General features: G+C 62.6%; 115 protein-coding genes, 4 tRNA genes and 2 pseudogenes (2 of these 121 running past the window's edge). 64 read left to right on the top strand and 57 right to left on the bottom strand.

What is annotated here, in order from left to right; genetic code table 11:
• A protein-coding gene (locus tag NKJ73_RS20985) for a YidB family protein (protein ID WP_023680430.1) crosses the window boundary here: on the top strand, positions 1–425 show its 3' portion. It extends 43 nt beyond the left edge of the window; only the last 425 of its 468 coding nucleotides appear in the window; the start codon falls outside the window, past its left edge; it ends in the stop codon at positions 423–425.
• A gap of 166 nt (positions 426–591) precedes the next feature.
• On the opposite strand, the gene NKJ73_RS20980 is transcribed toward NKJ73_RS20985, so the two are convergent.
• Positions 592–665: transfer RNA gene (locus NKJ73_RS20980), tRNA-Gly, on the bottom strand.
• Between the two features lie 67 nt (positions 666–732).
• Positions 733–817, bottom strand: a tRNA-Tyr gene (locus tag NKJ73_RS20975).
• A gap of 202 nt (positions 818–1,019) precedes the next feature.
• Here NKJ73_RS20975 and NKJ73_RS20970 point away from each other — a divergent pair.
• A complete protein-coding gene (locus tag NKJ73_RS20970) occupies positions 1,020–1,877 on the top strand; it encodes a TrmH family RNA methyltransferase (protein ID WP_352570931.1) in 858 nt (285 codons plus the stop codon).
• Positions 1,878–1,887: 10 nt separating this feature from the next.
• Positions 1,888–2,199: a hypothetical protein gene (locus NKJ73_RS20965; RefSeq protein WP_352570930.1), complete on the top strand. Its 312-nt coding sequence runs from the start codon at positions 1,888–1,890 to the stop codon at positions 2,197–2,199.
• A 12-nt stretch (positions 2,200–2,211) separates the two neighbouring features.
• Here NKJ73_RS20965 and NKJ73_RS20960 read toward each other — a convergent pair whose 3' ends face one another.
• From NKJ73_RS20960 to gcl, 3 genes are all read right to left on the bottom strand, one after another.
• Entirely contained in the window at positions 2,212–3,096 is an 885-nt protein-coding gene (locus tag NKJ73_RS20960) for a 2-hydroxy-3-oxopropionate reductase (protein WP_352570929.1), read from the bottom strand.
• A 243-nt stretch (positions 3,097–3,339) separates the two neighbouring features.
• A complete protein-coding gene (gene hyi / locus NKJ73_RS20955) occupies positions 3,340–4,137 on the bottom strand; it encodes a hydroxypyruvate isomerase (RefSeq protein WP_352570928.1) in 798 nt (265 codons plus the stop codon).
• Positions 4,138–4,160: 23 nt separating this feature from the next.
• Complete coding sequence (gcl, locus tag NKJ73_RS20950) at positions 4,161–5,942, bottom strand: glyoxylate carboligase (RefSeq protein WP_352570927.1); 1,782 nt, start codon at positions 5,940–5,942, stop codon at positions 4,161–4,163.
• 202 nt (positions 5,943–6,144) lie between these two features.
• Between gcl and bhcR the strand changes: the two genes are divergently transcribed.
• The gene (bhcR, locus tag NKJ73_RS20945) at positions 6,145–7,002 is read left to right on the top strand and encodes an HTH-type transcriptional regulator BhcR (protein ID WP_023680425.1); all 858 of its coding nucleotides are present in this window, start codon (positions 6,145–6,147) and stop codon (positions 7,000–7,002) included.
• Between the two features lie 40 nt (positions 7,003–7,042).
• Here bhcR and NKJ73_RS20940 read toward each other — a convergent pair whose 3' ends face one another.
• From NKJ73_RS20940 to NKJ73_RS20930, 3 genes are all read right to left on the bottom strand, one after another.
• Positions 7,043–7,399 carry a hypothetical protein gene (locus tag NKJ73_RS20940; RefSeq protein ID WP_023680424.1) on the bottom strand — a complete coding sequence of 119 codons (357 nt, stop codon included), beginning with the start codon at positions 7,397–7,399 and terminating at the stop codon, positions 7,043–7,045.
• Between the two features lie 464 nt (positions 7,400–7,863).
• Positions 7,864–8,163 carry a BA14K family protein gene (locus NKJ73_RS20935; RefSeq protein ID WP_023680423.1) on the bottom strand — a complete coding sequence of 100 codons (300 nt, stop codon included), beginning with the start codon at positions 8,161–8,163 and terminating at the stop codon, positions 7,864–7,866.
• Positions 8,164–8,338: 175 nt separating this feature from the next.
• Positions 8,339–8,506, bottom strand: coding sequence for a hypothetical protein (locus NKJ73_RS20930; RefSeq protein ID WP_023680422.1), 168 nt, complete (start codon positions 8,504–8,506; stop codon positions 8,339–8,341).
• Positions 8,507–8,662: 156 nt separating this feature from the next.
• Here NKJ73_RS20930 and NKJ73_RS20925 point away from each other — a divergent pair.
• From NKJ73_RS20925 to NKJ73_RS20910, 4 genes are all read left to right on the top strand, one after another.
• Positions 8,663–8,738, top strand: a tRNA-Thr gene (locus NKJ73_RS20925).
• Between the two features lie 153 nt (positions 8,739–8,891).
• Positions 8,892–9,131, top strand: coding sequence for a hypothetical protein (locus NKJ73_RS20920; protein ID WP_156937488.1), 240 nt, complete (start codon positions 8,892–8,894; stop codon positions 9,129–9,131).
• A gap of 275 nt (positions 9,132–9,406) precedes the next feature.
• Positions 9,407–9,604: a hypothetical protein gene (locus NKJ73_RS20915; protein ID WP_084641813.1), complete on the top strand. Its 198-nt coding sequence runs from the start codon at positions 9,407–9,409 to the stop codon at positions 9,602–9,604.
• A gap of 135 nt (positions 9,605–9,739) precedes the next feature.
• Positions 9,740–10,378, top strand: a complete 639-nt coding sequence (locus NKJ73_RS20910; protein ID WP_352570926.1) for a cupin domain-containing protein — start codon at positions 9,740–9,742, stop codon at positions 10,376–10,378.
• Positions 10,379–10,442: 64 nt separating this feature from the next.
• On the opposite strand, the gene NKJ73_RS20905 is transcribed toward NKJ73_RS20910, so the two are convergent.
• On the bottom strand, positions 10,443–11,009 hold the full coding sequence (locus NKJ73_RS20905) for a DUF2569 family protein (RefSeq protein WP_352570925.1): 567 nt from the start codon (positions 11,007–11,009) through the stop codon (positions 10,443–10,445).
• A 140-nt stretch (positions 11,010–11,149) separates the two neighbouring features.
• Here NKJ73_RS20905 and NKJ73_RS20900 point away from each other — a divergent pair, with 140 nt between their 5' ends.
• Positions 11,150–11,350: a DUF2905 domain-containing protein gene (locus NKJ73_RS20900; protein ID WP_023679908.1), complete on the top strand. Its 201-nt coding sequence runs from the start codon at positions 11,150–11,152 to the stop codon at positions 11,348–11,350.
• Positions 11,351–11,405: 55 nt separating this feature from the next.
• Here the strand turns inward: NKJ73_RS20900 and NKJ73_RS20895 are convergent, their stop codons facing one another.
• Positions 11,406–12,020: a TetR/AcrR family transcriptional regulator gene (locus tag NKJ73_RS20895; RefSeq protein ID WP_352570924.1), complete on the bottom strand. Its 615-nt coding sequence runs from the start codon at positions 12,018–12,020 to the stop codon at positions 11,406–11,408.
• 91 nt (positions 12,021–12,111) lie between these two features.
• Here NKJ73_RS20895 and NKJ73_RS20890 point away from each other — a divergent pair, with 91 nt between their 5' ends.
• The 7 genes from NKJ73_RS20890 (at position 12,112) to NKJ73_RS20860 (ending at position 19,710) form a co-directional block, all read left to right on the top strand.
• Positions 12,112–13,218, top strand: coding sequence for a polyamine ABC transporter substrate-binding protein (locus tag NKJ73_RS20890; RefSeq protein WP_352570922.1), 1,107 nt, complete (start codon positions 12,112–12,114; stop codon positions 13,216–13,218).
• Between the two features lie 13 nt (positions 13,219–13,231).
• Positions 13,232–14,074, top strand: coding sequence for an ABC transporter permease (locus tag NKJ73_RS20885; protein ID WP_352570921.1), 843 nt, complete (start codon positions 13,232–13,234; stop codon positions 14,072–14,074).
• Positions 14,075–14,076: 2 nt separating this feature from the next.
• Positions 14,077–14,859, top strand: a complete 783-nt coding sequence (locus tag NKJ73_RS20880) for an ABC transporter permease (RefSeq protein ID WP_352570920.1) — start codon at positions 14,077–14,079, stop codon at positions 14,857–14,859.
• Positions 14,856–15,926 carry an ABC transporter ATP-binding protein gene (locus NKJ73_RS20875; protein WP_352570919.1) on the top strand — a complete coding sequence of 357 codons (1,071 nt, stop codon included), beginning with the start codon at positions 14,856–14,858 and terminating at the stop codon, positions 15,924–15,926. The genes NKJ73_RS20880 and NKJ73_RS20875 overlap by 4 nt, the downstream gene beginning before the upstream one ends.
• A complete protein-coding gene (locus tag NKJ73_RS20870; RefSeq protein WP_023679914.1) occupies positions 15,923–16,684 on the top strand; it encodes an MBL fold metallo-hydrolase in 762 nt (253 codons plus the stop codon). Before NKJ73_RS20875 ends, NKJ73_RS20870 begins: the two co-directional genes overlap by 4 nt.
• Positions 16,685–17,144: 460 nt before the next feature.
• A complete protein-coding gene (locus tag NKJ73_RS20865) occupies positions 17,145–17,918 on the top strand; it encodes an NAD kinase (protein ID WP_023679915.1) in 774 nt (257 codons plus the stop codon).
• A gap of 190 nt (positions 17,919–18,108) precedes the next feature.
• Positions 18,109–19,710 (top strand): DEAD/DEAH box helicase, encoded by a 1,602-nt coding sequence (locus NKJ73_RS20860; RefSeq protein ID WP_352570918.1) that lies wholly within the window; start codon positions 18,109–18,111, stop codon positions 19,708–19,710.
• 81 nt (positions 19,711–19,791) lie between these two features.
• Here NKJ73_RS20860 and NKJ73_RS20855 read toward each other — a convergent pair whose 3' ends face one another.
• Both NKJ73_RS20855 and NKJ73_RS20850 read right to left on the bottom strand, forming a co-directional pair.
• Entirely contained in the window at positions 19,792–21,804 is a 2,013-nt protein-coding gene (locus NKJ73_RS20855) for a BTAD domain-containing putative transcriptional regulator (RefSeq protein WP_352570917.1), read from the bottom strand.
• A 447-nt stretch (positions 21,805–22,251) separates the two neighbouring features.
• Entirely contained in the window at positions 22,252–23,193 is a 942-nt protein-coding gene (locus NKJ73_RS20850; RefSeq protein WP_352570916.1) for a LysR family transcriptional regulator, read from the bottom strand.
• Between the two features lie 72 nt (positions 23,194–23,265).
• Here NKJ73_RS20850 and NKJ73_RS20845 point away from each other — a divergent pair, with 72 nt between their 5' ends.
• Both NKJ73_RS20845 and NKJ73_RS20840 read left to right on the top strand, forming a co-directional pair.
• Positions 23,266–24,150 carry an NmrA/HSCARG family protein gene (locus NKJ73_RS20845; protein ID WP_352570915.1) on the top strand — a complete coding sequence of 295 codons (885 nt, stop codon included), beginning with the start codon at positions 23,266–23,268 and terminating at the stop codon, positions 24,148–24,150.
• A 48-nt stretch (positions 24,151–24,198) separates the two neighbouring features.
• Complete coding sequence (locus NKJ73_RS20840) at positions 24,199–24,471, top strand: DUF2798 domain-containing protein (protein WP_023679921.1); 273 nt, start codon at positions 24,199–24,201, stop codon at positions 24,469–24,471.
• 90 nt (positions 24,472–24,561) lie between these two features.
• On the opposite strand, the gene NKJ73_RS20835 is transcribed toward NKJ73_RS20840, so the two are convergent.
• The 6 genes from NKJ73_RS20835 to NKJ73_RS20810 form a co-directional block, all read right to left on the bottom strand.
• Entirely contained in the window at positions 24,562–25,209 is a 648-nt protein-coding gene (locus NKJ73_RS20835; protein ID WP_023679922.1) for a YiaD family glycine zipper/OmpA-like lipoprotein, read from the bottom strand.
• A 174-nt stretch (positions 25,210–25,383) separates the two neighbouring features.
• Positions 25,384–25,752, bottom strand: a complete 369-nt coding sequence (locus NKJ73_RS20830) for a GFA family protein (RefSeq protein WP_023679923.1) — start codon at positions 25,750–25,752, stop codon at positions 25,384–25,386.
• A 177-nt stretch (positions 25,753–25,929) separates the two neighbouring features.
• On the bottom strand, positions 25,930–26,316 hold the full coding sequence (locus NKJ73_RS20825) for a hypothetical protein (protein ID WP_031212810.1): 387 nt from the start codon (positions 26,314–26,316) through the stop codon (positions 25,930–25,932).
• Positions 26,317–26,789: 473 nt separating this feature from the next.
• A protein-coding gene (gene prfB, locus NKJ73_RS20820; protein WP_156948021.1) for a peptide chain release factor 2 occupies positions 26,790–27,921 on the bottom strand; the annotation gives its coding sequence in 2 pieces (ribosomal slippage) (positions 26,790–27,854 and positions 27,856–27,921; 1,131 coding nt in all).
• A 167-nt stretch (positions 27,922–28,088) separates the two neighbouring features.
• Positions 28,089–30,545, bottom strand: coding sequence for a penicillin-binding protein 1A (locus NKJ73_RS20815; RefSeq protein WP_352570914.1), 2,457 nt, complete (start codon positions 30,543–30,545; stop codon positions 28,089–28,091).
• Positions 30,546–30,759: 214 nt separating this feature from the next.
• The gene (locus NKJ73_RS20810; protein WP_352570913.1) at positions 30,760–32,022 is read right to left on the bottom strand and encodes an N-acetylmuramoyl-L-alanine amidase; all 1,263 of its coding nucleotides are present in this window, start codon (positions 32,020–32,022) and stop codon (positions 30,760–30,762) included.
• Positions 32,023–32,688: 666 nt separating this feature from the next.
• Here NKJ73_RS20810 and NKJ73_RS20805 point away from each other — a divergent pair.
• A complete protein-coding gene (locus NKJ73_RS20805; RefSeq protein WP_352570912.1) occupies positions 32,689–35,658 on the top strand; it encodes an Rne/Rng family ribonuclease in 2,970 nt (989 codons plus the stop codon).
• 198 nt (positions 35,659–35,856) lie between these two features.
• Here the strand turns inward: NKJ73_RS20805 and NKJ73_RS20800 are convergent, their stop codons facing one another.
• Together NKJ73_RS20800 and NKJ73_RS20795 are read right to left on the bottom strand one after the other, a co-directional pair.
• Positions 35,857–36,804, bottom strand: a complete 948-nt coding sequence (locus tag NKJ73_RS20800; RefSeq protein ID WP_352570911.1) for a glutaminase — start codon at positions 36,802–36,804, stop codon at positions 35,857–35,859.
• 11 nt (positions 36,805–36,815) lie between these two features.
• Positions 36,816–37,964: a pyridoxal phosphate-dependent aminotransferase gene (locus NKJ73_RS20795; RefSeq protein ID WP_352570910.1), complete on the bottom strand. Its 1,149-nt coding sequence runs from the start codon at positions 37,962–37,964 to the stop codon at positions 36,816–36,818.
• 145 nt (positions 37,965–38,109) lie between these two features.
• Here NKJ73_RS20795 and NKJ73_RS20790 point away from each other — a divergent pair, with 145 nt between their 5' ends.
• The 6 genes from NKJ73_RS20790 (at position 38,110) to aat (ending at position 43,457) form a co-directional block, all read left to right on the top strand.
• A complete protein-coding gene (locus tag NKJ73_RS20790) occupies positions 38,110–39,504 on the top strand; it encodes a M48 family metalloprotease (protein ID WP_352570909.1) in 1,395 nt (464 codons plus the stop codon).
• 70 nt (positions 39,505–39,574) lie between these two features.
• Entirely contained in the window at positions 39,575–40,378 is an 804-nt protein-coding gene (locus NKJ73_RS20785; RefSeq protein ID WP_352451092.1) for a DsbA family protein, read from the top strand.
• A 163-nt stretch (positions 40,379–40,541) separates the two neighbouring features.
• Positions 40,542–40,976 carry a type II 3-dehydroquinate dehydratase gene (gene aroQ, locus NKJ73_RS20780; RefSeq protein WP_031211260.1) on the top strand — a complete coding sequence of 145 codons (435 nt, stop codon included), beginning with the start codon at positions 40,542–40,544 and terminating at the stop codon, positions 40,974–40,976.
• Between the two features lie 26 nt (positions 40,977–41,002).
• Entirely contained in the window at positions 41,003–41,461 is a 459-nt protein-coding gene (accB, locus tag NKJ73_RS20775; protein WP_352570908.1) for an acetyl-CoA carboxylase biotin carboxyl carrier protein, read from the top strand.
• 19 nt (positions 41,462–41,480) lie between these two features.
• Positions 41,481–42,824, top strand: coding sequence for an acetyl-CoA carboxylase biotin carboxylase subunit (accC, locus tag NKJ73_RS20770; RefSeq protein ID WP_023674822.1), 1,344 nt, complete (start codon positions 41,481–41,483; stop codon positions 42,822–42,824).
• Between the two features lie 15 nt (positions 42,825–42,839).
• Entirely contained in the window at positions 42,840–43,457 is a 618-nt protein-coding gene (gene aat / locus NKJ73_RS20765) for a leucyl/phenylalanyl-tRNA--protein transferase (protein ID WP_352570907.1), read from the top strand.
• An 83-nt stretch (positions 43,458–43,540) separates the two neighbouring features.
• On the opposite strand, the gene NKJ73_RS20760 is transcribed toward aat, so the two are convergent.
• The 3 genes from NKJ73_RS20760 to NKJ73_RS20750 form a co-directional block, all read right to left on the bottom strand.
• Complete coding sequence (locus tag NKJ73_RS20760; RefSeq protein ID WP_352458853.1) at positions 43,541–43,909, bottom strand: hypothetical protein; 369 nt, start codon at positions 43,907–43,909, stop codon at positions 43,541–43,543.
• Positions 43,910–43,997: 88 nt separating this feature from the next.
• Positions 43,998–44,480: a DUF2155 domain-containing protein gene (locus NKJ73_RS20755; protein ID WP_023674819.1), complete on the bottom strand. Its 483-nt coding sequence runs from the start codon at positions 44,478–44,480 to the stop codon at positions 43,998–44,000.
• A gap of 156 nt (positions 44,481–44,636) precedes the next feature.
• Positions 44,637–45,035, bottom strand: coding sequence for an NADH:ubiquinone oxidoreductase subunit NDUFA12 (locus NKJ73_RS20750; RefSeq protein ID WP_023674818.1), 399 nt, complete (start codon positions 45,033–45,035; stop codon positions 44,637–44,639).
• A gap of 258 nt (positions 45,036–45,293) precedes the next feature.
• On the opposite strand from NKJ73_RS20750, the gene NKJ73_RS20745 reads away from it, so the two are divergent.
• The 5 genes from NKJ73_RS20745 (at position 45,294) to NKJ73_RS20725 (ending at position 50,309) form a co-directional block, all read left to right on the top strand.
• Positions 45,294–46,454 carry a helix-turn-helix transcriptional regulator gene (locus tag NKJ73_RS20745; protein ID WP_352570906.1) on the top strand — a complete coding sequence of 387 codons (1,161 nt, stop codon included), beginning with the start codon at positions 45,294–45,296 and terminating at the stop codon, positions 46,452–46,454.
• 209 nt (positions 46,455–46,663) lie between these two features.
• The gene (locus tag NKJ73_RS20740) at positions 46,664–48,064 is read left to right on the top strand and encodes an ArnT family glycosyltransferase (protein WP_352570905.1); all 1,401 of its coding nucleotides are present in this window, start codon (positions 46,664–46,666) and stop codon (positions 48,062–48,064) included.
• Between the two features lie 94 nt (positions 48,065–48,158).
• Positions 48,159–48,458: a hypothetical protein gene (locus tag NKJ73_RS20735; protein ID WP_352570904.1), complete on the top strand. Its 300-nt coding sequence runs from the start codon at positions 48,159–48,161 to the stop codon at positions 48,456–48,458.
• 149 nt (positions 48,459–48,607) lie between these two features.
• The gene (locus tag NKJ73_RS20730; protein ID WP_352570903.1) at positions 48,608–49,816 is read left to right on the top strand and encodes a hypothetical protein; all 1,209 of its coding nucleotides are present in this window, start codon (positions 48,608–48,610) and stop codon (positions 49,814–49,816) included.
• A gap of 151 nt (positions 49,817–49,967) precedes the next feature.
• On the top strand, positions 49,968–50,309 hold the full coding sequence (locus NKJ73_RS20725; protein WP_352570902.1) for a hypothetical protein: 342 nt from the start codon (positions 49,968–49,970) through the stop codon (positions 50,307–50,309).
• Between the two features lie 16 nt (positions 50,310–50,325).
• Here NKJ73_RS20725 and NKJ73_RS20720 read toward each other — a convergent pair whose 3' ends face one another.
• From NKJ73_RS20720 to NKJ73_RS20705, 4 genes are all read right to left on the bottom strand, one after another.
• Positions 50,326–50,814 carry a GNAT family N-acetyltransferase gene (locus NKJ73_RS20720; protein WP_023674812.1) on the bottom strand — a complete coding sequence of 163 codons (489 nt, stop codon included), beginning with the start codon at positions 50,812–50,814 and terminating at the stop codon, positions 50,326–50,328.
• A gap of 1 nt (position 50,815) precedes the next feature.
• A complete protein-coding gene (gatB, locus tag NKJ73_RS20715) occupies positions 50,816–52,315 on the bottom strand; it encodes an Asp-tRNA(Asn)/Glu-tRNA(Gln) amidotransferase subunit GatB (protein WP_352570901.1) in 1,500 nt (499 codons plus the stop codon).
• 189 nt (positions 52,316–52,504) lie between these two features.
• Positions 52,505–52,936: a CBS domain-containing protein gene (locus NKJ73_RS20710; protein ID WP_023674810.1), complete on the bottom strand. Its 432-nt coding sequence runs from the start codon at positions 52,934–52,936 to the stop codon at positions 52,505–52,507.
• 100 nt (positions 52,937–53,036) lie between these two features.
• Entirely contained in the window at positions 53,037–53,804 is a 768-nt protein-coding gene (locus NKJ73_RS20705; RefSeq protein WP_352570900.1) for a rhomboid family intramembrane serine protease, read from the bottom strand.
• A gap of 393 nt (positions 53,805–54,197) precedes the next feature.
• On the opposite strand from NKJ73_RS20705, the gene NKJ73_RS20700 reads away from it, so the two are divergent.
• From NKJ73_RS20700 to NKJ73_RS20690, 3 genes are all read left to right on the top strand, one after another.
• Positions 54,198–54,836, top strand: a complete 639-nt coding sequence (locus tag NKJ73_RS20700) for a PAS domain-containing protein (RefSeq protein WP_352492545.1) — start codon at positions 54,198–54,200, stop codon at positions 54,834–54,836.
• Between the two features lie 117 nt (positions 54,837–54,953).
• Positions 54,954–55,571 (top strand): PilZ domain-containing protein, encoded by a 618-nt coding sequence (locus tag NKJ73_RS20695; protein WP_352570899.1) that lies wholly within the window; start codon positions 54,954–54,956, stop codon positions 55,569–55,571.
• A 262-nt stretch (positions 55,572–55,833) separates the two neighbouring features.
• Positions 55,834–56,433, top strand: coding sequence for a transglutaminase-like cysteine peptidase (locus NKJ73_RS20690; protein WP_198023528.1), 600 nt, complete (start codon positions 55,834–55,836; stop codon positions 56,431–56,433).
• A gap of 219 nt (positions 56,434–56,652) precedes the next feature.
• On the opposite strand, the gene NKJ73_RS20685 is transcribed toward NKJ73_RS20690, so the two are convergent.
• Both NKJ73_RS20685 and NKJ73_RS20680 read right to left on the bottom strand, forming a co-directional pair.
• Positions 56,653–57,180: a gamma carbonic anhydrase family protein gene (locus NKJ73_RS20685; protein ID WP_352570898.1), complete on the bottom strand. Its 528-nt coding sequence runs from the start codon at positions 57,178–57,180 to the stop codon at positions 56,653–56,655.
• An 18-nt stretch (positions 57,181–57,198) separates the two neighbouring features.
• On the bottom strand, positions 57,199–57,543 hold the full coding sequence (locus NKJ73_RS20680) for a DUF6949 family protein (RefSeq protein WP_352570897.1): 345 nt from the start codon (positions 57,541–57,543) through the stop codon (positions 57,199–57,201).
• Positions 57,544–57,661: 118 nt separating this feature from the next.
• Here NKJ73_RS20680 and NKJ73_RS20675 point away from each other — a divergent pair, with 118 nt between their 5' ends.
• A complete protein-coding gene (locus tag NKJ73_RS20675; RefSeq protein WP_352570896.1) occupies positions 57,662–58,393 on the top strand; it encodes a hypothetical protein in 732 nt (243 codons plus the stop codon).
• Between the two features lie 265 nt (positions 58,394–58,658).
• Here NKJ73_RS20675 and NKJ73_RS20670 read toward each other — a convergent pair whose 3' ends face one another.
• Both NKJ73_RS20670 and cysE read right to left on the bottom strand, forming a co-directional pair.
• On the bottom strand, positions 58,659–58,862 hold the full coding sequence (locus NKJ73_RS20670; RefSeq protein WP_023674799.1) for a DUF3126 family protein: 204 nt from the start codon (positions 58,860–58,862) through the stop codon (positions 58,659–58,661).
• Positions 58,863–59,195: 333 nt separating this feature from the next.
• Positions 59,196–60,044: a serine O-acetyltransferase gene (gene cysE, locus NKJ73_RS20665; RefSeq protein WP_023717455.1), complete on the bottom strand. Its 849-nt coding sequence runs from the start codon at positions 60,042–60,044 to the stop codon at positions 59,196–59,198.
• Between the two features lie 159 nt (positions 60,045–60,203).
• Here cysE and NKJ73_RS20660 point away from each other — a divergent pair, with 159 nt between their 5' ends.
• Positions 60,204–60,818, top strand: coding sequence for an HD domain-containing protein (locus tag NKJ73_RS20660; protein ID WP_352570894.1), 615 nt, complete (start codon positions 60,204–60,206; stop codon positions 60,816–60,818).
• 42 nt (positions 60,819–60,860) lie between these two features.
• On the opposite strand, the gene NKJ73_RS20655 is transcribed toward NKJ73_RS20660, so the two are convergent.
• From NKJ73_RS20655 to NKJ73_RS20640, 4 genes are all read right to left on the bottom strand, one after another.
• Positions 60,861–61,202: a hypothetical protein gene (locus NKJ73_RS20655; RefSeq protein ID WP_352501630.1), complete on the bottom strand. Its 342-nt coding sequence runs from the start codon at positions 61,200–61,202 to the stop codon at positions 60,861–60,863.
• Between the two features lie 166 nt (positions 61,203–61,368).
• The gene (locus tag NKJ73_RS20650) at positions 61,369–62,136 is read right to left on the bottom strand and encodes an alpha/beta fold hydrolase (protein WP_352570892.1); all 768 of its coding nucleotides are present in this window, start codon (positions 62,134–62,136) and stop codon (positions 61,369–61,371) included.
• 20 nt (positions 62,137–62,156) lie between these two features.
• Positions 62,157–62,720 (bottom strand): DUF192 domain-containing protein, encoded by a 564-nt coding sequence (locus NKJ73_RS20645; protein WP_352570891.1) that lies wholly within the window; start codon positions 62,718–62,720, stop codon positions 62,157–62,159.
• Between the two features lie 19 nt (positions 62,721–62,739).
• On the bottom strand, positions 62,740–63,336 hold the full coding sequence (locus NKJ73_RS20640; RefSeq protein ID WP_036238076.1) for a cold-shock protein: 597 nt from the start codon (positions 63,334–63,336) through the stop codon (positions 62,740–62,742).
• Between the two features lie 215 nt (positions 63,337–63,551).
• Between NKJ73_RS20640 and gloA the strand changes: the two genes are divergently transcribed.
• On the top strand, positions 63,552–63,992 hold the full coding sequence (gloA, locus tag NKJ73_RS20635) for a lactoylglutathione lyase (protein WP_023674793.1): 441 nt from the start codon (positions 63,552–63,554) through the stop codon (positions 63,990–63,992).
• A gap of 105 nt (positions 63,993–64,097) precedes the next feature.
• Here the strand turns inward: gloA and NKJ73_RS20630 are convergent, their stop codons facing one another.
• From NKJ73_RS20630 to NKJ73_RS20605, 6 genes and pseudogenes are all read right to left on the bottom strand, one after another.
• Positions 64,098–64,478, bottom strand: coding sequence for a DUF2255 family protein (locus NKJ73_RS20630; protein WP_023674792.1), 381 nt, complete (start codon positions 64,476–64,478; stop codon positions 64,098–64,100).
• 13 nt (positions 64,479–64,491) lie between these two features.
• Positions 64,492–64,692, bottom strand: a pseudogene (locus tag NKJ73_RS20625) (alcohol dehydrogenase catalytic domain-containing protein); the annotation flags it as partial.
• A 17-nt stretch (positions 64,693–64,709) separates the two neighbouring features.
• On the bottom strand, positions 64,710–65,474 hold the full coding sequence (locus NKJ73_RS20620; RefSeq protein ID WP_352570890.1) for an SDR family NAD(P)-dependent oxidoreductase: 765 nt from the start codon (positions 65,472–65,474) through the stop codon (positions 64,710–64,712).
• Between the two features lie 42 nt (positions 65,475–65,516).
• Entirely contained in the window at positions 65,517–66,503 is a 987-nt protein-coding gene (locus NKJ73_RS20615; RefSeq protein ID WP_352570889.1) for an aldo/keto reductase, read from the bottom strand.
• Positions 66,504–66,505: 2 nt separating this feature from the next.
• Positions 66,506–66,838, bottom strand: a complete 333-nt coding sequence (locus tag NKJ73_RS20610; RefSeq protein ID WP_023674789.1) for a carboxymuconolactone decarboxylase family protein — start codon at positions 66,836–66,838, stop codon at positions 66,506–66,508.
• A gap of 28 nt (positions 66,839–66,866) precedes the next feature.
• A pseudogene (locus NKJ73_RS20605) lies at positions 66,867–66,974 on the bottom strand ((R)-mandelonitrile lyase); the annotation flags it as partial.
• Between the two features lie 96 nt (positions 66,975–67,070).
• On the opposite strand from NKJ73_RS20605, the gene NKJ73_RS20600 reads away from it, so the two are divergent.
• Both NKJ73_RS20600 and NKJ73_RS20595 read left to right on the top strand, forming a co-directional pair.
• The gene (locus NKJ73_RS20600; protein WP_352570888.1) at positions 67,071–67,964 is read left to right on the top strand and encodes a LysR family transcriptional regulator; all 894 of its coding nucleotides are present in this window, start codon (positions 67,071–67,073) and stop codon (positions 67,962–67,964) included.
• A gap of 233 nt (positions 67,965–68,197) precedes the next feature.
• Positions 68,198–68,491, top strand: coding sequence for a DUF2218 domain-containing protein (locus tag NKJ73_RS20595; protein WP_023674787.1), 294 nt, complete (start codon positions 68,198–68,200; stop codon positions 68,489–68,491).
• Between the two features lie 8 nt (positions 68,492–68,499).
• Here NKJ73_RS20595 and NKJ73_RS20590 read toward each other — a convergent pair whose 3' ends face one another.
• A complete protein-coding gene (locus NKJ73_RS20590) occupies positions 68,500–69,072 on the bottom strand; it encodes a DUF1697 domain-containing protein (RefSeq protein ID WP_031211246.1) in 573 nt (190 codons plus the stop codon).
• Positions 69,069–70,325: a threonine ammonia-lyase IlvA gene (gene ilvA / locus NKJ73_RS20585; protein ID WP_023674785.1), complete on the bottom strand. Its 1,257-nt coding sequence runs from the start codon at positions 70,323–70,325 to the stop codon at positions 69,069–69,071. Before ilvA ends, NKJ73_RS20590 begins: the two co-directional genes overlap by 4 nt.
• Positions 70,326–70,453: 128 nt before the next feature.
• Between ilvA and NKJ73_RS20580 the strand changes: the two genes are divergently transcribed.
• The 3 genes from NKJ73_RS20580 to NKJ73_RS20570 all read left to right on the top strand — a co-directional run bounded on the left by NKJ73_RS20580 (position 70,454) and on the right by NKJ73_RS20570 (position 74,321).
• A complete protein-coding gene (locus tag NKJ73_RS20580; RefSeq protein ID WP_352570886.1) occupies positions 70,454–71,848 on the top strand; it encodes a hypothetical protein in 1,395 nt (464 codons plus the stop codon).
• A 103-nt stretch (positions 71,849–71,951) separates the two neighbouring features.
• A complete protein-coding gene (locus NKJ73_RS20575) occupies positions 71,952–73,025 on the top strand; it encodes an alpha/beta hydrolase (RefSeq protein WP_352458455.1) in 1,074 nt (357 codons plus the stop codon).
• A 132-nt stretch (positions 73,026–73,157) separates the two neighbouring features.
• On the top strand, positions 73,158–74,321 hold the full coding sequence (locus tag NKJ73_RS20570) for an alpha/beta hydrolase (protein ID WP_352570885.1): 1,164 nt from the start codon (positions 73,158–73,160) through the stop codon (positions 74,319–74,321).
• A 256-nt stretch (positions 74,322–74,577) separates the two neighbouring features.
• On the opposite strand, the gene ade is transcribed toward NKJ73_RS20570, so the two are convergent.
• Both ade and NKJ73_RS20560 read right to left on the bottom strand, forming a co-directional pair.
• Entirely contained in the window at positions 74,578–76,389 is a 1,812-nt protein-coding gene (ade, locus tag NKJ73_RS20565) for an adenine deaminase (RefSeq protein WP_023674781.1), read from the bottom strand.
• Positions 76,390–76,935: 546 nt separating this feature from the next.
• On the bottom strand, positions 76,936–77,388 hold the full coding sequence (locus NKJ73_RS20560) for a cupin domain-containing protein (protein ID WP_352570883.1): 453 nt from the start codon (positions 77,386–77,388) through the stop codon (positions 76,936–76,938).
• Between the two features lie 278 nt (positions 77,389–77,666).
• Here NKJ73_RS20560 and NKJ73_RS20555 point away from each other — a divergent pair.
• Positions 77,667–77,752 (top strand) — tRNA-Leu (locus NKJ73_RS20555).
• 55 nt (positions 77,753–77,807) lie between these two features.
• A complete protein-coding gene (locus NKJ73_RS20550) occupies positions 77,808–79,139 on the top strand; it encodes a hypothetical protein (protein ID WP_352570882.1) in 1,332 nt (443 codons plus the stop codon).
• 127 nt (positions 79,140–79,266) lie between these two features.
• On the opposite strand, the gene NKJ73_RS20545 is transcribed toward NKJ73_RS20550, so the two are convergent.
• Positions 79,267–79,845 carry an NUDIX domain-containing protein gene (locus tag NKJ73_RS20545; protein ID WP_352570881.1) on the bottom strand — a complete coding sequence of 193 codons (579 nt, stop codon included), beginning with the start codon at positions 79,843–79,845 and terminating at the stop codon, positions 79,267–79,269.
• A 152-nt stretch (positions 79,846–79,997) separates the two neighbouring features.
• Between NKJ73_RS20545 and NKJ73_RS20540 the strand changes: the two genes are divergently transcribed.
• From NKJ73_RS20540 to NKJ73_RS20505, 8 genes are all read left to right on the top strand, one after another.
• The gene (locus NKJ73_RS20540; RefSeq protein WP_352570880.1) at positions 79,998–81,101 is read left to right on the top strand and encodes an NADH:flavin oxidoreductase/NADH oxidase; all 1,104 of its coding nucleotides are present in this window, start codon (positions 79,998–80,000) and stop codon (positions 81,099–81,101) included.
• A gap of 606 nt (positions 81,102–81,707) precedes the next feature.
• Positions 81,708–82,025, top strand: a complete 318-nt coding sequence (locus tag NKJ73_RS20535; RefSeq protein ID WP_352570878.1) for an SH3 domain-containing protein — start codon at positions 81,708–81,710, stop codon at positions 82,023–82,025.
• A gap of 62 nt (positions 82,026–82,087) precedes the next feature.
• Positions 82,088–82,381 carry a DUF982 domain-containing protein gene (locus tag NKJ73_RS20530; protein WP_031211240.1) on the top strand — a complete coding sequence of 98 codons (294 nt, stop codon included), beginning with the start codon at positions 82,088–82,090 and terminating at the stop codon, positions 82,379–82,381.
• Between the two features lie 28 nt (positions 82,382–82,409).
• Positions 82,410–82,649 (top strand): DUF2188 domain-containing protein, encoded by a 240-nt coding sequence (locus NKJ73_RS20525; RefSeq protein WP_023674770.1) that lies wholly within the window; start codon positions 82,410–82,412, stop codon positions 82,647–82,649.
• A gap of 164 nt (positions 82,650–82,813) precedes the next feature.
• The gene (locus NKJ73_RS20520) at positions 82,814–83,899 is read left to right on the top strand and encodes an ABC transporter ATP-binding protein (protein ID WP_023674769.1); all 1,086 of its coding nucleotides are present in this window, start codon (positions 82,814–82,816) and stop codon (positions 83,897–83,899) included.
• 33 nt (positions 83,900–83,932) lie between these two features.
• Positions 83,933–85,258 carry an ABC transporter substrate-binding protein gene (locus NKJ73_RS20515; protein WP_352570877.1) on the top strand — a complete coding sequence of 442 codons (1,326 nt, stop codon included), beginning with the start codon at positions 83,933–83,935 and terminating at the stop codon, positions 85,256–85,258.
• Positions 85,259–85,449: 191 nt separating this feature from the next.
• Positions 85,450–86,301, top strand: a complete 852-nt coding sequence (locus NKJ73_RS20510) for a carbohydrate ABC transporter permease (RefSeq protein WP_376705884.1) — start codon at positions 85,450–85,452, stop codon at positions 86,299–86,301.
• A gap of 1 nt (position 86,302) precedes the next feature.
• On the top strand, positions 86,303–87,196 hold the full coding sequence (locus tag NKJ73_RS20505; RefSeq protein WP_023674766.1) for a carbohydrate ABC transporter permease: 894 nt from the start codon (positions 86,303–86,305) through the stop codon (positions 87,194–87,196).
• A gap of 186 nt (positions 87,197–87,382) precedes the next feature.
• On the opposite strand, the gene NKJ73_RS20500 is transcribed toward NKJ73_RS20505, so the two are convergent.
• Positions 87,383–88,369 carry an alpha/beta fold hydrolase gene (locus tag NKJ73_RS20500; protein ID WP_352570875.1) on the bottom strand — a complete coding sequence of 329 codons (987 nt, stop codon included), beginning with the start codon at positions 88,367–88,369 and terminating at the stop codon, positions 87,383–87,385.
• A gap of 149 nt (positions 88,370–88,518) precedes the next feature.
• Here NKJ73_RS20500 and NKJ73_RS20495 point away from each other — a divergent pair, with 149 nt between their 5' ends.
• The 5 genes from NKJ73_RS20495 (at position 88,519) to NKJ73_RS20475 (ending at position 95,922) form a co-directional block, all read left to right on the top strand.
• The gene (locus NKJ73_RS20495; RefSeq protein WP_352570874.1) at positions 88,519–89,268 is read left to right on the top strand and encodes a competence/damage-inducible protein A; all 750 of its coding nucleotides are present in this window, start codon (positions 88,519–88,521) and stop codon (positions 89,266–89,268) included.
• Positions 89,269–89,346: 78 nt separating this feature from the next.
• Entirely contained in the window at positions 89,347–90,180 is an 834-nt protein-coding gene (locus tag NKJ73_RS20490) for a universal stress protein (RefSeq protein WP_352570873.1), read from the top strand.
• Positions 90,181–90,307: 127 nt separating this feature from the next.
• Entirely contained in the window at positions 90,308–90,808 is a 501-nt protein-coding gene (gene gpt, locus NKJ73_RS20485) for a xanthine phosphoribosyltransferase (protein ID WP_023674762.1), read from the top strand.
• Positions 90,809–91,030: 222 nt separating this feature from the next.
• Positions 91,031–91,519 carry an NUDIX hydrolase gene (locus tag NKJ73_RS20480; protein ID WP_352570872.1) on the top strand — a complete coding sequence of 163 codons (489 nt, stop codon included), beginning with the start codon at positions 91,031–91,033 and terminating at the stop codon, positions 91,517–91,519.
• Positions 91,520–92,163: 644 nt separating this feature from the next.
• Positions 92,164–95,922, top strand: a complete 3,759-nt coding sequence (locus tag NKJ73_RS20475) for a vitamin B12-dependent ribonucleotide reductase (RefSeq protein WP_352570871.1) — start codon at positions 92,164–92,166, stop codon at positions 95,920–95,922.
• Between the two features lie 56 nt (positions 95,923–95,978).
• Here NKJ73_RS20475 and NKJ73_RS20470 read toward each other — a convergent pair whose 3' ends face one another.
• On the bottom strand, positions 95,979–96,350 hold the full coding sequence (locus NKJ73_RS20470) for an endonuclease domain-containing protein (RefSeq protein ID WP_023674758.1): 372 nt from the start codon (positions 96,348–96,350) through the stop codon (positions 95,979–95,981).
• 245 nt (positions 96,351–96,595) lie between these two features.
• The gene (locus tag NKJ73_RS20465; RefSeq protein ID WP_352570870.1) at positions 96,596–97,615 is read right to left on the bottom strand and encodes a GH25 family lysozyme; all 1,020 of its coding nucleotides are present in this window, start codon (positions 97,613–97,615) and stop codon (positions 96,596–96,598) included.
• A gap of 251 nt (positions 97,616–97,866) precedes the next feature.
• Here NKJ73_RS20465 and NKJ73_RS20460 point away from each other — a divergent pair, with 251 nt between their 5' ends.
• On the top strand, positions 97,867–98,781 hold the full coding sequence (locus tag NKJ73_RS20460; protein WP_352570869.1) for a hypothetical protein: 915 nt from the start codon (positions 97,867–97,869) through the stop codon (positions 98,779–98,781).
• A 13-nt stretch (positions 98,782–98,794) separates the two neighbouring features.
• Here NKJ73_RS20460 and NKJ73_RS20455 read toward each other — a convergent pair whose 3' ends face one another.
• The 5 genes from NKJ73_RS20455 to NKJ73_RS20435 all read right to left on the bottom strand — a co-directional run bounded on the left by NKJ73_RS20455 (position 98,795) and on the right by NKJ73_RS20435 (position 101,556).
• Entirely contained in the window at positions 98,795–99,007 is a 213-nt protein-coding gene (locus NKJ73_RS20455) for a hypothetical protein (protein ID WP_023674755.1), read from the bottom strand.
• Between the two features lie 119 nt (positions 99,008–99,126).
• Complete coding sequence (locus NKJ73_RS20450) at positions 99,127–99,525, bottom strand: GFA family protein (protein ID WP_352570868.1); 399 nt, start codon at positions 99,523–99,525, stop codon at positions 99,127–99,129.
• A 196-nt stretch (positions 99,526–99,721) separates the two neighbouring features.
• A complete protein-coding gene (locus NKJ73_RS20445; protein WP_352570867.1) occupies positions 99,722–100,678 on the bottom strand; it encodes an alpha/beta fold hydrolase in 957 nt (318 codons plus the stop codon).
• A 22-nt stretch (positions 100,679–100,700) separates the two neighbouring features.
• The gene (locus tag NKJ73_RS20440) at positions 100,701–101,186 is read right to left on the bottom strand and encodes an SRPBCC family protein (RefSeq protein ID WP_352570866.1); all 486 of its coding nucleotides are present in this window, start codon (positions 101,184–101,186) and stop codon (positions 100,701–100,703) included.
• A 121-nt stretch (positions 101,187–101,307) separates the two neighbouring features.
• A complete protein-coding gene (locus tag NKJ73_RS20435) occupies positions 101,308–101,556 on the bottom strand; it encodes a ParB N-terminal domain-containing protein (RefSeq protein WP_352570865.1) in 249 nt (82 codons plus the stop codon).
• 156 nt (positions 101,557–101,712) lie between these two features.
• Between NKJ73_RS20435 and NKJ73_RS20430 the strand changes: the two genes are divergently transcribed.
• From NKJ73_RS20430 to NKJ73_RS20410, 5 genes are read left to right on the top strand one after another with little or no spacing between them, the layout of a single operon-like run.
• Entirely contained in the window at positions 101,713–103,353 is a 1,641-nt protein-coding gene (locus NKJ73_RS20430) for a N,N-dimethylformamidase beta subunit family domain-containing protein (RefSeq protein ID WP_352570864.1), read from the top strand.
• A gap of 1 nt (position 103,354) precedes the next feature.
• A complete protein-coding gene (locus tag NKJ73_RS20425; RefSeq protein ID WP_352570863.1) occupies positions 103,355–104,722 on the top strand; it encodes an aminotransferase family protein in 1,368 nt (455 codons plus the stop codon).
• A 7-nt stretch (positions 104,723–104,729) separates the two neighbouring features.
• Positions 104,730–105,659, top strand: coding sequence for a 3,5-dioxohexanoate:acetyl-CoA acetone transferase (gene kce / locus NKJ73_RS20420; protein WP_023674748.1), 930 nt, complete (start codon positions 104,730–104,732; stop codon positions 105,657–105,659).
• 9 nt (positions 105,660–105,668) lie between these two features.
• Entirely contained in the window at positions 105,669–106,181 is a 513-nt protein-coding gene (locus tag NKJ73_RS20415; protein ID WP_023674747.1) for a GNAT family N-acetyltransferase, read from the top strand.
• The gene (locus tag NKJ73_RS20410; RefSeq protein ID WP_023674746.1) at positions 106,178–107,209 is read left to right on the top strand and encodes a histone deacetylase family protein; all 1,032 of its coding nucleotides are present in this window, start codon (positions 106,178–106,180) and stop codon (positions 107,207–107,209) included. Before NKJ73_RS20415 ends, NKJ73_RS20410 begins: the two co-directional genes overlap by 4 nt.
• A 24-nt stretch (positions 107,210–107,233) precedes the next feature.
• Here NKJ73_RS20410 and NKJ73_RS20405 read toward each other — a convergent pair whose 3' ends face one another.
• Together NKJ73_RS20405 and NKJ73_RS20400 are read right to left on the bottom strand one after the other, a co-directional pair.
• Entirely contained in the window at positions 107,234–108,493 is a 1,260-nt protein-coding gene (locus NKJ73_RS20405) for a cysteine desulfurase-like protein (protein ID WP_352570862.1), read from the bottom strand.
• Positions 108,494–108,541: 48 nt separating this feature from the next.
• Positions 108,542–109,609 carry an aldo/keto reductase gene (locus NKJ73_RS20400; RefSeq protein ID WP_352570861.1) on the bottom strand — a complete coding sequence of 356 codons (1,068 nt, stop codon included), beginning with the start codon at positions 109,607–109,609 and terminating at the stop codon, positions 108,542–108,544.
• On the opposite strand from NKJ73_RS20400, the gene NKJ73_RS20395 reads away from it, so the two are divergent.
• Together NKJ73_RS20395 and NKJ73_RS20390 are read left to right on the top strand one after the other, a co-directional pair.
• Positions 109,608–109,961: a hypothetical protein gene (locus tag NKJ73_RS20395; protein ID WP_352570860.1), complete on the top strand. Its 354-nt coding sequence runs from the start codon at positions 109,608–109,610 to the stop codon at positions 109,959–109,961. The two genes, NKJ73_RS20400 and NKJ73_RS20395, sit on opposite strands and share 2 nt — an antisense overlap.
• Before the next feature lie 32 nt (positions 109,962–109,993).
• Positions 109,994–110,158, top strand: a complete 165-nt coding sequence (locus NKJ73_RS20390) for a hypothetical protein (RefSeq protein WP_023674744.1) — start codon at positions 109,994–109,996, stop codon at positions 110,156–110,158.
• A gap of 52 nt (positions 110,159–110,210) precedes the next feature.
• Here NKJ73_RS20390 and NKJ73_RS20385 read toward each other — a convergent pair whose 3' ends face one another.
• Positions 110,211–110,526: the 3' portion of a DUF1993 domain-containing protein gene (locus NKJ73_RS20385; protein ID WP_023674743.1), read on the bottom strand. 191 nt of this gene lie beyond the right edge of the window; the window shows 316 of its 507 coding nt (coding positions 192–507); the start codon falls outside the window, past its right edge; it ends in the stop codon at positions 110,211–110,213.

Here is a 110,526-nt window from a genome sequence, read left to right as displayed (position 1 = left end):
AGCCGCTGATGATCGCGCTCGGCGCACTTTTGGTGGGAAAAATGCTGAGCGGTGGAAGTTCCGCCCAGCCGGAGGCGGCGCAGAGCCCTGCCCCCGTCCCGCCTGATACAACCGCATCCGCCGATGGCGGACTGCTCGGCGGTCTGGGCGGCCTGCTCGACAAACTGAAGGACGCCGGCCACGGCAACGTTGCCAATTCGTGGGTCGGTACCGGTCAGAACCAGCCGATCAACCCCAGCGATCTGGGCAGTGCTCTCGGGCCACAAATCATTCAGGAGATCGCGCAAAGGACGGGCCTGAACCAGCAGGATCTGCTCAAGCAATTGTCCGCGGCCTTGCCAGGGCTTGTCGACCAGTTGACGCCGAACGGGCAGGTGCCGCAGCAGAACCAGCTCGCGTCCATATTCAGCAAATTCGCGAGCTGACGCCTGTCGCCCAACGCCGCCTGCGGTTCGGGACAACGATAACACAGATTAAGATGCGCGTCCGTCTGGACGCGCAACGAATACTTTGAATTATCGGCAAAGCGCTTCGCTTGGCGGTGCCTGCTTCGGCATCGTGCGCGAGGTGCGCCGCGGCTTGGGGGAAATCTGGAGCGGGTAGCGGGAATCGAACCCGCATATTCAGCTTGGAAGGCTGCTGCTCTACCACTGAGCTATACCCGCGCCTTTCAGTCAAGCATCGGATCCGCTCCGACGCTCGCTCTGCGTTTCAGGGCTTCCGGGCCGGCAGTGGTGGAGAGGGTTGGATTTGAACCAACGTAGGCATAGCCAACGGATTTACAGTCCGTCCCCTTTAACCACTCGGGCACCTCTCCAGTCTGCCGCCGGAGCCATGCAACGAGGCATCGACGCGTCGCGGCCGCCAAAGCAGCCCTTCCGCGAAGCGCCTTATGGCGGCAGCGCCCAAAACTGTCAACCGCAACAGCCCGGCAAAAAGCGCTGAATCGCACGCCTCGCCCGACAAGCAGCTTCTGCAGCTGTATCCATGACCGGACGACACGGCTATAGAAGCCGGCCATGAGCAACGATAACAAATCCAAGACCCCTAAAGACACCCACTACGCCAAGCTGCGCCGCGCGCATCGCGACGAGAAGAGCGGCGGCGCGCCGGCGTTCAGGCCACGCCAGCCGGTGCCGCCCGGCGAGAACCCGGCGGATGGGCTGGTGCGGCTCTACGGGCTGCACACGGTGCGGGCCGCACTCGACAATCCGCGCCGCAAAATCAAAAAGATGCTGGTGACGCGCAACGCTGCCGAGCGACTGGCAATCGCCGATCTCGGCGCTTTGCCCTTCAAGGCGGAACTGGTCGAACCAAGGGACATCGACAAGGTCACCGGCTCGGATGCCGTGCACCAGGGCGTGGTGATCGAGGCCGAGCCGCTGAAACCGAAACGCCTCGATGCGCTCGGCGACACCAGGCTGGTGCTGGTGCTCGACCAGATCACCGATCCGCACAATGTCGGTGCGATCCTGCGCTCGGCCGTGGCTTTCGGCGCCGGTGCACTAATCACCACGGCGCGCCACAGCCCGCAGGAATCCGGCGTGCTGGCGAAGTCGGCCTCCGGCGCGCTTGAGCATATCGACCAGATCGAGGTGAAGAACCTCGCCGATGCGCTGGGGCAGCTGCACGAGGCCGGCTTCCAGACGATAGGGCTGGATTCGGACGGGCCGGCGGAACTTGAAACCAGCTTTGCCGGTGACAAGATCGCTCTGGTGCTCGGCGCCGAGGGCAAAGGCCTGCGCCAGAAAACGCGCGAAACGGTGACGACGCTCGCCCGGCTCGACATGCCCGGCGCCATTCGTTCGCTCAACGTCTCGAATGCCGCGGCGGTGAGCCTTTATGCGGCGAGGCGGTGGTTCGCGCGCGGCAAATAGGGCGCAATGCATGTCATTGGATTTTGCCGTTCTCAATCCAGATGGACATATCGATCGATGCGTATCGGTAGGTCCCTCTGCGCATCATGAAATCGTGTCAATCGCAAACCAAAACGCGTTTGAACTCATACTGAAATTCGAAGATTTCTATGAGGACGTCACTCTTCCGATCGAATCCCTACCTTCCTTGACCAAGCAAGTTGAGGCACTTGTGCGAACTGAAGGAATGTCGGAGGAATCCAAAGATTTTCTGAAACGTTTTGCCGATCTCATACGCTATGCGGTCGAACGAAGTCGGCCCATCGAAGGTATTGCAGACTAATTCACTTCACTCTCACCCAACCTCGTGACCAGCCATCCGCTCCAGTGCCCTGACCAGTGCCGAATGATCTTCCTTTGCTCCACCGTTCGCCGCGCAAGAGTTGAACAATTGCTGCGTCATCGAGGTGTTGGGTAGTGCTACCCCAAGCGCCTTCGCGCCTTCCAGCGCCAGATTGAGATCCTTCTGGTGGAGTTCGACGCGAAAGCCCGGCGCGAAGCTGCGCTTGATCATGCGCTCGCCATGCACTTCCAGGATACGCGAGTTTGCGAGCCCGCCCATCAGCGCCTGCCTGACCTTGGCCGGGTCTGCGCCGGCTTTCGATGCAAAAACCAGCGCTTCGGCGACGGCCTCGATGGTCAGCGCGACGACGATCTGGTTGGCGACCTTGGTGGTCTGGCCGACGCCGTTCGGCCCGACCAGAGTGATGTTCTTGCCAAGCTTCTCGAAGATGGGCCTGGCGCGTTCGAAGGCTTTTTCCTCACCGCCGACCATGATGGTCAGCGAAGCCGCCTTGGCGCCGACCTCGCCGCCCGACACCGGCGCGTCGAGATAGTCGCAGCCGAGATCGTTTATCTTTTTAGCGAATTCCTTGGTCGCGATCGGCGAGATCGAGCTCATGTCGATGATCAGCCTGCCTTTAGTAAGGCCTGACGCGACGCCGTTTTGGCCGAACAGCACATCGGCCACCTGCGGCGTATCCGGAACCATGGTGATGACGATGTCGGCCGCGCGGGCAACGGCATCATGGCCGGTGACGGTCTTTAATCCCCTGGCGACGAGATCGGCCGGCGGCTTCGAGCGGTGGTCGCTGGCGACGACCTGATAACCCGCGTCTAGCAGATGCCCCGCCATCGGCGCGCCCATGATGCCGAGACCGATGAAGCCGATGGTGTCCATGTCTTTCTCCGTTTCTTGTTAAGGGGGCGTTCCTGCGCGCCCCCCTCTGGCCTGCCGGCCATCTCCCCCACGAGTGGGGAGATCGGCAGTTCCCGCGCCGGCCCTTAAACGTTCCCGACCTCGAAAATTGGCGAAAGCGGCGGTGACATCCAATCTCCCTCCTTGTGGGGGAGATGCCAAGTTTTGGCAAAGAGGGCAGGCCAGAGGGGGGCGCGCAGGAACGCGACGTGCGATACGTAGCGTCTACGCCGCCGCACTCCCCTGCCCGGCCGCGTCCCGAAACCAGCCAAGCCCGGCTTCCGTCCCCGCCTTCGGCTTATACTCCGCGCCGACCCAGCCGGAATAGCCGATGCGGTCGATGTGGTTGTACAGGAAGGGAAAATTGATCTCGCCCGTCCCCGGCTCATGACGGCCGGGATTATCCGCAAGCTGGATATGCGCGATGCGGTCGAGGTTTGCCTCGATGGTACGGGCGAGATCCCCCTCCATGATCTGCATGTGATAGATGTCGTATTGCAGGAACAGGTTCTTCGATCCGACGCGGTCGATCAGGGCCAGAGCCTGGTCCGAGTAATTCAGGAAGAAGCCCGGAATGTCGCGGGTGTTGATCGGCTCGATCAGCAGCCTGATGCCGGCCTGCTCCAGCTTTTCGGCCGCGAAAGCCAGATTTTCGGCGAAGACGTCTTCCAGCACGGAGCGATCGACGCCTTGCGGCGCGATGCCGGCGAGGCAGTTGACCTGCTCGCAGCCGAGCGCATGGGCATAGGTGACGACCTTGGCAATGCCCTGCCGGAACTCCGGGATGCGGTCGGGCAGGATCGCGATGCCGCGCTCGCCCTTGGCCCAGTCGCCGGCAGGCAGGTTGAACAGGACCTGCGTCAGCCCGTTCTTCTTCAACCTGGCCGCGACGACATCCGGCGCATGGTCATAGGGGCCGATATACTCGACGCCCTTGAAGCCGGCGCGGGCGGCGGCATCGAAGCGGTCGAGGAAGTCATGCTCGCCAAAGAGCATCGAAAGATTGGCTGAAAACCGTGGCATGGCAGTAGTTCCTCATATGCGGCTTAATCGAGCATGACGATCGCCGTGGGGGCATCTTCGTGATGTTCGGCTAGCTCCTCGAATTCGGTGATCTTGTCGATTTCGGTACCCATCGAAACGTTGGTGACGCGCTCGAGGATGAATTCGAGCACCACCGGAACCTGGTGCTCGTTCATCAGGCGCTTTGCCTCTTCGAAGGCACCGGCGAATTCCCCCGGCCGGCGCACCCGGACCGCCTTGCAGCCCATCGCCTCGGCAACGGCGACGTGGTCGACGCCGTAGCCCGCCTCAGGCTCGTCTTTCCGGTTGACGTTCTCGAAGGCCAGGCTGACTTCGAAGTCCATCGAAAAGCCGCGCTGCGCCTGGCGGATCAGGCCGAGATAGGCATTGTTCACGACGACATGGATGTAGGGCAATCTGTGCTGTGCGCCGGCCGCCAGTTCCTCGATCATGAACTGGAAATCATAGTCGCCGGACAGCGCCACGATGGTGCGGTCCGGATCGGCGGCGCGAACACCGAGCGCTGCCGGCAGCGTCCAGCCGAGCGGGCCGGCCTGGCCGCAATTGATCCAGTTGCGTGGCTTGTAGACGTGCAGGAACTGCGCCCCGGCGATCTGCGACAGGCCGATCGTGGTGACATAGGTGATGTCGCGGCCGAACGCCTTGTTCATCTCCTCGTAGACGCGCTGCGGCTTCAGCGGGACCTGGTCGAAATGGGTCTTGCGCTTCATTGTCTTCTTGCGCTGCCGGCATTCGCCGGCCCAGCCCGACCAGTCGCGCAATTTTCCGGCCGTCCTCCACTCGGTGGCGACGTCGAGCAGCATTTTCAGCGCCGCACCGGCGTCCGAGACGACGCCGAGGTCCGGCGCGAAGACGCGGCCGATCTGCGTCGGCTCGATATCGACGTGGATGAATTTCTTACCCTTGGTGTAGACGTCGATCGAACCGGTGTGGCGGTTGGCCCAGCGGTTGCCGATGCCGAAAACGAAATCGGCTTCGAGCATCGTGGCATTGCCATAGCGGTGCGAGGTCTGCAGCCCGCACATGCCGGCCATCAGGCGGTGGTCGTCGGGGATCGCACCCCAGCCCATCAGCGTCGGAATGACAGGCACGCCGGTGACCTCGGCGAACTCGATCAGCAGATCGGACGCATCGGCGTTGATGATGCCGCCGCCGGCGACGATGACAGGCTTTTCCGCCGCGTTCAGCATCGTCAACGCCTTCTCGGCCTGAGCGCGCGACATTGCCGGCTTGAACGGCACCAGCGGCTCATAGGCATCTATATCGAACTCGATCTCGGCCAGTTGCACATCGACAGGCAAATCGATCAGCACCGGCCCCGGCCGCGACGAGCGCATCAGATGGAACGCTTTCTGCAGCGCCATCGGCACCAGATAGGGTTCCATGACGGTAACAGCCCATTTGGCGACGGGTGCGGCGATCGCCGCAATGTCGACGGCCTGAAAATCCTCCTTGTTGAGACGCGCGCGCGGCGCCTGCCCGGTGATGCAGAGGATGGGAATTGAATCGGCAGCGGCCGAATAGAGGCCGGTGATCATGTCGGTGCCGGCGGGACCCGAAGTGCCGATGCACAGACCGATATTGCCCGATCTGGCGCGGGTAAACCCTTCGGCCATATGCGAGGCCGCCTCGACGTGACGCGCAAGGATGTGGCGGATACTGCCCCTCGCCTTCAGTGCCGAATAGAGCGGGTTGATCGCAGCACCCGGCACGCCGAAGGCACAGGAGATGCCTTCCTTTTCGAGAACGAGAACCGCTGCGTCGACTGCGCGCATCCTGGCCATGTCAGCCTCCACGGAATTGTTGATAGCCTATGATGCCAGCGCACCAATGATTTTTCAATTTTTTCAGAATATTTTTTCATTTCTAGAAAACGGCTCTTGTGAGTTGAATTGATTTGACTTTCTGTTTTCCACGAATTCGCTTGGCAAATCGGTGAAAAACTTTTTCATTGCTTGTTGGGCGAACAGAGCGAAGAATGGCCCGATGGAGACCACCGAAAAACGCCAGCGCGGCCGGCCGCGCGCCTTCAACGGGCCGGCCGAGGCCGCCTCGGTGCAGTCGCTGGACCGGGCGCTGCGCATCCTGGCAATCGTCGCCGATGGCAGTGGCCTGTCGCTGAGCGAGATCGCCGCCAGTTCCGGTCTGCCGGCATCCACCGCCTACCGCATGCTGACGACGCTGGAAAACCACGGCATGGTCGAGTTCGACGGCCCTGACCAGCTGTGGTCGATCGGCGTCGAGACCTATCGCATGGGCGCGGCGTTCCTGCGCCGCCGCAAGCTGGTCGACCGCGCCCGTATCGTCATGCAGGAACTGATGGAGAAGACCGGCGAGACCGCCAATCTCGGCGTCGCCGAGGACGATTGCGTCGTCTTCGTCAGTCAGGTCGAGACGCACCAGGCGATCCGCGCCTTTTTCCGGCCGGGCACGCGCAGCCCCTTCCATGCCTCGGGCATCGGCAAGGCGGTGCTGGCGCATCTCGAGCCGGAGCGCGTCGCCACCATCCTGCGCCGGGCCGGGTTGGAGCGCTTCACCGAAAATACGCTGTCCGACATCTCGGCGCTCGCCCGCGACCTGGTGACGATCAAGCTGCGCGGCTGGTCGGTTGACGACGAGGAGCGGCATCCGGGCATGCGCTGCGTTGCCGCCGCCATCTTCAATGAATTCGGCGAGCCGATCGGCGGCGTTTCGGTCTCCGGGCCGACAGTACGGGTCACGCCGGAACGGCTGGCCGAGATCGGCCCGCTGGTGCACGATGCGGCGGCGGAGGTGACGAGGATGATCGGCGGCCTGCCGACCCCTCCCGGCCTTGGCAGCGAGCCGAGCGCATGGCAGCGCTGACCAGCGCCGAATGGTGCGACATCTGCCAGGATGGCCAGAGCTAGCCCCCGGGCACCGCGCTCTTGGTCGATAGGTCGTAGAAATCAAGCAGCATCGCCAGCCCAACTCCGCAGGCGGTGAAGATGAGGCCGGCAATGAAGATACGATTGGCGCGTTCATAAACGCGCCGTTGTAGAGACGTTATGTCGAGCAGCAACCGCAGCGCTCGTATCTGCAGGGCAATGCCGATCAAAATCGGCACGACGGCGGCCAGGTGATAGATTTCCCACGGTATCGGGTTGGCGGCCCAATGCGTGATGAAGCCCAGCGAGAACGCCAGCAGGATGCCGACGGTGGTGATTGTGCCGTTGCGGAAAATTGTCTCGATCGGCTCTTCGTTCGGATCTTGCTCGCCCAAGCGCCCTCTCCCCTGTTTCGGCTCGGTGCAGATTAGGCTGTTGGGAAATCGCTGTACATCGGCAAGAGTGTTGGCGAATGCTGAAGCGGCATCCGATCTCGCCTTAAGTGGACGATGTTCGACAGGACAGAGAGGCTGACGGAGCGCGGCTTTATTCCAGCTTGGGTTCCTCGCCCCACGGAAGTGGGGAGAGGTGGCGCGGCGAAGCCGCGACGGAGAGGGGACCGCGCCCTACGAAGGCCCCCTCTCCGGCCGCGGAGCCTGTCCTCGGGCTTGCCGAAGGCAAGACCCGTAGGCGGCCACCTCTCCCCCGCTTCGCGGCGGGCGAGGAACCCAGGTCCTAAGAGGTCGGAGGAACAACCCCTCTGCCCTGCCACTCAGACACACAGAAAAAGGGGCAGTGGGGTGCCCCTTCTTCCGGTTGCCTGAAACGGTCACCTCCTCCCAAGCTGGCATAGTGGCCCTCAAAGCCAGCAGCGATGGCGATAGCCGTCGTAGCCGACATAGGTGTCCGAGTACGGGTCGTAGCTCTGGTAGCGATTGAGGCAGCGCCGGACGTGCCACGAGCCGCCGCCTTCCTCGATATAGACGGTGCGCGGCTGGGCCAGCGCGCTGCCGAGCAGGAAGCCGCCGACACCTGCGGCAATGCCGATGCCGAGGTGCTTGTGCTTGTGATGGGCGGCCGACGGCTGAACGGTGCCGACCAGCATGGCGGCGGCGACAGTGGTGGCGACGAGGCCGGAAACGATGGTGCGCTTGAACATGACGATCTCCTTGTTGTGGGAGGCGATCCAACCGCCTCTTGACCATCAGTCGTCGCAACAAGGAAAAAGGTTCGAAGGTCCTTTTGGATTTTTTTCGAAGGGAGAAATCGCGCGGTCTGATGCGCGACCACGAACGGTCGCGCCGTCGACAGTTCACCGGAACAACCGGCAGGCCTCAGCCCATGCCGGTGATATGGCGAAGCCAGAAGGCGAGCGCGATGAAGCCGATGATGGTGGTGACGCCGGTCCAGTCGATATTGGCGTGCTTCAGGTCCTTGACGAGCTTCACCAGGAGAACCCAGGCCACGACGACGAGCGGGAGAATGATGACAAACCTGATCATGCGACTGCCTCGCTGATGCAATTGCACCTTCGATCAATATAGGAAGCGAATTGGCCGTTTTCAGGACGCCTTGGCGGCAGAACCGGCGCGTTCGCGGCGGCCGAAAACGGAGTTTTGTCTTTACTGGCGCGGCAAATATGGTAACCGGAGCGCCGTGCCCTTGTAGCTCAGCTGGTAGAGCAGCGGTTTTGTAAACCGAAGGTCGGCGGTTCGATTCCGTCCGGGGGCACCAGTACGGGCTTCTTGAGACCTCCGGGGCGCTTGATATCTGCTCATCCCCGATATCCACAGGCCGGGGCCGTCAGGATCGGTAGCACATCAGCTTCAACGCATATATTCCCTAGCGGAAACCATAGTTCCCTAGCGGAAAACCTAGGAGTCTTCGTTGGAGCAGAAACGCACGACCGCCCCCTTCATCAACGGCATATTTGGCGGATTTATCGTCTTCGCCTTCGCGTTCGGTTTCCGTTTCCTGCTAAGTCCCGATCCCGATCCAACATCAAGAGCAACGACAAGCCTTTCAGTACTGGCCTTCGCCATTTGTTTCGGCGCAGCCTTCCTCCGCGAGCACCGGCGCCAGATTGCCGCCGCCAGAGAATATATAAGCCGCCCAAGATCGTATTAGGGGCGTACGTGTCGGGACCGTCCTCGTCGGGTCACCAGAAACTTCCGTGAAATTGCTGGCAAAATCTGTCGCCAGACAACGAGTTAGCATCTCATATCTAGAGACGCTGAGCCAGGGCGTGACTTCGCGGTTGCAGAGCCGTCATTTCGGCCCTCTCTCCCGGCCTCGGCCATCTCGTACCATTCGATTAAATTGCTCCTGTGTATATTAGCACTCGCTCAATTAAGCGCGCCGACAATGTCGGTGCGGCGGGCCAAAAACCAAAGGGTGTTGTCATGCGAAGTGATTTCGCCGCGGCGCGCGAGCTTTTGGAGTGCGCACAAAACCGCCTCTGCGGCGCGGATGAAACGAGCCGACGCGTCAACGAGGCCCTCGACGCGCTGATTGAAGAAATAGCCATCGCGGAATTCCGCAAGGCGCCACTGACGGTCGTGCCGTTTCCGCGAGCGCGGCCGCCTAAGCATGTTCGGTAGAGCGCTGATCGCCCGCGTTGACGAAGAGCCGGCAACTGGTGTTTCCGCAATCGCCCGTTGGAGCGTCGTTGAACGACCAAGCCTTTGACGATAGAGTTGCCGGGCAGTGGTGCTCTGAAACTCCGGAGCCGATCCATGTCACGCTGTGGAGATGTCTACGAGAACAAGGTGACCGGCGAATATGCGGTCATCCTGCGTGGTACCGAAGACCGCGGCCAGGGACCTGGCATCGCTCATCTGACCGCCCGGCCGGGAGCCGCAGTGGTGGGCGAGCACTTCCACCCGAATCTGACGGAACGGTTTACCGTCCTCCGTGGCCGTCTCGACGCTTGCATCGCCGGGAGCACTTTGTCCCTGGGGCCTGGCCAATCCGCCACGGTCGAAGCAGGCGTCGCACATGATTGGTGGAACAGCAGCAAAACCGAAGAAGCGCATGTCCTGGTCGAAGTCGACCGGGCGCCAGGTGCGGACAATGTCGACCCGAACCGTTTCGAGCTGCTGATCGGCATGCTCTTCGGCCTGGCCAATGCCGGCAAGGTAGACAGAAAAGGTAGACCTTCGCCGCTTCAGGCAGCAGTCATCGCCAGGGAATTTGCCGACGTGATCGTCTTCACGCACCCGCCACCTTCGATTCAGCGAGTGGCGCTGGGGATCCTGGCGCCACTCGGCCATCTGCTCGGCTATCGCGCGATCGACCCGGACTACTGCAAGCCGCACGGGCATGTCACGCCGGCTCCTGAAATCCTCGCTAGAGCAGGCCTAGTAGCCGGATGATCCGGGTCCATATTGGGCGCCCGGCATTTTTGTCGGCAGCCATACATAGGACTCGCGGCAAGCTCTATGAAGCACTCGCGACATGACCGGATATGGCGACCCGGTCGAACGTGTTTCTCACCCTGACCGACTTGTAGACGTAGGCGACCCAGATGCCGGTCAGGACAAAAGAAACTGCGGGCATTACCAGCGCATCCCCTGCAAGCACCAAGCTCACAGGAGCGCTCATAACCGCTGAGATCCATACCGCGTCCAGAATAAACACGATTGGTATTGCAAACCACTGATACAGGAATAGCTGCTTGAAGCGGGAACTCCGCCGGAGCATTGCAACGAACACAATCACCTGGAGCACCAGAAACGCCAGCAAGAGGGCAACCTCGCCGTAGACCGCCAAAGTGCCATTCGGGAGCGTCATGAGCTGTCGGTAGCCTTCACTCGATGAGCCCAATGAGACGAGCGTGCGTAGCGGGGAGAAAGCCTGAAGGATCGCCAGCAGCATAAGCCAGCCTCCGAAACCTACGAGAGCCGAAGGATCCTGTAATGGCTTTGCGGCTGACCGAACGGCAAAGAAAACAGGCACGCCGATCAGCAGCAGCACTATAGCCCAATGCCAGATGGAAATCTGCATCCAATCCCTCCCTTGATACCCTTTTAGGTTGTATCAGATTTCAACCTCAACTCAAGAGGCAACATCGAAAGGAAGCGCTGCTTGCAAGACCCGTCAACACTATGTTTCTGGCACGATGCTATTTCCGGCAGGATGCTGCCATGTCGCGAACTCTGATCGTCGTTGGTCTCAGCATAGTCGCCATAGGCCTGCTGTGGCCTTGGTTGGCCCGGACCGGCCTTGGCAGGCTGCCCGGCGATATCGTGATCGAGCGTGAGAACTTCAGGCTTTATGTCCCTATCACCACGGGGATACTGGTCAGCATCGTGCTCTCGGCCATTCTATGGCTGATCAACCGTTAGGCGATGCTCCGGCTGCGGCGATTTGTGTTGCAGGCCCTACTCGCCCTTGATCTTCTTACACTCCGATCGCCGCCACCAATATCCTGTTCTGCCTGCGTATCGCCGTGCGCAGTTCGGCAATCCTCGCCTCCTCGCGCTTCACGAATTCGATGAACATCATGTTCATGTTGTTGAAGATGAGTTCGCCGAGCGCCGGCCCGTCGATGTCGCGGCGCACCAGGCCGAGCGCCTGCAGGCGGACGATCAGCGCGCGGATTTGCTCGGTCAATGCCCGGTCGAGCGCGGTATAGGCCTGGCCGAACGGGCTGTCGGGCAGCTGCGTCGAGATCGCCATCGCCTGCCGCCACATCTCCTTGCTGAGATAATGCAGCGAATGTTCGATATAGATGCCGAGCAGCGTATCCAGCGCGTCGCCGACATTGGCCGGCGGGTTGGCGACGACGCCGCGCCCGGCATTCAGCACCTCGTTGACCTCCAGCGAGACGATGGCGCCGAGGATGTCGCCCTTGTTCTGGTAGTAATTGTAGATCGTGCCGACCGAGACTTCGGCCTGCGCCGCGATGGTCTCGATCTTGGCGCCTTCATAACCGGCATCGCGGAATAGGTCCGCTGCCGCCTCGATGATGCGGCGGTGCCGATCCGCCTTCTGCCTTGCCCGCAATCCGCTCATAGCGGCTGTTTGCCACAAAAACAGAATTGACTCAATTTTAGAATTGGTTCAATTTTTTGCCACAAGCCAAAAAGGCAAGGGAGAACACTCGATGCCCATCAAGCTGAAGACCCCCAATCCAATTACCAGGAACCCGCTTTCCGTTCTGAAGAGCCATCTCCAAGGCGCGTGCGCCGCGGCAGCACTGCTGCTGGCGGCTGGCAGCCTCGCTCAGGCGCAGGACCTGAACGCGCTGATCTGGTGCGATCACGCCGATCCGGCGCTGTTGCAGCCGTTCGAGGAGGCGAACGGCGTCAAGGTCAATGTCAAGGAGTTCGAAGGCACCGGCGCCGGCCTGGCCATCGTCGATCAATCACAGCCCGGCGACTGGGACGTGATGGTGATCGACAGCATCGACGTACCGCGCGGCGTCGAAAAAGGCCTGTTCGAGCCGCTACCGGAAGACAAGCTGCCGCTGGTCGACCTTTTTCCGCAGGTGAAGATGGATAGCTCCACCGTCGTCGACGGCAAGCGTTACGGCATCACCGAAAAGTTCGGCTACAACACGATCGGCTACAACAAGACCAAGGTTGACCCGGCCGACATGCAGTCGATGGCGGCGCTGACCGGCGACAAATACAAGGGCAAGATCGCCATCTACGATTATTACCTGCCTGTCATCGGCATGGCCGCACTGGCGATCGGCAAGAAGACGGCGGAACTGACCGAAGCCGACCTTCCCGCCATCAAGGAAGAGCTGCTCAAAATGAAGGCCAACGCCAAGCTGGTCGGCGAGGTGACCGCCAGCCAGACGGCACTGGCGACCGGCGAGGTCGACATACTGGTCGGCGGCGGCGAATGGGTGACGGCGGGGCTGGCCAAGGAAAACCCTGCCCTCGACTTCTCTATCCCGAAAGAAGGCGCCGTGCTGTGGTCGCAGTCGCTGGCAATGTTCAAGGATTCCAAGAACAAGGAGCTGGCGCTTAAATTCATCCAGTACATTATGAGCCCCGAAGGCCAGGCGCGGCTCGCCACCTCGTCCTGCTATTGGGGCATGCCGGCCAACAGCAAGGCGGCGTTGAGCGACGAGCAGAAGAAGATCCTGCGCTTCGACGAGCAGCCGGAATTCCTCGCCCGCGCCCAGTCCTATCCTGCGCCGAACGCCGACCTCGACAAGAAGATGCAGGACGTCTGGACCGAAATGCTGCAGGCGCAATGACCGGCTGCCGGTCGTGAACGCCGTCAACAGCGGGCGTGCCCTGCCCTGGGCGCTGGTCACGCCGGCGCTCGGTTGGACGCTGCTGTTTTTTGTGCTGCCCTTCGTCGCCATGGCTGTATCCAGCCTGACGGCGCATGAAGGCGGCGGCTTCACGCTGTCCAACTACAGCCAGTTCTTTGCCAATCCGTCCTATTGGCAGGCAATGGTGAACTCGCTACAGGTCACAGCGATCGTCACCGTGATCTCGGTGCTGCTTGCCTATCCCTTTGCCTGGATCCTGGCCGAGCAGGTGCCGGAGCGCTGGCAGCGGCTGGCGCTGATGCTGGCGGTGCTGCCGTTCTGGACCTCCTATGTCGTGCGCTCCTATTCGTGGCTGCTGGTGCTGGCACAGAACGGCGTCGTCAATCGCGCGCTGACCGGCTCCGGCCTGTTCGGCGAACCGCTGCAGCTCGCCAATACTCGGCTCGCCACCGTCACCGGCTTCGTGCATTTCTTCGTCATGCTGTTGACGCTGACGATCTTTGCCAATCTGAAGCAGCTCAGCCCCAGCTACCGGAAGGCCGCCGCCGACCTCGGCGCCGGGCCGCTGCGGACCTTCCTGCATGTCGTTCTGCCGCTGACGCTGCCTGGCATCATGGTCGGCGCCTTCCTCACCTTTGTGCTGTGCATCGGCGACTACATCACGCCGCAGATCCTCGGCGGCAACAACGAGCTTTTGATGCCGCAGCTCGTCATGATGCAGATCGGCCGGCGCGGCGACTTTCCGCTCGCCTCGGCGCTGTCGATCATCCTGATGGCGGTGGTCACCATCGCCTACCTCGCCTGCGCCCGCTGGCTGAAGATCGAGCGGGCCTGACCATGCGCGCTTTCATCCGCCTCGTCTCCGGCCTTTACGCCATCGCCATCTACGGCTTCATCTTTCTGCCGGTCATCGTTCTGGTGCTGTTTTCGCTGCAGGCAACCTCGTTTCCGATCCCGCCCTTCACCGGGCCGTCGCTGCGCTGGTACGAGGCCGTGCTCGCCGACACGCGGCTGACTTCGGCGCTGGTCAATTCGCTGCTGGTGGCGGTCGTCTCCTCGGCTGTCGCCGTCACGTTGGGCTTTCTCTCCGCCTGGGGTTTTGCGCGCTTCGCCTTGCCGGGCTCGGGCCTGATGCGCGGGCTGATCACCTTGCCATTGACCGTCAGCTATCTCATCATCGGCATGGGGCTGCTGGTGCTGTTCAACTGGGCCGGCGTGCCGAAGTCGCTCATTGCCGCCGGCATCGGCCATGTGGTGATCAACCTGCCGCTCTGCTTTGCCATCGTCTACAGCCAGATGGGCGACCACCAGATCAATATCGAGCGCGCCGCGCGCGACCTCGGCGCGCCCGAATGGAAGGTGCTGCTGCTGATCACCGTGCCCGTCATGGCGCCGGCGCTCTTCGCCGGCTTCTTCCTGTCGATGACCTTCTCCTGGGACGAATTCGTCATCTCGTTCCTGTTGACGCGCTTCGACACGACGCTGCCGGTCGAGATCTGGAACCTGCTGCGCTCCGGCCTCAATCCCAAGACCAACGCCGTCGGCTCGCTGGTCTTCGCCGTCTCCATCGTACTGGTGGTATTGTTCGAGCTGATGCTGTTGCGGAGGAAGCCGGCATGACCGCGCCACTGGTCGATATAGACTCTGTCTCGCATCGCTTCGGCCAGCACACCGTGCTGAAGAACGTCTCGCTGACGATCGAGCCGGGCAGCTACACGATCCTTCTCGGCCCGTCCGGCTCCGGCAAGACGACGCTTTTGTCCATCCTCGGCGGCTTCGTCACGCCGAGCGAAGGCAAGGTGCTGATCCGCGGCGAGGACTGCACCGCCGTGCCGCCGGCGAAGCGGCCGACGACGACCGTGTTCCAGGATTATGCGCTGTTCCCGCATATGAGCGTCGGCAGCAATGTCGGCTTCGGCCTGCGCATGCGGGGTGTCGATGGCGCAACCCGGGCAGCAAGGGCACGCGAGGCGCTGGCGCTGGTTGGGTTGGCCACTGCCTTCGACAAGAAGCCGCATCAGCTTTCCGGCGGTCAGCGGCAGCGCGTGGCGCTGGCGCGCGCCCTGGTGGTCGAGCCGGCGGTGCTCCTGCTCGACGAGCCGCTCGGCGCGCTCGACCTGAAATTGCGCCGGCAGATGCAGGATGAATTGAAGGCGATCCAGAAACGCGTCGGCACCGCCTTCATCCACGTCACCCACGACCAGGAAGAGGCGATGGCGCTGGCCGATCATTGCGTGGTGATGAATGACGGGCGCATCGAGGACGAAGGGCCGCCCGAGCGCGTCTATGCACGGCCGGCGACGCGCTTTTCCGCGACTTTCATGGGCGAAAGCACGCTGATATCGGGAACGGTGACGGAGGCGAAGAGCGGCAAAATCACCGTCACCACGAAGCTTGGGTCGCTCTCGCAGCCTGGCACATTGCCGGCCGGCTCGACCGTTGCGCTGGCCATCCGCCCGGAGCATCTTGTTCTCGGCGCTGCCGCCGGCGCCGTGGCGCTTGGCATGGTCAAGGTCAGCGACGTCGTCTTCCAGGGCAGCTTCAAGCGTGTGCTGGGGACCTCCACGACCGACCCGGCGCTGCACTTCATCGCCAAGGTCGCGGCAGCATCGGCCGTCCAGCCGGGCGACGTTGTCGCGGTATCGTGCGATGCTGGCGACATCATCCTGCTTGCGGACCAAACATGAGCACGCTTCCAATCATCGACGCTCCTGACTGGTACGAAACTATCCGCATGGGCGATGGCGTGACGCTGATCCACGAGCCGTGGATCAAGCCGTTCTTCCGCTGCAACATCTGGCATGTGCGCGGCCGCGACCGCGATCTTCTGTTCGACACCGGCCTCGGGCATTTCAGCCTGCGCCGCCACGTGCCGCTGGTCACGGAACGCAAGCTCACCTGCGTGGCCAGCCACACGCATTTCGATCATATCGGCTGCCATCACGAATTTCCCGACCGCTGCGTGCACCCGGCCGAGGCCGAAATCCTCGCCGATCCACGCAACGAATGGACGGTTGCCGACCGCTATGCCACTGACGAGATGTTCGACGGCATGCCGCAAGGTTGGGACACGAAGCGCTACCAGATCCTGCCCGCACCAGCCGGCTGGTTGCTCGAGCAAGGCGACATCGTCGATCTCGGCGACCGTGCCTTCGAGGTCATCCACACGCCCGGCCATTCACCCGGCGGCATTGCGCTCTACGAAAACAGGACGGGCATCCTGTTTTCCGGCGACATCATCTATGACGGCCCGCTGATCGACGACGTCTATCACTCCGATATCGACGATTATGTCGAAACGCTGCTGCGCATGCGCGATCTCGATGTCTCGGTCGTGCACGGCGGCCATTTCCCGAGCTTCGGCAAAGTCCGCTATCGCCAGCTTGTCGACGAGTATCTCGCGCAAAAGCGCCAGGCCGGCTGCCATCTGTTGCAAGCCCGATAAGCACTGGCGCTGTGGCGTTAAAGCGCCCTTTGCGGACAGGGTGTCCCCGCCGCGTCGCCGCAGCGTGAGGCCGTGGGCTCGGGTCTAAAGCTCTTTTCCTCCGACTGGCGCACCAGTTCCGCGAAAGCCAGGGCAAAACTTGCCAGCATCAGGAAGACAATAATCAAGCGTGCCAGCGGCAATAGATCGGCCTCGACTGGTTAGCCCCCACGCCGCCCGTCCGCTGCCGGCTAACATGATCGATATGGCTTTACGAGAGTTTAAGGCGAGTCTTAACCATCACATCATTTTGTCCTCCGACATGATGCGCGAGTGCGGCTTGTTTGGTCGCCATCTGCAGGCACCTCCCTCCCTTTGCAGAAATGCCCACCCATGCTAACCCGGCGCTGGCGCGGCCCAGCAACCGGTCGCCGCCAATCGGTCGCCAGGCGGTCGTCCCAATCGGTTGTCGTTGAGAGCCATGAGCAAAACCGCCAGCCGTTTCGCCTTCGTCTCATCCGGTACCGCCGACGCCAATGCGGCGTTGGAAAGCCTTTCGGCACGCTACGGCCAGGCATCCGTCGAAGAAGCCGGGATCGTCGTGGCGCTCGGCGGCGACGGCTTTCTGCTGCAGACCCTGCGTGAGACGATGAGCACGGGAAAGAAGGTCTACGGCATGAACCGTGGCACCATCGGTTTCCTGATGAACGAATACCGCGCCAGCGGCTTGACCGGGCGCATCGCGGCGGCCGTTGCCGAAACGATCCGTCCGCTGGAGATGCAGGCGGTGACGGCCGAAGGCGAGACGATTTCGGCGCTCGCGATCAACGAGGTCGCGCTTTGGCGCCAGTCGTACCAGACGGCCAAGATCCGCATCACCGTGGATGGGCAGGAGCGGCTGGAGGAATTGCACTGCGACGGCGTGATGATTGCGACGCCGGCCGGCTCGACCGCATATAATCTGTCGGCGCACGGGCCGATCCTGCCGCTCGACGCTCCGCTGCTGGCGCTGACCCCGGTCAGCCCGTTTCGTCCGCGCCGCTGGCGCGGCGCGCTGCTCTCCAACAAGGCGATCGTGCGTTTCGACATTCTGGAGCCGGAAAAGCGGCCGGTGAATGCCGCCGCCGACCACACCGAGGTCAAGGCGGTGACGACGGTCACGGTGAGGGAATCGCCGACGGCAACGGCGACGCTGCTGTTCGATCCCAACCATTCGTGGAACGAGCGCATTCTCGCCGAACAGTTCAGGTATTGAGCCGGCGCAGCGGCCACTGCGCAAATTAAGCATCGCGATTAAGGTTACGACTTCACAATCGCGCCAATGCCGCCCGTTTGTGTTGACAAATCGTGGGCTTGCGCCTACCTGCAATACCAATCTTGCAGGCGCGCGGCGCTTGCCGCGACTGCATATGTTGCGCCCCCGAACCAGCCAAAGACAGCCAAACTTGTCCTCAGACACCCAGATCGCTCAAGAAGCGTTGACCTTTGCAGACCTTGGCCTGTCGCCGAAGGTCCTTTCCGCAGTTACCGATGCCGGCTACACCGAGCCGACGCCGATCCAGGCTGGCGCCATCCCTCACGCCTTGCTCGGCAAGGACGTGCTGGGCATAGCCCAGACCGGCACCGGCAAGACGGCGTCCTTCGTCCTGCCGATGCTCACCCGGCTGGAAAAGGGCCGCGCCCGCGCCCGCATGCCGCGCACGCTGATCCTCGAGCCGACGCGCGAGCTCGCCGCGCAGGTCGAGGAAAACTTCGTCAAATACGGCAAGAACCACAAGCTCAACATCGCACTGCTGATCGGCGGCGTGTCCTTCGACGAGCAGGACAAGAAGCTCGAGCGCGGCGCCGATGTGCTGATCGCGACTCCCGGCCGCCTGCTCGACCATCGCGAGCGCGGCAAGCTCCTGCTCAATGGTGTCGAGATCCTCGTCATCGACGAGGCCGACCGCATGCTCGACATGGGCTTCATCCCCGACATCGAGCGTATCTGCGAGATGATCCCGTTCACCAGGCAGACGCTGTTCTTCTCGGCGACGATGCCGCCGGAAATCACCAAGCTCACCGAGAAATTCCTGCACGCGCCGGTGCGCGTCGAAGTGTCGAAGGCAGCATCGGCCGCCACCAACATTATCCAGCGGCTGGTGAAATCCGGGCCAAAGCCGTGGGACAAGCGCGAGACGCTGCGCAATTTGATGAAAGCCGAGGATGCCGAGCTGAAGAACGCCATCATCTTCTGCAACCGCAAGATCGAGGTATCGGAGCTGTTCCGCTCGCTGCTGAAATATGATTTCGACGCCGGCGCCCTGCATGGCGACATGGACCAGCGCGCGCGCATGCAGATGCTTGCCAATTTCCGTGACGGCAAGCTGCGCTACCTCGTTGCTTCGGATGTCGCGGCGCGCGGCCTCGACATTCCCGATGTCAGCCATGTCTTCAATTACGACGTGCCGATCCACGCGGAGGATTACGTCCACCGCATCGGCCGTACCGGCCGCGCCGGGCGCTCGGGCAAATCCTTCACCATCGCGACCAAGTCGGACACCAAATACATCGACGCCATCGAGCGGCTGATCGGCACGAAGATCGAGTGGCATGACGGCGATTTGTCGACGGTCGTTGCCAGCGAAGGCGGCGAGGATGAGGCCCCGCGCCGTGGCCGCGGTGCGCCACGCCGTGCCGGCCGCAAGGACGACGCCGACGCCAAGGACAGGGGCGAGCGCAAACCGCGTGAACGCCACGTCAAGCGCAGCGAGGAAGCGGCGCCGGAAGCGGTTAGCGAGGAACAGCCAGTCGTGGCCGAAGCCACCGTCGCCGACATCGACGAGCGGCGTACCCGCAAAGAGGCGATCCGGTCGGAAAACAGCGAACGCCAGGCTTCACCTGAACGGAAGGCTTCGCCGGATCGCAACGAAAGGCGCGCGCCCGAACGCGGCGACACCAGGCCGCAGCGCGAGCGCCCTGCCCGCCAGCGACAGGAAGACAATGACGCGACCGTCGGCTTCGGCGACGATATGCCGGCCTTCATGCGGATCGTCGCCAAGGTCTGATGCTGCAGCGCTTGTGCGTCCTGCGGACGCGCGAAGCACCGAAACCTGCATAAGACAGCCTCGCTTCGCGCTGAGATGGGGTTAGTCCGGCAGGCCCGCCTTGCGAAGGCCTTCGATATATCTGCTGCGATCGTCCGGTCGATAAAACGGCGGCAGCACCTCGGCGAGATTCGAAAGCCGCAGCGAGGGATCGAACTCGCAAAGCCGGGCCATCATTTGCTGCGCTTCCGTTAGGCGCCCCGCAAGGGCATGACCCGCCGCCACTACACGCATCGCGCTCACGTAGTTCGGCTGGTGCCGCAGCGACTTTCCCGCCCAAGCGACGGCGTCATCGTAGTGGCCTGCACAAAAATGAGCGAGCCCGGTGTTGAACTGCCAAGCGAACAGGCGTGGATCCAATGGGCTTAGGCGCATGGCAAGCGCGGCGTGCTCGATGGCCTTGCCTGGCTCGCCCAAGCAAGCCCTCACCCAGCTGCTGACGCCCAAAGCAGCGGCCAAGTTCGGGTTGAGAGCGAGCGCGCGATCGATGCAAGCCGCACTATCATCAAGGTCGCCGCCTACGTAGCCGAGGACGTATCCACCGTAGGAAAGCGCAATTGCATCGTCCCTTCCGAGTTCGACCGCTCTCCTGGCCAGTCGAGTAGCTTCGGCAATCTCTTCTGCACGGTCGACCATCCAGCCGTTGCTTTTTCGGGTAGCGTAGCACCGCGCCGCCCGCGCATGGGCTATCGCGAACTCCGGGTCACGGTCGATCGCCTTCATGAAGAGGCGCAAGGCGTCGTCAATCGCCGATCTACTAGTGATCGTTCGGTCAAAGGCCGCCAGCCCGCGGAGATAGTAGTCATAAGCATCGAGGCTTTCTGTCGGTTTGCGTTTGGCACGCTCGATCTCAGCCTCCTCCATTTTCGGTGTGATTGCGCCGACGATGCTCGAGGCGACCTGGTCCTGCAGACTGAAAACTTCGGCGAGCGTTCCATCAAAACGGTCGGCCCAGAGATAGGCCCCCGTCGAGGTGTCGATGAGCTGCCCGGCGATGCGCAGGCGGTCGCCCGCCCGGCGAACACTTCCCTCGACCACATAGCGCACGCCCAGCTCACGCCCGACCTGCTTTATGTCTATGGACCGTCCCCTGTAGGTGAAGCTCGAATTCCGTGCGACCACGAACAGGTGACGAAAGTGAGCCAAGGCGGTGACAATGTCTTCCACCATGCCGTCGGCGAAATATTCCTGCTCCACATCACCGCTTAGATTCTGAAACGGCAGCACCGCAATCGACGGCTGGTCGTCGCGCCTCGTCGGGGCCGCCAGAACCTGCGCCAGTGATGCGGCGGCAGAGCTTGGCTCAGGCCGCTGACGTTCAGTTCTTTCACGGGACTGCAGGGAAGCCGCAAGTGAGCTTGTCTGCTCCTCTGGGTCCGCATTCAGATGTTTTTTTAAAGCTGCCCGACACAGCTCGACCTGGCGCAAGGCCGCGTTTTCGTGACCTCGATGAGCGTGGATGCGGATAAGCGCCCGATGGGCTGCCTCCGCCGTCGGATCCGAGGCGAGCAATCTCTCCGCGAGCCCTTCGCAGGCCGTCTCTTCCGCTGAGCCGGGTGCGGGCAGCGCCAGGCTCAGCCGATCGACCAACTGCAGCGCCTTGCGCTGATACTTGCTCAGATACGGTCCAAACCACTCGTCCAGTTCGTCAGGAATCGTTTGCCCGGCAAGCAGCTCACCGCGATAGAGATCGGCTGCGAAGGCGAGATCGGTGGTCCGGCCCTCCTCTAATTTCCGGTCGAACACCGAGATGTCCGCCTCATCCGGACCGGCAATCAGCACGACGGTCTCCTGATCCCCATCGATGTAGACGGTGGCATCCAAGCTGGCCGGGAACGAGCGCCTGATGTCGACAAGCGCTTGCCGCAGACTATTGCGGGCTTGCCCATTGCTTCGCCCCGGCCAAAAGGCTTCGGAAAGCTGCTCGCGACGATGGCCGCGGCGGCCTGCGAGAACCAGAGCAGCAAAAAGAAGCGAAGTCTTGCGTGTGGCGAACCGGACGGGCCGGTGCTCCGGGGAAGTAACCTCCAGGCCACCAAGCAACCGGATGCGCACAAATCGTCTCCAGACTTTGACCGCAGCGACAGAATAGCATCTCGGTAGATTGATTTAACACCGATTTAACGGCGGATCGTCGGACTCCTCCCAATTGTTCACGCACAGCCGAACAGCCCGAAAACACCTGCGTGGCACGCTCCCACCCGCAAACTCGAAACGGGAGACTAAGAAATGGCTCACACGGGAACTCGCGCCGGCAGCAGCGCGTCCAAACGCCGCTGGCTTGGGTCTGGCCTGAAAAGCGCAGCAATGATGATCACTGACTTCACGGGGTGGCGGCGGACCGTCGCAAGACGCAGGGCATTGGCAAATTTGACGACCGATCAGCTGAATGACATCGGTCATTCGGAGGTCCATCAACCCGTGGTCAACGCCGCCAAGGCAGTTCTGATCACGAACTTGATGTCGATGAGGTAAGATCGGCGCTCAGATTAGTTTTGCGCCCTAAAGGTTCTTGAGCTCCAGGCGGGATGCCAGCAGGTCCAGAAAAGCGCGAACTTTGGCGGAGGATGATCTGCCTTCCGGCCACACGGCGTGTATCGGCACCGGCACAGGCTCGAATTCGGTCAGAACCAGTTCCAGGCGGCCGTCGTCCACCAGGTGTTTTATCTGCCAAAGCGGCGAGTAGCCCAGACCCAATCCGTGAACCGCGGCTGCATAGATGGATATCATCAAATTCGACCGGAAAGTGCCCGCGACCTTCACCGACCGGGGCTTGCCTTCAATCTGAAACATCCATTCGCCCGGGCGGCCGTCGACAGTTCGTACGATGCAATCGTGCTCACGCAATTCAAGCGGATGGGCCGGTCGGCCGCGTTGCTGGAAGTAGGCAGGTGCGCCGAACACGACGCGCCGCAACGCCCCCAGCCGCTTCGCACGTAAATTGGAATCCGGCAAATTGCCGATCCGGACCGCCAAATCGAGACCCTCGGCATCAAGATCGACAAATTCATCGGAAAGCTGGAGGTCAACCTCGACGCGGGGATATGTCCGCATACAGTCGGCGATGACCGGCATCAGGAAATCCGGGCCGAACAGAACCGGGGCACTCACACGCAGGATGCCCGACGGCTCCGACCGTCGGTTGGCCGCCTGAAGCCTGGCTTCGTTAATTTCCTCGACGGCGGGTTTGATGCGCTGGAAAAAAGCCGCTCCGGCTTCGCTCGGCGTCGAGCGGCGTGTCGTCCTGTGCAGAAGCTCGACCCCGATGGATTCCTCCAATGTCGCCAAGGACCGACTGACCGACTGCAGTGAGCGGTTCAGCCGGCGTGCGGCAGCCGTCAGGCTGCCGTGCTCGACAATGGCAATGAAGGCTTCGAAATCATCTATCCGGCTCATCGCTCCTTTCTCCCGAAAATCGGGAGAAACTATCGCAAAATCGATCAATTGTAACGCAGTTCGCTAGATTTTATCTTCCCTGCATAGGCCGAAAGGCAGACTTGAGGGAAGGAGATCGTCATGCGAACACCCAGTCCAACGGTCCTGATCGTAGGCGCCGCAGGCCGCGTTGCCGGTTTGGTGGTGCCTGAACTCGTCCGCCGCAATGCCAGGATTCGGGCGCTTGTTCGTGACGCCGCGAGTGCCGAAAAAGCCCAGAAAGCCGGTGCATCCGAGATCGCGATCGGAGATCTGCGCGACCATCGGAGCCTTGAGCAGGCCGTGGAAGGTGTCGACGGTGTCTTTCACATCGGACCGGCCTTTGCTCCCGACGAAGCCGCCATGGGGGTTGCCATGGTTGAGGCGGCGGCGCGAGCAGGCGTTCGAAAGTTCGTCTTTTCGTCGGTGATCCAGCCGACCAATACGAGGCTGGAAAACCATGCAAGCAAGGTACCCGTTGAAGCTGCCCTCTATTCGACGAACATGGAGTACACCATTCTGCACCCGGCCAATTTCATGCAAAATATCGCGGCGGCCTGGCCGTCCGTCGTCGAGCACGGCGTTTTCGCCGAGCCGTTTCCAAGGACGGCGAAGCTCGCCCGCGTCGACTATCGCGATGTGGCTGAAGTTGCGGCAATCGCACTGACCGAAACGCGTTTGTCCTATGCGACCCTCGAGCTGTGCGCCGACGGTATGCACAGCCGCGAAGAGGTCGTCGCCATGATGAGCGAAGCGCTTGGCCGGCCGGTTTCGGCGGGCGAGCCGACATTTCAGGACTGGGCGGCGAAGGCCCGCCTTCCCTATACGGACCGGCAGTTGCAGATGCTGGCCAAAGTACACAGCCACTACGCCAAATACGGCCTCGGCGGGAACAGCCTGACGTTGCGTGCCGTGCTTGGCCGCGAGCCGCGTTCGCTGCGAAGCTTCATTCGGGAATTGGCGCTGCAGACGGCATATGCCGCCTGATCGTCCTCACAATAGCGCCTACGCATATTTTTTTATTAGGAGATTTCGATGCAAGCATCACCGGACCGAGCCTTCAAGTTGAGAAAGCTGCCGCCCTCCTACGGCGCGGTGGTGATGCCGTTGGTTCTTTCGATTCTGATGTCCTCGATTGTCTCGGCGGTTTCGACGGCAATCGGCGCAGGCTGGACGAACGGGTTTATAGCGGCCTGGAGCTATGCGTGGGGCGCTTCATGGCTTGTTGCGTTTCCCAGCCTGCTGATTGTGCTTCCGATCGTGCGCCGGATCGTTGCCGCAATTGTCGATCAGCCGGCCCGGTCCTGATATCGCGAACGAAGGGCGCCGGCGGCCGGTGGTCCGGCATAACCATTAGAGCGGCCCCTTGCGGGGCCGCTCTCGGTTCATGTGCTTGCCTCAGGTGAGCGGCGACAGCTGGATCTCGACGCGGCGGTTCTGAGCCCGGCCGGCAGCCGTCGCATTGGAGGCGATCGGACGCGTCTTGCCGAAGCCGGTGACGGCGAAGCGGCGGGAATCGACGCCCTGTCCGGACAGATAGTTGGCGACCGCCAAAGCACGGCGCTGCGACAGGTCGAAATTGTGCTCGTCGCCGCCGGTCGAGTCGGTGTGGCCGAACACGTCGACGGTGGTCTGCCGGAACTTTTTCAGCACAAGGGCAACCGAATTCAGCACCGGATAGAAACCGGCCTTCACCGCGTCCTGGTCGACGTTGAAGGTGATGTCGGACGGCATATTGAGGATGATCTGGTCGCCGGTGCGGGTGACGCTGACGCCGGTGCCCTGAAGCTGTCGGCGCAGTTCGGCCTCGTTCTGGTCCATGGTGGCACCGATGGCACCGCCGGCAAGCGCGCCGATGCCCGCGCCGATCAGCGCGTTGCGGCGGTCGTTACCGCCGGCAAGCATGCCGAGCCCGGCACCCGCCAAAGCACCGAGACCGGCGCCGGCAGCGGTGTTGGAAACCTTCTGTTCCCCGGTGTAGGGATCGGTGGTGCATGCGCTCACGAGCACAGCCGTCGCCACGACGGCGAGCACAATCTTTTTCATATGGTGGTCCCTCTCCATTCCACGGTCGCGCAACGGCGCACCGCATCAGCCCTTCCAGCGACTTGTACCATGAAATGCGGCGAAAAACGGACCAGCAAAAGCCGTTGCCGCGGCTTTCCCCGGCTCAATTCCACACGCCTGCAGCGGCTCGCGCGACCACCCCAATTCGATCGGCTACCAGAGATTCTTGCCGTCGATGACCACCACTTCGACCTTGTCGAGATCGAAATCGTCGAACAGCCGCGAGTTCACGCTGATCTTCGGATTGTCGAAATTCGGCTCGCCTGTCGACCAGTCCGGCGTCTCGGTGAAGGTGCCGCAGCCGCAGGTGGCGCAAAAACCGTGTTTTATGGTTTTCGATCCCCACTGGTAGAACGAAACATTCTCCGGCGGGCTGGTGAGTCTGAATTGCGATGGGGTGTAATAGGCCCACAACGAACCGCGTTTCGAACAGAAGGAACAGGTGCATCGCGTCACTGTCTGCGGCGCTTGCGAAACCTCGAACGTCGTCGCCTTGCAGTGGCAGCTTGCCTTGATGGTCATGAATTGGTCCCTCACAATGCCGCCGCCCCGTACGGCAAAGGCAGCATAAAGAAACGCTCCTGACAACTGCCGGTCAGCAGACCTGTGAGCCTGCGATGCACAGATCGAAGGCCCATCGATCCAAAACCGCTGCACACGCTCGGGTCAGCCCGTGGGCAAGCTTTTGGGCGTCATGCGCTAGTAGGACGATGGGGGCACGAACAGGCAGATGGTCTTTCCGTCATTGGCACCGGCAACGGAGCACCAATGATATTCGCCGTCGGGCGAATTCTTGATCCGCTTGTCGCTATAGGCCACGACTTCCCCGGTTCCTTTGATGACATAGCCCTCGGGACGTTCGCTGATCGATGTCTGAGAGACCTCGCGGCAATCATAGCCCGAGCAGCAGGAGAACGGATAGCTCCAGCCTTGCGGCATTGCCGCGGTCGGCTTGGCATCATGCGCCAGAGCAGGCGCCGCAAATGGAATGGCGGCAGCAATCAAAACCACTGCCGCGACAAGTGAATTCAGGAGTCGGCGCGCCGTGCGGGCGACTGGGGCCGGTCTGGTTGTGAGAGCAGGCATGAGCGCAGTTCCTATCAACGGTTGTCAAGCATTTCGCTTGCCCGTTCCCGGAACGTGTCTTCCCAGTGGCCGGATCGTCAGGTCGCAGATACGCCGCGTCCGGCCATAAATGCTTTTTTCCTCCCCAGCGCATGAATGCTGGGCTGATTCCTTGGTTGGCGCAAGGAATTGCTGTCGCAATCGAACGCCGACCTCTGCAGCCGGAACCAACCTGCCGCCCTGGTTGACGAACCTCGTCGACCCCCGGCAGAGGGATCGCCAATAACGGGATTTGGCTCGCGCTGGTTCCAGGCTTGGCACCGGCAGGCCCGAGGCATCCGCGTCAAAAGCGGAAATCGATTTTGAAAAACTCTACGAAAAACAAAGTTGTAGAACGACAGGTAGGTGCAAATTGAGAGCTCGTCACTCTCGCACGATGGCCGTAACTCTCGCGTGATGAACCCACATTCCTGCCGGATTGGTGCCCGGCGGCCTCAGTCGATATCGGCCACCGTTTCGCCGGCGCCACCCTCGATCCGCTGCGACAGCGAGGCTTCCATGAAATCATCGAGGTCGCCGTCGAGCACGCTCGACGGGCTGGTGCTCTCGACACCGGTGCGCAGATCTTTCACCAACTGATAGGGCTGCAGCACGTAGGACCGTATCTGGTGGCCCCAGCCGATATCGCTCTTCGACGCTTCGGTGGCGTTCGCCACAGCTTCGCGCTTCTTCAGCTCTTCCTCGTAAAGCCGCGAGCGCAGCATTTCCCAGGCCTTGGCCTTGTTCTTGTGCTGGGAGCGCTCGGCCTGGCAGGCAACCGCGATGCCGGTGGCGAGATGGGTTATGCGCACGGCCGAATCGGTGGTGTTGACGTGCTGGCCGCCCGATCCCGACGACCGATACGTGTCGATACGGACGTCGGATTCGGAAACGTCGATGTCGATCGTATCGTCGATGACGGGATAGACCCAGACGCTGGCGAAGGAGGTGTGGCGGCGCGCATTGCTGTCATACGGCGAAATGCGCACGAGACGATGCACGCCGGATTCCGTCTTCAGCCAGCCGTAGGCGTTGTGACCCTTGATCAGCAGCGTGGCGGACTTGATGCCGGCTTCTTCACCGTCATGCACTTCCAGCACTTCGACCTTGAAGCGGCGGCGCTCGGCCCAGCGCGTATACATGCGCAGAAGCATCGAGGCCCAGTCCTGGCTTTCGGTGCCGCCGGCGCCGGCATGAACTTCCAGATAGCTATCGTTGGCGTCCGCCTCGCCCGACAACAGCGTTTCGATCTGGCGCGCCTTGGCCTCGCCGCGCATCGAGCGGATCGCCGCCTCGGCCTCCGCAACGACGCCCTCGTCGCCCTCTTCCTCGCCAAGCTCGATCAGGCCGATATTGTCTTCCAAGGCCTGGGTGAGGCCTTTGACCGCGGCAATACCTTCCTCGAGGCCCTGACGCTCGCGCATCAGCTTTTGCGCTTCCAACGGCTCGTTCCAGAGGCTCGAATCCTCGGCACGGACGTTCAGGTACTCAAGCCGCTTTATGGCTTGGTCCCAGTCAAAGATGCCTCCTCAGCAGGGTGATCGCCTGCCTGATCTCGTCGACAATGTTTTGCGTTTCCGCGCGCATGGCTGGCTGTTCTGTCCTGTTGCTGGATGGCGGTTTGGTGGCGCGATACATAGGGACGGCACGGTCTCCTGTAAAGCGCCGGCCCCTGTAATGTACCGGCCCCTGTAAAGCGGAATGGACCGGCTCGACCATCATCGTCAAGCCGGCCCGACCCGATGTAGCGATTGTCAGTAGAGCCCGCCGCCGCCCGACTGGATGGCCTGGTTGGCCTGCGGCGACAGCGCCCCGCCGGTGGCGTTGGAGCCGTCCGCACCCATGCCGATCACCCAGTAGCTGTCGGCGGGACCGGTACCCGGTTTGAAGGCTTCGATGATGGTTCCGGCGTCGCCCGCGTTGGCCCGCATGCCGGTCTTGCGATTGATCGCAATCAGCTTCATGCCTTCCGGAACCTTGAAGTCGACATTGGGCGTGCCATCCAGCGCCACGCGCATGAAATCCTTGAAGATCGGCGCGGCAAGGCCGCCGCCGGTCGCGCCCTTGCCAAGACCTTTCGGCTGATCGTAGCCCATATAGAGGCCGACAACGAGGTTCGGCGTATAGCCGATGAACCAGGCATCCTTTTCGTCGTTGGTCGTTCCGGTCTTGCCGGCGATGTGACGGCCGAGTTCGTTGATGGTGGCGCCGGTACCGCGTTGCACGACGCCCTCCATCATCGATGTGATCTGGTAGGCCGTCATCGGATCGAGCACCTGCTCGGAGTTGTCGACCAGCTCCGGCTCTGGCTGGTCCTGCCACTCGGCGGCATTGCAGTTTGAGCAGCCGCGTTCGTCCTGCCTAAAGACGGTCTTGCCGTAGCGATCCTGGATGCGGTCGATCAGCGATGGCTTGATCGACTTGCCGCCATTGGCCATGATCGAATAGGCCGACACCATGCGCATCACCGTCGTCTCGCCGGATCCCAGCGCCATCGGCAGATACGGCGCCAGGTGGTCGTAGACGCCGAAACGCTCGGCATATTCCACGACCAGCTTCATGCCCATGTCGTTGGCAAGCCGCACCGTCATCAGGTTGCGCGATTTCTCGATGCCGGAGCGCAACGTCGCCGGGCCGGCCACCGTTCCGTCGTAGTTCTTGGGCGTCCAGGTCGTGTTGCCGCTCTGGATGGTGATCGGCCCGTCCATGATCACCGAGGCGGGCGTATAGCCATTGTCGAGGGCGGCCGAATAGACGATCGGCTTGAACGACGATCCCGGCTGGCGCATGGCCTGCGTCGCCCGGTTGAACTCCGACTGCGCGTAGGAGAAACCGCCGACCATGGCCAGGACGCGTCCGGTATGCGGGTCCATGGCGATCAGGCCGCCTTCCACTTCGGGAACCTGGCGCAAGCTGTAGCTGTTGTCCGAGCCGTCGTTCTTCTGCACGAAAATCACGTCGCCCGGCTTCAGCACGTCGGCGGGCGACTTCGCCTTGACGGTCCTGCCGTCGACCACGTGGCGCATGGCGAAGCTCATGTCTTCCTTGCTGACAGTGCCTTCGACGCGGTCCTTGACGATTTCGCCGGAGATCTGGCGCGTCGGCTGCAGGCCGATGGACAGGCCGGTGGTCGAGCTGTCGAGCACGACGGCGAGCGACCATTCCGGCACGTCCTCCAACCGCTTGACGTTGCCCAGCGGCACACCCCAGTCGCCGGAAACGTCGATGCTCGTGACCGGCCCGCGGTAGCCGCGCAGCGTGTCGAACTTCATAAGTCCGTTCTGCATGGCCTTGCGGGCAATCAGCTGCATCTTCGGATCGAGCGTCGTGCGGACGGAAAGGCCGCCCTCGTAGAGCGCATTCTCGCCATAGCGCGCGATGATCTGGCGACGCACTTCCTCGGTGAAATACTCCCCGGCGAAGAGATAGTTGCCGGTGCGGCGCGGCGTGACGCCGAGCGGCTCGGCCTTGGCCTTCTCGCCTTCCTCATGCGTGACGTAACCGTTCTCGACCATCTGGTCGATCACCCAGTTGCGGCGCTCCAAGGCGCGATCGGCATGCTTGAAGGGATGGTAGTTGTTCGGCCCCTTCGGCAGAGAGGCGAGATAGGCGGCTTCGGCCACGGTGAGCTCGTTCACCGATTTGTCGAAATAGGTTAGCGCAGCACCGGCGACGCCATAGGCGCCGAAGCCGAAGAAAATCTCGTTGAGATAGAGCTCGAGAATGCGATCCTTTGAGTAGGCCTGCTCGATGCGGAAGGCGAGGATCATCTCCTTGATCTTGCGCTCGTAGGTCTGGTCTGAAGACAACAGGAAGTTCTTCGCCACCTGCTGGGTGATGGTCGAGGCGCCGACCTGGCGCTTTCCCGAGCCAACATTCTGCAGGTTGACGACAATGGCCCGGCCAAGGCCGGTCACGTCGATGCCGGGGTGATTGTAAAAGTTCTTGTCCTCGGCCGACAGGAAGGCCGCCTTGACACGATCCGGGATCGCCTGAATCGGCAGATAAAGCCGCCGCTCACGCGCATATTCGGCCATCAGCGCGCCATCCGACGCGTGGATGCGGGTCGTCACCGGCGGCTCGTATTTGGCCAGCACCTCGTAATCGGGCAGGTCCTTCGACAAATGGCCGATATAGATCGCCACGCCCGCCGCGACCAAAAGGGCCAGCGTCGTGCCGATGCCGAAGAAATAGCCAATGAGACGAATCATACCCGCTCCAGTCCTTGGTTCGGGAATTTCCTAAACGAAGCCGCCCTTCGCGCAAGCTTTCGGGACGATCCCAAACCGTAATCGCAAAACCCATGTCGCGACCATGTGGGCAAAATACGGCAGCGTGGAATTTCGGTTTCGAATGCCGGAAATAAAAGCACAGGGTGTTGTCGCCGTGCAACGCTGCTTCAGGTTGTGGGCGCCGGCGGACATTTCAGCCTCCGGCCCCCGTTCCGCTCTTGGCCGAAGCAAATAGGGCAACGGCGTTGGTTATGCTCTGGGTCGCCTTGTTGCGCCAATCGGCGCTGAGCAATTGCGCTTCGTCCTTGGCGTTCGACAGATAGCCGAGTTCGACCAGCACGGATGGAACGTCCGGCGCTTTCAGCACCTTGAAGCCGGCAGAACGCTGCGGGTTGTTGATCAGACCGACGCTGGTGGAAAGCTGTCCGACGAGAGTATGGGCGAAGCTCATCGAAAAATTATGCGTCTCGCGGCGGATCAGGTCGATCAGGATATCGGTCACTTCCTTGCTGTCGTCCTTGATCTCCATGCCGGCGAACTGGTCGGAAAGATTTTCACGGTCGGCAAGCGCCTGCGCCTCGGGATCGGAAGCCTTGTCGGACACGGTGTAGACCGTTGCGCCGCGAATGCCCTTGAGGCTGATCGTGTCGGCATGGATCGAGATGAGCAGGTCGGCCTCATGCTGGCGGGCAATGCGCACGCGGTCGTCGAGCCGCAGGAACATGTCGGTCTCACGTGTCAGGAACACGTCGTATTTGCCGCCGGCGGCGAGCTTGTCGCGCAGTTCCATTGCGAAGGCGAGCGTCACGTTCTTCTCGACCGTCCCGTTCAGGCCCTCGGCGCCGCCGTCGATGCCGCCATGGCCGGGATCGATGACGACGGTGAAACGATGGCCCGGATTGGAGACCGGCCCGGTACCGACCCTGCCGGCCTTGTCGGCGGAGACCGTCGAGCCGGTGGTCAGCGCCTGATTGGCGAGCGCTGCGTCGAATTCCCGCTGCGAGGCCGCCGACATGTCGATGGCGATGCGGTAGCCGTTGCCGTCATCGTTCTTGAGCACGTCGAGATTGTCGACGGCGAACGGTCCCTTGCCGGTGAGAATCAGCCGCGATTTCCCCTCGCCGAGTCCGCCGTAACGCACGGCGCGGACAAGCCCGCGCGGCTTCATATCCTTGGCATTGAGGGCGAATCTCGTGGCCGGGAGATCGATGACCAGGCGATTGGGGCCGCGCAGCAGGAACCATTTGATGTCGGGCTCGCGGTCGAAATTGATGACGATACGCATCTTGGTGGCATCGCCGGCCATCTTGTAGCTTATGGCACCGAGCGGTGCGTCGGCAGCACGCGAAAGCGGCGAAAAGACCAGGCAAACCAGGATCAGCGGCAGCAGGCAGGCGGTGCGGAAGAACCAGCCTCCATGATGACGGCCCTTGTCTGCGAAGCCTGCCAGTCCCATCTTTCTACCAATCGCTCCCGTTGGCGTCATGCCCGATCGCTTGTCGAAGTGCCCTATTGCTTGTCAAAGTGCTGGCAGGCCGCGAACTCGATTAACGATTGGTATCCAGAGAAGGTTAACCAAGCCTTTTCATGGAAGGCTTGGGACCGGGGCTTCCGCTGCGGAACGGCTTTTTGCCGGCATCGGGAATCGGGGTTGCCTTCCAACCCGCCAAATCATAAAAGCGATGGTGGATCACTGCAATCCTGGAACCGTCCTCCTCCGCAGCTTCCTGCTACAGGTCAGACGCAAGACGGCTCCTTTCGCTTCAGGCGAAGAAGGCATCGGTGATCGCGACGATTTTCGCAGGCGTGCTCCCGTGGCGGGGGAATCGCCTGCGTGAGCAAAACGGCCGGGATTGTCCCGTGCCGGCTCTGTATGAGCAAACAAGCTGGTCCGGTTTTTCCCGGGCTTTGGTTCAAAAGGTTCTGCTGGTGACGATGGCTTCAAGCGCAATCATGGAAAGGTCCGCAACAAACCGCGCCACTACGGCTGCGGGCGGCACCGCCATGGCGCTCAGGCAGCGGCCGGCGGACGTTCAATTGTCCGGCACCCATGTTCCAGGTCCACGGCAGCGGGCAGTGTCCTGCAAGCTGCGGCCGACGGCTGCCGGGAGGAAACGAAATAATGCCCAACAAAATGCTGATAGACGCCTCCCACCCGGAGGAAACACGCGTTGTCGTCGTTCGCGGTAACCGTATTGAAGAATTCGACTTTGAATCCCAGGACAAGAAGCAGCTCAAAGGAAATATCTATCTCGCCCGCGTAACGCGCGTCGAACCTTCCCTCCAGGCAGCCTTTGTCGAATATGGCGGCAACCGTCACGGTTTCCTCGCCTTCAGTGAAATACATCCCGACTACTACCAGATTCCGGTCGCCGACCGTCAGGCGCTGCTGCGTGCGGAAGCACAGGAAGCCCAGGACGAAGAGGACGAGGAAGCCGCCGAAGGCGAGGACCGCCAGAGCCGCGACCGTGGCAAGCGCGGACGCCGGCGCGGCGGCAAGAGCCGCGACCGCGGCGAGCACAGGCGCGAGGCAGGCGCGGCCGACGGTGAGAATGGCGAGAACGGCGAAGATGCCGTCGCAGAAAAGCTGGATGCCGTTGCCGACAACACCATGTCCGACATTGCCGGACAGAGCGAGGGTGCCGCCGGGCAGAGCGATGAAGTCGCCGATAGCGGCGAGACCGAGCCTTCCGAAGGCGGATCGAGTTCCATCGCTGCCAGCGTCGATGCCGATGTAATCTCCGAAGCCGTTCCACAAGTCGAGACAAGCGGGGCAGAGACAAGCGGCGAAGCAACCTCCGAAGACAATGACCGCGGCATGCTGGAAGAGGTGCAATCCTCGCATCCGGACGATCACGAGGTCGAATCGGTCGGCGCCGAGGACGCGCTGGAAGAAGTGCGCAACCGCCGCAAGCCGGTGCGCCGCCAGTACAAGATCCAGGAAGTGATCAAGCGCCGGCAGATCCTGCTGGTACAGGTCGTCAAGGAAGAGCGCGGCAACAAGGGTGCAGCGCTGACCACCTACCTGTCACTGGCCGGCCGCTATTCGGTGCTGATGCCGAACACGGCACGCGGCGGCGGTATTTCGCGCAAGATCACCAATGCGCAGGACCGCAAGCGGCTGAAGGAAGTGGTCGCCGATCTCGAAGTGCCGCAAGGCATGGGTGTCATCCTGCGTACGGCCGGCGAAAGCCGCACCAAGGCAGAGATCAAGCGCGACTACGAATATTTGATGCGGCTTTGGGAAAACGTCCGCAATCTGACGCTGCAATCGACGGCCCCTGCCCTGGTCTATGAGGAAGGCAGCCTGATCAAGCGCTCGGTGCGCGACCTTTACAACAAGGATATCGACGAGATCCTGGTTTCCGGCGAAGAAGGCTACCGCGAGGCCAAGGACTTCATGCGCATGCTGATGCCGAGCCACGCCAAGGTGGTTCAGCCGTTCCGCGACACGACGCCGATTTTTGTGCGCAACGGCATCGAAGCGCAGCTTGACCGCATGCTGCAGCCGCAGGTGACGCTGAAGAGCGGCGGCTACATCATCATCAACCAGACGGAAGCGCTGGTCGCCATCGACGTCAATTCGGGCCGTTCCACCAAGGAGCACTCGATCGAGGACACCGCACTTCACACCAATCTGGAAGCCGCCGAGGAAGTCGCCCGGCAATTAAGGCTGCGCGATCTCGCCGGCCTCATCGTCATCGACTTCATCGACATGGAGGAGAACCGCAACAACCGCTCCGTCGAGAAGCGGCTGAAGGATCACCTCAAGAACGATCGTGCCCGCATCCAGGTCGGCCGCATCTCGCATTTCGGCCTGATGGAGATGTCGCGCCAGCGCATCCGTGCCAGCGTGCTGGAATCGACCATGAAGCCTTGCCCGCATTGCGGCGGCACCGGCCATGTGCGCTCCGATTCGTCGGTCGCGCTGATGGTGGTGCGGGCAATCGAGGAATTCCTGCTCAAGGATTCGCGCAGCCACATCACGGTGCGGACGCCGGCGGCGACCGCGCTCTATGTGCTCAATCACAAGCGCGGCACGCTGGTGGAATTCGAGCACCGCTTCGGCGTGACCATCACCATCGAAGCCGATGACGCGGTCGGTGCACAACACTATGCCATCTTCCGCGGCGCGCTGGCCGAAAAGCCGGAAGGCTTTGTCGAGGCGCGCACGTTCCCGGCCTATGTCGAGCCGGAAGAACCCGAGGACGAGATCGTCATCGAAGAGGAAGACGAGGCACCGGTGCAGGCCGAGCAGCCACGCCCTGCCCAGCAGCCGCAGCAGCCAAGGTCCGGCGAGGACGGCGAAGGCCGCGATCGCAAGCGCCGCAAGCGCCGCAGACGGCGCGGCGGCAAGGATCGTGAACACGGGGATCGTGAACACGGGGAACGTGAACATGGCGATCGCGAGCATGGCGCTGCTGTGGAAGGTGCTTCCGTTTCGGCGCCGATGGACGATGCCTTCGTAGCGGCCGGCGATCAAGGCGCCGAAGCGGAACGTGAAGCGCCGGCCGGTGTTGCCGAAACGGCGGAAGCGGCGGACGACGGTCACGGCAAGAAGCGCCGGCGCGGCAAGCGCGGCGGCAAGCGCAATCGCCGTGAGGACGGCGAGGACGGCTTGGAAGCTGCCCCCGGCGAGCCAGCCGCCATGACGGAAGGTGCCGTGTCGGAAGCAGAGCCCGTAACCGGCGAGCCGGAAGGTGCGCCGCCGGCCGAAGAGCTTGCGGTGCTCGCTCCGGCGAACGACGACATGCCGAGCGCCGAAAAGCCGAAGAAGCCGCGCCGTACCGCCAAGCCGAAGAAGGTTGCGGCGGATGCAGTTGCCGAGATTGCGGGCGCCGAGACATCGGCTGCCGAGGCCGCCTCAGTGGCTTCCGGCGAGACCCCCACGCCGGTTCCGCAGGAGACCGAAGTGGCGGCTGCCGAGGAAACGCCGAAGGTCCGGCCGTCGCGGCGCAAGCCCGTACCGGTGGATGCTCCGGTCGTGCCGGTCGTCTCCTCGATCGTCCCCGACGAGGCAAAGACCGAGGAAGCAAAGGCCGAGGACAAGCCGAAGCGTGCCGGCTGGTGGCAACGGAAGGGCTTTTTCTAAGCTTTTCCGTGCATTAGCCAGACTTTCTGATTAAAAAAAATCCCGCGCTGCCGATCGGCTGCGCGGGATTTTTTGTCCCAATTCCAGGCGACAGGCACCAGAGCGGAATGCATTCAAATTGAATGGGCATTCCGCTCTAACTGTTTGTTTTGCCGCATTTGTGCGGACGCCAAATGATTCCATTTGGCTGCAAAATGCTTATGGCGCGAAGATCGACCAGTTCATCGTCTTCGCCAGTTTTTCCAACGCGATCGAGCCCAGCCTGGAATTGCCGTTGGCATTAAGGCCAGCGGACCAGACGGCAAGCGAGGCGACGCCCGGCACGATCCCCAATATGCCGCCGCCAACGCCGCTCTTGCCGGGAATGCCGACGCGGAAAGCGAAGTCGCCGGAGCCGTCATAGTGGCCGCAGGTCAGCATCATCGCGCCGATGCGGCGGGCGCGCTCTGCCGAGACGACGGAATGCCCGGTCGCCGGGTTCTTGCCGCCATTGGCAAGGAAGCGGCCGGCCAGGGCCAGTTGCCGGCAGCTCATGGCGATAGCGCAATGGTGGAAATAGACGCCCAGCGCCAGTTCCGGCGCGTGATTGAGATTACCGAACGATTTCATGTAATTGGCAAGCGCGAAATTGCGAAAGCCGGTGGCGCGTTCGGACGCCGCGACCTCGCGGTCGATGATGATGGTGTCGTCATCGGCCAGGAACTGGATGAAGCGCAGGATCTCGCCGATCGCCTCGCGCGGCTGATGGCCGGCAAGCAGGATGTCCGAGACCACGATGGCGCCGGCATTGATGAATGGATTGCGCGGAATGCCGTTCTCGTGCTCGAGCTGGACGATCGAGTTGAACGGATTGCCCGAAGGTTCGCGCCCAACCCGCTGCCACAGCGCGTCGCCGACATTGCCGAGCGCCAGCGTCAGCGTGAACACCTTTGAGATGCTCTGGATCGAAAACGCCTCGTCGGCATCGCCCGCGGTCAGCATGCGGCCGTCATTGGTCACCGCGGCAATGCCGAATTTTTTCGGATCAATCTTGCCGAGCTGGGGGATATAGCTGGCGACGTCGCCGCGATCGGTACGCTCCGCCATTTCGGCAGCGACCTCGCGCAACGCATGTTCGAGTTGGGGCGCCTGTTCAAGCTCCGGCATCGTCGGCCCCGCTACTTCAGCCAGCGTTCGATACGCGCCATCGCCTCGACCATGTCGTCGTGGCTGCCGGCATAGGAAAAGCGCATCGTGCGATGGCCCTGCAGCGGATCGAAATCGCGGCCCGGCGTCGCAGCCACATGCGCCTCGGCAAGCATCCGGCGCGCAAACGCCATGCTGTCATTGGTGTGCCTGGTGACGTCGCAGAAGGCGTAGAACGCGCCGTCCATGGGCGCGGCCAAAGCAAAGCCGAGCTCCGGCAGGCGTTGCATCAGGAGCTCGCGGTTCCAGGCATAGCGCGCCTTCACCGCTTCCAGCTCTGGCGTCGCCTTGAATGCCTCGATCGCGGCAATCTGGGACAGTTCGGGCGGCGAGATGTAGAGGCTCTGGGCGATGCGCTCGACTGGCCGCACCAGTTCCTGCGGCAGCACCATCCAGCCGATGCGCCAGCCGGTCATGCAATAATATTTCGAGAAGGAATTGATCACCGTCACATCCGCGCCGAAAGAAAGCGCGGTCGTGTCGGGCGCCGCATAGGCCAGCCGGTGATAGATTTCGTCCGACATGACGGCGATGCCGAGCTCTTGCGCCGTCTCGACCAGCGCCTCGAGATCGCCGGCGGGGATGACCGCGCCGGTCGGGTTGGCCGGGCTGGCGAACAGCACGCCCTTCAGCGGTTTTTCGCGATGCGCGGCTTGCAGGTGCTCGGCATGCAGATAGGCGGCGCCGTCCAACTCGATCTCGGCGATGTCGATGCCGAGCGCGGCCATGATGTTGCGATAGGCAGGATAGCCGGGCGCAGCGATGGCGACGCGGTCGCCTGGATCGAACATTGCCAGGAAAGCGAGGTTGAAGGCAGCCGACGATCCGGTGGTGACGGCTATCCGCTCGGGCGAAACGTCAAGCCCGTAGTGCTCGCCATAATGCGCCGCGATCGCCTTGCGCAGGCCGGCGAGGCCCAGCGCGTCGGTATAGCCGATGCGGCCTGCTTTCAAGGCATTGGCCGCCGCTTCGCGAACCCCGGCCGGCGCCGGATCGGAAGGCTGGCCGACGGCCATGGAAACGACCGGCAGGCCCTTGGCTTTCAGCCGATTCGCCTCGGCCAGGATGTCCATGGCATGGAACGGTTCGACCGCGCCGCGGCGCGAAAGCGAAACAACCATTTTTCAATCCACCACACTTGTCCGCACGTGGCGGCCATGCTGGCCGCGCCGCACAAATGCCCGATTGGTGTGGGGATCACAAGTTCGGTAAGTTTAGGCTGCCGACTTTTCATCCTTCGCCCACTCGTCTACCAGTGGACCTGCCATGTTGAGCCGACCCAAATCGACGATCGCCAGGACAGCGCGCGCCCTCGCGACGCTTTCGCTTGCCGCGGTGGTCGCCATGGCCGGCTCGGTCAATGCCTTTGCGCAGAATGTGCCGGTTGTGCGCGATGCCGAGATCGAGGCGCTGGTGCGCGATTACGCGCGGCCGATCTTCAAGGCGGCGGGCTTGTCGGGCGACGCCATCAACATCGTGCTGGTCAACGACCAGAGCTTCAACGCCTTTGTTGCCGGCCGCCGCCTGTTCATCAACACCGGCGCGCTGATGACGGCCGAAACGCCCAACGAGATCATTGGCGTCATTGCCCACGAGGCCGGCCATATCGCCGGCGGACACCAGCAGAAATTGCGAGAACAGCTCGAGCGCGCCAAGACGATGGCGATCCTGGCGACGCTGCTTGGCGCCGGCGCCATGGTGGCCGGCGCCACCAGCAACAGCCGCGGTCTCGCCGGCGCCGGCATGGGCGTGGTGGCCGGCGGCGGCGAGATGGCGCAACGCAGTATCCTCGCTTATCAGCGCACCGAAGAGATGACCGCCGACCGTTCGGCGATCACCTATCTCAATGCAACCGGCCAGTCCGGCATGGGCATGCTGAAGACGTTTGGCCGCTTCCAGAACGCATTGTCGCTCTCGGGCGCGCAAGTCGATCCCTACAGGATCAGCCATCCGATGCCGCAGGAGCGTATCGCCAATCTCGAAGTGCTGGTGAAGCAGAGCCCTTACGTCGACAAGGTCGACCCGCCGGCACTGCAGCAGCGCCACGACATGATGCGCATCAAGATCGCCGCCTACATGCAGGGCCAGGCGGCGGCGTCGCGATTGATGCGCAAGAACCCCGGCAGCCTCGCCTCACGCTATGGCGACGCGCAGATGACCTATCTTTTCGGCAATCTGGCGTCGGCGCTCACCAAGACCAACGCGTTGATCAAGGAACAGCCGAAAAATCCCTATTTCCAGGAATTACGCGGCGACATCCTGATGAAGGCGAACCGGCCGAAGGATGCGGCGGACGGCTATGCCAAGTCGGTCAGCCTCGATCCGGCGCGATCGGGGCTGTTGCCGGTCTCTTACGGCCAGGCGCTGATGGCGATCGGCACGCAGGATTCGCTGAAGAAGGCAGTGGCGCAGATCAACACCGGCCTCGGACGGGATCGCGAAAACGCCGCCGGATACCGCTACCTGGCACAGGCTTACGGGGAACTCGGCAACATCCCGGCCGCCGAGCTTGCAACCGCCGAAGGGCATTTCTATTCCGGCGACTACAAGAATGCGAAGATCTTCGCCATGCGGGCGCAGCAGAGCATGAAGCGGGGCGAGCCGGGCTGGCTTCGCGCGCAGGACATTATAAACTACGCACCATCAGGTAAGAAGAAGTGAACCTTTCGGACGCAGGCTGCGACCCAGCCAAAGCGAGCGGACCGGAACACGGGCAAGAGGATCGAGGATCATGACCAAGGCAATTCTGCTGGGCACTACCGGAGTGGCAGCGGCTCTCGCCATGCTGGCGTTCGGCTTCGTCGCCGGCAATCCGCAGACGGCGAAGGCCGGCACGGCACAGCTTGCCCAGACGACGTCCTCAGGTACCAAGCTCGACCGTGCCGAAGTCGAAGGCATCGTCCGCGACTATCTGCTGAAGAACCCGGAAGTGCTTCTGGAAGCCCAGCAGGCACTCGAGGCCAAGCAGAAGGAAGAACAGCGCGTCGCCAGTCTCGGCGTCATCAAAGACGCCAAGGACCAGATCTTCAATTCCTCCTTCGACGGTGTTGTCGGCAATCCGAACGGCAAGGTCACCATCGTCGAATTCTATGATTATAATTGCGGCTACTGCAAACGCGCCATCGACGACATGCGCGCGCTGACCAAGGCCGATCCGGACCTGCGCTTCGTACTCAAGGAGTTCCCGATCCTCGGCCCGGATTCGCAGAAGGCGAGCGTCGTCTCGATGGCCTTCCATTTGATGAAGCCGGAGAAATACGGCGAATTCCACAATGCGCTGCTCGGCGGCCAGGGGCGCGCCACCGAGGCGGCGGCAATCAAGGTGGCGCTGTCGCTCGGCGCCGACGAGGCGGCGCTGCGCGAAAAGATGAAGGACCCGAGCATCACCGAGGCCTTCTCCAAGACCTATGACCTCGCCACCAAGCTCGCCATCACCGGAACGCCGTCCTATGTCGTCGGCAACGAGGTGGTGTTCGGCGCGCTTGGCCAGGAAGTGCTGGCCGAAAAGATCGAGGCGGCGAAGGCCGCGCTCTGATCAGCATTCGGGTTTCGATTAGGCTGCGGGTTTCCGGCACGGGCCGTTTTCCGGCTGTTGTGGACGGCGAAAGAACGCACTTGCGCTCTTTTCGCCAGCGTCTATGCCCATTATAGAGGGTCCGGCGCGCCGGCTTAGCCGCGCCGGGAAAGGTCGGCATATTTTGAAAACGGTTTTCGTCCTGAACGGCCCCAATCTCAACGCGCTCGGCAAGCGCGAGCCGGGCATCTATGGCGGCAAGACGCTTGCCGCGATCGCCGACGACTGCAAGCAGGCAGGTGCCGCACTTGGGCTGGAGATCGATTTCCGCCAATCGAACCATGAGGGCGACCTCGTCGACTGGATCCAGGAGGCCGCCGACAAGGCCGCCGCGATCGTCATTAATCCGGGCGCCTACGGCCATACCTCGATCGCCATTCACGATGCCATCCGCGCTGTCGCGCCGCTGCCGGTCGCTGAGGTGCATCTCTCCAACATCCACGCGCGGGAACCATTCCGCCACGTCTCCATGGTCGCGCCGGTCGCCGTCGGCATGATCTGCGGGTTCGGGCCGCTCGGCTACACGCTGGCGCTGCAGGCGCTGGCTGCACGCCTATGACCGGCCAACAAACAGAAGGCTCGAAAATGTCGATAAAGAAGAACGGTGTTGACCAGCAGCTGATCCGCGATCTGGCGGGCATACTGAACGACACCAACCTGACCGAGATCGAGGTCGAGCTGGGCGATCTGAAGGTGCGCGTCTCGCGGCAGGCCCCGGCCGTCCATGCCGTCGCCACAGCTCAGCCGGCCTTTGCCCCGGCAGCCGCGCAGCCTGCGGCAGCGGCCGCGCCGGCGACGCCCGACGTGTCGAAGAACGCCGTTGCCTCGCCGATGGTCGGCACCGCCTATCTGGCAGCGTCGCCCGACGCCAGGCCGTTCATCGAAATCGGCCAGAAGGTCAAGGAAGGCCAGACGCTGCTGATCATCGAAGCAATGAAGACGATGAACCAGATCCCCTCGCCGCGCGCCGGCACGGTGACGGCGATCCTGTTTGAAGATGCGCAGCCGGTCGAATATGGTATGCCGCTCGTCGTGATCGAGTAGAGCCGGGAACAGGCGAAAGATGTTCCAGAAAATCCTCATCGCCAATCGCGGCGAAATCGCCCTCAGGGTGCTGCGCGCCTGCAAGGAGCTCGGCATCCAGACGGTGGTGGTGCATTCGACCGCCGACGCCGACGCCATGCATGTGCGTCTCGCCGACGAGAGCGTCTGCATCGGCCCGCCGCCGTCGCGCGACAGCTATCTCAACATCCACCAGATCGTCGCCGCCTGCGAGATCACCGGCGCCGACGCGGTGCATCCCGGCTACGGTTTTCTGTCGGAGAACGCCAAGTTCGCCGACATCCTCGCCGCGCACAACATCACCTTCATCGGCCCGACCGGCGACCATATCCGCATCATGGGTGACAAGATCGAGGCCAAGCGTACCGCAAAACGCCTCGGCATTCCCGTGGTGCCCGGCTCCGACGGCGCGGTCACCGAGGACAAGGAAGCCAAGCGCATTGCCGCCGCGATCGGCTACCCCGTGATCATCAAGGCGTCGGCCGGCGGCGGCGGGCGCGGCATGAAAGTGGCGCGTAGCGAGGCCGATCTCGAGGTGGCGCTGCAGACGGCACGCTCGGAGGCGGGTGCGGCCTTCGGCGACGACGCAGTCTATATCGAGAAATATCTGCAGAAGCCGCGCCATATCGAAGTGCAGGTGTTCGGCGACGGCGCCGGGCGCGGCGTGCATTTCGGCGAGCGCGACTGCTCGCTGCAGCGCCGCCACCAGAAGGTCTGGGAAGAAGCGCCCTCGCCGGCGCTCAATGCCGAGGAGCGCGCGCATATTGGCGGCGTCTGCGCCAGGGCGATCGCCGATCTCGGCTATTCCGGCGCCGGCACCATCGAATTCCTCTATGAGGACGGCGAGTTCTATTTCATCGAGATGAACACGCGCCTGCAGGTCGAACATCCGGTGACCGAGGCGATTACCGGCATCGACCTCGTGCACGAGCAGATCCGCGTCGCCTCGGGCGGCGGACTTTCGGTGCGCCAGGAGGACATCCGCTTCCACGGCCATGCCATCGAATGCCGCATCAATGCCGAGGATCCGCGCACCTTCACCCCCTCGCCGGGCACCATCACCCATTTCCACACGCCGGGCGGCCTCGGCATCCGTGTCGATTCCGGCGTCTATTCCGGCTACAAGATCCCGCCCTACTACGACAGCCTGATCGGCAAGCTGATCGTGCATGGCCGCAACCGCGTCGAATGCATGATGCGACTGCGGCGCGCGCTCGACGAATTCGTCGTCGACGGCATCAAGACGACGCTGCCACTGTTTCGCGACCTCGTTGGCAATGCCGACATCGCTAATGGCGACTACGATATCCACTGGCTGGAAAAATACCTGGCCGAAGGCGAGTGACACAGGGGCGAAGCGATGACCCGTCCCTACGCACCCGGTTATCGCATCCCGACCGACCTGTTGCTCAAAGCCTATGCCTCCGGCGTCTTCCCGATGGCCGAAAATGCCAATGACCCCGAAGTGTTCTGGGTGCGGCCGGAGACGCGCGGCATCATTCCGCTCGACGGGTTCCACATACCGAAAAGCCTGAGAAAGACCATCCGCAAGGATCTGTTCGAGTTCCGCATCGATTTCGATTTCGAGGCGACGATCGATGCCTGCGCAGAAAGGCGCGAGGAACGGCGGTCGACCTGGATCAACGCACCGATCCGCGAAGCCTATATCGAGCTGCATCGGATGGGCCATTGCCATTCGGTCGAGGCCTGGCACAACGACCGATTGGTCGGGGGGCTCTACGGCGTATCGCTCGGCCGCGTGTTCTTCGGCGAGAGCATGTTCGCCAGGGAGACCGACGCGTCAAAGGCCTGCCTGGTTCACCTCGTCGAACGCCTGAAGGCGCGTGGCTTTGCACTGCTTGATACGCAGTTCACCACCGAGCATCTCAAACGCTTCGGTGCAATCGACGTGCCGCGCGGCAAGTACGAGAAGATGCTGGCCGAGGCGCTGAAGGGCGAGGCCGTGTTTTTTCCATAACCTGGAATGGTTCATCGTTTCACAGAAACGCAATTCCGGACGGAAAGCCGTTCACACTTTCCTGGAATTGCTCTTGCGGCCGGTCAGCCTTTTGCTGCCGTCACCAGCGGCGTCTGTGCGTGGAACATCATCTTCCAGCCATTGACGCGGTGGACATAGCCGGTGCTGACCAGCGCCGCATAGGCTTCGCCATCTTGCCGCGTCGCACGCGCCTCGTAGGTCAGCATGACGATGTCGCTGCCCGGCTCGATGATGCCCTTGAGGTCGATGTCGAGATCGCGCCAGCGGTTCGGGTCCGTGGCAGTTGCGGCCAGATCGGTATTGCTCATCACCCGCGCCATCTGCGGGAAGGCCACCAGGCATTCGGTATCGGCATTGGCCTTGAAATAGTCGGCGCCGCCGCTCCAGAATCCCCTTTCGATGTCGAGAAGTTCGTTCTTGTTGGCCATCATCATGGCAACCTCCTCCGTAGAGAGGCACCAACGCTCGGGCAACACGGCGGTTCCGCAAGAGGCGGTATCCGCCGCGCGCTGACAGATTCTAGTTGGTTTTGGGGGCGGCGGGTGCTGGCACGTCGGACTTCTGCTTGCAGCCCTTCAGCCAGATATCATAGACGGCATGCTCGACGGCGTTGATCCCGGGGCTTTCGGCAAACATCCAGCCGGTGAAGATGCGGCGTATTTTCCGGTCGAGCGTGATCTCGTCGACCTCGACGAACGAATCCGTCTTCGGCTCTTCGTTTTCGGGCCGCGAATAGCAGATGCGCGGCGTCACCTGCAAAGCGCCGAACTGCACCGTCTCGTCGATGTAGACATCGAAGGTGATGATACGGCCGGTGATCTTGTCGATGCCGGCGAATTCAGCGACTGGATTGGTGATGCGCTCGGATACTGCGGGTGCTGCAGGCGCCACCGACGCGTCCGGCGCAGGCGGCGCCAATTCCTGCGCAGTAGCAAGCGCCACCATAGAAGCGAGAACGACCGCGGTTAATCCGCCCGTCAAAATTCGGCTGAACATGCTCATGCAAGGTCCGGTGGTTTGCGCCCGGGTGATTCTCTTAACGCCAAGGCTAGTTGCTGCTGTCGGATCAGCAAACAGCTAAACAGCAATTGTGGCGACAAAGGACCGCCCTCGTGGGGACCGCCCCCGTGGGGACCGCGCGCGTGTCGCGGCGATCGATCACGAACCAGGCGTCCAGGCGTCGTAGTCGCCCGTCACTTGCGGACGATGCTGGTTGGTCAGCACCGAGCCTTTCGGGCGATAGGCCGCGGGGCTGCCGGTGAGGTTCGGCACATGCGGCTTTTGCCAGTCGCGTGGCTTGTAGTCTTCGCTTGGCGGCGCAACGTCGACACGATGATGGATCCAGCCATGCCAGCCGGGCGGAATCGCCGAGGCTTCCGAATAGTCGCGGTAGATGACCCAGCGACGGGTGCGGCCTTCCGAATCGACGCCGCCCTCGTAGTAGACGTTGCCGACCTCGTCCTGCCCGACCTTCTTGCCATGCCGCCATGTGTGGAAGCGCGTTCCCAATGTCTGGCTGTTCCACCAGGTGAAAAACTGCAGAAGGAAAGTTTTCATTCAAATCCTCGTGGCAAGTCCTTGTAGCAAGTCCTCGCGGCGGCTGCGGCGGCGCCTTTTCCTGCTTATGGCGTCACGGCATTGCGAAGGCAAGGGTCTTGCCGCAACCGGCGAGCAAATGGCTGGCGGCGAAGCGATACGTTCATGCGATCCTCGCGACCGAGCGAAGCAGATGAAATGGGTTGTTGGCAACCTTACGCAGCGTTATTCTAGGAGTTGAAGCTTCGTTGCCTCAAGGACGGCAAATGAGAGGGGCTCATGTCATCGCTGGCGGGCACGGCCGGTCGCGCGTTGCCGCAGGTCGTTGAGGCGATCTACGATTCGATTGCCGACGTCGACCGCTGGCAGGCGACACTCGAGGCCATCTGCAACCTGGCGGAAGGCCAGCTTGCCATGCTCGCCGTCATCGACACGATCAGCAGCTCCGCGCGGTTTTCGGTGTCTTGCGGCGATCCCGCAGTTCTTGAGCCGTTGAAGCATGACTACGGCTCGCAAGTGCCGTTCTATGCGGCGGTTCCCAAGATGGAGATCGACGTGCCGTTCACCGTCGATTCGATCTACGCCCTGCAAGGCCCGGATACGCGACAGAGATGGCTCGAAAGCCGCATCGTGCGCGAATGGGTGCAACCCAACCGCCTGGACGATTTCTTCTGGGTGGCGTTGATGAAGCGGCCGACCCGGATCGGCACGTTGATGGTGGTTACCGACAAGGACAGGCGCCAGATTTCCCGCGAGGATATCGAGCTTGTCTGCCTGTTGGCACCGCATGTGCGGCGCGCGGTGACCATCGGCGACCTGTTCGAGGCCGAGCGGCGCAAGGCCGAAATCTTCCGCTCCATCATCGAAAGCCTCGACCATCCGGTGCTGATCGTCGCAGAAGACATGACCATCATCTTCGCCAACCCGTCAGCCGAAGCGCTGCTCGCCGAAAACATCTCGGTCGCTTGCGTGCGCGGACAGCTTTCGTTCACCTATGCCAACGCCAACGCCGCGATCGGCCGTGCCGTCCAGCTCGGCACGCGCGACGAATTCGCGCTCGGACCTTGCGGCATCAACATTCCCCTGGCCAGGACGGTCGTTCCGGCGGTGGCCCATGTCATGCCGCTGGCGCGGCGTGAAATCTCGGCGCGCATCTCGCAACGCGCCGCCGCAGCGATCTTCATCGCCGCGGCCGGTTCGACACCGACCCCGGCGCTGGACGCCATTGCGGCGCTGTTCGGATTGACCGCGGCAGAAAGGCGCGTCGCCGGTCACGTTGCCGCCGGCCTGACGCGAAAGGAAATCGCCGCGGCCGGCGGCGTCTCGGACGGCACCGTCAAGTCGCAGCTGGCGACGATCTTCGACAAGACCGGTACAGGCGATCAGCGCGAGCTCGAACTGTTGATGCGCGAATTGTCACCGCCGTTGCGCTCCAGTTGATTTTGCTCAGGTTCCCCGGAACCGGCAGCGGTCCAAAAGACTCGGCCGGCAAGTTTTTCAAGCCCTTGAGACCATCGTCCGCAAAATCTGCGAAACGAAACCGGCATCGTTGCAATTCGGCCAAAATCATGGTGCGGTCGTTCGCGGTCCAGAAACGCGGCACTATGCTCGGCTGGAATGAAAATGGTTTCTGGCGCGGATCTCGATCTTTGACACCGACATCTACCGAGCGGCTGCTCCCCTACCTCTTTCTGCTTGGGCTGATCGTAATCGCGGTCGCTTTCCGGCCACTGCTGCCCGTCGACGAAACGCGATATCTCAGCGTCACCTGGGAAATGTATCTGAGCGGACAGATCTTCGTCCCGACGATGAATTTCGCGCCCTATCTGCAGAAGCCGCCACTGCTGTTTTGGCTTATCGACCTTGTCTGGAATATTTTCGGCGCCAGCCGGCCGGCGGCGATGCTGGTCATCTTCGCCGCCTCCTCGCTCGTCATCTGGCTGACGACGGCGTTGGCAAAGACCCTGTTTCCGGGCCGCGACGACATCGCGCGGCGCATCCCCTGGCTGGTTGCCGGAAGCAGCGTGTTCGTCATCTATTCGACGCTGATCCTGTTCGACCTGTTGCTGACGGTCTTCGTGCTCGCCGCGCTGTTGTCGTTGATTGCCTTTGCACGCAGCGGCAACCGCTGGCAGGCCGTTCTGGCCGGGCTGTTCATCGGCATGGGCGTGCTGACGAAAGGCCCGGTGGTGCTGATCCATATCGGCGCGCCCATCCTGTTCTACCCGTTCTGGCGCGACCGGCGGGCGGGACTGACGACACCGAACTTCCTCGCTGGAGTGGGCCTGGCAGTGCTCGCCGCGCTGATTCCGGTGGCGATCTGGCTGGTGCCGGCGACCATCCTGACAAAAGGCAATTTCGTCTACGATCTCGTCTGGAACCAGTCGGCGGGACGTGTCACCGGCAATTTGCGCAATTCGCATGGCCGGCCGTTCTATTTCTATCTGCTGCTGCTGCCCGTCATGTTCATACCGTGGATCTTCATACCCGAGGTGTGGCGGTTGAAGCTGCGCACGCGGATACGCAGCCTGATCGACGCGAAGTCGCCGGATCTGCGCGCCTTGCGCCTGCTGTCATTCTCGTTCGTTGCCGTGTTTCTCGTGTTCAGCGCGATATCCGGCAAGCAGCCTCATTATGTCGTGCCGATGTTGCCGTTCGTGGTCATCCTGTTCGGCTATTTCATGGCGGAGATCCCGCTCGCCAGGCTGAAGAGCTCGGCCATCGTCATGCTTGTCATTTTCGGCATCGGCCACGCGGTGGCATCGGCAACCGCGTTCAAACGCTATGATCTGACGCCGCTCGCCAACTTCATCGACGAGCGAAAGGATGCGGACTGGGCCGTGGCTTTCGACTATCAAGGCGAAGTCGGCTTCCTGGCCCGGTTGCAAAAGCCATTCGAAAGCACCGACAAACCGGAAGAATGGCTTGGCTCGCATCCCAGCGGCTATGTCATCGACAAGGTTTCCAAGGATCCCGGCACTGCAGGGCAAATCGCGTTCCGGCTTCGCGTCGAACGCGGCTATCTCGTCGTGCTGAAGGGACAGCATTGACGATCGTCACCGGTATGCGAGTTCGTCCCCCGCGCGGGAGATGAAGGCGTTGCTGCTTCGTGGTTCCATCGCTCGATAGAACCGGGAGGTATTCATGCGCAAGCTCATCTCGACGACGCTTTTTGCCTTATCGCTCGCTGTGGCCGGCCTTGCCGCCGATCCGGCATGGAGCTTCAAATGTCAGTCCGGAACGATTGGGCAAGGCAGTTGCTCCTGCTCCGGGACCGCCGACTGCACCGATATGCGGCATTCCAAAATGTGCAAGGGCGACCTGAACTGCGGTTCGGGCAAATGCTCCTGCACGGCCGCATTGGTAGTCGACCCCGGCCCGAAAACCCCCAAGCCCAAGGTCGTCGCGCCGATGGCGACAACCAAAGGCGTCGTGAAGCAGTAGATATCCAATCCGAACGGACGGCGGCTCGACGTCGCTGGGCCGGCCCGATGTTTCGCAGTTCATCCCCCGTGCGGGCGATAAACCGCCATCGAACAAATGCTGCTGTCTAGCCGGAGGGTGGTTTCCAACGACAGAGCGAGGATACCATGTTGAAAGCCTGCACGATGCTGTTCTTCTGCCTGATGGCGGCCACCGCGGCCGCCCAGCCGCCGCCTTCGGGGCCGCCGGTTCCCAGTGCGGCACTTGCCTCATGCAACGCCACACAATCGAACAGGCCCTGCAAAGCCGAACTCGGCGTGTTCCTGATCACCAACACCGTCCGCAACCTGGCGCAAGCCAAGGTCGACGCCACCAACGCACAGCTGGCCGCCCAGGGACGATCGTCACGCGCATCGATCGAATCGCTGAAGCAATGGCGGCCGTCGCGCTTTGCGACGCAGATGCTGAACCAGCCGAACAGCTGGTTTGTCAAAGTTCCTTACATCCTGACCATCAAAGTCTCGATCCCGGTGACCTCCGACCGCCACATCGGCATTCCCATAGACGTCAACGTCTTCTGCAGCGGCTGGCAGACCGATTCCAGCCAGGTCATCATCCGCTCGCAACCCGGCCCGGCGAGCTTCGAGGGCGGCAACATCCTCGAAGACGTTTTCAACGTCGGCAATTACATCGACGCTCAGGTACGCAGCTCGTTTTCGGCACCTCTGCCGGTGACGACGCCGATTCCAAATTCGAAATGCTCGGCAATAGACGGCTCCGATGCCGGCACGCAGGCCACCGGCGATGATCTCATCTTCTGGACGGTTCCGCGGCGCAACCTGGTGGTGACGGACGCCATAGCCAAGCCGACGGTTGAAGTGACCTTCGACAGCCTCACACGCCTGCCAGCCCGCGACTTCCACAACAATGTCGTCTATGCGGAATCCGAGGCCATAAACCTCAACGTCTATGCCAATGATGATGGCCGTCAGAAGGCGCTGACGATGCGCGAAGGCGACGTGGCTGCGCTGAACCTTCCCGTAGTACGGCTGGACGCGCGAAAATACGATTCGCTGGTCGTCATCGGCAATGTCGACCAGCCGCCGAACGACCCCAGAGACAGCGCCTTCGCGGTAGCGGCCAAGACTGCGGGATTCGGTGCCGGTTCCAAGATCATGCAGATCCCGAAGTGGTATTCGAGGCCGCCGGACCAGTTCAATCACAAGCCTACATGGATCAGAGTTCCGGGCTATGAGCTGCACTATACGGTGCGCTATCTCAACAGCGGCGGGCTGGCCGTCGACGGTGGAGCCAGTACGGTCCGGCCTCCAAAAGTCGCCGTTCCGATAAAGACGCTCATCAAGCCGAAAACGCCCTGACGCGGCCGCTCGCGGATGACGGCGGCGGTTCAGACCGCTGCCGCCTTCCCCCGCGCGGCAGATGCGGCAGCGCCGGCATCATGGCCTGATCTTGCCGGAACAAACGCGCCGCTGCGCCACGAGCGAGCGGCGCCATCGATGGAGACAAACGATGCTGCACCTTCCTCACACCATGCCCGCCGTCAGGATCATTGCGGCAATCTCGCTGCTTGCCTTCCCGAACTTCCTGCCGCCGGTCACGAGCCCGGCGAACGCGCTGCCGGTCAGCCAATCCTGCAGGATCACCACCTATTACAAGACTGCGGCAAAGGCGACGGAGGTTGGCGTGCGCTCGACGTGCCAGGGCGTCAAAAAATGGGGTGTCACCTCGAAATATTGCGAGGTGGAAAAAATCGAAGCCGCCACGCCCCCGCACACGTCGGGTGGAGGCGGCAGCCTGCCGTGCGAGTTTCTCGCTGCCGGCTGCTCCAACCTGCCTGAGAAACGCAACTGAGCGTCAGGCGAACGAGCTATCCGAGTTGCTTCTCCAAAACCAGCGCCGGCAAGCCCGAGGCGCCGCCGCAATCGGCCGTGTTGCCGGCGGGCAAGAACCCTCGCGAGCGGTAAAAGGCGATGGCCGGAGCATTTGCTTCCTCGACCTCGACGCGCAGCGTCCGGACCTCCGGAAAGCTGGCCTCGATCTCGTCCAGCAGCGCCTGGCCGATGCCTTGCCTCTGCCAGGCCGGATGCACGTAAAGCTGGTTCAGCATGACGATCCTGGCATCCGTGGTGGCGGCCGCGAAAGCCATGCCGCCGATGCTTTTGCCGTCGTCGGCGACCAGGAACTCCGAGTTCGGCCGCGTCAGCCGTGCCTTGAGCGCGGCGATCGAATGCCATTCATCGGTGATTTCGGTAACCCGCGCCGCGCCATAGATGGCGTCATAGGTGGCATGCCACGTCTCGATCAGCAACGCGCGCACCGCCGCCAGATCGCGCTCGCCGGCGGTGCGGACGAACATCCTACTCGATCCCGAGCCTGGCCTTGACCAGCTCGTTGACCGCCTGCGGATTGGCCTTGCCGCCGGTCGCCTTCATCACCTGGCCGACGAACCAGCCGGCCATGGTCGGCTTGGCGCGCGCCTGTTCGACCTTGTCCGGGTTGGCCGCGATCACCTCGTCCACCGCCTTTTCGATGGCGCCGGTATCGGTGACCTGCTTCATGCCGCGGCTTTCGACCAGCTGACGCGGATCGCCGCCCTCGTTCCAGACGATCTCGAACAGATCCTTGGCGATCTTGCCGGAGATGGTGCCTTCCTTGATCAGGTCGATGACCGCGCCAAGCTGGTCGGGCGAAACAGGAGCGTTTTCAATATCCTTGCCGGCCTTGTTCAAGGCCCCCAGGAGGTCGTTGATGACCCAGTTGGCGGCGAGCTTGCCGTCGCGCCCGGCCGCCACCTTCTCGAAATAATCGGCAATCGCCTTTTCCGAAACCAGGATCGAGGCGTCGTAAGTCGACAGGCCGAGCGAGGTGATCAGCCGCGCTTTCTTGGCGTCGGGAAGTTCCGGCAGGTCCTTTGCCAGCGAGTCGACATAGGCCTGGTCGAATTCCAGCGGCAGAAGATCGGGATCGGGGAAATAGCGGTAGTCATGCGCTTCTTCCTTGGAGCGCATCGAGCGCGTCTCACCCTTATTGGGGTCGAACAGCCGCGTTTCCTGCTCGATCCTGCCGCCGTCCTCGAGGATGGCAATCTGGCGGCGCGCTTCATAGTCGATGGCCTGGCCGATGAAACGGATCGAGTTGACGTTCTTGATCTCGCAGCGCGTGCCGAATTCGCCGCCGGGCCGCCGCACCGAGACGTTGACGTCGGCGCGCAGCGAGCCTTCGTCCATATTGCCGTCGCACGTGCCGAGATAACGCACGATGGTGCGCAGCTTGGTGACATAGGCCTTGGCTTCATCGGCGGAGCGCATATCCGGCTTGGAGACGATCTCCATCAGCGCCACGCCGGAGCGGTTGAGATCGACATAAGACATCGTCGCATGCTGGTCGTGCATCGACTTGCCGGCATCCTGCTCCAGGTGCAGGCGCTCGATGCCGACCTCGATGTCCTCGAATTCGCCCTGCCGGTCCGGGCCGACCGAGACGATCACCTTGCCCTCGCCGACGATCGGCTGCTTGAACTGCGAGATCTGGTAGCCCTGCGGCAGGTCGGGATAGAAATAGTTTTTCCTGTCGAAGACCGATTTGTGGTTGATCTCGGCCTTCAGGCCCAGCCCGGTGCGGATCGCCTGCTTGACGCATTCCTCGTTGATGACCGGCAGCATGCCGGGCATCGCCGCGTCGACCAGGCTGACATTGGCGTTGGGCGCGGCGCCGAAAATGGTCGAGGCGCCGGAAAACAGCTTTGCCTGCGAGGTCACCTGCGCGTGGACCTCGAGGCCGATGATGATCTCCCAGTCGCCGGTGGCGCCGGGAACCAGGCGCTTGGCGTCGGGCGTGCGGGTATCGATGATGCTCATAAGGGCCTGCATATTGAAATTGCGGATATGCGAGAACGCATATTTTGATGTGCAACTTCGCTAGTGCAAACCGCCAAAAGAGACAAGCGCAAAGCCGCACGCGCCGACGCGGCACAGGCCCGCACCTGCCGCGACGAACTGCGATAGCAGCTTGAAAAATCGAACTGCCGGCAACCCGGCCGCCGTCACCTATGCCGTGGCGATATAGGCCCTGATCTCCTCGGCCTCGCGCTCGACATCCTCGATGCGGCGCTTGACCACGTCGCCGATCGACACGATGCCGTCGAGCAGCCCGTTCTTCTCCACCGGCAGATGGCGGAAGCGGCCCTTGGTCATGATCTCCATGACCTCGTTGACGGTGTGGTTCTCATTGCAGATCTTCACCTTGGGCGTCATCGCCGAGCGGACGGCAAGGTCGAGCGCCGCCGCCCCCTCCTTGGCGAGAACCCGCACCACATCGCGCTCGGAAAGAATGCCGACGATCTTGTGATCGCCGTTGGTGATGACCAGCGCGCCGATCCTGTGTTCGGAAAGCATGCGGATGGCTTCGCTGAGCTTTTCGTTCGGCCCGAGCGTCACCACGTCGTGGCCTTTTGCCTCGAGAATTGCCTTAACAGTCATGGCGTCCTCCTCTGCATTTCCTGCCGGCTCCTGCCCTGGCCGGCTTTCCCTGGGATGAACATCGTGCGCCGCGATCGGTTGCTTTTCAAGTGCGGCGGTCTCAGGTCTCCGGCTCGTCCGCCTGCCGGGGCACCTGCTCTCGCCGATCAAAAAACCGCAGGCCGAAGAAGCCGGCAAGAAAACCGCCAATATGGGCTTCCCAGGCGATCTGGCCGTCAATGCCAGGCGCCAGGCCGAAGAGGCCGGTCGCGAGGTTGATCACCATCCACATGGCGAGAAAGGTGACGACGCCGCGCGAGCGCAGCACCGCCGCCATCGGCAAAGGCCGGCCGGCGAAGGCGGCCTTGCCCGACGAGCGGTCGATGCGGAAGCCGTAGCGTGCCGCGGCGCCCATCATGCCGGAAATCGCGCCGGAGGCGCCGACCAGCGGGGCCTCGCCAAGCGGGTGCATGGCCCAGAACAGCGCCACCGCCGCCAGTCCGGTCGCGGCGAAGAACAGGCTGAAGCGCAGCGCGCCGAAGCGGTTGGCCAACGGTGAGCCGAAGGCCGCGAGCCACACCATGTTGATGGCAAGATGGGCAAAGCCGCCATGCAGGAAGGCATAGGTAAAAGGGCTCGAAAACGCGAAGAAATCCAGATCGAAGCGGCCGGAATAGCGGATCGGGACAAAGGCAGCCCGGACAAGCAGTTCGAAGTCCTGGTCGTCGGTCAGCCAATAGACCCGGATCAGATGGACCGCGACGCAGATGCCGATCACCGCCAGCACCACGGGCGGCAGGTTGAACACCGGTTCGCGGCGCTCCGGTTCGCGGGCGACAGGCCCGCTCTCGCCCTGCTCGATCTCCGGTGGGCTTTCTGGGTCGCTCATATGGCTTGCACTCAGTCGCTGGATTGGACTTGGCGAGCATGTAGATCACGGCCAACCGAATCACAAACGGCGAATCAGCAGCCCCGAATCAAAAAAAGAAGCCGTCCAAGGTTTCCCTTGAACGGCTGGTCGAGCCCCCTTGCTCCCCCTGAACTCTTGACTGAAGTGCTGCCGATCGTCGCAAAACGACCGCTTCTGGAGTGGTTTTGGTGTGCCACAGGGCTGGCAGGCGCGCAACGTAAACCAGTTGTTAACCTTAACCGCCCCGACCCGTGAACAAGTATTAACGATGCTGGCACGCATCCTGCTCCGCAACGCATGTAGGTCTTCGGAGGGCGCCCTTCTGTTCACCGATGGGACATCAGAAGACAGAATGCGCGGAGCAGCATTAGCATGAACCAGACCGGATCGATCACGCTGTTCCATTATTGGAACCGGTTGCGTGACGGACGCCCTGCCCCGAAACGCTCGGAAGTCGAACCGGCCGATATCAAGTCGCTGCTGGCCGACACGTTCATCCTGGAAAAGGACACGCGCGGCGAAGCGGTGTTCCGGCTGGCCGGCACCAGGCTCTGCGCGGTCTATGGCCGCGAACTCAAGGGGTTTTCATTCCCTTCACTGTGGCGCGAGAAGGACCAGCGACTGATTTCGAAGCTGACCGATGGCGTCTTCGACCTGAAATCGGTGATGCTCATCACCTATGAGGGTTTCAGCCGCAACGGCCGGTCCAACAGGTTCGAGCTGCTCGCGCTGCCGCTCGACGGCGGTGTCGAGAGCCCGCGCTGCCTCGGCGTGATAAGCGCCGTCGAAAAACCCTTCTGGCTGGGTGCCGACCCGGTTCTCGACGCCTTGATCGATTCGATCCGTGTCGTCGATCCCGACAAGGAGCCGATGTTCCTGAAGAACCGGCCGGCGATAGAGGTTCCCTCGCTCGCCCCATCGGAATTCGACCCGCCCGAGACGATTTCGGCGCTCGGCCAGGCTCGCCGCATCCGTCACCTGGTCGTCTTCGACGGCGGACGCGAGGAATGATGCCCAAAGCTTAAAGCAACAGCGCCGGGCTTTCCCCTTTGTTAACCTGCTTTGTTGTAGTTTTCCGCTGAAATTCCCCGCATCCATGCGCGGAATGCCGAACGGGGTATGGCAGTGATGAGGTCAGCGGCGGTCGACCATGCGCCGTCCCAAGCTGAAAGGCGTAACTTTCAGCGCGTCCGCGTGAAAATTTACGGACGCTTCATGCTGGAAGACCGCACCGAACATCCCTGCCAGGTGGTCGACATGTCGCCCGGCAACGTTGCGCTGCGCACCGAGCGCGCCGGCCTGGCTGGCGAAAAGGTCATTGCCTACATCGATCACATCGGCCGCATCGAAGGCGTCATCACCCGCACACTGCAGGATGGCTTTGCGATGACCGTCATCGCGTCGGAGCGCAAGAGGGACAAGCTCGCCGCGCAACTGACCTGGCTTGCCAACAAGCACGAGCTCGACCTGCCGGAAGACCGCCGCCATGAACGCGTCGCACCGCGCAACCCGACGAGCGTGCTGCAGCTTGCCGACGGACGCCAGTACCAGTGCCGCATCATCGACCTGTCGCTGTCGGGCGCGGCGATCGAGATCGACGTCAAGCCGGCCATCGGCGTCCAGGTGACGCTGGGCACCATGCGCGGCCAGATAGTGCGGCATTTCGAAGATGGCCTCGCCATCGAGTTCGCCGTCATCCAGCGGCCGGAAACGCTCGATACCGAATTCAGCTCATCGCGCGGCTGACGCGGAAGCGTTAGCACTATCGGGAAGAGATGCTGGCGATCCTTCGCGCCCCCCTCTGTCCCGCCATCCTGGCTGTTCGAACGGTGCGACGAAGCATGGGAACATGCCCGGCTGGAATCCTTAAACAATTCTATATTCAATTGCGTCAAATTTTATGTTTATTCTATTGGCGTTTTACTTAATGTCTACTTCGCACTTTTGCGTCAAATAAATCCAGTCGTGTCATTGTCTCCTCAAACGGGGAGACTGAATAATGAACAGGATGAGGGGCAAGCTGTTGCTGGCGGCAATAGCGATGCAGCTTTTCGGTTGGGGGACTGTAAACGCGGCGGAGCCGGCCTTCATGCACACCGGCGGCCGCACCACGCAGCCGGTCGGACACTACGAATTGTGCCAGCAGCTTCCGCAGGAATGCAATCAGAGGACGCCTGGCCGGGCACCCGTCGAGCTGACCCGCAAGCTGTGGGCAACGATCGTCAAGGTCAACAATTCGGTCAACAGCAGGGTCGCGCCGCGCACCGACATGGAAATGTGGGGCAAGGAGGAAGTCTGGTCCTTTCCCAATAGCGGCTTCGGCGACTGCGAGGACTATGCGCTGGAAAAGCGCCGCGAGCTGATGAGCATCGGCGTGCCGGCCGGCGATCTGCTGATGACGGTGGTGCGCCAGCGCAATGGCGACGGCCATGCGGTGCTGACCGTGCGCACCAGCCTTGGCGAGTTCATCCTCGACAATCTCCAGCCCAAGGTGCTGTCCTGGACCAATACCGGCTACACCTACCTGAAGCGCCAGTCCGAGCGGAATTCCGGCGCCTGGGTGACGATCAACGACGGCCGCTCCGACGCGGTCGCCAGCGTCCGCTGAGGACGCCAAGGCATGTCGCCCAAAAGCGCGTAGCGGTTTTGGGATAACGACATGCATAAAGCAGAGGTTAAGTGCGTCGCATGACTTCGCGCTTTAGGAGAAACCCGGTCGAGTCCCCACCCTCCCCGTCCCCAACGACCGGGTTTAAGGAGCCGGCCCCGTCCCCGGGCCGGCTCCACCATTTCCGGGCTTGCGATAGGCGGCCTTCACTGACTGGCGCTACACTTTCCTCAGCCCCGCCCTGAACCTCTTCCCGTTGGCCACATAATGCGCGGCCGAGGCGCGCAGCCTGGCGACTGCGGCCTCGTCGAGCATCCTGACGACGCGCGCGGGCGAGCCGACGATCAGCGAATTGTCGGGAAATTGCTTGCCTTCGGTGACCAGCGCACCGGCGCCGACCAGCGAGTTGTTGCCGATCTTCGCGCCGTTCAGCACGATGGCGCCCATGCCGATCAGGCTGTTGTCGCCGATGGTGCAGCCATGCAGCAAGGCGCGATGGCCGATCGTGCAGCGTTGGCCGACGGTCAGCGGAAAGCCGGCGTCGGTGTGCATGATTGTGTGCTCCTGCACATTTGTGTCGGCGCCGATGACGATCGGCTCATCGTCGCCGCGGACGACGACGCCGAACCAGAAGCCGGCATTGCGGCCAATGCTGATATTGCCGATCAGGGTGGCATCGGGCGCGATCCAGTTGCTGTCGGCGTCCTCGAAGGCGGGCGCTTTTCCGTCAATCGCGTAGATCGGCATTGCTGTCTCCAGATCGTCTCACACCGACAAGCTGCCAGACCCTAGAAGCGAAGCCGCCCAGGACGCAATGGCGATCACCACCATGCCCAGCGCCAGCGCCCAGATGGTCGCCGTACAGCCGCAGGAGATCAGCCCCAGCACCGAGATGCGACGCTCGCGCCAGGCGTCCAGCGCCTCGTTGGCGAACATCAGCGGCCCGGCGCAAGCCGTCGTGGCGAGCGAGCGCAGCATGTGCTTCGACGATACATAGGGCTGGACGAAGGCAAGCCTACGGCCGGCGATCAGCTCCATCACCGATCCGGTCAGGCCGCAAGCCGTCAGCCCAGCCATAAAACTGAATATGATTTGTTCGACCGGGCCCATCTTTACCCTCCGTTTACCATGAAATCGCACAGTCGCCCGCAAAGCTGCGAAGCAAGAGCCGTGCGCGCCGAGATGTGCCGTTCAGGTACACCCGATGGGACGGCAAATGAGGATCGCGATGAAGCAGGCAGCCGCCACAGAGGGCCCGCAACTCAGCGTCGTCGATTCGACGCTGATGAAGCGAGTGTTTTATGCGTTCGCGACGCTGGCGCTGCTTTCGGTGGCGATCAGCCTTGGCGGCAAATGGTTCGGCCGCTCGATTGCCATGGCCGGGTACACCGACGACACCACGGTCCACAAGGTCGTCATCGGCAACAACGTCATCGCCGTGCCGGCCAATGTCATCCGCTTTGCCCAGGCCCGGCGCGACGGCATCGCCTCGCGACTCGACCTCTATCTGCGCTATCCCGAGATGGACGGCTACAGCGAGGCTGCCCGCAACGACTTCAACCACACCGGACCCAGCAAGGACATCGTCTTCCTGTCGTTCGAGCCGCAGATGATGTCGCGCGACATGAGCGGCCGCTTCGCGCCGATCTACAGCGCGCTGATCGCCAAGCCGGGTACGCCCGGCCCTGGCGGCACCACGCTTTACGCCTTCAGCGAAAAATCAGGCTATCTGAACGAAGTGCTGGCGGTCGCCGATCGCCCCGGCAAGGATCCGTTCGTCGCACGCTGCCTGAGCGGCCCGAGCTCGGACGAATCGCTGGCGCCCTGCGAACGCGACATCCTGGTCGGCGACAATCTCAGCCTTACCTACCGCTTCCCCCGGGAATTCCTGGGCGACTGGCAGGGGCTCGACGCGGCGATTTCGGGCGAGGCGGCACGTGTGCTGAAGACCGGGCGGTAAGCAACGAAACGAGCCGTTCCGTAGCGATCCTTCGCGCCCCTCTCTGTCCTACCGGACATCTCCCCCACGAGGGGGGAGATCGGCCGTCATCTTGGCTTTCGCCAGTCTCCAATGTTGCAGGAAGAGTGCAGCGCCGAGGCTGCCAATCTCCCCCCAGGTGGGGGAGATGGGCGGCAGGCCAGAGGAGGGCGCTGTCCCGCCGCCGTCCTGCAAGGTTCCGTACCGCCGCAGCGCTTGAGGGGTAGCGGCCAGCTAAACTCCCAACTCAGGCCAGATCGATGTCGAGGATCGCCATCGAGAAATTATAATCGCCGTCGTCCTCGTCCTTGAAGACGATGCCAAGGAACTCGTCGCCGACATAGACCTCGGCCGAATCTTCCTTGCGCGGCCGCGCCTTCACTTCGAGTTTGGGGTTCTGGAAGGTGCGCTTGAAATAGGCGTCCAGCTTTCTGATTTCGTCCGGCTTCAACAGTCTTCTCCGATCGTCGGCTTCTTCGTTTGAGCGCGCTTCTGGCACGTCGACAATGGCCATGTAAAGGCAAGCCGGCGAGAGAACACGGGCAATCGCCTCAGGTTTGCGCTGCCCCTCATCGCCCTGCCGGGCACTTCTCCCCGTATAGTGACGGGGAGAAGGCCGCCTTCGCAAAAAATTTCGCCAATCTCCAGCGTTACAGAAACAGTGCCGAGGCCGCAGTCAGCCCCTTCTCCCCGTCACTATACGGGGAGAAGATGCCGGCAGGCAGATGAGGGGCAGCGCCGACATTGATAGTTGGTCCGACGCGACAAGCCCCTGCCCGAGCACTCAGATGTCGAAGCTGACGACGTGGTCCATCGTCTGCGATGGCAACAGCTGGTCCATCTGCCGCGAAGGCTGGTCGCAGCCGGTCTCGCCGACGACGCGGGCCGGCACGCCGGCAACCGTCTTGTTGTGCGGTACCGGCGACAGCACCACCGAGCCGGCCGCGATCTTCGAGCAATGGCCGATCTCGATGTTGCCGAGGATCTTGGCGCCGGCGCCGATCAGCACGCCGTAGCGGATCTTGGGATGGCGGTCGCCGCCGGCCTTGCCGGTGCCGCCCAGCGTCACGCCGTGCAGGATCGACACGTCGTCCTCGATCACCGCCGTCTGGCCGACGACGAGGCCGGTGGCGTGGTCGAGGAAGATGCCCTTGCCGATGCGGGCAGCCGGATTGATGTCGGTCTGGAACACCGAGGACGACCGGCTCTGCAGATACAGCGCGAAGTCCTGGCGGCCCTGGTTCCACAGCCAATGCGCCAGCCGGTGCGTCTGGATGGCGTGAAAACCCTTGAAGTAGAGCACCGGCATGATGAAGCGGTCGCATGCCGGATCACGGTCGTAATAGGCCTGGATATCGACGCGCACCGTCGTCGACCAGTCCTTGTCGTCGGCCGCCATCGCCTTGAACGTCTGGCGGATGAGGTCGGAGCCGATGTCCTGATGGGCGAGGCGCTCGGCCAGCCGGTGAATGACCGCTTCTTCCAGGTTTTCCTGATTGAGGATGGTCGAATAGAGGAACGCCGCCAGCAGCGGATCGCGGTTGACCGCTTCCATCGCTTCGTCGCGGATCGAACGCCAGATCGGATCTACCGGCTGCACCCTGGTGGGACGGGAAATCGTAACGCTGTTCATCTGATGTCTCCGGCCATCCAATGTCTCGGCCATCCAATGTCTCGGTTGGCGGCTTGCCTATTCTCCGGCCGCACCTATAAGCCAGATCATAGCACGGGTGAACTCAATTTTCCTTAGTGCTTCGTGAAATGGATTTGGTTGGCGGAATTTCAAGCAGCCATGGAAAACGCAACCTTGATGGACGAGACCCTGAAGCGCGAGCTTTCCGCGCTCTATGAGGCCGAAGATCGCCACTACCACGACCTTGGCCACATCGAGGCGACGCTGGCGCTGGCCAATGATTACAAGGCGTTGTTGCATGATCCTGAAGCAGTCGAGGCAGCGATCTGGTTCCACGACGCGATCTACGACAGCCGCGCCAAGGACAATGAGGCGAGGAGTGCCGCACTTGCCGAGGAAAAGCTCGCCGGCCGCGCCGATGCACAACGCATCGGTCGCATCGCGGCGATGATCACTGCCACTGCCGGCCACGAATTGCCGCCCCTTGGCGACCAGCATTCGGTTCGTGACGCGGCGCTGTTCCTCGACATGGACCTGGCGATCCTGGGTGCTGCGCCCGACGTGTTCGACGCTTATGAACAGGCGGTCCGCCGCGAATATAAGTGGGTCGATGAGCCGATGTGGCGGGCCGGCCGTGCCGCAGTCCTGAATGGCTTCCTCGCCCGCCCGCATGTCTTCCACAGCAAGGAGTTCCGCCGGCGCTTCGAAACCCAGGCCCGGCATAACATGGCGCGCTCGCTCAGGGCGCTGGGGCACAGCCCGCGCCGATCGTAGCCCGACGCGTCGGCCACTTGCGTCCGGAAGATTTGCCCGAAATCACGTAAACGCGCCTATGGTCGATGCCATGGCCCACAGCATAAACACCCCGGCGGCAAGCGACGCGCCGTTGACCACGATGCCAGCCAGGCCGAGCAAACGATTGTCGTTTGGACGACCCAGCGCCATCAGCCCGAAGACCGCGCCGGTAAGATGCGCCAATGGCCCGACCAGGAAAAATACCGCCATGAAGAAGCCTGTCACACTGTGCTGGATAAGCACGGACGCGTCGCTCGGCATTGCCATCAACGCGGTGATCGCCATCGCGCCTGCCACCAATGCAGCCAGCGCTAGAACAACGGACCATTCGCCGAACCTGCTTTTCGCAACGACGCCCAGCAAAGCGGCGTCGCTTCTTCCCCATTGTGCCATCGTACCCTCTGCCCCTCGTTCAGCGCGTGGCGGGTTTGAACCGATCCACGCGTGACGCTTAGTTACCCCCGTAGAGTTGCAAAACCGCTAAGAACCCCAGCTTCAGGCCCAATGGCCGCTTTTGGGGAGCCATCCGTCAAAACCGATGCTCGGCATAAAACTCCAGCACGCGCTGCTTGAAGGTCTTGTCGCCGACCGCCAGCATATGGTCGCGGCCTTCGATGTGAAAAGCCCTGGCGTTGGGCATCAAAGCGGCGAGTTCATCCGGCGAGCCGCCGATGTCGTCCTTGGTTCCCACCGCAATCAAGGTCGGCTGGGCAATGCGGGCAATGTCGGCCTCGCTCAGCAATTCGCGTGAGGTGGCGATGCAGGCGGCGAGCGCCCGGCGATCGCTGCGGGTCTGATCGGCGAAGGCGCGGAACGAGCGGCCGCGCGGATCGCTGGTGCCTGCCGGATCGTCGGCCAGAAGGGCGTCGGCTATCGGATCCCAGTCGCCGACGCCGTCGACCATGCCGACGCCGAGACCGCCGAAGACCAGCGTCGCCACCTTCTCCGGGTCGGAGAGCGCCAGGAAGGCCGATATGCGCGCGCCCATCGAATAACCCATGACATGAGCGCGTTCGATGCCGAGATGGTTCAAAAGCGCTGCCGCGTCCGACGCCATTTTTGCCGGCGTGTAGTCGGCTTCGTCATAGCTCTTCGACGACGACCCATGGCCGCGATTGTCAAAGGCGATGGCACGGTAGCCGGCGTCGTTCAGCGCCTTGAACCAGCCGGGCGACACCCAGTTGACGTAATGGCTCGAGGCAAAGCCGTGGATCATCAGCACCGGATCGCCCTGCCCCGATGCCGGCTGGCGGTCAAGGAAAGCAAGGTCGAAACCGTCATGGGAGAAGAACTGCATCGGCCGAAGATCCTGCCCGCTCAGTCGGAATCGACACTCGGCGCATCGCCCTTGTCGGGCGGCGGCATGGCCGGCCCCGGCGCCGTGCCGATGGCCGGATGGCGCAGCAGGTCGCCGTCCTCAATGCCCTTTTTGGCGGCGGTGCCTGCCTTGAGCTCGAGTACGAAGCGCACCGGCTCGTCCGGCGAGATGATCGCCTCCGACTGCGGCTCGCCTTGCCTGATCGCCCGGATCCGGCCGTCCTGGCCGACGAAGACCAAGTCGAGCGGCATCGGCGTATTCTTCATCCAGAAGCTCACATCCTGCGGCGCACCGAACACGAACAGCATGCCGTGATTGTCGGCCATGTGGTGGCGGAACATCAGGCCGGCCTCGCGCTCGGCGGGCGTGTCGGCGATTTCGACCGAAAAAGAACGCTCGCCGGCCTTCGTCACCGCGACCAGCGGCGCCGGGTCGACGGGAAGGATCATCGCCTTGCCGTCGGCGGAACTCGGTTGCTGAAAATAGAAGAACGCACTTGCGGCGACGATGAGGAAAATCCCGGCGCAGAGCGCGCCCGCCGTCAGCCGGTTCCTGTGAGCCATATGAAATCCTCGGCCGGAACTAATGCGAGACCGGCAAGGTACCCATATCGGGGTGAATTTCGGCAGCCATAAGGCCTTTGTCGCCGCGTCCGAAGCGGACCAGCACCACCTGGCCCGGCCGGAGTTCGGTGATGCCGTAGCGGCGCAGCGTCTCCATGTGGACGAAAATGTCCTCGGTGCCCTCGCCCCGGGTCAGAAAGCCGAACCCCTTGGTACGGTTGAACCATTTGACCAGCGCCCGTTCGAGGCCGCTTTCCGGCGTCACCGCGACATGGGTGCGCTGCTCCTGTAGCTCCGCCGGATGCACCGCCGTGGTGACATCCATCGAGAGCACGCGGAAGGCCTGCAGCCCGCGCTCGCCCTGCTTGACCAGGCAGACGACACGGGCGCCTTCCAGGGCGGTCTGAAAACCATCCTTTCGAAGGCATGTCACATGGAGGAGGATGTCGCCCGAAGTACCATCATCGGGAAGGATGAAACCGTAGCCCTTGGCCACGTCGAACCATTTGATGGCGCCGGCGATTTCGACGAGATCGGCCGTATCGGCGCTCTCATCCCGCTTCAACGTATCGTTACCGGCCCCGTCCCGCCCCATGAAAGAGGCCTTTTCCCCCATAAGAACGCCCCCTTTTTTCAAGAAACACTGCAACTGATTCTTGGTATCAGATTAACACCGCGGCTTCCGGTGTGTGCAAGACCTGACGTGCCTTTTTTCACGGTTCCATACAGGAATAGCGGATTTGCCGTTTGCCGGCCCCGGCAAAAGTGGCCAATTGCCCTTTGGCCGGGCCGCCCCTATGTTGCGCCGCAACGCAACATAAGGAGGAAATCATGCGCTATCTGCACACCATGGTCCGCGTCGCCGACATCGATGCTTCGCTCGATTTCTACTGCAACAAGCTTGGCCTCAAGGAAGTGCGCCGCCATGAAAACGAGCAGGGCCGCTACACGCTGATCTTCCTCGCCGCCCCCGAAGACGAGCAAAGCGGCATCAGCGAGAAAGCGCCGCTGGTCGAGCTGACCTACAATTGGGACCCGGAAGACTACAAGGGCGGCCGCAATTTCGGCCATCTCGCCTATGAGGTCGACGACATCTACGCCACCTGTCAGCGGCTGATGGACAATGGCGTTACCATCAACCGGCCGCCGCGCGACGGCAACATGGCGTTCGTCAAATCGCCGGACGGCATCTCGATCGAGCTGTTGCAGAAAGGTCCGGCCAAGCCGAAGGCCGAGCCGTGGGCGTCGATGCCGAACACCGGCAGCTGGTAACCGATCACGCCATCTTGAGCCGGCATTGCTGGGCGGGTTGTGTCTAATGGGGAGGATCGCTCGGCAAGCCTTTGGCTGGTGAGCCGTGGTCCTTCGGTGAGCTTGCTACTCAGGCAGCAGCGGTACAATCCTGACGGTGGCGGACCGAGCGCGCGCACCGATCATCGGGCTAAGGTACGGGTTTCCGCGATGCTTCGCCCGATAGGCGTCATCGATACGGTCGTTGATCGGCCCGTCGACCGGCTCGAAGGCGACGTCCTTCGTCATGCGAGCGGCGATGATCCGTCCGCCCTTCTGCCGGATGGCGGCTTGGTACCATCGTGAGTCCTGTCCATTGTAGCCGCGCGCATAGAGGACGCCGTCGACTGCCACGGACCAGATCCAGGTTGGGGTGCCATATGTCACGCCATCTTCCCTGAACGGCGCAATGTGCAAGTTGTCGGCTTCGGCGATCTCGCGCAATTCGTCTTCAGACCATCTCGTCATGTCTGGGCCTCCCCTCTTCGACGAGTCCGCAATATTCATGTCCCATCGGTGTCGGCCCGGAGGACGCTTGCAGGCCGCGGTAGGGCCAGAGGTCCGACCCGCATACGCAGGTCGCCGCGATCCGGATGATGGCATCGGTCGAGGCCAGGATTTTCGGCTCGGCACGGTCCTCGAAACGCACGTCTCCCGGACCGTATAGAACTGCTCCTTGCATGGTTTTCCTCGTCCTCTTCAGCGCATGACAAAACCGCCGTCCACCGAGATGGACTGGCCGGTCACATAGCTCGCAGCGTCGCTGCAGAGCCACAGGACTGCATTCGCAATTTCCTCGGGGCGGCCAACCCGTCCCATCGGAATGCTCTTTTCCATCGCCCTGAGCGCATCGCCCTGACCGCCGGCCACCATCTGGTCGGCCATCGGCGTCCAAATGAGCCCTGGGCATATGGCGTTGATACGGATGCCGCGTGCTGCATATTCGAGAGCCGCGCTCTTGGTGAACCCAAGCACTCCGTGCTTGGCGGCATGGTAGATCCCGCGCTCGGCACCTCCCACAAGTCCCCCGAGTGAAGAGCAATTGACGATCGCGCCGCTACCCTGGTTGCGCATCTGCTGCAGTTCGAATTTCATGCAGCTCCATTCGCCGCGGAGATTGATCCCCATGACTCGGTCGTAATCTTCCCGGGTGGCGTCGGCCGTTTCCGCGAGGACATTCTGCACGCCCGCATTGTTGTAGGCGGCATCGAGCCGGCCGAAGGCCGCGACCGTATGCGCGACCATGGCTTCGACCTGTGCGTCATCGGCGACATCGCAACGAATGGCGAGGACCTTATGGCCTTGAGCGGTCAGTTCATCGACCGCAGCACGCACCGCGTCTTCGTTCCAGTCGGCGAGCGCGACGGACGCCCCCGATTCCGCGAAGGCTTTCGCTGTGGCGAGGCCCAGTCCGGACGCCGCGCCTGTCACCAGCGCGACCCTCCCCTCGAATGCAATGTTCATGGAAATATCTCCTGTAAATGTGTCGGTTCGGCGTGTGCGCCGCTAACGCCGCGTGAGCTCCGCCTCCGCCTGAGGGTAACGGTCGCCTTGCACGGTGATTTGCGCGGCAGCGTCCTCGATGTGCCGTAGATCGTCGGGCGAGAGCTCGATCCCTGCCGCGGCGATGTTCTCCTCGAGCCGGTTGAGCTTGGTGGTGCCTGGGATTGGGACGATCCAGGGCTTTTGCGCCAGCAGCCAGGCGAGCGCGATCTGTGCGGGCGTCGCGCGTTTCTGCGCGCCGATTCTTTCCAGCAGGTCGACCACGGGGCGGTTCGCCTTGCGGGCCTCGGGCGTAAAGCGCGGCAAGCTGGCGCGGTTGTCGTTACCGCCGAAGCTGGTGGTTTCGTCGATCTTGCCGGTGAGGAAGCCCCTGCCCAGCGGGCTGTAAGGGACGAAGCCGATCCCCAGTTCCTCGCAAGCGGGCAACACCTCCGCCTCGGGCTCACGCCACCACAGGGAATATTCGCTCTGGATCGCCGCGACCGGCTGAACCGCATGGGCGCGGCGGATGGTCGAGGCGCCTGCCTCGCTGAGACCGAACTGCTTGACCTTGCCTTGCGCGATCAGGTCCTTCATCGCGCCGGCGACGTCCTCGATCGGGACGTCGGGATCGACCCGGTGCTGATAGAACAGGTCGATCGCATCGACCCGCAGCCGCTTCAGCGACCCTTCGGCCGCTTGCCGGATGCGTTCGGGGCGGCTATCGAGCCCGCTGGATCTGCAGCGACTGAAGTCGTGGCCGAACTTGGTGGCGATGACGACGTCCTTGCGGAACGGCTCCAGCGCCTCCCCCACGAGTTCCTCATTGGTGAACGGACCATATACCTCGGCGGTGTCGAAGAAGGTGACACCGCGCTCGACCGCCGCCCGGACGAGCGCGATCGTCTCCTGACGGTCTGGAGCCGGGCCACGGTGATAATTCAGGCCCATGCAGCCCAGCCCGATGGCCGAGACCACAAGGCCGCTGTCACCGAGCGTGCGGTTCAGCATTCTCATTCTCCCGCGTCGGTTTCTTCGAAGACCTTGCGCGCGATTCCGACCGCCGTGCTGGCGGTGGGCCAGCCGGCGTAGAAGGCGAGATGGGTGATCGTCTCGACCAGTTCGTCGCGCGTGACGCCGTTCTGGAACGCAAATTTCAGGTGGAACGGCAGCTCGTTTGTCCGGTAGAGGGCGATCAGCGTCGCCACTGAGATCAGGCTGCGGTCGCGCGGCGACAGGCCGGGCCGCTTCCAGACATCGCCGAACAGAACGTCATCGGTGTAGCCCGCGAGCGCGGAAGCGATGTCCCCAAACGGACTGCAGAAGGCTTTGGGCTTTTCGCTCATCGGAGACTCTCCTTGGTGGGCCGGCGAGATATTCCTCATCCGTCACTTTCTCCGTCCACTCGACCGCCTTGCCGTCGAGGGCTTCGGTGACGGGAAGATGGGTCATCGCCGTCGTGGGCGTCGCGCCGTGCCAGTTGTGTGGCAGGCTGTTCTGCTCGCAAGCAATATAAGGGTCGCCCAATCATGCGATTAGGTGCTAGTTTGTGCATGTACTTGTGAGTGAGATTCAGCAATGGCTCGAGCGAACCTCAACGATCTTGCCGCCTTCGTCATGGTCGCGAGCGAGCGAAGTTTCACTCGGGCCGCCGCCAAGCTCGCCATCTCTCCATCCGCCCTGAGCCACGGGATGCGTACGCTCGAAGAGCGGCTGGGAGTTCGGCTGCTCACGCGGACGACCCGCAGCGTGACGACGACAGAGGCGGGTGAACGCCTCCTTCGGACCTTGGCTCCGCGGTTCGCGGAGATCGACTTCGAACTCGCGGCGCTCAGCGAATTGCGGGAGAAGCCGGCCGGCAACATCCGTATTACGACGGATGAATATGCCGTTGGGGCCGTGCTCTGGCCCGCGCTTCACAAGCTGCTTCCGCGCTATCCCGACATAAAATTGGAGATCGTCATCGACTACGGCCTGACCGATATCGTCGCGGAGCAATACGACGCCGGCGTGCGGCTCGGCGGGATGGTGGCCAAGGACATGATCGCCGTACCCATCGGGCCGATTTTGCGCATGGCAGCGGTCGCGGCGCCGTCCTACTTCGCCGAACGCCCAATGCCGCGAACGCCTCAGGATCTGACGAGCCACGACTGCATCAATCTTCGCCTGCCGACCTATGGCGGACTTTATGCCTGGGAATTTGAGAAGAACGGCCGGGAGCTGCGGGTGCGCGTCGACGGACAACTGACGTTCAACAGCGGGAATCCGATGTTGCAAGCCGCTCTGGATGGTTTCGGCGTGACTTACTTGCCGCAGGGCCAGGTTCAGCCCTACCTCGACAGCGGCCAACTCGTCCAAATGCTCTCGGACTGGACCCCGCCCTATTCGGGATATCACCTCTATTACCCGAGCCGACGCCAGCCGACGCCTGCGTTCAGCATCGTTGTGGAGACCCTGCGATACCGGGGCTGACGCGGGAGAAGATCGGCGGTCAATCGACCCGAGTTAATGATCGCGAGCACGTTCGTTCGCGCGGTCCGCGTCTGGCGCCGATGTGTCGCGAGTTTTGGCCCCGCCTGGGGACGGATGCGTCCGGCAGCCTTTGCCGATCCGCGAGGCGGCACCTATCTATCCGATTGTCGCGCCCGCCTCCCAGGCTGGCGCCCAATCACGCCAACAGGGGCGTGCCCCAGGAGAATTCATTTATGCCGACCAGCCATGTCGACGTCGCCACCGAACACGCCAGCCGCTATCTGCAGCAGCTGTGCAAACATTGGGCGCACAAGTTTCCCGTCGAATTCGACCCGAACCACGGCACCATCGATCTGACGCTCGGCCGCACGGTTCTCGATGCCGACCCGGCTGCGCTGCACATTGCGGTGACGACCGATGAAGCCGGCTCGCTCGAGCGCCTGGAAACGGTCGTCGCCGAGCACATCAAGCGCTTCGCCTTCCGTGAAGCGCTGGCATTCGACTGGAAACGCGCTCCGGCCGCGTAGACGACCTGTCAACCGCCGGCCTTGGCCATGTCCAGCAGCATCAGCACGGTGCGCCAATTACGCGCCGTGCCCGGCACCTTCAGAACGCGCGGAATGAGATTGGCAAACACCGATTTGCCGAGCCCGTCAGGCGCATGCAGGTAGAGCACGTCGCCCTTGATCTCGAAGCGTTCTGGCCCGGTGCATTTTTCCGCCAGCCGGGCGACCTCCTCGGCGGTCGGCCGGCGCTCCAGCGCATAGGCATGCAGCTTCGTCGGCTCGCCGGCCACTTCCGGATAGGGATTGTCCGCCGCCAGCCGCTCGAGCCAGCCGAGATCGCGCACCATGATGCGTGAATGGAACCCCCATTTCTTCTCGAATTCCGCTTCCAACCGCTTGGTCAGCGTCGCCGCATCGCCATCTGGCGACCGGAACACGGCGTTGCCGCTCTGCACATAGGTGGCGACATCGGAGAAGCCGAGCTGCTCAAAAAATGACCTGAGTTCCGCCATCTTGACGATGCGGTTGCCGCCGACATTGATGCCGGAAAACAGCGCGATAAAAACGTTCGCCGGAGCGTTCGGAAGATCGTTGCTGCTCATATGATGAACCCGGCGAGCGTCTCGTTGTCGGTGATGTCCTGGTAATGGACGCTCTCGGCGTCGAAATTCGCCTTGAGCAGGTCGAAATTGCGGCGGTCCTTGGTTTCGATGCCGATCAGCACCGAACCGAAATTGCGCGCTGATTTCTTCAGATATTCGAAGCGGGCGATGTCGTCGTCGGGACCCAGCAATTCGAGGAAATCGCGCAGCGCGCCGGGCCGTTGCGGAAAGCGGATGATGAAGTATTTCTTCAAGCCCTCGAAGCGCAGCGCCCGTTCCTTCACATCCGGCAGCCGCTCGAAATCGAAATTGCCGCCCGACACCACGGCAACGATGGTCTTGCCCCTGATTTCCTTCCTGGAAAAATCTTTGAGCGCATCGATCGCCAGCGCGCCGGCCGGCTCGAGCACGACGCCTTCGACATTGAGCATTTCGATCATGGTCGCGCAGAGCCGGTTTTCCGGGATCAGCCGCACGGTGTCGGCGGCAAACTCCCTGAGGTGGCGCAGCGGCTCGCGGCCGATCTCGGCCACTGCTGCGCCGTCGACGAAATTGTCGACCTTGGCGAGCTTGACCCGCTTTCCGGTGGCGAGGCTCTCGCTCAGGCTCGGCGCGCCGAGCGGCTCGCAAAAGACGAAGCGTGTTTCACGCTGCTGGTCGGCGAAATAATGGGTGACGCCGGCGGCCAGGCCGCCGCCGCCGACCGGCAGCATGACAATGTCGGGCATGCGCGCGCCGGGCATCTGGCCTGATATCTCGTAGGCGACGGTCGCCTGCCCTTCGATAATGTCCTTGTGGTCGAAAGGCGGCACCATGTGGGCGCCGGCAGTTTCGGTGAATTCGAGTGCGGCGCGATAGCAGTCGTCGAAGAAATCGCCGACCAGCCTGATCTCGACGAACGCGCCGCCGAACAGCCGCGTCTTGTCGATCTTCTGCTGCGGCGTGGTCACCGGCATGAAGACGACGCCCTTCTTGCCGAAATGGCGGCAGACGAAGGCAAAGCCCTGCGCATGATTGCCGGCCGAAGCGCAGACGAACAGCTCGGCATTGTTACCGGCAGCGAGCGCCTTGCGGAAGAAGTTAAAGGCGCCGCGGATCTTGTAGGAGCGCACCGGCGTCAGGTCCTCGCGCTTCAGCAGCACCCGCGCGCCGGTCTTCTTCGACAGATAGTCGTTTTCCTGCAGCGGCGTCTCCGGAAAAATCTCGCGGATCGCCGCAGCGGCGGCAGCGACGCGAGAGGAGAAACTGGTCATGGCAAGAGCACCCCACAGGCTACGCGAGTTCGGTCCCGCTATTGCATATCTGGCCTCGTGAAGCCATTGTCCGGCCGCCCCGAAGGGGCATTTCCGGAATCAACGTAAGCATTTGGGGGCGTTTGCTCATGCCTGTCGCATCGGTAGCCCGGAAAACCGTGTCGCTGCCGGAGTTCGGCGAGCCGACGGTGATGCCGCTAGTGCCCCGCGCCACCTATGAGGCCCGTATCGCGGCGCTGGTCGCACTTGGCGGGTTCGATGCCTTCGTCGTCTATGGCGACCGCGAACATGCGGCCAATGTCGCCTACCTCTGCGGCTACGATCCGCGCTTCGAGGAGACGCTGCTCATCATCGTTCCCGGCAAGCCGCCGAAACTGCTGGTCGGCAACGAGGGCTGGGGCTATGCCGAGATCTGCGACGGGCCTTACGAGCGCGTGCTCTACCAGACGTTCTCGCTGCCGGCGCAGCCGCGCGACCGCTCGCAGTCGCTTTCCGACATCCTTGCCGATTGCGGCCTGAAGGCCGGCCAGCGCATCGGCGCCATCGGCTGGAAACCGCTCGGCCCCGGCGATTCCGGCTTTGGCGAAACGACGCTCGACCTGCCGTCCTTCATCGCCGACACGCTGCGTACCATTGCCGGCGATAGGGGCACGGTCGTCAACGCGGCGAACCTTTTGATGAACCCCGCCGACGGCCTGCGCGCCATCAATGAGGCCGACCAACTGGCCGCGTTCGAATTCGCCGCGACCTATTCCTCGCAAGGCCTGCGCAATGTCCTGCAAGGCATCGAACCCGGCATGACCGAATTGCAGGCGGCGCAGCTGATGGGCATCAACGGCCTGCCGCAATGCTGTCACCCGATGCTGTCGGCCGGCAAGCGTGCGGCCTATGGCCTGCCGAGCCCGCGCCTCGACATCATCAAGCGCGGCGACCCGATCACCATGGCCTATGGCATCCAGGGCTCGCTCAATGCCCGCGCCGGTTTTCTGGTCGAGGACGCGGCCGAGCTTCCGAGGGGCATCCAGGACTATGTCGAGAAGCTGGTCGCGCCCTATTTCTGCGCCGTCGTCGACTGGTACGAGACGGTCGGCATCGGCGTTCCCGGCGGCGCGTTGTGGCAAGCGGTGCACGACCGCATCGGCGATCGGTTCTTCGGCGTAGCGCTCAACCCCGGCCATCTCATCCATATCGACGAATGGATGCATTCGCCGGTATTTTCCGGCTCCGACATCAGATTGAAGTCGGGCATGGCCTTGCAGGTCGACATCATCCCGGCGACCGGCACCGATTATTTCACCACAAACATCGAGGACGGCATCGCGCTGGCCGACGAGGCGCTGCGCGAAGAGATCGCCGCGCGCTATCCCGAAGCCTGGCGCCGCATCGAGGCGCGCCGCGCCTTCATGACCGACGTGCTCGGCATAAGGCTGAAGCCGGAAGTGCTGCCGTTTTCCAACATTCCGGCGTTCCTGCCGCCGTTCTGGCTTTCGCGCAACAGTGCGATGGCAGTCGCGAGGCGCTGAGCGCATTTCGGCGCCTGCGACTTACTTCCGCCGCACTTGGCCTGTCCGGGAGGTGCGGCGGAGGTGGATGGGCCTTTGGTCAGGCCGGAGTGGAATTGCTTAAGTGCCCTTGAAGACGATTTGTATCATTCTCATTGCCGCGCTGCTCGCCGGCTGCGGCGGGCGCCAAACCGAGGAACTGCTCGGCAGCGCCATGATGGCGGTGCCGGTGACGGAAATCGCCGGCAACCACTCGATCTTCATCGCAACCACGCGCAAGCGCTCCGACGATCCCGATAAGGTCTTCGACGGCGAGCGCTCGGCGACGCTGAACTATGCCCGCGTCAACGTCACCGTCCCCGGTATCCACAAGACAGGCCAGATCGAGCGGCGCTCGCGCGGCAAGTCGGACGATCCGGCCAAATACTTCATGGCTTCCGAGGTCGTCGGATACGACACCCAGCCGAAATTCTCCAGCGCGCTCAGCGCCGACATCGCGGCGCGCGGCGGCCGTGTCATGGTCTTCGTCCACGGCTACAACACCGGCTTCGACGACGCGGTCTACCGCGTCACCCAGATCACCCATGATTCCGGCTATCCGGGCACGCCGGTGCTGTTTTCCTGGGCGTCGGGCGCCAAGACCACCGACTATGTCTACGACAAGGAAAGCGCCAGCGTTGCCCGCGACCAGCTGGAAGTGACGCTGAGAATGCTGGCGCAGACCGGCGCGCGGCGCATCGACATCGTTGCCCATTCGCTGGGAACCTGGGTCACCATGGAGGCGCTGCGCCAGCTCGCCATCACCGGCGACCGCGATCTCGGCGGCAAGCTCGGCGACGTCGTGCTGGCCTCGCCCGACATCGACGTCGACGTGTTCAAGAGCCAGATGCGCCGCTACGGCAAGCCGGACAAGCCGTTCATCCTGCTGCTCTCCGACGACGACCGGGCGCTGCGGCTCTCCGGCCTGATAGCCGGCGCGCGGCCGCGCGTTGGCGACTACAAGGACGCCGCCGACCTCGCCAGCTATGGCGTGTCGGTCGTCGATCTCTCCAGCGTCAAGGGAGCCGACCGCTTCAACCACACCAAATTCGCCGACAATCCGGAATTGGTGCAGTTGATCGGCCAGAAGCTGCGCGAGGATGACGGGTTTGCCAGCGACCGCGAGGTGACCGACCGGATCGCCTCGGTCGGACAATAGCTGCATTGCGCGGCAGTGATTGTTGACCATTGCCGCACCATCGGAACAGTTTGAACTGGACCGTGCCGGGCTCTGCCTCTATCGAATAGGCCAAGACGTCTCCGGCTCGACGTCGCCTTTGCGGGAGCCCGCGTGACCGTGCCTTCGAAGATCTTTCTCGTCGTTGCGTTCGCGCTCGCGCTGGCAAGCTGCGCCGGCCAGAACACCCATGATTTGCTCAACAAGACGACGATCACGGTGCCTGCTGCCGATATCGCGGCGACGCATCAAATCTTCGTCGCCACAACCCGGCAAAAGGCAATGAAAGCGCCCCGGCAGGTGTTCGACGGCGACCGTTCGCCGACCACCAGCTTTGCCAGCGTCGAGGTGACGGTGCCCAAAATTCACCAGCTCGGCGCCATCGAGCGGGTCAAGGGCTCGGCCAACAGCAATCCGGCGAAGGATTTCACGGCGACCGGCGTCACCTTCTACGAAGGCGCGCCGCAATTCGCCAAGGCGGTCGGCGCCGATATCGCCATGCGCGGCGACCGCGCGCTGGTTTTCGTGCACGGCTTCAACAACGGCTTCGACGACGGCATCTACCGGCTGACGCAGATCGCGCATGACACGAAATACCCAGGAACGCCGGTGCTGTTTTCGTGGGCGTCGAGCGGCAAGACGACCGGCTACATCTACGACAAGGAAAGCGCCAATGCGGCGCGCGACGATCTCGAAGCGACGCTGCGCATGCTCGCCAAGAGCCGCGCCAAGAGCATCGACATCATTGCCCATTCGATGGGGACCTGGGTGACCATGGAAGCGTTGCGCCAGCTTGCCATCACCGGCGACCGCGACCTCGGCGGCAAGCTCGGCTACGTCATCCTGGCCTCTCCCGACATCGACGTCGACGTGTTCAAGAAGCAGATGATCCGCTACGGCAAGCCCGACAAGCCGTTCGCCGTGCTGCTGTCGGGCGACGACCGGGCGCTCAGGCTGTCGACCCTGATCTCCGGCGACAAGCCGCGCGTCGGCGACTATGGCGACGCGGCCGACCTCGCCAGCTATGGCGTCTCGGTGGTCGACCTGACCAAGACCAAGGGCGGCGACCGGCTGAACCACGCCAAATTCGCCGACAACCCGTTCCTGGTGCAGCTGCTCGGCGACCGCCTGCGCGCCCCGGCGGGCCTGGCCTCCGAAGAGACCGCGCCGGCCCAGCTCGACAATCTCGGCCAGGGCCTCGGCAAGGCCGTCGGTTCGGTCGCCGAAATCGTCATCACCACGCCGTTCAAAGTGCTGACCATCGCCACCGGCGGGTGAGCCGACCTCTGCTGCCAATCACGCCGGTGATTGGCAGCTGTCAACAAAAACGCCCTGTAGCGATCCTTCGCGCCCCCCTCTGTCCTGCCGGACATCTCCCCCTCTAGTGGGGAGATTGGCCGCCACTTTCGGCTTTCGCCAATCTCCATCTTTGACGAACAAGGCGCTGTCAACGAAACCGCCAATCTTCCCCCTTGAGGGGGAGATGTCCGGCAGGACAGAGGGGGGCGCTGTTCCTCCAGGGTTCAGTGGTTCTTCAAACGAACAAATCAACCTTCTGAAAAGTCGTCACGTCGATCAGGCCGACGTCGGAAATCCTCAACTCCGGGATGACGACCAGCGCCAGCAGCGAGTGCTGCATGTAGGCGTTGTTGAGCGAGCAGCCCATCTGGCGCATGGCGTCGCTGAGTTGGTCCGCCTTGGCGGCGACGATTTCCGCCCGCTCGTTGGACATCAGCCCGGCGATCGGCATTTCGACCAGCGCCAGTTCCTTGCCCCTGGAGAACAGCACGACGCCGCCGCCGACCTCGCCCAGCCGGTTCACGGCCAGAGCCATGTCCTGCTTGTTGGTGCCGACGACGATGATGTGGTGGGCATCGTGGGCCACGCTCGACGCCATGGCGCAGTCGCCGATATAGCCGAAGCCGGAGACGAAGGCGTTGGTGACGCCGCCGGTGCCCTTGTGGCGCTCGACCAGCGCGATCTGGCAGACATCGTTGCGGCGATCCATGGCGACCAGCCCGTCCTCGACGGCAAGATCGGCCTCCAGCGCCCGCGTCGGCGCCTGGTTTTCGATGACGCCGATGACGCGCACCCGCACCTCGTTGGCGCCCATGGGTGCCGCGATGTCGAAATCGCCTGCCTTGAGCTTCCTGCCGAGCTTGACGGTGTTCTTCGCCGTCCGCGGATAATTGTAGGCCGGAATGTCAATTTCGAGCTTGCCGCCCTTGGCCAGCCTGACGCCGCGGCCATAGACCTCGTCGATGGTCATTTCGGCCAGGTCGGAGATGATCAGCAGATCGGCGAGCCGTCCCGGCGCGATCGAGCCGATCTCGCGCTCCAGCCGGAAATGCTGGGCGGTGTTGAGCGTCGCCATCTGGATCGCCGTCACCGGCGTCAGCCCTTGGCTGATGGCGTGGCGCACGACCCGGTCCATATGGCCTTCGTGCACCAGCGTACCGGAATGGCTGTCGTCGGTGCACAGGATGAAGTTGCGCGGGTCGAGGCCGCTCTCGGTCACCGCCTTGATCTGCGAGGCCACGTCGTACCAGGCTGAGCCCAGCCGCAGCATCGCCTTCATGCCCTGGCGGACGCGCGCGATGGCGTCCTCGGCGCGCGTGCCTTCGTGGTCATCCTCCGGGCCGCCGGCGACGTAGCCGTGAAACGGCAGGCCGAGATCGCGCGAGGCATAATGCCCGCCGACGGTCTTGCCGGCCCTCACCGTCGCCGCGATCTCGCCCGACATCACCGGATCATTGGCGGCGACGCCCGGAAAATTCATCACCTCGCCGAGCCCGATGATGTTCTCCCAGGTCATCGCCTCGGCAACGTCGGCGACGGTCAGCTCGGCGCCGGCATGCTCGAGCCCCGGGGCGGAGGGCACGCAGGACGGCATCTGCACGAGCACGTTGACCGGCATGGCGACGGCCTCGTCATGCATCAGCCGCACGCCCGGCAGGCCGAGCACGTTGGCGATCTCATGCGGATCGATGAACATCGAAGTTGTGCCATGCGGGATCACCGCGCGGCAGAATTCCGTCACCGTCACCATGCCGCTCTCGACATGCATATGCGCGTCGCAAAGCCCCGGCACCAGATAGCGGCCGCCGGCATCGACCACCTTGGTGCCCTGGCCGATGGCATGGCCGGCGTTCGGCCCGCAATAGGCAAAGCGGCCGCCGGCAATGGCAATGTCGGTGCCGGCGATGATCTCGCCCGAATGGACGTTGACCCAGCGCCCGTTGCGGATGACGAGATCGGCGGGTTTGCGACCCATAGCGACATCGACCAGATGCGTCGCCATCTCAGCCCAGGGTTTTGGTTTCGTCGCATTGGCGGTCTTCGGCATCAACAGGCTCCTCTTTGCCCGACTGTGCCAAGCCGCGAGGATTTTGACCAGCGAGGAAGTAAAACGCGGACGGCGAAGTTGCAGATCTCCCCCCTCGAGGGGGAGATGTCGCCGAAGGCGACAGAGGGGGTCGGGACGTCCTGACGCGAACCTTTACCGCGAACAAAACAGGCTGGCGCTCGACGCGCGACGACCCCCTCTGGCCTGCCGGCCATCTCCCCCTCAAGGAGGGAGATCGATGCGCCATGGCCTTCGCCAATCGCTAAGGGCATTTTGTGCCGGCCGCAGCAACTTTGTTCTTGCTTTGTGCCGGCAGCTATGCTACTAATTTGGGTATGGTGCCAATTGGCTCCAACGACCCGTCCTCCCGAGGCGGGTTTTTTGTTATTGCGCCATTCATGGCAAATGGCCCAGGCGGAATACGATTCCGTTGCGGCCAATCAGCTTTCGTCTCGTTAGAGGATCCTTCTGAATCGACGGTCGCGGAGTTTGACGCACTCCATCGTTCGAGCCTTCGGCCGGTTCACTCAATTCGATCCCGAACTGTCACTTTTTGCTTGGATCGTCCGCCGGGTTGACGTAGGTGATCTTGAATGGCCCCTCGCCATGAACCTGGATAATCGTATCGCTTGTCGTCCAGGCGAAGTGATTCATTCCGGCCGGCGCGACGCCGAAGCCGCCAGCAGTCAGTTCGACACCTTTCGCCTCGTCGAGCTTATCGCCCATTCCAATATGGAAGTTGCCGGAAAGCACCGTTACGTATTCCGTGGTGGGATGATTATGTGCGGCAATTTTGTAGCCGGCGGGTGTCTTCAACCGCAGCACATAGGCGCCGTCCTTTGAGGGATCTCCAGCGACAACAGCCATTTCCGCGCCAGCGGGAATGACAGCAGGAGCAGGACCCCATTTGATGTCTTTGGCGTTCATCGGCATCTCATCGGCAAACAGAGGCGCCGTCCCAACAAGCAGCAGTGCCAGGGCAGAGGCAAGCTTGAGCATGACAATCTCCCAGTGTCTGTAGAGGACGGCGTCGAGTATCGGCGCGCCGATCCACTTGCCAATTGGAGTCTATCAGGGCAGAGCGCCCGAACGCATCCTGCGAACGGGGGACGCGCATTCGCGGTAGCCGCGGAAGCTGCCGCTAAAAACATTTCCAGGTGAAACGATTTTGTTTGTATCACTGTAGGTGATCGGCCTCGCTAGCTTCCAGTGCCAGATTTGTCGACGGCAGAAGACGGCTTGACGGCCTTTGGCTGGCGGCTGAAAAGGGCTGGCCTGCGGACGTGGCGGAATTGGTAGACGCAAGGGACTTAAAATCCCTCGATCTCTGATCGTACGGGTTCGATTCCCGTCGTCCGCACCAGATTTGCACAGCATGTGGCACGTCTTCGGGACGAGAATATGGGAGTTTTTATTCTATGCGATTCAGACGCTCCGAAGGACTTACTCAATCTGAGAAGGTTCTGGCAGAGCTGTGCGATCACTCTTTTCTAAAGCTGTGGACCTATCCTAACCTTTTCAAGAAGCCTGCCAAAGAACTGACAGATCTGCTGGTGGTGTTCGGAAGCGACATACTGCTTTTCTCCGACAAATCCTGCGGATACCCCGACACCGGCAACCCGACATTAGATTGGTCACGCTGGTATCGGAAATCCATTTCCGATTCAGCGCATCAGATTGACCAGGCCGAGCGCTGGCTGCGTAGTTATCCGGACCGCGTCTACCTCGACGCTAAATGCACGACACCGCTTCCAATCACACTGCCGTCCTGTGCCGATACGCGTGTTCATCGCATCTGCGTTGCCCTCGGTGCTGGCGAACGGGTACGGATTGACACAGGGAAACGTGGGCTGACCGTAAACCCATCGGTTCAGAACGATGCAGTGCCGTTCACGGTGGGAAAGACTGACAGAGCTCGCGGCTGGGTTCACGTGTTCAATGAGGAGAGCCTCGCAATTGTGCTTCGCGAATTGTCAACGATCTCTGATTTTGTTCACTATCTCAATAGCAAAACGGCGCTCTTCGACCGCAGCCAACTCATCCTAGCCGAGTCCGAACTCGATCTTATGGCGTACTATCTTTGGAACGGTCGAGTGTTTCCGCCCACGGATCGGCCTTTCAGACTCGATCCGAACCTCTGGTCCAAAGTCGAAGCCGATCCTTCTTTCCTTCGCGGGCGCTTAGAGAACCAGGTCAGCTACTTCTGGGATAACCTGATTGAGTATATCACCCGACATTATCTTGAAGAGACGCTTGAGTTTGGCAACGAGATGAAGATGGCGGACCACGAGCTGTTGGTCAGGATAATGGCCGGCGAGACAAGGTTCTTCCGTAGAGTTCTCACAAACAATATTCTCGAACGCGCAGAGGCGGCCCGGACGCACGCAATAGGAAGTCTTCTGGAATCCGGCCAGCCCGACGTCAACTATGTCCTCTATATCGGGCGCGGAGATGGGGGAAATGATCATGCTGCCTATCGAGCGGATCGCGCGTCACACCTGCAAGCCCGGTGCATTGCGGCCAAGGCGCTTAAACCGGAGAAACGTTACATCATTGGCATCGGCCTAGATGCACGCGGGGTAAAAGGATCGTCCGAGGACTTCGTCTTAATCGATACCAAAGACTGGCCTCCGGAGGCCGTCAAGAAAGCCGAGAAGTTGCGGCAGGAACTAGGCTATTTCCTTCCAGGCAAAGCCATCGAGACGCGGCTGCGTGTGGACGAATATCCGGACAGCACGGCGCCTGTCTGAAGCTAGAAAGAGATCGACTTGGCAATCCATCCGTAAAATTCGCGCATTTCTTTCACGGGACGACCGTTATAGCCTCGGAAATCCGCCCTGCGGGGCGACTCAGACGAACGGGTGTTGTGAGATCCCCTCACTTCCCAATCGGGTTCAGCTTTAAATGCTGGATTAAAATAATCGTCTTGGCATCGATGATCCGACCGTCGTGGATGCCGGCCAGTGCTTCGTCGAGCGGCATTTCGAGAACTTCGATGTCTTCGCCTTCGTCCTGCGCACCGCCGCCGTCGGAAATGCGGTCGGCGGGCGAATAGCGGGCGACGAAGAACCAGAGCCGCTCGGTTACGCTTCCGGGGCTCATATAGGGTGAAAACAGCCGCTGCACGTCCTTCAGCCGGTAGCCGAGTTCCTCCTCGGCCTCCTTGCGGATGCAGGTTTCGGGATCGTCTTCGTCGAGCAGGCCGGCACAGGCCTCGATCAGCGGCTCCTTGTGGCCGGTGACGTAGGCCGGGTAGCGGAACTGCCGCACCAGAAGCACCGTCGAACGCTCCGGATCGAAAGGCAGGATCACCGCGCCGTCGCCGCGATCGTAGGTCTGGCGGGTGTGCGTTTCCCATTTGCCGTCGCGCCGGCGGTAGTCGAAGACGGTCTTTTTCAAAACCGCCCACTCGTCGGAAAGGACTTCCTCGGAGCGGATGCGAATGCGATCTTCCATGGTGGACTCCCTGCTGCCGCGGCAAGGCGTAGCCGCGAACGGCGGTTCGCGCAATCGGGTCACCAATTGGTCCAGAGGACGTTTCACCGTCTCGTGTCTGGCGCTGGCACAATCGGCTGCATAAATAGCGGCAACCCTTTCCGGAGTTTTTTATGACCTCATCTCTTTTCCAGCCGATCACCCTCGACGGCCTCACCTTCCCCAACCGCATCGCGGTCGCGCCGATGTGCCAGTATTCGGCCGAGGACGGCTCGGCCAGCGATTGGCACCTCTATCACTGGATGAACCTGGCGATGTCCGGCGCCGGCATGGTCACCGTCGAGATGACCGATGTCGAACGGCGCGGCCGCATCTCGCATGGCTGTCTCGGCCTCTATTCCGAGGACAACGAGGCGGCGGCGCGACGCACGCTGGATGCAGCCAAGCGTGTCGCCGCACCGGGCACGAAATTCGGCACGCAGCTTGCCCATGCCGGCCGCAAGGCCTCGAACCGCAAACCCTGGGAGGGCGGCGGCCCGCTGCATGCCGATCAGGATCCGTGGCCGATCGTGTCGGCCTCGGCCATCGCCTACGACACCGGCTGGCAGGTGCCGCGGGCGCTGGAGGACGACGAGATCCTGCAAATCATCGAACGCTTCGCAGAAGCGGCACGGCGGGCCGAGCGCGCCGGCTTCGACTTCATCGAGCTGCATGCCGCGCATGGCTATCTGATCTTCCAGTTCCTGTCGCCTCTCTCCAACCGGCGCACCGACCGCTGGGGCGGCTCGCTGGAAAACCGCATGCGTTTCGCCGTCGAGATCGCCAAGGCGGTGAAGAAGGCGGTGCCCAGGCTGATGCTGGGCGCGCGTCTGTCGATCAAGGAATGGGTCGATGGCGGCTTCGAGGTCGAGGATGCGATCGAAGTGGCAAAAGCGCTGAAGGAAGCCGGCGTCGCCTATCTCTGCTGCTCGAGCGGCGGCAATTCACCGTTGCAGAAGCTGCCCTCCGGGCCCGGCTACCAGGTTCATCTGGCCGAAGCGGTGCGCAAGGCCGTCGGCATCCCGACGCGGGCCGTCGGCCTGATCGACGATCCGAAACAGGCCGAGGCGATCGTCGCCGACGGGCGCGCCGACATGGTGGCGCTGGCGCGCGCCTTCCTCGCCGATCCGCGCTGGGGCTGGCGCGCCGCGGCCACCTTCGGCGAAAAAATCCACCCGGCGCCGCAGCTTGCCCGCTCGGTGACGACGATGCAGCATTGGATGAAAGCGGCGAGCTGAAGGGGCGGGTTCTCGTCTCACCGGAAGGCGCGGGTAGTGTCTCAGTTTGAAATTTGACGGGCTGCTATTAGGCATCGGCCGATTGTCGCGCCACGCGCCGAACTCCTATATGCTTACCGGAAAGCATGGAGTGATTGAGCGGTGGTCCGATGCCTTGTCAGAATTGAAAACGAAGCAACGATGTGGACGTTCGCATCAATGCCTGTAGTAGGTGACCGGGTACACATGCCATCAGGCGATAGTCTGGCCATGTATGCGGTGACCGAGATAACGCATGTCCCGCAGCCGGCCACAGCAAGCGCGGAGAAAGTGCCGCTAGTGTTTGTCACTCTGGAAGGTGCAGGGGAGTAACAACAAGAGTGCGGCCTGATAGATAGAGCAAGCCGGCGTTCGCCCGAATGGTAAGGCCATGGCAAACCATGTCTTTAGAGAGACTGCGGTTCGACTCCCGTCGCCGGTAGGCCGCCTTCCAGAAGCGGCCTTTTTCATGTGAGAATTTTCAAACTGAGACACTACCAAGGCGCGCCACAGCTTCGCTTTGATCCTCTGCCGTTGTATGATGCGCAAAGGCTGCGGGTGGCGCGGCTGAGCTGGGGGAGCGAAACCATGTCTTTCAGAGGGATTTATGCTGCGGCTGCCGCCGCGGTGTTGGCCGGGCTGTCGTTCGCCGCACCGACGCCGGCCGAGGCGCAATATTGCGAAGGTACGGTGCACGGACTTTCCAGGCACTACAATCTGGCAACGGGAAGCGGCTTTCTCGCCGTTCGAGCCCGACCGAACTCGTCGTCGCGCATGATCGGGCAATTATTCAACGGCGACCAAACCGAGATCTTCGACCGCCGCGGAAGCTGGTACAAGGTCGATTTCGGCGGCCGCACCGGCTGGGCGAATGCACGCTGGCTGCGCAACGACTGCGGCTATTGAGCTATTTTCGCCTGAGCTAAAATAGCAGTTGCAACCAAATCGGCCGCTCCGCGTTGGCGGCGATGATGGACAGCAAGCCATTTGAAAAGCCGGTCGTGGTCGAACTCGGCCATGTCGGCAAATATCGGCAGATCCGCAGCGCCCAGGAGGCGGCGGAGTGCCTGATGACGGTCTGGCCACTCAATCGCGGGCCGCGTCATCGTGATGCCCTCGACACTTGCCTAAAAGTGCTGGAAGGTTATCGTTCGACGGCGGATGCGCGCCGGGCACTGATCGAAGCCGCCAGGGAATCGGACGTGCTGGTCACAGACGACAGGCTGCCAGACGACAGACTGGCCGACGATAGGCTGCATTGAGGCAACGGGCTTTCAACCGGAGGGTTTCATGGCGAAACTGACCTACAAGATCGTCGAGCATGACGGAGGCTGGGCCTACAAGGTCGGCTCGACATTCTCCGAAACGTTCCCAACCCATCAGGACGCGTTGCGCGCCGCCGAGATCGCTTCGGCCGAACAGCAGGTCGCCGGCAATACCGACGGCATCCAGTACGAGGACGCCGACGGCAAATGGCACGACGAGCTCGCAGATGGCCGCGACCGGCCGCAGACGGAGGTTTCGGATTAGGGTGTGTCGATATCCAGGTGATGCCGGGCTGCTTTACAGGTCGGTTTGGTAGCGCTACCGTCTCACATCGCGCGTGACCGGAGAGGAGCCTGGGCGCTGTCGCGGTCCAGGCAGGAAAGCGGTTTCCTTCGAAGTCGTTGCGGGAATCAATCGGGAGGAGATCGATGGCGTCTGTCGCGATCGGCGATGTCTACAAATCATTTGGGACCGTCGAGGTCCTGCACGGGGTCAGCGTCGATATAGACGACGGCGAGTTCGTCACGCTGGTCGGTCCTTCGGGTTGCGGAAAGTCGACCCTTCTCAGGATGATCGCCGGCCTGGAAAAGATCTCGCGCGGCCAGATCGCGATCGGCAAACGTGTCGTCAACAACGTTGCGCCAAAGGAGCGCGACGTCGCCATGGTCTTCCAGAACTATGCGCTCTACCCGCATATGACGGTCGCCGAGAACATGGCGTTCTCGCTGATGCTCAAGGGCGTTCCCAAGACGGAGAGCGATGCCGGCGTGCGGCGCGCGGCCGAAATCCTGGGACTGGTGCCGCTGCTCGACCGCTATCCGCGCCAGCTTTCCGGCGGCCAGCGCCAGCGCGTCGCCATGGGCCGGGCGATCGTACGCGACCCGCAGGTCTTCCTGTTCGACGAGCCGCTCAGCAATCTCGATGCCAAGCTCCGGGTGCAGATGCGCGCCGAGATCAAGGAACTGCACCAGCGCCTGAAGACGACGACGGTCTACGTCACCCACGACCAGATCGAGGCGATGACCATGGCCGACAAGATCGTCGTCATGCATGACGGCATCGTCGAGCAGATCGGGCCGCCGCTCGAGCTGTACGACCGGCCGAACAATCTCTTTGTCGCCAGCTTCATCGGCTCGCCCGCCATGAACATGCTCAGGGGCGAGATCGTAAGCGACGGCTCGCCGTCATTTCGCGGCGCCGGAGGGATTTCGGTCCCGTTGGCCTCGGCACTTTCCATCGGCAATGGTGAGCCGGTCGTGCTGGGGATACGGCCCGAGCATTTACGGCTGTCCGACCATCAGGGCATCCCGGTCACCGTCGTGGTGGTCGAGCCGACAGGGTCCGAAGTGCAGCTCATCGGCCGCACCGCCGGCGGCGAGGAGATCGTCGCAAACTTCCGGGAACGCCATTCCTTCACGCCAGGCGAAACCATCCGGCTTACGGCCGAGCCTGGCCTCATCCATCTCTTTCACGGCAAAACCGGACAGCGGTTCGAAACACCCATCGGGCAGTAGGACGGCAAGGACAATAAGCAGGAGGAAGCGAGCATGAAATTCACCAGACGCGACGTGATCCGCACCACCGCCGGTGCGGCGGCGGGAGCCTTGGGAAGCCGGTTCATCGGCTCTCCCGCCTTTGCCCAGGAGGGGTTGAAGTACAAGCCCGAGGACGGCGCCAAGCTCAGGCTGCTGCGCTGGTCGCCCTTCGTGCAGGGCGACGAGGATCAATGGCTGGCCAACACCAAGCGCTTTACCGAAGCGACCGGTGTCGAGGTCCGCGTCGACAAGGAAAGCTGGGAGGACATCCGCCCCAAGGCGGCGGTCGCCGCCAATGTCGGCTCTGGCCCGGACCTGATGTTCGTCTGGTTCGACGACCCGCACCAATATCCCGACAAGCTGCACGACGTGACGGAACTGGGCGAATATCTCGGCTCGAAATATGGCGGCTGGCACGATGGACCGCACCAATATGCGACACGGCAAGGCAAATTCCTCGGCCTGCCGCTGGCGACCATCGGCAATGCCATCGTCTATCGCGAAAGCTGGGTGAAGGAGGCCGGCTTCTCCGAATTTCCGAAGGACACGGCAGGCTTGCTCGAGCTTTGCAAGGCATTGCAGGCAAAGGGGCACCCGGCCGGCTTCACGCATGGCCACGGCGTCGGCGACGGCAACAACTACGCCCACTGGCTGCTGTGGAGCCATGGCGGCCAGATGGTCGACGAGAGCAGCAAGGTGACGATCAACAGCCCCGAGACGCTGAAGGCGATCGAATACGCGCAGGAGCTCTACAAGACCTTCATTCCCGGTACCGAAAGCTGGCTCGACGTCAACAACAACCGCGCCTTCCTGGCCGGCGAATTGAGCGTCATCGCCAACGGCATTTCGGCCTACAACACCGCCAAGATCAACAAGGACAAGGATCCGAAGCTCACTGAGATAGCCAAGGACATCCGCACCACCAACCTGCCGATCGGCCCGGTCGGGAAATCCGTCGAGCTGTTCCAGGTGACCACGGCCGTGATCTTCGACTACACGCCCTACCCCAACGCCGCCAAGGCCTACCTGCAGTTCATGTTCGAGGATCCGCAAATGTCGCAGTGGATCACGTCGTCGGCAGGCTATTGCTGCCAGACGCTCAAAGCCTTCGACAACAACCCGGTGTGGACGGCCGATCCGAACAATGCCGCCTACGCCAAGGCCTCGGCGACGCTGCGGCCCAACGGCTATGCCGGCCCGCTTGGCTATGCCTCGGCAGCGACCATGGCCGACTATGTGCTGGTCGACATGTTCGCCAAGGCGGTGACCGGCCAGGCGACGCCGCAAGAAGCGATGGAAGAAGCCGAGAAGCGCGCAAACCGCTACTATCGCGTTTGAGCCGGGTTCAGCCGGGCAGCCATGCTGCCCGGCTGGCTTTGGACTGCGTCGCGGCCGCCCGCCGATCAATGAGACCTTAGAGGAGCCGACCCATGGCCGTGACCTCCGCTGCCGTTCAGCCACGCCGGTCGACGCTGTCGCGCATTCTAGCGTTCGTGTCTGAAAGTCATAACGCGCTTGGCTTCGGCTTCATGCTGCCGGCGGCGGCGCTGCTGCTGGTCTTCCTGACCTATCCGCTCGGGCTCGGCGTCTGGCTCGGCTTCACCGATGCCCGCATCGGCCGCCCCGGCATCTTCATCGGTATCGAGAACTACGAATATCTGTGGGATGACGCCGTCTTCTGGCTCTCCGTCTTCAACACCTTGCTCTACACGATCAGCGCCTCGATCCTGAAGTTTGCGCTCGGCCTGTGGCTGGCGCTTATCCTCAACCAGAACCTGCCGTTCAAGTCGTTCTTCCGCGCGATCGTCCTGCTGCCCTGGGTGGTGCCGACGGTGCTGTCGGCGATCGCCTTCTGGTGGATCTACGATTCGCAATTCTCGATCCTGTCCTGGGCGCTTATGGAAATGGGCCTGATCGACCATCGCATCAACTTCCTCGGCGATCCCGAGAATGCGCGGGCTTCGGTCATCGCCGCCAATGTCTGGCGCGGCATTCCTTTTGTGGCGATCACGCTGCTTGCCGGCCTGCAGACGATTCCGCAGTCGCTCTACGAGGCCGCCACGCTCGACGGCGCCAGCCGCTGGCAATTGTTCCGCTATGTGACGCTGCCGCTGCTGACGCCGATCATCGCCATCACCATGACGTTTTCGGTGCTGTTCACCTTCACCGATTTCCAGCTGATCTATGTGCTGACGCGCGGCGGGCCCGTGAACGCCACGCATCTGATGGCGACGCTGTCGTTCCAGCGCGGCATTTCCGGAGGCCAGCTTGGCGAAGGCGCCGCGATCGCAGTTGCCATGATCCCGTTCCTGCTGGCGGCGATCCTGTTCAGCTATTTTGGCCTGCAGCGTCGCAAATGGCAGCAGGGCGGCGGAGATTGACATGACCGCGATCGAAACGAGCAAACGCCCGGAACTCGACGAAGGCGGCATGGGCTACCTGCAGAGTTTGCCGCGCCGCGTGGTGACGGTCTACCTGCCGTTGCTGATCTTCGTCATCGTGCTGTTGTTTCCGTTCTACTGGATGACGATCACGGCGGTTAAGCCCAACCTCGAGATGACCGACTACGCCAATTTCAATCCGTTCTGGGTGGTGCATCCGACGCTCGAGCATATCCGCTACCTGCTCTTCGAGACGTCTTATCCGGGCTGGCTGCTCAACACGATCATCATCTCGACCGCCGCCACGTTCCTGTCGCTGCTGGCTGCGGTGTTCGCTGCCTATGCGATCGAACGCTTGAGGTTCTCCGGGGCGCGGCAGGTCGGCCTCGCGGTGTTCCTCGCCTATCTCGTGCCGCCCTCGATCCTGTTCATTCCGCTGTCTGTGATGGTGTTCAACCTTGGACTTTACGACACGCCGTTCGCGCTCATCCTCACCTATCCGACCTTCCTGATCCCGTTCTGCACATGGCTGCTGATGGGTTATTTCCGCTCGATCCCGTTCGAGCTGGAAGAATGCGCGCTGATCGACGGGGCGAGCCGTTGGCAGATCCTCACCAAGATCGTGCTGCCGCTGTCGGTGCCGGGCCTGATTTCCGCCGGCATCTTCGCATTCACGCTGTCATGGAACGAGTTCATCTACGCCTTGACCTTCATCCAGTCGTCCGAAAACAAGACTGTGCCGGTCGGCGTGCTCACCGAGCTGGTGCGCTCGGACGTCTATGAATGGGGGGCGCTGATGGCGGGAGCGCTGATCGGCTCGCTGCCGGTCGTGGTGCTCTATTCGTTCTTTGTCGAGCACTATGTTTCCTCGATGACCGGAGCCGTGAAGGAATAGCCAGCATCGTGATTGGGTTCGGAGGTATTCCCGGCGGCCGGGAATACCTGGGGTAGGCACCCTGCCGGCCGAGGCTACGGCCGGTTACTTGCCGCAGTATTGATCGTTGACATTCGTGTTGGCGTTGGCGTCGGAGACAGGCTTGCACACCTTTGCGTGAGGAATGCGCGAGGTTACGGAAGGGTGTCAGCAGCCGGTGTCGGACTTCGGCGCAAATGCGCGGTCGGCAATGCGTTCTATGAAAGCGACGACCCGTTCCGGGTCGATGAATTGCGGCATGTGACCAAGCCCCTCGACCGGCTCGAAATGCAGCCCCCTGATCTTATCCATCACCGGCCAGGCATGGATATCGATGCCCAGCACGAGATCGGAAGCACCAAACAGAATGCCGGCCGGCATGGTGATCTCGCGATAGCGTTGCTCGATGCGGCCAAGGTCGTGCTCGATGGCCACGACATCGGTCGACGTTGCATAGAAATGGCTTGGCCTCAGCCCGCACCAGCCGCCGCCCTCGACCATATAGTCGGTCGGCGCCGTCTGCGGCGCGAAAATGAAGGCAAGCGTCGCTTCGGCATATTTGAGAGCCGCCGGGATCGCCACCGTATGAGCCATGATCCGGCGCCGCAGCGGCGACTTGATGTACAGCGGGCCGAACTTCTCGCGCGCGTCCGGCTCCAGATGGGTCAGCGGTGCCAGCAAGGCGATGCCGGAAATCGCCGTGGGATGCTCGATAGCCAGCGTCAGCGCGATGGCGCCACCCAGCGAATGACCGACGACCAGAGGCTTTTCCAGCCCAAGCGCGTCGATAAAATGCCGCACGATCTCGGCCTGCTCGGGCAGCCGTCCGCTGGCGCCCCTGGCCCGCACCGAATAGCCGGAGCCCGGACGGTCGAGCGCGATCAGCCGATAGTTCGGGCCGAACCGTCCGAACAGCGTGTGGCCGAATTGATGAAGCTGCGCGCCGAGGCCGTGCAGGAAGACGATCGGCCGCCCCTCGCCCGTCTCGACATAATGGATGCGGTTGCCGTCGATCTCGATGAATTTGCCACTGGCCGGCACCAGCCTTTCGGCCTTCGCCGCGATCCGCAGCGTCGCCAGCATCGGATAGGCTGCCATGACGAGCGCCAGCAGAAACAGCGCGCCGGGTAGCCATAGCAGAATCGATGCCGGCATGTCTTGCTCAGGGCTCCAAACCGGCACGCAGCATCACCCGCCGACGGGTGCACTGCAAGGGAGGTGGCACAGGTAGATCCGTCATTTGGCGGCATTGCCGCCGGCCGTTTGCCGCGCTATCTCAGGCGACCCGTTTGCCGGAGCCAGTCATGACCGAAATCGTCACCGCCGCCATGCTCGTCATCGGCGACGAGATTCTGTCCGGCCGCACCAAGGACAAGAACATCGGCCACCTCGCCGACATCATGACGGCGATCGGCATCGACCTGAAGGAAGTGCGCATCGTTGCGGACGAGGAAGACGAGATCGTCGCTGCGGTGAATGCGCTGCGCACCCGCTATACTTATGTCTTCACCACCGGCGGCATCGGCCCGACGCATGACGACATCACCGCCGATTCGGTTGCCAAGGCCTTTGGCGTGCCATGCGAATACGACGCCAAGGCCTACGCCCTGCTGGAGGCAAGCTACGCCGCCCGCGGCATCGAATACACCGAAGCGCGCAAGCGCATGGCGCGGATGCCGCGCGGGGCAGACCACATCGATAATCCAGTGTCGGTTGCGCCGGGCTTTCGCATTGGCAACGTCCATGTCATGGCCGGCGTGCCGGCGATTTTCCAGGCGATGCTCGACAATGTCGTGCCGACATTGCGGGCCGGCACCAAAATGCTGTCGGCAACCGTGGAATGCCCGTTCGGCGAAGGCCTGATCGGCGGGCCGCTGGGCGACATCCAGAAGGCGCATCCGGACACGATCATCGGCTCCTACCCGAAATATGGCGATGGCAAATTCTGGACGGAACTGGTGGTGCGCGCCCGCAGCCAGCAGGCACTGGACTCCGCACGCGCCGACGTAGAGGCTATGGTGGCGGGCTTGATCAAGGCAAGCCGAGTGGGCTGATCGGCCGGCCTGACGGAACCAGCATCGCGCAGTGACGTTTGTCACGAGTGGGATCGCCGTAAGAAGTGAGGGACTGCCATGCGCTTCAAGACCATCGTCGCCATATTGCAGAATGAACAGGATGCCGAGCGTGTCCTCGACTGCGCGATCCCGCTGGCCGGCCGATTCCAGAGCCATCTGATCGGCATCCATGCCGAGGCGCTGCCCGTGCCCTACACCTCTGCCACCGGCTTTCCGGACACCGAGTTCCTGCAGGTTTCCGCCGATATGAACCGGGAGCGCGCCGAGAAGTTGCAGGCCGCCTTTCACAAGCGCATCGAGGATTCCGGCCTGTCGTTCGAGTGGCGCAGTCTCGAGAGTTTTTCCGGCGACAGTGCGCTGACCGGCATCTCGACCGTTCGCACCGCGGACCTGATCATCGCCGCCCAGCGCGAATCGGGCAGCGACCCGAGCGCCGACGTCGACACCCTGGTCTACGATGCCGGCCGGCCGGTGCTGGTGGTGCCGCATTCGGGTCCGCTCGTCACCAGCTTCAAGCACGTATTGCTCGCCTGGAACGGCAGCAAGGAGGCCGCGCGCGCGGCCTTCGATGCCTTGCCGTTCATCATCGAGGCCGAAAAGACCGACATCGTCGTCATCGACCCGCCGGATACGCTCGACGAGGCGCCGGAAACAGCCGGCGCCGAGATCGCCGCCTCGCTGTCCAGGCATGGCGCGACCGTCAGCGTCTCGGTGCTGAGGTCCGGCGGCGCCTCGGTCGACGACATCATCCAGACCAGGGTCGCCGAGTCGGGTGCGGACCTGCTCGTGCTCGGCGCCTACAGCCATTCCTGGCTGCGCCAGCTGCTGTTCGGCGGGGTGACGCGAACGGTGCTGCGCACCGCACCCGTGGCGGCTTTCCTGTCGCGGTAGGTTCACAGGGATAGCTGGCAGGACAATAGCTTTGCCGCGCCCTTGCCAAAGCCAAGCCTTTCCAGTTAATTCCGCGCGCATTCCATAGTGTCTGCGCGCGATGCGCGCTTTGCGGAGTGCGCGAGAGATGTCCCTGCCCGAAAAAGCCTTCCCGGTCTCCTGGGACCAGTTCCACCGCGATGCGCGCGCGCTCGCCTGGCGGCTTGCCGGCGCCAACAAGGGGCAATGGAAGGCGATCGTCTGCATCACGCGCGGCGGCCTGGTTCCGGCGGCTATCATTTCGCGCGAGCTTGGCATCCGCATCATCGAGACGGTCTGCGTCGCCTCCTACCACGATTATACCAGCCAGGGGCAGTTGCAGGTGCTGAAGGAGGTCACGCCGGCGCTGCTCGCCGATGACGGGGCCGGCGTGCTGATCATCGACGACCTCACCGACACCGGCAAGACGGCGGGCATAGTGCGCGCGATGATGCCCAAGGCGCATTTCGCCACCGTCTATGCCAAGCCGAAAGGCAGGCCGATGGTGGACACTTTCGTTACCGAGGTCAGCCAGGACACCTGGATCTATTTCCCCTGGGACATGGGCTTCACCTACCAAAAGCCGATCGCCGACGATCACGCCGGCTGATTCGCGGCAACGCCGCTTGATGCACCGAGTCCGCCCAGGGGACCTCCGCACACCGATAAAGGCGTGGCGCGACGCTGCTGCAGTCGCGCCATTAGGCTGAGATCGGCGCAGATTGACGGAATCTGGCCGATCCGTGAAACATTTTTTACTTTCATTGCTTATAATTAGCCGTAAGATTCGTGAGACGGCAAATGATTCTGGAAGCTGGGGCAAGCTTCTCCGATGTTGACGAGGCCAACGACGCACAACCATAAGGCCGAAAGGGTCCGGCGACTCTTCGGCGCGGTGCCGTACCGCCTTCAGGTTGCAGCGTTGCCTTGGCGCGATAGCGGGGACGGCGTGGAAATCATGCTGATCACCAGCCGCGATACCGGCCGCTGGGTGCTTCCCAAGGGCTGGCCGGAAGCGAAGGAGCCGCTTTGCGAAGCGGCGGCACGCGAAGCCGGCGAGGAGGCCGGGCTGCGCGGCACGATCTCACATCACGAGGCCGGCCGTTATTTCTACGCCAAGGTGCTGGCTACCGGCGAGGAAGTGCCGTGCGAGGTGCTGGTCTTCCCGCTGCAGGTCGACAAGGTCGCCGACCGGTGGAAGGAAAAGCGGGCACGCACCCGCAAATGGGTCAGCGCCGCCGAGGCTGTGCGCATGGTCAACGAACCCGACCTCAGCCAGATCATCGCCCATTTCTGCGCGGATCCGCATCGGTTCTCCTGAGTCTCAGTCGCGCATAGCCTATCGCTCAGGTGCTGTGAACGTCGTTGCCGAAGCGCCTCCACCCAGAGCCGACCCTTCCTTGCGCTCCGCTTCTATCCCCGTTATCCACATGTGTGACACACAAGATGTGGGGTCATAAAAGCTACGCAAACGAATCCTTGACGCCGCAAAACGAGTCGCCTTTTATAGGCCATGCGCTCCTGTTGAGAGTGCGACCGGAAAAGTTTCGAGGCCGGTCTTTTTCCCGGAATATGTGCGTTTTGAGCCGCATTCCCGCCTGTTTACGAGGCCGGCGAAGGCGTGGGATTTTGAAGCCTTGGGGGCGAAAGGGGAGGATTGTCGGACTTGAATAAATTGTCTGTTAATACTATATTTAGTGTTTGCAGGTAGGTTCGACGCTAGATAATGTGAATTTCCCTCGATCGAGGGCGTTACAAAAAGTTTTCAGTTTTGAGGGACCCACAGGGTCCGTCAGCGCGTTGGACAGCGGCCTCGCAAGAGGTTTGACCGGCAGGGCGGCGGAGACTGTGAAGATGAGAGCCGGCGGTTTTCGAACGCCGGCAGACGGCGGACATGCGCGTTTCGCCAAGAGGGCAGAAATCCTCTGGGAAAAGCGCTATATGTAGACAAAAGGGACCGGACCAATGCGCATCGAGCGTCGTTTCACCAAGCCAGGGCAATCAGCTTATGCGGAGATCGAATTCCGCAAGGCGCTTTCGGAGATCAAGAATCCGGATGGCTCGGTGGTGTTCCGCTTGGACAACATCGACGTGCCGGCGCAGTTCTCCCAGGTTGCCGCCGATATCCTGGCGCAGAAATATTTCCGCAAGGCTGGCGTCCCGGCACGGCTGAAGAAGGTCGAAGAGACGCAAGTCCCCTCCTTCCTGTGGCGCTCGGTCGCCGACGAGGCTGAACTGGCCAAGCTGCCGGAAGCCGAGCGCTACGGTTCCGAGACCGACGCCCGCCAGGTCTTCGACCGGCTTGCCGGCACCTGGACCTATTGGGGCTGGAAGGGCGGCTACTTCAAGTCGGAGGAAGACGCGCGCGCCTTCCGCGACGAGCTCGCCTATATGCTGGCCACCCAGCGCGTCGCGCCGAACTCGCCGCAATGGTTCAACACCGGCCTGCACTGGGCCTATGGCATCGACGGTCCGAGCCAGGGTCATTTCTATGTCGACCCGTTCACCGGCAAGCTGACCAAGTCGAAGTCTTCCTACGAGCATCCGCAGCCGCATGCCTGCTTCATCCAGGGCGTGCAGGACGACCTCGTCAATGAGGGCGGCATCATGGACCTGTGGGTGCGTGAGGCGCGCCTGTTCAAATACGGCTCCGGCACCGGCTCCAACTTCTCGTTCCTGCGCGGTGAAGGCGAAAAGCTGTCGGGCGGCGGTCGTTCGTCGGGGCTGATGAGCTTCCTCAAGATCGGCGACCGCGCGGCGGGCGCCATCAAGTCGGGCGGCACGACACGCCGCGCCGCGAAAATGGTCATCGTCGACGCCGATCATCCCGATATCGAGGAATTCATCGACTGGAAGGTCAATGAGGAGCAGAAGGTCGCCTCGCTGGTCACCGGCTCGAAGATCGTCAAGAAGCATCTCGAAGCGATCATGAAGGCCTGCATCAACTGCGAAGGCAATGGCGACGATTGCTTCGACCCGGCGGTCAACACCGCGCTGAAGCGCGAGATCAAGGCGGCCAAGAAGGACGCGGTGCCGGAGAACTACATCTACCGCGTCATCCAGTTCGCCAAGCAGGGCTACACCTCGATGTCGTTCAAGACCTACGACACCGACTGGGATTCGGACGCCTATCTCACCGTTTCCGGCCAGAATTCCAACAATTCGGTGTCGCTGAAGGACGATTTCCTGCGCGCCGTCGAGCAGGACGGCGACTGGCATCTCACCGCCCGCAAGGACGGCAAGGTGCTGAAGACGCTGAAGGCGCGCGATCTCTGGGAAAAGATCGGCTATGCCGCCTGGGCGTCGGCCGATCCGGGCCTGCATTTCAACACGACGATGAACGACTGGCACACCTGCGCCTCGGCCGGTGCGATCCGGGCGTCCAACCCGTGCTCGGAATACATGTTCCTCGACGACACCGCCTGCAACCTGGCGTCGATCAACCTTCTGCCCTACCGCAATGCCGACGGCACGATCGACATATCAGCCTACGAGCACACGGTGCGGCTGTGGACCATGGTGCTGGAAATCTCGGTGATGATGGCGCAGTTCCCGTCGAAGGAGATCGCTAAGCTTTCCTACGAGTACCGCACGCTCGGCCTCGGCTACGCCAATATCGGCGGCCTGCTGATGACCTCGGGCATTCCCTATGATTCCGACGAGGGCCGCGCCATCTGCGCCGCGCTCACCGCGATCATGACCGGCACGGCCTATGCCACTTCGGCCGAAATGGCCGCCGAGCTCGGCGCCTTCCCCGATTATGACCGCAATGCGCAGAACATGCTGCGCGTCATGCGGAACCACCGCCGCGCTGCCTATGGCGAAAGGGACGGCTATGAGAAGCTCGCCGTCAACCCGGTGCCGCTGGTCGCCTCGGATCTCAAGCAGCAGGAACTTGCCGACCATGCCAAGGCCGCCTGGGACCGCGCCATCGAGCTCGGCGAGGAGCATGGCTACCGCAACGCGCAGGCAACGGTGATCGCGCCGACCGGCACAATCGGCCTGGTGATGGATTGCGATACCACCGGCATCGAGCCCGACTTCGCGCTGGTAAAATTCAAGAAGCTGGCCGGCGGCGGCTATTTCAAGATCATCAACCGCGCGGTGCCCGAAGCGCTGCGCACGCTCGGCTATTCCGAGGCCCAGATCGCCGAGATCGAGGCCTATGCCGTCGGCCACGGCAATCTCAACCAGGCGCCGGGCATCAACCCCGGCTCGCTCAAGGCAAAAGGCTTTACCGACGAAAAGATCGCAGCACTCAATGCGGCGCTGAAGTCGGCCTTCGACATCAAATTCGTCTTCAACCAATGGACGCTGGGCTCTGACTGGGTGAAGGAGACGTTCGGCTTCACCGACGAGCAGCTCAATGATTTCTCGTTCGAGATGCTGCCGGCGCTGGGCTTCTCGAAGAAGGACATCGAGGCCGCCAACATCCATGTCTGCGGGGCGATGACGCTGGAAGGCGCGCCGTTCCTGAAGGCCGAACACCTGCCGGTGTTCGACTGCGCCAGCCCGTGCGGCAAGATCGGCAAGCGTTCGCTGTCGATCAACAGCCACATCATGATGATGGCGGCGGCGCAGCCCTTCATCTCCGGCGCCATCTCCAAGACCATCAACATGCCGAACGACGCGACGGTGGAAGACGCCAAGGGCGCCTACATGCTGTCGTGGAAGCTGGCGCTGAAGGCCAACGCGCTCTATCGCGACGGCTCGAAGCTGTCGCAGCCGCTCAACGCCTCGTTGCTTGCAGACGTCGAAGACGACGAGGACGAAGCCATCGAGCAGCTGATCGCGGCGCCGGCCGCACAGCGCGCCGTGCAGGTGACCGAGAAGATCGTCGAGCGCGTCGTCGAACGTCTCTACCGCGACCGCGAGAAACTGCCGAACCGCCGCAAGGGCTATACCCAGAAGGCGGTCGTCGGCGGCCACAAGGTCTATCTGCGCACTGGCGAGTTCGATGACGGTCGTATCGGCGAGATCTTCATCGACATGCACAAGGAAGGTGCGGCCTTCCGGGCGATGATGAACAACTTCGCCATCGCCATCTCGCTCGGCCTGCAATATGGCGTGCCGCTCGAGGAATTCGTCGAAGCCTTCACCTTCACCAAATTCGAGCCGGCTGGCATGGTGCAAGGCAATGACGCCATCAAGAACGCCACGTCGATCCTCGACTACGTCTTCCGCGAACTCGCCGTCTCCTATCTCGGCCGCCACGACCTCGCCCATGTCGACCAGTCGGACTTCGACAAGACGGCGCTCGGGCGCGGCATCAACGAAGGCAAGGCAACGCCCTTCTCCAAGGGCCTGACCCGCGGTGCCTCGCCGGTCAAGCTGGTGTCGGGTGCCGAGCCGAAGGGCTTTGCTGGCTCGGGCTCCGGAACTCCAGCCCGTACCGCCCCGACCGCCTTCTCCGGCTCCAACGTGCTGACGCTGAAGCCGGCCAGCGACGAAGCCATCGCCTATAAGCGCGACTACGAGGAGCGCGCCAGGGAACTGGTCGAGGACATCGTCTACGCGGAAGCCTCCGACCCGACGGAGCTGTTCACCGATGAGGCCGCGAAAGAAGCAGCCGAAGCCAAAGCACTCGCCGCCAACCGGCGCCAGCAATCGCTCATGCAGGGCTACACCGGCAACGAATGCTCGGAATGCCACAACTTCACGATGGTGCGGAACGGGACTTGCGAGAAGTGCGATACTTGCGGGGCCACGAGCGGGTGTAGCTGAGGAGCTGAGGTCGCGCCCTCCCTTCTCCCCTTGTGGGAGAAGGGAAGAGCGCGCGATTACCGCCAAGGCTGCAAACTGTCATCGCGGACGTAAGCGATGATGGTGTCGCAGACTGCGTTCAGATCCCGCAGCACGTCGTCATTCCAGAAACGCAGTACACGAAAGCCCCTCGCCTTAAGTTCGGCGTCCCGCTCCCGGTCATAGTTCGAATCCGCATGCTGGCTGCCGTCGATCTCGATGATCAGTCTGGCCTCGGCGCAAATGAAATCGGCGATGAACTTGCCGACCGGAACTTGGCGCCGAAATTTGATGCGATCGAGCCTACGTCCGCGCAGTTCGTGCCACAGGCGGTCTTCCGCTTCCGTCGGCTCGCGTCGCATTGAGCGGGCGAAGCGACGTTTAGTGGGCGCAACGGGCTGATGCGGCATGGGGCGACGTTATCCAATCCTGGGGACGACCTCCAAGGAATCCTCAGATAAGGGCCGACGTTCGAGACCAACCAAAGGGGATGGCGCGGCGCCTCCCCTTCTCCCCTTGTGGGAGAAGGTGGCGAGGTCGGATGAGGGGTGCTCCAGCTTGGCACCGACGCACTCCGTCCAACACCCCTCAACCGTCTTGGCGCTGCGCGCCAATCCACCTTCTCCCACATGGGGAGAAGGAAGAAGCTGCCGCGCTACTCCGCCTCGGCCACCATCTGCCGGCCGCCCACCCAGTCGCGCCAGGCCCTCTCATCGCCGTGGAAGACGTTGAGGTCTATGCGGCCTCTTACGCCGTGCGACAGGCCGGAGCCGGAATATTGCCAGAACAGCCATTTGCGCCCGGGATAGACCTTTGACGGGTGCGCGGCCACGGCGCGCAGCCAGAACGGATAATCGGGGAAGGCGCCCCTGAGATTGTCGCGGTAGAAGTCGGGCGCGGTGTAGATGATCGGCCGCTGGCCGTAGTGGCGCTCCAGCCTGTCCATGAACACCTGCATCTTCTCCAGCACCTTTTGCCGCGACGGGCGACGCTTGCAGCTGGATTCGCCGTTCCACTCGACGTCGATCACCGGCGGCAGCGCGCCCTCGACCCTCGGCACATTGCGGATGAACCAGTCGGCCTGCTCGCCGGCGGTGCGGCACCAGTAGAAGAAGTGGTAGGCGCCGCGCTTGAGGCCGGCGGCGTCGGCACTGCGCCAGTTTCTGGTGAACATCGGGTCGAGATGGTCGCCCCCGTCGGTGGCCTTGATATAGGCGAAGTTGGCGCCCTGGGCACGCAGCTTTCCCCAGTTCACATTGCCCTGCCAGCGCGAAACGTCGACGCCGTGGACGGCGAGACGCCTCGGCGAGGATGCCTTGCCGAAATTGATCGGCTTGGCATCGCGAAAACCATAGCGCGTGACCGGTTCGGCAAGCATTGCTGGTGCCGCGCGTGTCAGCCGCTTCGGCGGCGACATCAGCGCGATCACCTCGGCCGGCGGTTCGACGTCCTGATCGGGTACGTCCATCGCGACCGGCTGTTCGTCCTGCTCCTGTTCGGCAAAAGCGGGCGCAGCATCAGTTTTCGCCACGGACGCCACCGGCGCGGGTGGCCGCACAACCGAGCTGGTGGTCTCGCTGGACGGCACTTGCAGCGCATCGACGCCGGAGGTTGACGTGCAGCCGGCAAGGCACAGCGCTGCGATCGAAAAGATGACGACGCCTGATAACCGCATCTGGACCTGTACGCAAAACACAACAGACCGAAGGCAGGACAACGCCGCCGGACAAACCAAGCTGGATTCCTAACAAGAAACTACCAACAAAGTTTGAATCGAATTGTTAGGGCTTTGCAGCGGGACGTTGGCCGGGCGGAAGTGTGCTAGCCCTCCAATGTTCGGCCACGTCGCTGCCTCGGCTTGACAACTCACGGCATGAGATTAGTCTCTACTAATCTTACGGTGTAAGGCACCACGTGGAGGACGTCATGCAGCCCGCCGCCCTGTCAGAATTGCAGCCCGTAGTCCCGCCGGAGCCATGCTCGCCCGCCATCGGGGTCGACGAGATACCTCGCAACCTCAGTCGCGCCATCGAACGCGCCGAGGTCAATGCGTGGCTCGATCTCTATCGCGCCGCCCCGGCAGACTTTGCCGCAAGGCAAAGCCTTGCCATCGCCGAAGATGGCGATCTCGTCTGGACCACCTGCACGACGATCCCGTTCATCCATTTCAACTGTGTCAAAAATTTCGGCGTCGAGAGCGCGGCCACCGAGAGCCGGCTCGACGCACTTCTGGCGCATTATCGCGACGCCGGCATTCTGCGGCCCTGGTTCTACACCAATCCACACACCGAGCCGGCGACGCTCAGCTGCTGGCTCGAGGCGCGCGGCCTGCAACGTCAGGGCGGCTGGGAACGCATCTTTCGCGACGCGACGCCATTGCCCGCTGAGCCGCTTTTCCCGACGGAGGATGCCTCGGTCGAGCGGGTGACGCCGGCAACGGCAAGGGAATGGGCTGGGTTCATCGACAGCCAATATCGGTTGCCGACCTCACCGTGGTTGCTGGCGCTGGCCGGCCGACGCGGCTGGCATCATTACATGCTGCGGCGGGAAGACGCGGTGGCGGCGGTGCGCTCGATGTTCATCGGCGCCGACGGCATGGCCTGGAGCGGCATCGACGCGCCGGTGCCCGGCATCATGGCGCCGAGCTTCGACCTCGATGCAATGCTCGGCGAAGCGATGGTGCGCGACGGACTTGCGGCCGGTGCAAAACTGTTCGTGGCCGATATCGAGGCGCCGCGAGCCGAACGTGAGGGGCCAGCCTACCGCAACTATGCACGCCTCGGCTTCAAGCTTGCCTATTTCCGCAGCCATTACAGCTATTTGCCGGCAAATTCCGGCTGACCGCTTCAAGACCCTAGCTGCACAACCACAGCTTGTGACAGGTCGTGGCCATCAGGTGGGCCGGCGGTACAAAGCGATCGTTGACCGGCGCATCATCGTCTACCCGGCGGACCTTTTCTTCGAGCAGCGTGCGAAGTTGTGCCGGTTGCACGCGGTCGCGCTCCATTACCAGCTTGATCATCGGATCGCTCAAGAGTTCATCCAGGGTGTTGATGCTGTCGTTCATCCGTCGCCTCCTCGACTGCCTGCCCGCATGCCAATAGATAGGCAGCAATGATGGCCCGCCAATGACGCTTTGCCGGCTATCTCGTGTCGCTTCGGATTAAATTTTGTCCAGATTCCACCTCAAGCCGGAGGTGGCGCGCCTTCAAACTGCGGCAGGCCGTCGTCGATCTGCAACCAGGGCTGCTTCGAGGCGGTCCAGATATGCATCTCAGGCCTGAACAACGAGGGATCATCGAGCGAGCCGGTGGTGATGCCGATAATGCCGGCGGAATCGCGCCGGGAAAACATCGTCGTGCCGCAGCGCGGACAAAAGCCGCGCTTGAGATCGGGCGAGGAATTCACCGTCGCCAGCGGTCCGTCGACCGTCACATCATCGATGCGGAACAGCACGCGCGCGTTGAAGGCGGCACCCAGCGCCTTCTGGCACAACCGGCAATGGCAGACGCGCTCATTGATCGGTGCCGCCTCGGCGCGGTAGCGCACCGCACCGCACAAACACCCGCCCTGATATCTTGCCATCACCCGCGTCCCTGCCCTGTGAGGATAGGCGGCATACCTATCGATAGGCGTGGCAGCGTCAATTGAAAAGCTTTGATGGCGCCATCTATAGCTGTGATGCGGCCAATACACGATTGGCCGATGCGCCGGGCCAAGGCCCCATGGGCGACATGCCGGCCATCTCGCGGAAGACGGCCGGCAGACAATTGACTGGGCGTCAGTTCGTTTCGTTGACGACCTCGTCCCAGGTCTTGACCTTGGTCTGGCCATTGAGGAACGGCAGCGCGGCAGCTGTCAGTTCCGGCGCGAAGAACACATCGTAGTGGGTGCGGTTCGGCACGATCGCCAGGCGGTTCTGCGACAGGTTCTCGCGCATCCAGCCGGCGTCCTTCAACCCGCCGCCGAGCATCTGATAGAACTTGATCTCGTGCTCGGGCCGGTACATGTCGCTGTCGCCGAACACCAGCATCACCGGCATTTTCAGCTTCGGCACGTCGGCCGAATAGTCGTAGTCCTTGCGGATATAGGCGCCGAGCTGGTCGAGCAGTTTCGGAAAATCCTCCGGATGCGGCGCAACCGCGACGTAGGATTTGTACATCGGTGTGTCCTTCATCATGTCGGCCATCGCCGCGCCGACCTGTGCCTGCTGGCCACGCATCTCGGCATAGAAGCCGTCCGCGGCGTAGCCGGTCGAGACCAGCACCAGGCGGCGCACCGTTTGGGGATGCTGGACGGCCATGCGGAAGGCGACGCCGCCGCCCAGCGAATAGCCCATCACGTCGACCTTGTCGTAGCCGAGCGCCTTGACGATCGCCGCCATGTCGTCGCCCATCGCCTCCAGGCTGAGCGGCCGGTCGCCGAGCGCGGTGCGGCCATGGCCCTGCAGGTCGACCCCGATGACGGTGCGGTTTTCGGTAAGCTTCGGCAGGATCGGCGCGAACATGTCGGTCGTGCCGAGACCGCCATGCAGCAGAAGCAGCGGCTCGCCCTTGCCGTAGACGGCGTAATAATAGTTCAGGCCGTTAATCGGCAGCAGGCCGGATTTTTCCGGCGTCGGCAGTGTTGCGGTTGCGGTCGTCATGGCGGGCTTGGCCTCCTCTGCGTTGATGGTGCCCGGCGCGGCAAACAGCGCGGCGGCCGAGGCGAAAATGGCGAAAAATACCGATCTGGACATCAGTCTCCCTCTCCCGTTTGCATCAAAGTCGCTTGGCGACCTCCTCGAGCTGTTCGGCGCACTGGCCCCAGCCCTCGTGAAAACCCATTTTCTCGTGCTGTTCGCGGTCGGCGACCGACCAATGCGCGACGCGGGCAATGTAGCGGGTCTTGCCCTCGCCCTCGTCCTCGAAGGTCAGCACGACCGTCATGAACGGCTTTTCGGACGGCTCCCACGCCTTGGTATAGGCATCGGTGAAGACGAGCTTCCTGCCCGGCACGACTTCGAGGAAGACGCCGGGACTCGCAAACTCGTTGCCGTCGGGACCGGCCATGACGACCAGGCTGGTGCCACCGGCGCGAACGTCCATCTCCGCTCGCGGCGTCGTCCACGGCTTCGGCGCGAACCATTGCGTCAAGAGCTTCGGCTCGGTCCAGCAGCGATAGACGTTCTCGCGCGGCGCATCGATGATGCGGGCGAGAACCAGCTCGCGGTCGGAGTTGGGGGCGACGTCGAGCTTGGTGGTCATGATGTTTCCTCACATGTCGGTTTTGGCTTCCGTGTCTAGGACGAACCGACAAGACGCAAGCCGACACGGTCCGCGAAAAAATCCGCGGGACAGGAGATTCGAACGACGGAAATAAGTGGCTTCAGTGGCGCTTGGCTTGCACCAGATAGGCGTCGATCTCGGTCTCGCCGAGCCACTTGGCGGCTTCCAGCCGATGCAACCCTTCGACCAGGATATGGCGCTTGCCGTCATGGCGCACCTGGATCGGCATCTTCATGCCGTTTTCCAGAATGTCCTCGGCCAGATTGCGGACAGTCTCGGGATGCAGCGTCTTCTTGCGCGCCGTCGGCACGTAGATATCGTTGACCCTGACCTTTTGCACTCTCAGCATATCGGCTCCCGTGGCGGACAAGGCCGCCCTTTGTGAGATAGTCTGTTTGGCCGGCAAGGCCAAGGGAGCAGCCCGGCAATGGCTGGCCCGATCGTTTCCAATTGACGCTTGGCCGGCGGATGGCCGAAATGGCGGCCTTCGACCTTAGCGGTGTTCATGAACCATTTGCCGACCGAGTTTCCCGATTTCGGACTGACGCCGGAGCAGCGACGCCAGGCGGTGCGCAGCCATTACTGGGAATGGCCCGGTATGGATGGCAGGCGCGGCGAAATCTGGTGCTACAGCGACCGTTTTTCCTACCGTCCTGGCGACATGGTGGCACTGCATGTCAGTTCGACGGCCGCCAGTTTCGGCATCGCGATCATCCGCGACGGCGGCGCGGAAACGACAATGTTCGAAGGGACGGGAATCGCGGCGCGCTGGCAAGATACGCCGGACCAATGTTCGGTCGAAGGCTGCGGCTGGCAAGCGTCGTTCGAGTTTCGCATCGGCGACGACTGGCCGTCCGGCGCCTATCGCGTGACGCTGACGGCAGATGGCCGGGACGGCAAGCCGATCCGCTGCCACCATCTTTTTATCGTCGCGCCGCAGCCCGGCAAGAAGCCTGGCCGTGTGCTGCAGGTGGCGGCCACCGGCACCTGGCTCGCCTACAATACATGGGGCGGTTCCAACCATTACGAAGGCATCACCGGGCCAGGCCGGGACCAATATGCACGAATGGTGTCGACGCAGCGGCCTTGGTGCCGCGGCTTCGTCGTGCTGCCCAAGGATGCGCCGCGCGTGCCGCTCGAAGTCGCGGTGCCGCCGAAAACCGTGCCGCGCTATCCGCACATGGAATGGGCCTTTGCCACCGGCCATTCGAAGAAATACGCCTCAGCCGGCTGGGCAAGCTACGACAGCCATTTCTTCCGCTTCGCCGAGCGTGCCGGCTACGCCGTCGATCTCGCCAGCCAGCACGATCTGCATTTTTCGCCCGACATTCTCGACGGCTATGACTGCGTCGTCTTCGTCGGCCACGACGAATATTGGACCTGGGAAATGCGCGATGCGGTCGACACCTATGTCGAGCGCGGCGGTCATGCGGCGCGCTTTGCCGGCAATTTCATGTGGCAGACCAGGCTGGAGGACGAAGGCCGCCGGCAGGTCTGCTACAAATACCGCGCTCGCGCCGACGACCCGGCCTATCGCGGCGGCGATATGAGGCGCGCCACCAATTCCTGGGAAGCGCCGGAAATCGGCCGGCCGGGTGCGGCGACCTTCGGCCTCAACGCGACAAGAGGCGTCTATGCCGGCTGGGGCGGCTGCGCGCCGCGCGGCGTGCGCGGCTTTCCGGTCTACCGGCCGGAGCATTGGGCGTTTGCCGGCACCGGCATCTACTATGGCGATCTGCTCGGCGCCGACAGCCATGTCTATGGCTACGAGGTCGACGGGCTCGATTTCGAGATCCGCGGCGGCCTGCCCTACCCCAAGCCCGACAGCGGTGCACCGGACGGGCTGCAAGTGCTGGCCGTCGGCATGGCGAGCCAGGTCGAGGAAAGCGCCGACATTGCGTTCGAGGACCAGTTTCTCGGCGACGAGGACGGACGCTTCACCGCCGAGACGCTGTTCGGCGAGGCAAGCGATGCCAACCTCGACAAGGTCAAACGCGGCAACGGCATGATCGTCAATTTCCCGCGCGGCAAAGGCGAGGTGTTTCACGCCGGAAGCTGCGAATGGATTGCCGGCCTGCTAAGGCAGGATGCGATGGTCGAGCGCGTCACCAGAAATGTCCTCGACCGCTATCTTGGAAAGCCATGACATGTTGAAGTCTCCTGCCCCGGAAACTCGCGAAGCCTCGCATCTGTTTTATCTATCCAGCGTGCGCCGGCCGCTGATCGACCGCGCCGAAGGCATCTACATGTGGACGCAGGATGGCCGCCGCTTCATCGACGGATCGAGCGGCCCGATGGTCGCCAATATCGGCCACTCCAATCGCAACGTGCTCGACGCGATGAAACGGCAGATGGACCGCGCCACCTTCGCCTACCGCCTGCATTTCGAGAACGAACCGGCAGAGGAGCTCGCGCGGCAGCTGGCGGCCAAACTCCCCGAAGGCCTGGACCGCATCTTTTTCGTCTCCGGCGGCTCGGAAGCAACGGAATCCTGCGTCAAGCTGGCGCGGCAGTGGGCGGTCGCCACCGGTCAGCCCAGCCGCTGGAAGGTGATCACGCGCTTTCCCTCCTATCATGGCGGCACGCTCGGCGCGCTCGCCGTCACCGGCGACGATGCGCTGTCCGAAACATTTGTGCCGATGATGCAGATGATGCCGACCGTGCCGGCGCCCATCGCCTGGCGCGACCGCGACAATCTTTCGATGGAACAGCGCGGCATCCGCTACGCCGACATGCTGGAGGAAAAGATCCTCGCCGAGGGACCGCAGAGCGTGCTCGCCTTCATCATGGAGCCAGTCGGCGGCGCTGCCACGGCAGCACTGGTGGCGCCGGACAGCTACTATCCGCGCATCCGCGAGATCTGCGATCGCTACGGCATCCTGCTCATCCATGACGAAGTGATGAGCGGTGCCGGCCGCACCGGAAAATTCCTCGGCGGCGACCACTGGAACTGCAAGCCCGACATCGTCGCGCTGTCGAAGGGGCTGGGCTCTGGCTACGCGCCGCTCGGCGCGCTGGCGGCACCGATGCGGCTGGTGCAGCCATTGCTCGCGTCGGGCGGCTTCCAGCACGGCCATACCTATGCCGGCAATCCGCTCGCCTGCGCCGCCGGGCTCGCCGTGCTCGGCGAGATGGACCGTCTCGGCCTGATCGCCAACGCGGCTGTCATGGGCGAGCTTTTGATGGACGAGCTGAAGGGATTGGCGAAGCGGTTTCCGTTCATCGCCGACATCCGCGGCAAGGGCCTGCTGACCGGTGCCGAAATGGTCGCCGACCCAGAAACGCTGAGGCCGATCGAGCCGGCAAAGAAGGCCACCCAGCGGCTGCTCGACCTCGCCTACGAGCGCGGCCTGATCATCTACGGACGCAAGGTCAAGGGCGGTGTCGACGGCGACAATTTCATGGTCGCCCCGCCGATGATCGTCACCGCCGCGCAGATCGGCGAGATCGTATCCATCATCGGCGACTCGCTCGAGGTGCTGGCCAGCGAGCTCGACCTGCCGGTCGAAGGTTGAGGCGACCATGGCACCGCGCAAAGTCATTATCACCTGTGCCGTCACCGGGTCGGTGCACACGCCATCGATGTCGCCACATCTGCCAGTGACGCCGGACCAGATCGCCGCAGACGCGATCGCCGCCGCCGAAGCCGGCGCCGCGATCCTGCATCTTCACGCCCGCGACCCCAGCGACGGGCGGCCGACCGCCGACCCCGAGGTGTTCATGCAGTTCCTGCCGCGCATCAAGCAGGCGACCGATGCGGTGATCAACATCACCACCGGCGGATCGTCGCTGATGACGCTCGACCAGCGGTTGGCCGCGCCGCTCAGGGCCGAGCCGGAAATGTGCTCGCTCAATATGGGCTCGATGAATTTCGCGCTGTTCCCGATGCTCGAGCGGCCGCGCGAATGGCAGCACGAATGGGAGCCGAAGCTGCTCGAGGCCACCCGCGACACGATCTTCAAGAACACCTTTGCCGATATGGAGACGGTGCTCGAAAAGCTTGGGCGCGGATGCGGCACGCGCTTCGAATTCGAGTGCTACGATGTCGGCCATCTCTATTCGCTTGCGCATTTCCGCGACCGCGGGCTGGTGTCGGGCCCATTGTTCATCCAGTTCGTATTCGGCATATTGGGTGGCATCGGCGCCGATCCCGAAAACCTGATCCACATGAAGCGCATCGCCGACAAACTGTTCGGCGACAGCTACCGGTTTTCCGTGCTGGCGGCCGGACGCCACCAGATGCCGATGATCTCGATTGCGGCGACGATGGGCGGCAATGTCCGCGTCGGGCTGGAGGACAGCCTCTACGACGGGCGCCAGCTCGCCAAGTCCAATGCCGACCAGGTCCGCCGGATCCGCGGCGTGCTCGAAGGGCTGTCGCTGGACGTCGCAACGCCGGCCGAGGCACGGCAGATGCTGGCGCTCAAGGGCGGCGACCGCGTGGCGTTCTGAGATGCGGCCGTGACCAACCCACCGTCAAGAGACATTGTCATCCGCCCCGGCCGGGTCGAGGACGTCGAAACCATCCACGCCGCGCTCCTACGGCTCGGCGCGCATGTCGGCGCACATCAGGAGATCACCTCGACAGCTCAGGATCTCCGCACCTATGGCTTTGGCGAAAAGCCTGCCTTCTCGACCTTGATCGCCGAAGTCGGTGGCGAATTTGCCGGGCTTTGCCTGTATTTTCCGATCTTCTCGACATGGATGGGACGGCCCGGCGTCTATGTGCAGGACCTCTATGTCGAGGACCGTTTTCGTGGCCGCAGGATCGGCGAGCGCCTGCTGCGCCGGGTGGCGGCGCAGTGCCGGAAGGCAGGCGGCGTCTATCTCAGGCTGTCCGTCGACACCGACAACAAGACCGCCAAGGCTTTTTACGAACGGTTAGGCATTGGCTGGTCGAGCTACGAGCAGGTGCAGAAGATCGTCGGCGACGCCTTTTTCGCCTTTGCCGATGCACCGGAGGAGCCAACATGAAAGCCTTCTATGCCGAAGAACAGAAGCGCCACGACCCGAAGGCGTTCCTCTCAAGCGGCGCGCCGCAGCCCAATCCGGAAAAGCCGGAACGGGTCGAGCGATTGTTAGCCGGCACCAAGGCTGCCGGCTGCACGATCGAACGGCCGCGGGATCACGGGCTCGGCCCGATTGCGGCGGTGCATACGCCGGAATATCTCGATTTTCTCCAGCATATCTTCGCGCGCTGGCAGCGCATCGAGGGCGCCTCGGCCGAGGTCATCCCCAATATCCATCCGATCGCGCGGAACGGCTCCTATCCGGCCTCGGCGGTCGGCCAGGCCGGCTACCACATGGCCGACACCGCCTGCCCGATCTCCGGCGAGACGTGGCAGAGCGCGCTTTGGAGCGCCTGGAGCGCGGTTGAAACCGCCGAGGCGGTGATGTCGGGAGCGCCGGCCGCCTATGCGCTGTGCCGCCCGCCCGGCCATCACGCCTTTGCCGATGTCGCCGGCGGCTTCTGCTTCATCAACAATTCGGCCGTCGCTGCACAGGTTCTGCGCAAGCAGGCGGCGCGGGTGGCGATCCTCGATGTCGACCTGCACCACGGCAACGGCACGCAAGGCATCTTCTATGCCCGGCCGGACGTGCTCACCGTGTCGCTGCATGCCGACCCGGTGCGCTTCTACCCGTTTTTCTGGGGCTATGGCGACGAGCGCGGCGAAGGCGCCGGCCTCGGCTACAATCTCAACCTGCCGCTGCCGCGCAAATCCGGCGATGCAGCGTTCCTCGAAGCGCTGGAGGCATCGTTCCAGCGCATCAACACCTTCTCGCCCGATGCGCTTGTGGTGGCGCTGGGGCTAGATGCCTTCGAAGGCGATCCGTTCGGCGGGCTGTCGGTGAGCACGCCTGGTTTTTCGCGCATTGGCGAGGTGATCGCCGGGCTCGGCCTGCCAACGGTCATCGTCCAGGAAGGCGGCTATCTCTGCGACGAGCTCGGCGACAATCTCACCGCCTTCCTCACCGGTTTTGGCGGCGCCCACAAGCGATGATCCGCCCGCGAGGGCCGCTCAGGATCATTCCTGCCTCAGCATGGCGACAACGCGGTGCACGCTCTCCAGCGTCGCGTCGATTTCGGCTGAAGTGTTGTAATGAGCGATGCCGATGCGCACCACCCCCTGCTCGGCCGGAATGCCGAGCTGGTGGACGATCTCCCAGGCGTAGTTGTGGCCGGACCACAGGAAGATGTTTTCGGCATTCATCTGCCGCACGATCGTCTCCGGCACGATGCCTTCGACAGTGAACGACACCGTCGGCACACGCTCATTGATCCGCTTCGGATCGGTGATGCCGTGGATGGTCAGGCCGGCAATATCCGACAGACCGTCGATCAGCTGTTGCGCCAGCGGGTTCTCGTAAGCGATTGAAACTTCGAAGGCCTTGGCGATTTTCAGCCGACGCGATCCTTGCGCGCCGGCTGCCGCGCCCAACTCGGCAAAATAATCGACCGCGGCCGACAGGCCGGCCATCAGTTCGATTTGCGGCGTGCCGAGCTCGAAGCGCTCCGGCAGGGCATTGGACGAGCAACGGCATTTATACGGCTTAAGCGTATCGATAACGTCCAGCCTGCCCCACAAAATTCCCATATGCGGGCCGAAGAACTTGTAAGCCGAGCAGATCAGGAAATCGCAGCCGAGGTTTTGGACGTCGATCAGGCCATGCGGCGCGAACTGGACGGCATCGACGTAGACCAACGCACCAGCCCGCCTGGCGATGCCAGTCAACGCCTTCACCCGGTTGATCGACCCGGTGAGATTGCTGGCGTAGTTGAGCGCGACGAGCCGCGTCCTCTCGGAAAGCAGCGCGGCGAGCGCCGCCTCCTCGATCTGCCAGCTCTGCTGGTCGAAAGGCAGCCAGCGCACCACAAGGCCAAGGTCTTCGGCCAGTTGCAGCCAGGGTGAGACGTTGCCCTCATGGTCCATGCGGGTGAGGATGATCTCGTCCCCGGGCTTCACCGTGCGGCCGAGCGTTCGCGACATGTGGTAGGTCAATGTCGTCATGTTGGCACCGATGATAATTTCCTGCGGGCTCGCAGCGCCGAGAAAATCCGCCATCGCCAGATGGGCCTCGTCCCCGATGTCTTGTGCTGCAACGGTGGTCTCGAAGAAGCCGCCGAGGTTGGCATTCGTGGTCAGCAAGCAACGCGATACTGCGTCCCCCACCGACTGCGGCACCTGCGTGCCGGCAGGATTGTCGAGATAGATGCGCCGGCGGCCCTTGTCGGTCAGCGACAAGGCCGGAAATTTCGCGCGCACCGCGTCGATCCGGAAGTCCATGGCTGTTCCCCTCTCCTTATGACGATCGGACAACCGCGTCCCGACGCATCAAGGGCACGGATTGCCGACGCGCTGGTGGATCGCATCAACGGCTTTCTGCATGTCCTCGGTCCAGACCACGTCGGCGGAAGAGAGCGCCATTTCGAGTTGCGAAATGGTGGTGGCGCCGATGATGTTCGAGGTGACCAAGGGCCGGTTCGAGACATAGGCATTGGCAAACAGCGCCGGCTCCATGCCGAAGGTGCGCGCCAACCGGTTGTATTCGAGCTGCACCTCGGCAGCATTCGGCGTCTCGTAGCGCTGGCCGCGGTTGAACAACTGCGAGCGCGAGCCCTGCGGCCGCGCGCCATGATCGTATTTGCCGGTCAAATAGCCTTGCGCCAGCGGCGAATAGGCAAGCAGCGACACCTGCTCGCGCTCGCAGACTTCGGCAAGGTTCACCTCGAAGGTGCGATTGACGAAATTATAGGCGTTCTGCAGCGAGGCGACGCGCGGGCCGAGGCCCTTGTCGGCTTCGGCGATGAAACGCATGACGCCCCAGGAATTCTCGTTCGACAGGCCGAAATGGCGGATCTTGCCGGCCTTCACCAGTTCATCAAATACGGCAAGCGTCTCGGCGATCGGCGTCTCGCCTTCCGGCACGCCGGCGGCATCGGAGCGTCGCGGTACGGCGCCGATGCGGTTCGGATTGGCGCCCCACGGCACGTCGCGTTCCGGCCAATGGATCTGATAGAGGTCGATGTAATCGGTGTTGAGCCTGGCAAGTGACTTATCGATAGCGTCGAAGATATCGGCGCGCACCAGCTTAGACGGGCGGTCGCCGCGAAACCAACTGTTGGCGGTGCGACCAACTACCTTCGAGGCGATGATCACCTGGTCGCGATTGCGCTTCTCCTTCATCCAATTGCCGATGAATGTCTCGGTACGGCCTTGTGTCTCCGCCTTGGGCGGGATCGGATAGAGTTCGGCGGTGTCGATGAAATTGACACCGCGAGCAAACGCCAGATCCATCTGGGCGTGACCGTCCGCCTCGGTGTTCTGCTGGCCCCAGGTCATCGATCCGAGGCAGATTTGCGACACGAAAAGATCGGTCTGGCCGAGACGGCGTTTGTGCATGGAGTTTCTCCGGCGGGAATTTTGCGCGGCTGCGCGAGGAGGAAGCAATAGCATACAGGAAAGCGCCGCCCGCTTCCAAGCCCACCGACGGCAGGCCAGGCGACTTTCCCAGGATGCCGGCAAACGGACTTTTTTTCGTGCGGCTAACAAAAAAGCCGGACTGCATGTGAATGCAGTCCGGAAGTTCGCCAGGAATGGCGAGGAAAACCGGCCAAGTGCCGGCACTGAGGCCTACGGTCGAAGCATCGCAGAAGTTTCGCCGGAACAGCCGAATTATGTCAAAAAAGATCAGGGCAGCATGGCTGCCATGCGAATGCTGCACTGCACAATTGTCATGATCTGCCTATATTGACGGCCGTGGAGGTTCAATAAGGGGCTTGAATCATGGGATTCTTCACTGAAATGTTCGCCCGTCCGCGTCCGCGGGAACAGCTGCGCTATCGAGCGGCGCTGGCGCTGCTCCATTCGATGAGCAATGCCGATCGCGCCGATATCGGCGTCAAGCCGGCCGATTTCCCGCGCATCGCCCGGGAAATGTCCCTACGCTAAACAGCGCGCAGCGAGATATCCCGGCGCGGCCGGGATATCTCCCGAGCGAATCTCAACGCAATCCGAGGAAAATCGACTTGCCCAATGGCACGCCGTTGTGACGCAGGATGTCATAGGCGGTGGTCAGGTGGAAATAGAAATTGGGCATGGCGGCATGCAGCAGATACTGCATTCCCGGCATCGAAACCTCGCGTCCCGCAAGCCGCAGTTCGATCATCCTGTCATCTGAACCATCGAATTCGGCCGCCGAAAATGTCGCGAGATGAGCCAATGTCTTGGCAAGGCGGGCCTGCAGATCAGCGAAGCTCGCCTCATTGTCCTCATATTTTGGCACCTCGCGCCCGGCAAGCCGCGACGGCGCGCCTTTG

Source organism: Mesorhizobium sp. M0074 (genome assembly GCF_040322975.1).
Classification (GTDB): domain Bacteria; phylum Pseudomonadota; class Alphaproteobacteria; order Rhizobiales; family Rhizobiaceae; genus Mesorhizobium.
The sequence above is the reverse complement of the archived record's forward strand: the minus strand, read 5'-3'. Positions and strand labels throughout refer to the sequence as shown.

Bases quoted from the DNA above. Each gene is read 5' to 3' on its own strand.
- NKJ73_RS20970 (WP_352570931.1), top strand. From the start codon at position 1,020: ATGAGCAACGATAACAAATCCAAGACCCCTAAAGACACCCACTACGCC.
- NKJ73_RS20965 (WP_352570930.1), top strand. From the start codon at position 1,888: ATGTCATTGGATTTTGCCGTTCTCAATCCAGATGGACATATCGATCGA.
- NKJ73_RS20960 (WP_352570929.1), bottom strand. From the start codon at position 3,096: ATGGACACCATCGGCTTCATCGGTCTCGGCATCATGGGCGCGCCGATG.
- hyi (WP_352570928.1), bottom strand. From the start codon at position 4,137: ATGCCACGGTTTTCAGCCAATCTTTCGATGCTCTTTGGCGAGCATGAC.
- gcl (WP_352570927.1), bottom strand. From the start codon at position 5,942: ATGGCCAGGATGCGCGCAGTCGACGCAGCGGTTCTCGTTCTCGAAAAG.
- bhcR (WP_023680425.1), top strand. From the start codon at position 6,145: ATGGAGACCACCGAAAAACGCCAGCGCGGCCGGCCGCGCGCCTTCAAC.
- NKJ73_RS20935 (WP_023680423.1), bottom strand. From the start codon at position 8,163: ATGTTCAAGCGCACCATCGTTTCCGGCCTCGTCGCCACCACTGTCGCC.
- NKJ73_RS20930 (WP_023680422.1), bottom strand. From the start codon at position 8,506: ATGATCAGGTTTGTCATCATTCTCCCGCTCGTCGTCGTGGCCTGGGTT.
- NKJ73_RS20915 (WP_084641813.1), top strand. From the start codon at position 9,407: ATGCGAAGTGATTTCGCCGCGGCGCGCGAGCTTTTGGAGTGCGCACAA.
- NKJ73_RS20910 (WP_352570926.1), top strand. From the start codon at position 9,740: ATGTCACGCTGTGGAGATGTCTACGAGAACAAGGTGACCGGCGAATAT.
- NKJ73_RS20905 (WP_352570925.1), bottom strand. From the start codon at position 11,009: ATGCAGATTTCCATCTGGCATTGGGCTATAGTGCTGCTGCTGATCGGC.
- NKJ73_RS20900 (WP_023679908.1), top strand. From the start codon at position 11,150: ATGTCGCGAACTCTGATCGTCGTTGGTCTCAGCATAGTCGCCATAGGC.
- NKJ73_RS20895 (WP_352570924.1), bottom strand. From the start codon at position 12,020: ATGAGCGGATTGCGGGCAAGGCAGAAGGCGGATCGGCACCGCCGCATC.
- NKJ73_RS20890 (WP_352570922.1), top strand. From the start codon at position 12,112: ATGCCCATCAAGCTGAAGACCCCCAATCCAATTACCAGGAACCCGCTT.
- NKJ73_RS20880 (WP_352570920.1), top strand. From the start codon at position 14,077: ATGCGCGCTTTCATCCGCCTCGTCTCCGGCCTTTACGCCATCGCCATC.
- NKJ73_RS20875 (WP_352570919.1), top strand. From the start codon at position 14,856: ATGACCGCGCCACTGGTCGATATAGACTCTGTCTCGCATCGCTTCGGC.
- NKJ73_RS20870 (WP_023679914.1), top strand. From the start codon at position 15,923: ATGAGCACGCTTCCAATCATCGACGCTCCTGACTGGTACGAAACTATC.
- NKJ73_RS20865 (WP_023679915.1), top strand. From the start codon at position 17,145: ATGAGCAAAACCGCCAGCCGTTTCGCCTTCGTCTCATCCGGTACCGCC.
- NKJ73_RS20845 (WP_352570915.1), top strand. From the start codon at position 23,266: ATGCGAACACCCAGTCCAACGGTCCTGATCGTAGGCGCCGCAGGCCGC.
- NKJ73_RS20840 (WP_023679921.1), top strand. From the start codon at position 24,199: ATGCAAGCATCACCGGACCGAGCCTTCAAGTTGAGAAAGCTGCCGCCC.
- NKJ73_RS20835 (WP_023679922.1), bottom strand. From the start codon at position 25,209: ATGAAAAAGATTGTGCTCGCCGTCGTGGCGACGGCTGTGCTCGTGAGC.
- NKJ73_RS20830 (WP_023679923.1), bottom strand. From the start codon at position 25,752: ATGACCATCAAGGCAAGCTGCCACTGCAAGGCGACGACGTTCGAGGTT.
- NKJ73_RS20825 (WP_031212810.1), bottom strand. From the start codon at position 26,316: ATGCCTGCTCTCACAACCAGACCGGCCCCAGTCGCCCGCACGGCGCGC.
- NKJ73_RS20815 (WP_352570914.1), bottom strand. From the start codon at position 30,545: ATGATTCGTCTCATTGGCTATTTCTTCGGCATCGGCACGACGCTGGCC.
- NKJ73_RS20810 (WP_352570913.1), bottom strand. From the start codon at position 32,022: ATGGGACTGGCAGGCTTCGCAGACAAGGGCCGTCATCATGGAGGCTGG.
- NKJ73_RS20805 (WP_352570912.1), top strand. From the start codon at position 32,689: ATGCCCAACAAAATGCTGATAGACGCCTCCCACCCGGAGGAAACACGC.
- NKJ73_RS20800 (WP_352570911.1), bottom strand. From the start codon at position 36,804: ATGCCGGAGCTTGAACAGGCGCCCCAACTCGAACATGCGTTGCGCGAG.
- NKJ73_RS20795 (WP_352570910.1), bottom strand. From the start codon at position 37,964: ATGGTTGTTTCGCTTTCGCGCCGCGGCGCGGTCGAACCGTTCCATGCC.
- NKJ73_RS20790 (WP_352570909.1), top strand. From the start codon at position 38,110: ATGTTGAGCCGACCCAAATCGACGATCGCCAGGACAGCGCGCGCCCTC.
- NKJ73_RS20785 (WP_352451092.1), top strand. From the start codon at position 39,575: ATGACCAAGGCAATTCTGCTGGGCACTACCGGAGTGGCAGCGGCTCTC.
- accB (WP_352570908.1), top strand. From the start codon at position 41,003: ATGTCGATAAAGAAGAACGGTGTTGACCAGCAGCTGATCCGCGATCTG.
- accC (WP_023674822.1), top strand. From the start codon at position 41,481: ATGTTCCAGAAAATCCTCATCGCCAATCGCGGCGAAATCGCCCTCAGG.
- aat (WP_352570907.1), top strand. From the start codon at position 42,840: ATGACCCGTCCCTACGCACCCGGTTATCGCATCCCGACCGACCTGTTG.
- NKJ73_RS20760 (WP_352458853.1), bottom strand. From the start codon at position 43,909: ATGATGGCCAACAAGAACGAACTTCTCGACATCGAAAGGGGATTCTGG.
- NKJ73_RS20755 (WP_023674819.1), bottom strand. From the start codon at position 44,480: ATGAGCATGTTCAGCCGAATTTTGACGGGCGGATTAACCGCGGTCGTT.
- NKJ73_RS20750 (WP_023674818.1), bottom strand. From the start codon at position 45,035: ATGAAAACTTTCCTTCTGCAGTTTTTCACCTGGTGGAACAGCCAGACA.
- NKJ73_RS20745 (WP_352570906.1), top strand. From the start codon at position 45,294: ATGTCATCGCTGGCGGGCACGGCCGGTCGCGCGTTGCCGCAGGTCGTT.
- NKJ73_RS20735 (WP_352570904.1), top strand. From the start codon at position 48,159: ATGCGCAAGCTCATCTCGACGACGCTTTTTGCCTTATCGCTCGCTGTG.
- NKJ73_RS20725 (WP_352570902.1), top strand. From the start codon at position 49,968: ATGCTGCACCTTCCTCACACCATGCCCGCCGTCAGGATCATTGCGGCA.
- NKJ73_RS20720 (WP_023674812.1), bottom strand. From the start codon at position 50,814: ATGTTCGTCCGCACCGCCGGCGAGCGCGATCTGGCGGCGGTGCGCGCG.
- gatB (WP_352570901.1), bottom strand. From the start codon at position 52,315: ATGAGCATCATCGATACCCGCACGCCCGACGCCAAGCGCCTGGTTCCC.
- NKJ73_RS20710 (WP_023674810.1), bottom strand. From the start codon at position 52,936: ATGACTGTTAAGGCAATTCTCGAGGCAAAAGGCCACGACGTGGTGACG.
- NKJ73_RS20705 (WP_352570900.1), bottom strand. From the start codon at position 53,804: ATGAGCGACCCAGAAAGCCCACCGGAGATCGAGCAGGGCGAGAGCGGG.
- NKJ73_RS20700 (WP_352492545.1), top strand. From the start codon at position 54,198: ATGAACCAGACCGGATCGATCACGCTGTTCCATTATTGGAACCGGTTG.
- NKJ73_RS20695 (WP_352570899.1), top strand. From the start codon at position 54,954: ATGAGGTCAGCGGCGGTCGACCATGCGCCGTCCCAAGCTGAAAGGCGT.
- NKJ73_RS20690 (WP_198023528.1), top strand. From the start codon at position 55,834: ATGAGGGGCAAGCTGTTGCTGGCGGCAATAGCGATGCAGCTTTTCGGT.
- NKJ73_RS20685 (WP_352570898.1), bottom strand. From the start codon at position 57,180: ATGCCGATCTACGCGATTGACGGAAAAGCGCCCGCCTTCGAGGACGCC.
- NKJ73_RS20680 (WP_352570897.1), bottom strand. From the start codon at position 57,543: ATGGGCCCGGTCGAACAAATCATATTCAGTTTTATGGCTGGGCTGACG.
- NKJ73_RS20675 (WP_352570896.1), top strand. From the start codon at position 57,662: ATGAAGCAGGCAGCCGCCACAGAGGGCCCGCAACTCAGCGTCGTCGAT.
- cysE (WP_023717455.1), bottom strand. From the start codon at position 60,044: ATGAACAGCGTTACGATTTCCCGTCCCACCAGGGTGCAGCCGGTAGAT.
- NKJ73_RS20660 (WP_352570894.1), top strand. From the start codon at position 60,204: ATGGAAAACGCAACCTTGATGGACGAGACCCTGAAGCGCGAGCTTTCC.
- NKJ73_RS20650 (WP_352570892.1), bottom strand. From the start codon at position 62,136: ATGCAGTTCTTCTCCCATGACGGTTTCGACCTTGCTTTCCTTGACCGC.
- NKJ73_RS20645 (WP_352570891.1), bottom strand. From the start codon at position 62,720: ATGGCTCACAGGAACCGGCTGACGGCGGGCGCGCTCTGCGCCGGGATT.
- NKJ73_RS20640 (WP_036238076.1), bottom strand. From the start codon at position 63,336: ATGGGGGAAAAGGCCTCTTTCATGGGGCGGGACGGGGCCGGTAACGAT.
- gloA (WP_023674793.1), top strand. From the start codon at position 63,552: ATGCGCTATCTGCACACCATGGTCCGCGTCGCCGACATCGATGCTTCG.
- NKJ73_RS20630 (WP_023674792.1), bottom strand. From the start codon at position 64,478: ATGACGAGATGGTCTGAAGACGAATTGCGCGAGATCGCCGAAGCCGAC.
- NKJ73_RS20620 (WP_352570890.1), bottom strand. From the start codon at position 65,474: ATGAACATTGCATTCGAGGGGAGGGTCGCGCTGGTGACAGGCGCGGCG.
- NKJ73_RS20615 (WP_352570889.1), bottom strand. From the start codon at position 66,503: ATGCTGAACCGCACGCTCGGTGACAGCGGCCTTGTGGTCTCGGCCATC.
- NKJ73_RS20610 (WP_023674789.1), bottom strand. From the start codon at position 66,838: ATGAGCGAAAAGCCCAAAGCCTTCTGCAGTCCGTTTGGGGACATCGCT.
- NKJ73_RS20600 (WP_352570888.1), top strand. From the start codon at position 67,071: ATGGCTCGAGCGAACCTCAACGATCTTGCCGCCTTCGTCATGGTCGCG.
- NKJ73_RS20595 (WP_023674787.1), top strand. From the start codon at position 68,198: ATGCCGACCAGCCATGTCGACGTCGCCACCGAACACGCCAGCCGCTAT.
- NKJ73_RS20590 (WP_031211246.1), bottom strand. From the start codon at position 69,072: ATGAGCAGCAACGATCTTCCGAACGCTCCGGCGAACGTTTTTATCGCG.
- ilvA (WP_023674785.1), bottom strand. From the start codon at position 70,325: ATGACCAGTTTCTCCTCTCGCGTCGCTGCCGCCGCTGCGGCGATCCGC.
- NKJ73_RS20580 (WP_352570886.1), top strand. From the start codon at position 70,454: ATGCCTGTCGCATCGGTAGCCCGGAAAACCGTGTCGCTGCCGGAGTTC.
- ade (WP_023674781.1), bottom strand. From the start codon at position 76,389: ATGCCGAAGACCGCCAATGCGACGAAACCAAAACCCTGGGCTGAGATG.
- NKJ73_RS20560 (WP_352570883.1), bottom strand. From the start codon at position 77,388: ATGCTCAAGCTTGCCTCTGCCCTGGCACTGCTGCTTGTTGGGACGGCG.
- NKJ73_RS20550 (WP_352570882.1), top strand. From the start codon at position 77,808: ATGCGATTCAGACGCTCCGAAGGACTTACTCAATCTGAGAAGGTTCTG.
- NKJ73_RS20545 (WP_352570881.1), bottom strand. From the start codon at position 79,845: ATGGAAGATCGCATTCGCATCCGCTCCGAGGAAGTCCTTTCCGACGAG.
- NKJ73_RS20540 (WP_352570880.1), top strand. From the start codon at position 79,998: ATGACCTCATCTCTTTTCCAGCCGATCACCCTCGACGGCCTCACCTTC.
- NKJ73_RS20535 (WP_352570878.1), top strand. From the start codon at position 81,708: ATGTCTTTCAGAGGGATTTATGCTGCGGCTGCCGCCGCGGTGTTGGCC.
- NKJ73_RS20530 (WP_031211240.1), top strand. From the start codon at position 82,088: ATGATGGACAGCAAGCCATTTGAAAAGCCGGTCGTGGTCGAACTCGGC.
- NKJ73_RS20525 (WP_023674770.1), top strand. From the start codon at position 82,410: ATGGCGAAACTGACCTACAAGATCGTCGAGCATGACGGAGGCTGGGCC.
- NKJ73_RS20520 (WP_023674769.1), top strand. From the start codon at position 82,814: ATGGCGTCTGTCGCGATCGGCGATGTCTACAAATCATTTGGGACCGTC.
- NKJ73_RS20515 (WP_352570877.1), top strand. From the start codon at position 83,933: ATGAAATTCACCAGACGCGACGTGATCCGCACCACCGCCGGTGCGGCG.
- NKJ73_RS20510 (WP_376705884.1), top strand. From the start codon at position 85,450: ATGCTGCCGGCGGCGGCGCTGCTGCTGGTCTTCCTGACCTATCCGCTC.
- NKJ73_RS20505 (WP_023674766.1), top strand. From the start codon at position 86,303: ATGACCGCGATCGAAACGAGCAAACGCCCGGAACTCGACGAAGGCGGC.
- NKJ73_RS20500 (WP_352570875.1), bottom strand. From the start codon at position 88,369: ATGCCGGCATCGATTCTGCTATGGCTACCCGGCGCGCTGTTTCTGCTG.
- NKJ73_RS20495 (WP_352570874.1), top strand. From the start codon at position 88,519: ATGACCGAAATCGTCACCGCCGCCATGCTCGTCATCGGCGACGAGATT.
- NKJ73_RS20490 (WP_352570873.1), top strand. From the start codon at position 89,347: ATGCGCTTCAAGACCATCGTCGCCATATTGCAGAATGAACAGGATGCC.
- gpt (WP_023674762.1), top strand. From the start codon at position 90,308: ATGTCCCTGCCCGAAAAAGCCTTCCCGGTCTCCTGGGACCAGTTCCAC.
- NKJ73_RS20480 (WP_352570872.1), top strand. From the start codon at position 91,031: ATGTTGACGAGGCCAACGACGCACAACCATAAGGCCGAAAGGGTCCGG.
- NKJ73_RS20475 (WP_352570871.1), top strand. From the start codon at position 92,164: ATGCGCATCGAGCGTCGTTTCACCAAGCCAGGGCAATCAGCTTATGCG.
- NKJ73_RS20470 (WP_023674758.1), bottom strand. From the start codon at position 96,350: ATGCCGCATCAGCCCGTTGCGCCCACTAAACGTCGCTTCGCCCGCTCA.
- NKJ73_RS20465 (WP_352570870.1), bottom strand. From the start codon at position 97,615: ATGCGGTTATCAGGCGTCGTCATCTTTTCGATCGCAGCGCTGTGCCTT.
- NKJ73_RS20460 (WP_352570869.1), top strand. From the start codon at position 97,867: ATGCAGCCCGCCGCCCTGTCAGAATTGCAGCCCGTAGTCCCGCCGGAG.
- NKJ73_RS20455 (WP_023674755.1), bottom strand. From the start codon at position 99,007: ATGAACGACAGCATCAACACCCTGGATGAACTCTTGAGCGATCCGATG.
- NKJ73_RS20450 (WP_352570868.1), bottom strand. From the start codon at position 99,525: ATGGCAAGATATCAGGGCGGGTGTTTGTGCGGTGCGGTGCGCTACCGC.
- NKJ73_RS20445 (WP_352570867.1), bottom strand. From the start codon at position 100,678: ATGTCCAGATCGGTATTTTTCGCCATTTTCGCCTCGGCCGCCGCGCTG.
- NKJ73_RS20440 (WP_352570866.1), bottom strand. From the start codon at position 101,186: ATGACCACCAAGCTCGACGTCGCCCCCAACTCCGACCGCGAGCTGGTT.
- NKJ73_RS20435 (WP_352570865.1), bottom strand. From the start codon at position 101,556: ATGCTGAGAGTGCAAAAGGTCAGGGTCAACGATATCTACGTGCCGACG.
- NKJ73_RS20430 (WP_352570864.1), top strand. From the start codon at position 101,713: ATGAACCATTTGCCGACCGAGTTTCCCGATTTCGGACTGACGCCGGAG.
- NKJ73_RS20425 (WP_352570863.1), top strand. From the start codon at position 103,355: ATGTTGAAGTCTCCTGCCCCGGAAACTCGCGAAGCCTCGCATCTGTTT.
- kce (WP_023674748.1), top strand. From the start codon at position 104,730: ATGGCACCGCGCAAAGTCATTATCACCTGTGCCGTCACCGGGTCGGTG.
- NKJ73_RS20410 (WP_023674746.1), top strand. From the start codon at position 106,178: ATGAAAGCCTTCTATGCCGAAGAACAGAAGCGCCACGACCCGAAGGCG.
- NKJ73_RS20405 (WP_352570862.1), bottom strand. From the start codon at position 108,493: ATGGACTTCCGGATCGACGCGGTGCGCGCGAAATTTCCGGCCTTGTCG.
- NKJ73_RS20395 (WP_352570860.1), top strand. From the start codon at position 109,608: ATGGAGTTTCTCCGGCGGGAATTTTGCGCGGCTGCGCGAGGAGGAAGC.
- NKJ73_RS20400 (WP_352570861.1), bottom strand. From the start codon at position 109,609: ATGCACAAACGCCGTCTCGGCCAGACCGATCTTTTCGTGTCGCAAATC.
- NKJ73_RS20390 (WP_023674744.1), top strand. From the start codon at position 109,994: ATGGGATTCTTCACTGAAATGTTCGCCCGTCCGCGTCCGCGGGAACAG.